At 56.4% G+C, this 93020-nt stretch carries 87 protein-coding genes, 3 pseudogenes and 1 other annotated feature; of the genes and pseudogenes, 50 read left to right on the plus strand and 40 right to left on the minus strand.

Annotation, left to right across the window (positions count from 1 at the left end):
• The first annotated feature begins 157 nt into the window (after positions 1 to 157).
• The 6 genes from D7S44_RS08935 to oppF all read left to right on the plus strand — a co-directional run bounded on the left by D7S44_RS08935 (position 158) and on the right by oppF (position 7522).
• Positions 158 to 1774 carry an ABC transporter substrate-binding protein gene (locus D7S44_RS08935; protein WP_120454013.1) on the plus strand — a complete coding sequence of 539 codons (1617 nt, stop codon included), beginning with the start codon at positions 158 to 160 and terminating at the stop codon, positions 1772 to 1774.
• Between the two features lie 150 nt (positions 1775 to 1924).
• On the plus strand, positions 1925 to 3562 hold the full coding sequence (gene oppA, locus D7S44_RS08940) for an oligopeptide ABC transporter substrate-binding protein OppA (protein WP_120454015.1): 1638 nt from the start codon (positions 1925 to 1927) through the stop codon (positions 3560 to 3562).
• 93 nt (positions 3563 to 3655) lie between these two features.
• Complete coding sequence (oppB, locus tag D7S44_RS08945; RefSeq protein WP_120454017.1) at positions 3656 to 4576, plus strand: oligopeptide ABC transporter permease OppB; 921 nt, start codon at positions 3656 to 3658, stop codon at positions 4574 to 4576.
• A 14-nt stretch (positions 4577 to 4590) separates the two neighbouring features.
• Complete coding sequence (gene oppC, locus D7S44_RS08950; protein WP_120454019.1) at positions 4591 to 5499, plus strand: oligopeptide ABC transporter permease OppC; 909 nt, start codon at positions 4591 to 4593, stop codon at positions 5497 to 5499.
• An 11-nt stretch (positions 5500 to 5510) separates the two neighbouring features.
• Positions 5511 to 6524, plus strand: a complete 1014-nt coding sequence (oppD, locus tag D7S44_RS08955; RefSeq protein ID WP_120454020.1) for an ABC transporter ATP-binding protein — start codon at positions 5511 to 5513, stop codon at positions 6522 to 6524.
• Positions 6521 to 7522, plus strand: coding sequence for a murein tripeptide/oligopeptide ABC transporter ATP binding protein OppF (gene oppF / locus D7S44_RS08960; RefSeq protein WP_120454023.1), 1002 nt, complete (start codon positions 6521 to 6523; stop codon positions 7520 to 7522). Before oppD ends, oppF begins: the two co-directional genes overlap by 4 nt.
• A 132-nt stretch (positions 7523 to 7654) precedes the next feature.
• On the opposite strand, the gene D7S44_RS08965 is transcribed toward oppF, so the two are convergent.
• Together D7S44_RS08965 and cls are read right to left on the minus strand one after the other, a co-directional pair.
• Positions 7655 to 7978, minus strand: coding sequence for an HI1450 family dsDNA-mimic protein (locus tag D7S44_RS08965; RefSeq protein ID WP_033746744.1), 324 nt, complete (start codon positions 7976 to 7978; stop codon positions 7655 to 7657).
• Positions 7979 to 8023: 45 nt separating this feature from the next.
• A complete protein-coding gene (gene cls / locus D7S44_RS08970) occupies positions 8024 to 9484 on the minus strand; it encodes a cardiolipin synthase (protein ID WP_120454025.1) in 1461 nt (486 codons plus the stop codon).
• 161 nt (positions 9485 to 9645) lie between these two features.
• Here cls and D7S44_RS23300 point away from each other — a divergent pair, with 161 nt between their 5' ends.
• On the plus strand, positions 9646 to 9819 hold the full coding sequence (locus tag D7S44_RS23300; protein WP_126690423.1) for a YciY family protein: 174 nt from the start codon (positions 9646 to 9648) through the stop codon (positions 9817 to 9819).
• A 26-nt stretch (positions 9820 to 9845) separates the two neighbouring features.
• On the opposite strand, the gene D7S44_RS23675 is transcribed toward D7S44_RS23300, so the two are convergent.
• Positions 9846 to 10019 (minus strand): hypothetical protein, encoded by a 174-nt coding sequence (locus D7S44_RS23675; RefSeq protein WP_167456963.1) that lies wholly within the window; start codon positions 10017 to 10019, stop codon positions 9846 to 9848.
• 77 nt (positions 10020 to 10096) lie between these two features.
• Positions 10097 to 10393 (minus strand): YciI family protein, encoded by a 297-nt coding sequence (locus D7S44_RS08975; protein ID WP_120454027.1) that lies wholly within the window; start codon positions 10391 to 10393, stop codon positions 10097 to 10099.
• A gap of 201 nt (positions 10394 to 10594) precedes the next feature.
• Between D7S44_RS08975 and tonB the strand changes: the two genes are divergently transcribed.
• A complete protein-coding gene (gene tonB, locus D7S44_RS08980; RefSeq protein ID WP_120454029.1) occupies positions 10595 to 11338 on the plus strand; it encodes a TonB system transport protein TonB in 744 nt (247 codons plus the stop codon).
• Positions 11339 to 11366: 28 nt separating this feature from the next.
• Here the strand turns inward: tonB and yciA are convergent, their stop codons facing one another.
• The 4 genes from yciA to D7S44_RS09000 all read right to left on the minus strand — a co-directional run bounded on the left by yciA (position 11367) and on the right by D7S44_RS09000 (position 13632).
• Positions 11367 to 11789, minus strand: a complete 423-nt coding sequence (yciA, locus tag D7S44_RS08985; RefSeq protein WP_103795988.1) for an acyl-CoA thioester hydrolase YciA — start codon at positions 11787 to 11789, stop codon at positions 11367 to 11369.
• Positions 11790 to 11854: 65 nt separating this feature from the next.
• Positions 11855 to 12394: a septation protein A gene (locus D7S44_RS08990; RefSeq protein WP_120454031.1), complete on the minus strand. Its 540-nt coding sequence runs from the start codon at positions 12392 to 12394 to the stop codon at positions 11855 to 11857.
• Between the two features lie 59 nt (positions 12395 to 12453).
• The gene (locus D7S44_RS08995) at positions 12454 to 13188 is read right to left on the minus strand and encodes a YciC family protein (protein ID WP_120454033.1); all 735 of its coding nucleotides are present in this window, start codon (positions 13186 to 13188) and stop codon (positions 12454 to 12456) included.
• Positions 13189 to 13215: 27 nt separating this feature from the next.
• Positions 13216 to 13632: a YkgJ family cysteine cluster protein gene (locus tag D7S44_RS09000; RefSeq protein WP_120454035.1), complete on the minus strand. Its 417-nt coding sequence runs from the start codon at positions 13630 to 13632 to the stop codon at positions 13216 to 13218.
• Positions 13633 to 13885: 253 nt separating this feature from the next.
• Here D7S44_RS09000 and ompW point away from each other — a divergent pair, with 253 nt between their 5' ends.
• Positions 13886 to 14518 (plus strand): outer membrane protein OmpW, encoded by a 633-nt coding sequence (gene ompW, locus D7S44_RS09005; protein WP_120454037.1) that lies wholly within the window; start codon positions 13886 to 13888, stop codon positions 14516 to 14518.
• A 44-nt stretch (positions 14519 to 14562) separates the two neighbouring features.
• Here the strand turns inward: ompW and D7S44_RS09010 are convergent, their stop codons facing one another.
• The 6 genes and pseudogenes from D7S44_RS09010 to D7S44_RS09040 all read right to left on the minus strand — a co-directional run bounded on the left by D7S44_RS09010 (position 14563) and on the right by D7S44_RS09040 (position 21581).
• The gene (locus D7S44_RS09010) at positions 14563 to 14877 is read right to left on the minus strand and encodes a BON domain-containing protein (protein WP_120454039.1); all 315 of its coding nucleotides are present in this window, start codon (positions 14875 to 14877) and stop codon (positions 14563 to 14565) included.
• 143 nt (positions 14878 to 15020) lie between these two features.
• Positions 15021 to 15827 carry a tryptophan synthase subunit alpha gene (gene trpA, locus D7S44_RS09015; RefSeq protein ID WP_120454041.1) on the minus strand — a complete coding sequence of 269 codons (807 nt, stop codon included), beginning with the start codon at positions 15825 to 15827 and terminating at the stop codon, positions 15021 to 15023.
• Positions 15827 to 17017 (minus strand): tryptophan synthase subunit beta, encoded by a 1191-nt coding sequence (gene trpB, locus D7S44_RS09020; RefSeq protein ID WP_120454043.1) that lies wholly within the window; start codon positions 17015 to 17017, stop codon positions 15827 to 15829. Before trpB ends, trpA begins: the two co-directional genes overlap by 1 nt.
• 43 nt (positions 17018 to 17060) lie before the next feature.
• Positions 17061 to 18422: a bifunctional indole-3-glycerol-phosphate synthase TrpC/phosphoribosylanthranilate isomerase TrpF gene (trpCF, locus tag D7S44_RS09025; protein WP_167456964.1), complete on the minus strand. Its 1362-nt coding sequence runs from the start codon at positions 18420 to 18422 to the stop codon at positions 17061 to 17063.
• A gap of 2 nt (positions 18423 to 18424) precedes the next feature.
• Positions 18425 to 20019 (minus strand): annotated as a pseudogene (gene trpD / locus D7S44_RS23870) (bifunctional anthranilate synthase glutamate amidotransferase component TrpG/anthranilate phosphoribosyltransferase TrpD).
• Positions 20019 to 21581, minus strand: coding sequence for an anthranilate synthase component 1 (locus D7S44_RS09040; RefSeq protein ID WP_120454051.1), 1563 nt, complete (start codon positions 21579 to 21581; stop codon positions 20019 to 20021). The pseudogene trpD and the gene D7S44_RS09040 overlap by 1 nt, the downstream one beginning before the upstream one ends.
• A gap of 23 nt (positions 21582 to 21604) precedes the next feature.
• Positions 21605 to 21704: a sequence feature (Trp leader region), on the minus strand.
• A 156-nt stretch (positions 21705 to 21860) separates the two neighbouring features.
• On the opposite strand from D7S44_RS09040, the gene rnm reads away from it, so the two are divergent.
• Both rnm and D7S44_RS09050 read left to right on the plus strand, forming a co-directional pair.
• Complete coding sequence (gene rnm, locus D7S44_RS09045) at positions 21861 to 22745, plus strand: RNase RNM (RefSeq protein ID WP_120454053.1); 885 nt, start codon at positions 21861 to 21863, stop codon at positions 22743 to 22745.
• A gap of 13 nt (positions 22746 to 22758) precedes the next feature.
• The gene (locus D7S44_RS09050; protein WP_120454055.1) at positions 22759 to 23379 is read left to right on the plus strand and encodes an L-threonylcarbamoyladenylate synthase; all 621 of its coding nucleotides are present in this window, start codon (positions 22759 to 22761) and stop codon (positions 23377 to 23379) included.
• 8 nt (positions 23380 to 23387) lie between these two features.
• On the opposite strand, the gene D7S44_RS09055 is transcribed toward D7S44_RS09050, so the two are convergent.
• Positions 23388 to 24035: a S1 family serine peptidase gene (locus tag D7S44_RS09055; protein ID WP_120454057.1), complete on the minus strand. Its 648-nt coding sequence runs from the start codon at positions 24033 to 24035 to the stop codon at positions 23388 to 23390.
• A 633-nt stretch (positions 24036 to 24668) separates the two neighbouring features.
• Positions 24669 to 26018: an MFS transporter gene (locus D7S44_RS09060; protein WP_120454058.1), complete on the minus strand. Its 1350-nt coding sequence runs from the start codon at positions 26016 to 26018 to the stop codon at positions 24669 to 24671.
• Positions 26019 to 26303: 285 nt separating this feature from the next.
• Here D7S44_RS09060 and rluB point away from each other — a divergent pair, with 285 nt between their 5' ends.
• The gene (gene rluB / locus D7S44_RS09065; RefSeq protein WP_120454060.1) at positions 26304 to 27185 is read left to right on the plus strand and encodes a 23S rRNA pseudouridine(2605) synthase RluB; all 882 of its coding nucleotides are present in this window, start codon (positions 26304 to 26306) and stop codon (positions 27183 to 27185) included.
• A 30-nt stretch (positions 27186 to 27215) separates the two neighbouring features.
• Here the strand turns inward: rluB and cobO are convergent, their stop codons facing one another.
• Together cobO and D7S44_RS09075 are read right to left on the minus strand one after the other, a co-directional pair.
• Positions 27216 to 27806, minus strand: a complete 591-nt coding sequence (gene cobO / locus D7S44_RS09070; RefSeq protein ID WP_120454062.1) for a cob(I)yrinic acid a,c-diamide adenosyltransferase — start codon at positions 27804 to 27806, stop codon at positions 27216 to 27218.
• Positions 27806 to 28567, minus strand: a complete 762-nt coding sequence (locus D7S44_RS09075; protein ID WP_120454063.1) for a YciK family oxidoreductase — start codon at positions 28565 to 28567, stop codon at positions 27806 to 27808. The genes cobO and D7S44_RS09075 overlap by 1 nt, the downstream gene beginning before the upstream one ends.
• Before the next feature lie 173 nt (positions 28568 to 28740).
• Between D7S44_RS09075 and sohB the strand changes: the two genes are divergently transcribed.
• Complete coding sequence (sohB, locus tag D7S44_RS09080) at positions 28741 to 29790, plus strand: protease SohB (protein WP_120454065.1); 1050 nt, start codon at positions 28741 to 28743, stop codon at positions 29788 to 29790.
• Between the two features lie 49 nt (positions 29791 to 29839).
• Here the strand turns inward: sohB and D7S44_RS09085 are convergent, their stop codons facing one another.
• The gene (locus D7S44_RS09085) at positions 29840 to 30088 is read right to left on the minus strand and encodes a YciN family protein (RefSeq protein ID WP_120454067.1); all 249 of its coding nucleotides are present in this window, start codon (positions 30086 to 30088) and stop codon (positions 29840 to 29842) included.
• Between the two features lie 371 nt (positions 30089 to 30459).
• Here D7S44_RS09085 and topA point away from each other — a divergent pair, with 371 nt between their 5' ends.
• The 4 genes from topA (at position 30460) to acnA (ending at position 38189) form a co-directional block, all read left to right on the plus strand.
• Entirely contained in the window at positions 30460 to 33057 is a 2598-nt protein-coding gene (topA, locus tag D7S44_RS09090) for a type I DNA topoisomerase (protein WP_120454069.1), read from the plus strand.
• Between the two features lie 198 nt (positions 33058 to 33255).
• Positions 33256 to 34230, plus strand: a complete 975-nt coding sequence (gene cysB / locus D7S44_RS09095; RefSeq protein ID WP_120454071.1) for an HTH-type transcriptional regulator CysB — start codon at positions 33256 to 33258, stop codon at positions 34228 to 34230.
• A 495-nt stretch (positions 34231 to 34725) separates the two neighbouring features.
• Positions 34726 to 34884, plus strand: coding sequence for a YmiA family putative membrane protein (locus D7S44_RS09100; RefSeq protein ID WP_120454073.1), 159 nt, complete (start codon positions 34726 to 34728; stop codon positions 34882 to 34884).
• A 623-nt stretch (positions 34885 to 35507) separates the two neighbouring features.
• Positions 35508 to 38189: an aconitate hydratase AcnA gene (acnA, locus tag D7S44_RS09110; RefSeq protein ID WP_120454078.1), complete on the plus strand. Its 2682-nt coding sequence runs from the start codon at positions 35508 to 35510 to the stop codon at positions 38187 to 38189.
• Between the two features lie 183 nt (positions 38190 to 38372).
• Here acnA and ribA read toward each other — a convergent pair whose 3' ends face one another.
• On the minus strand, positions 38373 to 38969 hold the full coding sequence (gene ribA / locus D7S44_RS09115) for a GTP cyclohydrolase II (protein ID WP_120454080.1): 597 nt from the start codon (positions 38967 to 38969) through the stop codon (positions 38373 to 38375).
• A 229-nt stretch (positions 38970 to 39198) separates the two neighbouring features.
• Between ribA and pgpB the strand changes: the two genes are divergently transcribed.
• The 5 genes from pgpB (at position 39199) to yciH (ending at position 42818) form a co-directional block, all read left to right on the plus strand.
• Complete coding sequence (gene pgpB, locus D7S44_RS09120; RefSeq protein WP_120454082.1) at positions 39199 to 39963, plus strand: phosphatidylglycerophosphatase B; 765 nt, start codon at positions 39199 to 39201, stop codon at positions 39961 to 39963.
• Positions 39964 to 40091: 128 nt separating this feature from the next.
• Entirely contained in the window at positions 40092 to 40400 is a 309-nt protein-coding gene (locus D7S44_RS09125) for a LapA family protein (protein WP_120454084.1), read from the plus strand.
• Between the two features lie 6 nt (positions 40401 to 40406).
• Positions 40407 to 41576: a lipopolysaccharide assembly protein LapB gene (lapB, locus tag D7S44_RS09130; protein ID WP_120454086.1), complete on the plus strand. Its 1170-nt coding sequence runs from the start codon at positions 40407 to 40409 to the stop codon at positions 41574 to 41576.
• Between the two features lie 199 nt (positions 41577 to 41775).
• A complete protein-coding gene (pyrF, locus tag D7S44_RS09135) occupies positions 41776 to 42498 on the plus strand; it encodes an orotidine-5'-phosphate decarboxylase (RefSeq protein WP_179256444.1) in 723 nt (240 codons plus the stop codon).
• The gene (gene yciH, locus D7S44_RS09140; RefSeq protein WP_120454088.1) at positions 42495 to 42818 is read left to right on the plus strand and encodes a stress response translation initiation inhibitor YciH; all 324 of its coding nucleotides are present in this window, start codon (positions 42495 to 42497) and stop codon (positions 42816 to 42818) included. Before pyrF ends, yciH begins: the two co-directional genes overlap by 4 nt.
• Positions 42819 to 42900: 82 nt before the next feature.
• Here yciH and osmB read toward each other — a convergent pair whose 3' ends face one another.
• A complete protein-coding gene (osmB, locus tag D7S44_RS09145; RefSeq protein WP_120454090.1) occupies positions 42901 to 43116 on the minus strand; it encodes an osmotically-inducible lipoprotein OsmB in 216 nt (71 codons plus the stop codon).
• Between the two features lie 354 nt (positions 43117 to 43470).
• Between osmB and araD the strand changes: the two genes are divergently transcribed.
• The 3 genes from araD to D7S44_RS09160 all read left to right on the plus strand — a co-directional run bounded on the left by araD (position 43471) and on the right by D7S44_RS09160 (position 46568).
• Positions 43471 to 44172, plus strand: a complete 702-nt coding sequence (gene araD, locus D7S44_RS09150; RefSeq protein ID WP_120454092.1) for an L-ribulose-5-phosphate 4-epimerase — start codon at positions 43471 to 43473, stop codon at positions 44170 to 44172.
• A gap of 405 nt (positions 44173 to 44577) precedes the next feature.
• On the plus strand, positions 44578 to 45561 hold the full coding sequence (gene kdgT / locus D7S44_RS09155) for a 2-keto-3-deoxygluconate transporter (RefSeq protein ID WP_120454094.1): 984 nt from the start codon (positions 44578 to 44580) through the stop codon (positions 45559 to 45561).
• 140 nt (positions 45562 to 45701) lie between these two features.
• Positions 45702 to 46568 carry a crotonase/enoyl-CoA hydratase family protein gene (locus D7S44_RS09160; protein WP_103795955.1) on the plus strand — a complete coding sequence of 289 codons (867 nt, stop codon included), beginning with the start codon at positions 45702 to 45704 and terminating at the stop codon, positions 46566 to 46568.
• Between the two features lie 12 nt (positions 46569 to 46580).
• Here D7S44_RS09160 and pdeR read toward each other — a convergent pair whose 3' ends face one another.
• From pdeR to D7S44_RS09185, 5 genes are all read right to left on the minus strand, one after another.
• Positions 46581 to 48566, minus strand: a complete 1986-nt coding sequence (pdeR, locus tag D7S44_RS09165) for a cyclic di-GMP phosphodiesterase (RefSeq protein WP_120454096.1) — start codon at positions 48564 to 48566, stop codon at positions 46581 to 46583.
• 158 nt (positions 48567 to 48724) lie between these two features.
• Entirely contained in the window at positions 48725 to 49009 is a 285-nt protein-coding gene (locus D7S44_RS09170; RefSeq protein ID WP_120454098.1) for a YbdD/YjiX family protein, read from the minus strand.
• Positions 49002 to 51068 carry a carbon starvation CstA family protein gene (locus D7S44_RS09175; RefSeq protein WP_120454100.1) on the minus strand — a complete coding sequence of 689 codons (2067 nt, stop codon included), beginning with the start codon at positions 51066 to 51068 and terminating at the stop codon, positions 49002 to 49004. Before D7S44_RS09175 ends, D7S44_RS09170 begins: the two co-directional genes overlap by 8 nt.
• A 179-nt stretch (positions 51069 to 51247) precedes the next feature.
• Positions 51248 to 53182 (minus strand): exoribonuclease II, encoded by a 1935-nt coding sequence (locus tag D7S44_RS09180; RefSeq protein WP_120454102.1) that lies wholly within the window; start codon positions 53180 to 53182, stop codon positions 51248 to 51250.
• A gap of 122 nt (positions 53183 to 53304) precedes the next feature.
• Positions 53305 to 55608, minus strand: a complete 2304-nt coding sequence (locus tag D7S44_RS09185; RefSeq protein WP_120454103.1) for an FdhF/YdeP family oxidoreductase — start codon at positions 55606 to 55608, stop codon at positions 53305 to 53307.
• A gap of 250 nt (positions 55609 to 55858) precedes the next feature.
• Between D7S44_RS09185 and D7S44_RS09190 the strand changes: the two genes are divergently transcribed.
• The 3 genes from D7S44_RS09190 (at position 55859) to D7S44_RS09200 (ending at position 58724) form a co-directional block, all read left to right on the plus strand.
• Positions 55859 to 57445 (plus strand): PTS transporter subunit EIIC, encoded by a 1587-nt coding sequence (locus D7S44_RS09190; RefSeq protein WP_120454105.1) that lies wholly within the window; start codon positions 55859 to 55861, stop codon positions 57443 to 57445.
• Between the two features lie 50 nt (positions 57446 to 57495).
• Positions 57496 to 57705, plus strand: a complete 210-nt coding sequence (locus tag D7S44_RS09195) for a hypothetical protein (RefSeq protein ID WP_120454107.1) — start codon at positions 57496 to 57498, stop codon at positions 57703 to 57705.
• A 305-nt stretch (positions 57706 to 58010) separates the two neighbouring features.
• A complete protein-coding gene (locus D7S44_RS09200; RefSeq protein WP_120454229.1) occupies positions 58011 to 58724 on the plus strand; it encodes a YoaK family protein in 714 nt (237 codons plus the stop codon).
• 485 nt (positions 58725 to 59209) lie between these two features.
• Here the strand turns inward: D7S44_RS09200 and D7S44_RS09205 are convergent, their stop codons facing one another.
• Positions 59210 to 59347: a protease FtsH-inhibitory lysogeny factor CIII gene (locus tag D7S44_RS09205; protein ID WP_120454108.1), complete on the minus strand. Its 138-nt coding sequence runs from the start codon at positions 59345 to 59347 to the stop codon at positions 59210 to 59212.
• A 2152-nt stretch (positions 59348 to 61499) separates the two neighbouring features.
• Between D7S44_RS09205 and D7S44_RS23495 the strand changes: the two genes are divergently transcribed.
• Positions 61500 to 61670 (plus strand): hypothetical protein, encoded by a 171-nt coding sequence (locus D7S44_RS23495; protein ID WP_158591235.1) that lies wholly within the window; start codon positions 61500 to 61502, stop codon positions 61668 to 61670.
• Between the two features lie 168 nt (positions 61671 to 61838).
• Positions 61839 to 62756: a LysR family transcriptional regulator gene (locus D7S44_RS09210; protein WP_120454110.1), complete on the plus strand. Its 918-nt coding sequence runs from the start codon at positions 61839 to 61841 to the stop codon at positions 62754 to 62756.
• Here the strand turns inward: D7S44_RS09210 and D7S44_RS09215 are convergent.
• From D7S44_RS09215 to D7S44_RS09245, 7 genes are all read right to left on the minus strand, one after another.
• Positions 62732 to 63859, minus strand: coding sequence for a CMD domain-containing protein (locus tag D7S44_RS09215; RefSeq protein ID WP_120454112.1), 1128 nt, complete (start codon positions 63857 to 63859; stop codon positions 62732 to 62734). The two genes, D7S44_RS09210 and D7S44_RS09215, sit on opposite strands and share 25 nt — an antisense overlap.
• Before the next feature lie 198 nt (positions 63860 to 64057).
• Entirely contained in the window at positions 64058 to 64846 is a 789-nt protein-coding gene (fabI, locus tag D7S44_RS09220; RefSeq protein WP_120454114.1) for an enoyl-ACP reductase FabI, read from the minus strand.
• Positions 64847 to 64964: 118 nt separating this feature from the next.
• The gene (gene sapF / locus D7S44_RS09225; RefSeq protein ID WP_120454116.1) at positions 64965 to 65768 is read right to left on the minus strand and encodes a putrescine export ABC transporter ATP-binding protein SapF; all 804 of its coding nucleotides are present in this window, start codon (positions 65766 to 65768) and stop codon (positions 64965 to 64967) included.
• Positions 65769 to 66764 carry a putrescine export ABC transporter ATP-binding protein SapD gene (sapD, locus tag D7S44_RS09230; RefSeq protein WP_120454118.1) on the minus strand — a complete coding sequence of 332 codons (996 nt, stop codon included), beginning with the start codon at positions 66762 to 66764 and terminating at the stop codon, positions 65769 to 65771.
• Entirely contained in the window at positions 66764 to 67654 is an 891-nt protein-coding gene (gene sapC / locus D7S44_RS09235) for a putrescine export ABC transporter permease SapC (RefSeq protein ID WP_120454120.1), read from the minus strand. Before sapC ends, sapD begins: the two co-directional genes overlap by 1 nt.
• A gap of 416 nt (positions 67655 to 68070) precedes the next feature.
• A complete protein-coding gene (locus tag D7S44_RS09240; protein WP_120454121.1) occupies positions 68071 to 68472 on the minus strand; it encodes a nuclear transport factor 2 family protein in 402 nt (133 codons plus the stop codon).
• A 140-nt stretch (positions 68473 to 68612) separates the two neighbouring features.
• The gene (locus D7S44_RS09245; protein WP_240629442.1) at positions 68613 to 69497 is read right to left on the minus strand and encodes a LysR family transcriptional regulator; all 885 of its coding nucleotides are present in this window, start codon (positions 69495 to 69497) and stop codon (positions 68613 to 68615) included.
• Between the two features lie 300 nt (positions 69498 to 69797).
• Between D7S44_RS09245 and D7S44_RS09250 the strand changes: the two genes are divergently transcribed.
• From D7S44_RS09250 to arnF, 9 genes are all read left to right on the plus strand, one after another.
• Positions 69798 to 70547: an SDR family NAD(P)-dependent oxidoreductase gene (locus tag D7S44_RS09250; protein WP_120454124.1), complete on the plus strand. Its 750-nt coding sequence runs from the start codon at positions 69798 to 69800 to the stop codon at positions 70545 to 70547.
• 221 nt (positions 70548 to 70768) lie between these two features.
• Positions 70769 to 71173, plus strand: coding sequence for a cupin domain-containing protein (locus D7S44_RS09255; protein ID WP_120454126.1), 405 nt, complete (start codon positions 70769 to 70771; stop codon positions 71171 to 71173).
• Between the two features lie 752 nt (positions 71174 to 71925).
• Complete coding sequence (arnB, locus tag D7S44_RS09260) at positions 71926 to 73062, plus strand: UDP-4-amino-4-deoxy-L-arabinose aminotransferase (protein WP_120454128.1); 1137 nt, start codon at positions 71926 to 71928, stop codon at positions 73060 to 73062.
• 1 nt (position 73063) lies between these two features.
• Positions 73064 to 74047 carry an undecaprenyl-phosphate 4-deoxy-4-formamido-L-arabinose transferase gene (arnC, locus tag D7S44_RS09265; protein ID WP_120454130.1) on the plus strand — a complete coding sequence of 328 codons (984 nt, stop codon included), beginning with the start codon at positions 73064 to 73066 and terminating at the stop codon, positions 74045 to 74047.
• The gene (gene arnA, locus D7S44_RS09270; protein WP_120454132.1) at positions 74047 to 76026 is read left to right on the plus strand and encodes a bifunctional UDP-4-amino-4-deoxy-L-arabinose formyltransferase/UDP-glucuronic acid oxidase ArnA; all 1980 of its coding nucleotides are present in this window, start codon (positions 74047 to 74049) and stop codon (positions 76024 to 76026) included. Before arnC ends, arnA begins: the two co-directional genes overlap by 1 nt.
• A complete protein-coding gene (arnD, locus tag D7S44_RS09275) occupies positions 76023 to 76907 on the plus strand; it encodes a 4-deoxy-4-formamido-L-arabinose-phosphoundecaprenol deformylase (RefSeq protein WP_120454133.1) in 885 nt (294 codons plus the stop codon). Before arnA ends, arnD begins: the two co-directional genes overlap by 4 nt.
• Positions 76908 to 76940: 33 nt before the next feature.
• Positions 76941 to 78602, plus strand: a complete 1662-nt coding sequence (gene arnT, locus D7S44_RS09280; RefSeq protein ID WP_120454135.1) for a lipid IV(A) 4-amino-4-deoxy-L-arabinosyltransferase — start codon at positions 76941 to 76943, stop codon at positions 78600 to 78602.
• Complete coding sequence (gene arnE, locus D7S44_RS09285; protein WP_120454137.1) at positions 78599 to 78931, plus strand: 4-amino-4-deoxy-L-arabinose-phosphoundecaprenol flippase subunit ArnE; 333 nt, start codon at positions 78599 to 78601, stop codon at positions 78929 to 78931. The genes arnT and arnE overlap by 4 nt, the downstream gene beginning before the upstream one ends.
• Positions 78928 to 79311, plus strand: coding sequence for a 4-amino-4-deoxy-L-arabinose-phosphoundecaprenol flippase subunit ArnF (gene arnF / locus D7S44_RS09290; protein ID WP_120454139.1), 384 nt, complete (start codon positions 78928 to 78930; stop codon positions 79309 to 79311). Before arnE ends, arnF begins: the two co-directional genes overlap by 4 nt.
• Here the strand turns inward: arnF and D7S44_RS09295 are convergent.
• Positions 79306 to 80829 carry a sensor domain-containing diguanylate cyclase gene (locus D7S44_RS09295; RefSeq protein WP_240629443.1) on the minus strand — a complete coding sequence of 508 codons (1524 nt, stop codon included), beginning with the start codon at positions 80827 to 80829 and terminating at the stop codon, positions 79306 to 79308. The two genes, arnF and D7S44_RS09295, sit on opposite strands and share 6 nt — an antisense overlap.
• Positions 80830 to 81012: 183 nt before the next feature.
• On the opposite strand from D7S44_RS09295, the gene D7S44_RS09300 reads away from it, so the two are divergent.
• The 7 genes and pseudogenes from D7S44_RS09300 (at position 81013) to D7S44_RS09335 (ending at position 84741) form a co-directional block, all read left to right on the plus strand.
• Positions 81013 to 81408 carry a VOC family protein gene (locus tag D7S44_RS09300; RefSeq protein ID WP_120454143.1) on the plus strand — a complete coding sequence of 132 codons (396 nt, stop codon included), beginning with the start codon at positions 81013 to 81015 and terminating at the stop codon, positions 81406 to 81408.
• 213 nt (positions 81409 to 81621) lie between these two features.
• Positions 81622 to 82029 carry an endonuclease toxin domain-containing protein gene (locus D7S44_RS09305; protein WP_240629444.1) on the plus strand — a complete coding sequence of 136 codons (408 nt, stop codon included), beginning with the start codon at positions 81622 to 81624 and terminating at the stop codon, positions 82027 to 82029.
• Positions 82026 to 82529, plus strand: a complete 504-nt coding sequence (locus tag D7S44_RS09310) for a contact-dependent growth inhibition system immunity protein (RefSeq protein WP_120454145.1) — start codon at positions 82026 to 82028, stop codon at positions 82527 to 82529. Before D7S44_RS09305 ends, D7S44_RS09310 begins: the two co-directional genes overlap by 4 nt.
• Before the next feature lie 172 nt (positions 82530 to 82701).
• Positions 82702 to 83188, plus strand: a pseudogene (locus tag D7S44_RS09320) (hemagglutinin repeat-containing protein).
• Positions 83139 to 84041, plus strand: a complete 903-nt coding sequence (locus D7S44_RS24000) for a VENN motif pre-toxin domain-containing protein (protein WP_167456955.1) — start codon at positions 83139 to 83141, stop codon at positions 84039 to 84041. The pseudogene D7S44_RS09320 and the gene D7S44_RS24000 overlap by 50 nt, the downstream one beginning before the upstream one ends.
• Positions 84038 to 84463, plus strand: a complete 426-nt coding sequence (locus tag D7S44_RS23680; RefSeq protein ID WP_120454153.1) for a toxin glutamine deamidase domain-containing protein — start codon at positions 84038 to 84040, stop codon at positions 84461 to 84463. Before D7S44_RS24000 ends, D7S44_RS23680 begins: the two co-directional genes overlap by 4 nt.
• Positions 84463 to 84741: a YrhB domain-containing protein gene (locus D7S44_RS09335; RefSeq protein WP_120454155.1), complete on the plus strand. Its 279-nt coding sequence runs from the start codon at positions 84463 to 84465 to the stop codon at positions 84739 to 84741. Before D7S44_RS23680 ends, D7S44_RS09335 begins: the two co-directional genes overlap by 1 nt.
• A 46-nt stretch (positions 84742 to 84787) precedes the next feature.
• Here the strand turns inward: D7S44_RS09335 and D7S44_RS23880 are convergent.
• From D7S44_RS23880 to sapA, 3 genes and pseudogenes are all read right to left on the minus strand, one after another.
• Positions 84788 to 84904, minus strand: a pseudogene (locus D7S44_RS23880) (hypothetical protein); the annotation flags it as partial.
• 160 nt (positions 84905 to 85064) lie between these two features.
• Complete coding sequence (gene sapB, locus D7S44_RS09345; protein WP_120454159.1) at positions 85065 to 86030, minus strand: putrescine export ABC transporter permease SapB; 966 nt, start codon at positions 86028 to 86030, stop codon at positions 85065 to 85067.
• Entirely contained in the window at positions 86031 to 87653 is a 1623-nt protein-coding gene (sapA, locus tag D7S44_RS09350) for an ABC transporter substrate-binding protein SapA (RefSeq protein ID WP_120454160.1), read from the minus strand.
• Positions 87654 to 87822: 169 nt separating this feature from the next.
• Here sapA and D7S44_RS23685 point away from each other — a divergent pair, with 169 nt between their 5' ends.
• Both D7S44_RS23685 and D7S44_RS09355 read left to right on the plus strand, forming a co-directional pair.
• Positions 87823 to 87972 carry a hypothetical protein gene (locus D7S44_RS23685; protein ID WP_167456965.1) on the plus strand — a complete coding sequence of 50 codons (150 nt, stop codon included), beginning with the start codon at positions 87823 to 87825 and terminating at the stop codon, positions 87970 to 87972.
• Positions 87973 to 88363: 391 nt separating this feature from the next.
• Complete coding sequence (locus D7S44_RS09355) at positions 88364 to 88867, plus strand: hypothetical protein (RefSeq protein ID WP_120454162.1); 504 nt, start codon at positions 88364 to 88366, stop codon at positions 88865 to 88867.
• Between the two features lie 113 nt (positions 88868 to 88980).
• Here D7S44_RS09355 and D7S44_RS09360 read toward each other — a convergent pair whose 3' ends face one another.
• Entirely contained in the window at positions 88981 to 89868 is an 888-nt protein-coding gene (locus D7S44_RS09360; protein WP_120454165.1) for a helix-turn-helix transcriptional regulator, read from the minus strand.
• Between the two features lie 99 nt (positions 89869 to 89967).
• Here D7S44_RS09360 and D7S44_RS09365 point away from each other — a divergent pair, with 99 nt between their 5' ends.
• Positions 89968 to 90714: an SDR family oxidoreductase gene (locus tag D7S44_RS09365; RefSeq protein WP_120454167.1), complete on the plus strand. Its 747-nt coding sequence runs from the start codon at positions 89968 to 89970 to the stop codon at positions 90712 to 90714.
• A gap of 131 nt (positions 90715 to 90845) precedes the next feature.
• On the opposite strand, the gene D7S44_RS09370 is transcribed toward D7S44_RS09365, so the two are convergent.
• Positions 90846 to 91862: an NADP-dependent oxidoreductase gene (locus tag D7S44_RS09370; protein ID WP_120454168.1), complete on the minus strand. Its 1017-nt coding sequence runs from the start codon at positions 91860 to 91862 to the stop codon at positions 90846 to 90848.
• 90 nt (positions 91863 to 91952) lie between these two features.
• On the opposite strand from D7S44_RS09370, the gene D7S44_RS09375 reads away from it, so the two are divergent.
• Positions 91953 to 92855, plus strand: a complete 903-nt coding sequence (locus D7S44_RS09375) for a LysR family transcriptional regulator (protein ID WP_120454231.1) — start codon at positions 91953 to 91955, stop codon at positions 92853 to 92855.
• Positions 92856 to 93020: the final 165 nt, after the last annotated feature.

The raw sequence follows: 93020 nt of genomic DNA on the forward strand, positions 1-93020 counted from the left end.
ATAAAAGAGAATCAGGTAACATTTTTGTTATTTTTACTTTGTCGGCAGGTCGGCCGGTCTGCTAATTTTCGGCGCAATAGTTTTTCATTTGGTCTCAAAGTGAGAACGCTTCTTGCTTATGAGCTAAAGGGCTTAAAAAAGAAGGGTTACTTTTTTGATGAAATGGAAGATTACGCCGCTGTCAGTCAGCTTAATGATAATGTTCGGCGCCGCGCACGCCGCAACCGTACCCCCAGGCACTGAACTCGCCGCCACGCAAAATATCGTTATTAACAATGGCACAGAGGTCTCGTCGCTTGATCCGCAAAAGATCGAAGGCGTGCCTGAGTCGCGCATCATAGCCAATCTGCTGGAAGGGCTGGTGACGACCGACAACAACGGCACTATCGTGCCGGGCGTGGCGCAATCATGGCAAAACGAGGGCGGGAAGGTCTGGACCTTTACCCTGCGCGACGACGCAAAATGGAGCAACGGCGCGCCCGTTACCGCGCAGGATTTCGTTTACAGCTGGCGACGTCTCGCCGATCCTAAAACCGCATCACCCTATGCCAGCTATCTCCAGGCGGCGCACCTCACCAGTGTCGATGAAATCGTTGCCGGGAAAGCCCCACCCGATCGTCTTGGCGTCAAGGCGCTGGACGACCATCATTTGCAGGTCACGCTGAGCGAACCCGTCCCCTATTTTGTCTCCATGCTGGCAAATGCCGCGCTGTCGCCAGTTAATGCGGCGACGGTAGAGAAGTGGGGCGACGCCTGGACCCGTCCAGAGCACTACGTCAGTAACGGCGCTTATCTGCTGAGCGAATGGGTGATCAACGAGAAGCTGGTGCTGAAGCGCAATCCGGGCTACTGGGATAACGCCCATACGGTGATTGAACAGGGCACCTTCCTGCCGATCGAGTCGGATCATAACGACGTTAACCGCTATCGCAGCGGCAATACCGACATGACCAACAGCGTGGTGCCGCCTGAGCTTTTCCATAAGCTTCAGAACGAGCTGGGTGATCAGGTGAAAGTCAGTCCGCTGCTCTGCACCTTTTATTATGAGATTAATAACAAAAAGCCGCCGTTTACTGATGCGCGCGTACGCACCGCCATCAAGCTGACGCTGGATCGGGATATCATTACGCAGAAGATCATGGGGCAGGGGCAGATCCCCGCTTACAGTCTGACGCCGCCCTCGACGGCGGGCATAACGTTGACGCCGCCCGCGTGGTTTACCTGGAGCCAGGCGGAGCGCAACGCGGCGGCCAAAAAGCTGCTGGCCGAGGCGGGCTACAATGCGCAACATCCGCTGCGCTTTACGCTGCTTTATAACACCTCGGATCAAAACAAAAAGCAGGCAATTGCGGCCGCGTCTATGTGGCAAAAGAACCTCGGCGCGCAGGTCAGCCTGCAAAATCAGGAATGGAAAACTCTGCTGGAGACGCGGCATCAGGCGCAGTATGACGTGGTGCGCGCCACCTGGTGCGCCGATTACAACGAGCCGTCGACCTTTCTCAATATGCTGATCGGCAACGCTTCTATCAATACCGCCTTTTACCACAGCGAAAAATACGATCGTCTGCTGGCGCAAACTTTATCCGCCAGCAGCGAGGAGGCGCGCGCCGCTCTCTATCAGCAGGCTGAAGCGCAACTCGACAGCGACTCGGCGATTGTGCCAGTTTATTACCGCGTCAGCGTGCGGCTGGTGAAACCCTGGACAGGCGGTTTCACCGGTAAAGACCCGCTCGATATGACCGGTTTGAAATATTACTACATTAAAAAGCACTGAGGCTTACCCGGCAACATAAGCCGGGAAGCGCGCGCAGTGCCGAAGCCTTTCGGGGCACATGACTATCCTCAGCCAAAATGAGGAACCCGCTAACGGGGGACGCCGATACGGCTTGCCGTCTCGGTGAAGATAAAAAACTGGAGTGTAATAATGAACAACATCACAAAAAAAAGCCTGATTGCCGCTGGCGTGCTGGCGGCGATCGGTGCACTGGCAGGGAATGCAGTGGCGGCAAACGTTCCGGCGGGCGTCGAACTGGCGGCGAAACAGGAGCTGGTGCGCGGCAACGGCGATGAAGTGCAGTCGCTGGATCCGCACAAGATTGAAGGCGTGCCGGAAGATAACGTTGCGCGCGATCTCTATGAAGGGCTGCTGGTCAGCGACAGCGACGGCCACCCGGTGCCGGGCGTAGCGGAAAAGTGGGAAAACAAAGATTTTAAAGTCTGGACATTTCATCTGCGCAACAATGCCAAATGGTCAAACGGCGAGCCGGTGACCGCACAGGACTTCGTTTACAGCTGGCAGCGTCTGGCCGATCCGAAAACCGCCTCGCCGTACGCCAGCTATCTGCAGTATGGCCATATTGAGAACGTCGATGACATTATCGCCGGTAAAAAGCCGACCTCTGAGCTGGGCGTCAAAGCGCTGGACGATCATACGCTGCAGGTGACGCTGAGCGAGCCGGTGCCCTATTTTTACAAGCTGCTGATTAACGCTGTGATGTCACCGGTTTATAAGCCGGCGATTGAAAAATTCGGCGACCAGTGGACGCAGGCGCAGAACTGGGTCGGCAACGGCGCGTTCAAGCTGGAAGCGCACGTGATTAACGAACGCATTACCCTGGTGCGCAACACGCAATACTGGGACAACGCCCATACCGTACTGAACAAGGTAACCTTCCTGCCGATCAACTCCGAAGTCAGCGACGTTAACCGCTATTTCTCGGAAAACGGCAGCGACATGACCTACAACAACATGCCGATTGAGCTGTTCAAAAAACTGCAGCGCGAAAACGGCAAAGAGCTGCATGTCGATCCCTATCTCTGCACCTATTACTATGAAATCAACAACCAGAAAGCGCCATTTACCGATCCGCGCGTGCGCGCCGCACTCAAGCTGGGTCTGGACCGCGATATTATCGTGAACAAAGTGCTGGCGCAGGGCCAGCTGCCGGCTTACAGCTATACGCCGCCAGCGACAGACGGTATGGATATTCTCCCGCCGGACTGGTTCAAGTGGTCGCAGGATAAACGTAACGAAGAGGCGAAAAAACTGCTGGCGGAAGCGGGCTATACCGCAGATAAGCCGCTGACGTTCAATCTGCTCTATAACACCTCCGATCTGCATAAAAAGCTGGCGATCGCCGCTTCTTCAATCTGGAAGAAAAATATCGGCGTCAATATCAAGCTGGAAAACCAGGAGTGGAAAACCTTCCTGGATACGCGTCATCAGGGCAATTTTGACGTGGCGCGCGCGGCCTGGTGCGCGGACTATAACGAACCGACGTCGTTCCTGAATACCATGCTCTCCGACAGCAGCAACAACACGTCGCATTACAAGAGCGCCGAGTTTGATAAAGTGATCCACGATGCGATCAAGGCGGCAGACGACAAAGCGCGCGCGGCGGATTATGCCAAAGCAGAGCAGATTATGGATAAGGACAGCACCATCGTGCCGGTTTACTACTACGTGAACGCACGCCTGGTGAAACCTTACGTCGGCGGCTATACCGGGAAAGATCCGCTGGATAAAACTCTCGACAAGAATTTCTATATTATCAAACACTAATAGCAAACAGGCTATCGGCAAGGGCGGCGCATGGCGCGTCGCCCTTATGTACTTTGTACGCTTTATGAAGCAATAAGCCTGGTAGGTACGGCAATGTTAAAATTTATCCTGCGTCGACTGCTCGAAGCGATTCCCACGCTCTTCGTGCTGATCACTATCTCGTTCTTTATGATGCGCCTCGCGCCAGGCAGTCCTTTTACCGGCGAACGCACGCTGGCGCCTGAAGTGATGGCGAATATCGAAGCGAAGTACCATCTGAACGATCCCATCGGCAAGCAGTATCTCGATTATCTGATCCAGCTGGCGCACGGCGATTTCGGCCCTTCGTTCAAATACAAAGATTATACGGTTAACTATCTGGTCTCTCACGCCTTCCCGGTTTCCGCCAAACTTGGCCTGGCGGCCTTTGTGCTGGCGGTGATACTTGGCGTGACGGCGGGCGTCATTGCGGCGCTGAAGCAGAACAGCCTGTGGGATTATGCGGTGATGGGGGTCGCCATGACCGGCGTGGTGATACCCAGCTTCGTGGTGGCGCCGCTGCTGGTGCTGCTTTTCGCCATCACCCTGAAATGGCTGCCCGGCGGTGGCTGGAACGGCGGACAGCTGCGCTATATGCTGCTGCCGATGGTGGCGCTGTCGCTGGCCTATATCGCCAGTATCGCGCGTATTACCCGCGGCTCGATGATTGAAGTGATGCACTCCAACTTCATCCGCACCGCGCGCGCCAAAGGCCTGCCGCTGCGGCGCATCGTGATGCGCCATGCGCTTAAGCCTGCGCTGCTGCCGGTGCTCTCTTATCTCGGTCCGGCGTTTGTCGGCATTATCACCGGTTCAATGGTGATTGAGTCAATTTACGGCCTGCCGGGCATCGGACAGCTGTTTGTGAACGGCGCGCTGAACCGTGATTACTCGCTGGTCATGAGCCTGACTATCCTGGTCGGGGTGCTTACCATTATTTTCAATGCGATCGTGGACGTGCTCTACGCCGTGATCGATCCGAAAATCCGTTACTAAAGCTGGAGCTCGCGATGATGTTGAGTAAGAAGAACAGCGAAGCTCTTGATGCCTTCAGCGAAAAGCTGGAGGTAGAAGGGCGCAGCCTGTGGCAGGATGCGCGTCGCCGTTTTATCCATAACCGTGCGGCGCTGATCAGTCTGCTGGTGCTGATGCTGATTACGTTATTTGTAATTTTCGCCCCGATGTTTTCTCAGTTCGCCTATGACGATACCGACTGGGGAATGATGTCAGCCATGCCGGATACCACTTCCGGTCACTGGTTCGGCACGGACTCGTCCGGGCGCGATCTGCTGGTGCGCGTCGCCATCGGCGGACGTATCTCGCTGATGGTCGGTATCGCCTCGGCGCTGATCGCGGTGATCGTCGGCACGCTCTACGGCTCGCTCGCTGGCTATCTCGGCGGCAAAATCGACTCGGTGATGATGCGTATTCTGGAGATCCTGAACTCTTTTCCGTTTATGTTCTTCGTTATCCTGCTGGTGACCTTTTTCGGTCGCAATATCCTGCTGATTTTTGCCGCTATCGGCATGGTTTCGTGGCTCGATATGGCGCGTATCGTGCGCGGCCAGACGCTGGGCCTGAAGCGTAAAGAGTTTATCGAAGCGGCACACGTCGGCGGTGTCTCGACCCCCAGCATCGTGCTGCGCCATATCGTGCCGAACGTGCTGGGTGTGGTGGTGGTGTACGCCTCGCTGCTGGTGCCGAGCATGATCCTGTTTGAGTCCTTCCTCAGCTTCCTCGGCCTCGGCACCCAGGAGCCGCTGAGCAGCTGGGGTGCGCTGCTCAGCGATGGCGCTAACTCAATGGAAGTCGCGCCGTGGCTGCTGCTGTTCCCGGCTGGTTTTCTGGTGGTGACGCTGTTCTGTTTCAACTTTATCGGCGATGGCCTGCGTGACGCCCTCGACCCGAAAGATCGCTAAGGAGTTTCCCGATGACTATTCATGAATTTCAGCCAGCGATGGCTGCCCGCGCGGGAAGCGACCTGTTACTGGAAGTGAAGGATTTACGCGTGACTTTCCAGACCCATGACGGCGACGTCACGGCGGTCAACGACCTGAACTTTTCGCTGCGCGCCGGCGAAACCTTGGGCATCGTCGGCGAGTCGGGTTCCGGCAAGTCGCAGACGGCGTTCGCCCTGATGGGACTGCTGGCGAAAAACGGCCGCATCGGCGGCACCGCGCTGTTTAACGGCAAAGAGATCCTCAACCTGCCGGAAAAAGCGCTGAATAAATTGCGCGCCGAGCAGATTGCGATGATCTTTCAGGATCCGATGACCTCGCTTAATCCTTATATGCGCGTCGGCGATCAGCTGATGGAAGTGTTGAAGCTGCACAAAGGGATGAGTGGGGCGCAGGCCTTTGAAGAGTCGGTGCGCATGCTGGACGCGGTGAAAATGCCGGAAGCGCGCAAGCGCATGAAAATGTTCCCGCATGAGTTCTCCGGCGGGATGCGCCAGCGCGTAATGATCGCCATGGCGCTGCTCTGTCGGCCTAAGCTACTGATTGCCGATGAGCCGACTACGGCGCTCGACGTGACGGTTCAGGCGCAGATCATGACGCTGCTCAACGAGCTGAAGCGCGAGTTCAATACTGCGATTATTATGATCACCCACGACCTGGGCGTGGTCGCAGGCATCTGCGACAAGGTGCTGGTAATGTACGCCGGGCGCACCATGGAATATGGCCGCGCGCGCGACGTCTTTTACCAGCCGGCGCACCCCTATTCAATCGGCCTGTTGAGCGCGGTGCCGCGCCTGGACGCCGAAGGCGAAAGCCTGACCACCATTCCTGGCAACCCGCCAAACCTGCTGCGTCTGCCCCAGGGCTGCCCATTCCAGCCGCGCTGTCCGCATGCGATGGATATCTGCACCCAGTCGCCGCCGCTGCTGCCGTTTGGCGAAGGGCGCCTGCGCGCCTGCTTTAAGCCGGTGGAGGAGTTAGTATGAGTACCGTCGCTGAGAAAAAAGTTCTGCTGGAAATCGCCGATCTCAAGGTGCATTTCGACATTAAAGATGGTCGTCAGTGGTTCTGGCAGCCGCCAAAATCCCTGAAGGCGGTGGATGGCGTCAGCCTGCGCCTTTATGAGGGCGAAACCCTGGGCGTGGTCGGCGAGTCCGGTTGCGGCAAATCGACGCTGGCGCGCGCGATTATCGGTCTGGTAAAGGCCACTGAAGGCCGTGTTGCCTGGCTGGGGCGCGATCTGCTCGGCCAGAGCGAAGAGGAGTGGCGTAAGGCACGCAGCGATATCCAGATGATCTTCCAGGATCCGCTGGCGTCGCTTAACCCGCGTATGACCATCGGCGATATCATTGCCGAGCCGCTGCGTACTTATCATCCAAAGATGCCGCGTCAGGAAGTGAAAGACCGCGTCAAAAATATGATGATGAAAGTGGGTTTGTTGCCGAACCTGATTAACCGCTATCCGCATGAGTTTTCGGGCGGCCAGTGCCAGCGTATCGGCATCGCGCGCGCGCTGATCCTGGAGCCGAAGCTGATTATCTGCGACGAGCCGGTGTCAGCGCTCGACGTCTCGATTCAGGCGCAGGTGGTCAATCTGCTGCAGCAGCTGCAGCGCGAGATGGGACTGTCGCTAATCTTTATCGCGCACGATCTGGCGGTAGTTAAGCATATCTCCGACCGCGTGCTGGTGATGTATCTTGGCCATGCGGTAGAGCTGGGCACCTACGATGCGGTTTACAACAATCCGCAGCATCCTTATACGCGCGCGCTGATGTCGGCAGTGCCAATTCCCGATCCCGATCTGGAGAAGAACAAGCAGATTCAGCTGCTGGAAGGGGAGCTGCCGTCGCCGATCAATCCACCGTCAGGCTGCGTGTTCCGTACCCGCTGCCCGATTGCCGGTCCGGAGTGCGCTAAAACGCGGCCGCTGCTTGAGGGCAGTTTCCGCCATGCGGTCTCCTGCCTGAAGGTGGATCCGCTGTAAACAAAACGCCGGGCAGGAGCCCGGCGTTTTATTGACTAATGTGTAACAGAGCCGTTCGCAAAAAGGCTTCGCTGCCGGAGCCGTCTGCGGCTTTCGGTCCCTGTTATTTGCTGTAGCAGATTGTCGGGTCGCTTACTCGCGCCAGAGAATATGGCACAGCTTGTGATCTTTTTCGCGGCACAGCAGCACGCGCGCGAAAACATCGGTAATCGGCTCGCCGTCCGCCTCACCCAGCCCAATCACCACTTCAGAGAAGAAGTCCGGGTTGAGATCAAAATCGACATGCTCCTTCCAGTCTTCCGAAGGATCGAACAGCTCTGCGCCGCCGCGTTCTTCAAACTGCAGGTTGAAAAGAATAATATCCGCCGGATCGAGGTTGTCGCCTGCCAGTTCAAGAAAAATGTCGTAAGCCTGTTCCAGCGTTTCGTCTTCGGTAAGGCGATTATTTAAATCCATCATCGGTTCTGTCTGCCTGTGGCCGCGTTGCAATTTCCGCTCGTTTTACAGTAAAGGGCTAAAGAAGTAAAACAGTCGTTCAACAATGCGTTGCCACCAGGCACGTTTTGACCAGCGCTTTGCGTCCAGCAGGCGCGCTCGCGCGATATAATCATCCTGCACGCAGGCTAAATCACTGCCGAAGCCCGCATCATCCACAACCAGCGTGATTTCAAAATTGAGCCACAGGCTGCGCATATCCAGATTCACCGTCCCGACCAGGCTAAGCTGTCCATCCACCAGCACGCTCTTGGTGTGCAGCAAACCATCCTCAAACTGATAGATCCGGACGCCCGCCTCCAGCAGCTCGCTAAAAAAGGCGCGGCTCGCCCAGCCGACCAGCAGAGAATCATTATGGCGTGGCACGATAATACTCACCTCGACGCCGCGCAGCGCCGCGGTGCAGATGGCGTGCAGCAGGTCGTCGCTTGGCACGAAATAGGGCGTGGTCATAATCAGCTGCTCGCGTGCCGAATAGACGGCAGTCAGCAGCGCCTGGTGGATCATATCCTCCGGGAAGCCGGGCCCGGAGGCGATGACCTGCACGGTATGACCGCTTTCGCGCTCGAACGGCATAATATTACCGTCGGGCGGCGGCGGCAGAATACGTTTGCCGGTTTCGATCTCCCAGTCGCAGCTGTAGACGATGCCCATGGTGGTTGCGACCGGGCCTTCCATCCGCGCCATCAGATCGACCCACTGGCCGACGCCCGCGTCCTGCTTGAAAAAGCGCGGATCGACCAGATTCATGCTGCCGGTATAGGCGATGTAGTTATCAATCAGCACCACCTTGCGATGCTGACGCAGGTCCATACGGCGCAGGAACACGCGCAGCAGGCTGACCTGCAGCGCTTCCACCACGTCGATGCCGGCATTGCGCATCATGCCCACCCAGGGGCTGCGGAAAAAGGTCACGCTACCTGCGGAGTCGAGCATCAGACGGCAGTGCACGCCGCGCCGCGAGGCCGCCATCAGGGACTCGGCCACCTCGTCCGCCAGCCCGCCGGGATGCCAGATATAAAAAACCATCTCAATATTGTGGCGCGCCAGCTGAATATCACGGATGAGCGCATGCATGACGTCATCCGAACTGGTGAGCAGCTGTAGCTGATTGCCTTTGACACCGGCGATCCCCTGGCGATTCTGGCAGAGCTGAAACAGTGAGCGTGCGACGTCGCTGTGCTCGGTAGCGAAAATATGGCTGCGCTGTCTAAGGTCGCTTAGCCACTTTGCCGTGGCGGGCCACATGGTGCGCGCCCGCTCCGCGCGGCGCTTGCCCAGATGCAATTCGCCAAAAGAGAGGTATGCAATGATGCCCACCAGAGGAATGATATAGATAATCAACAGCCAGGCCATGGCGGAAGTGACCGTACGGCGCTTCATCAAAATACGTAGCGTGACGCCGGCAATCAGCAACCAGTAGCCAAACAGCAGCAACCAGCTGATTAAAGTGTAAAAAGTGGTCATTAAGTGGACATCCCGTTCGCGCTTGGTCAGAGAAGTTTACGTGCTGACAGAGGACAACGAAACCCCCAATCGCCGCAGGAGTTCGATAAGAGATCCGAGTTGGCATTGGCGCGAAGATGTTTATAATGCGGCCGCGTGATGTCGAAGCAGGAGAGCAGGTGATGAGAAAGAGCAGAAATGAAGTGGCACGCTGGAGAATGTTGCGCCAGGTGCATCGCCGACGCGCCCGCTGGCTGGAAGGCCAGTCGCGTCGCTACAGTCGTATCCACGCGATTCGCCAGCAGCTGGCGCAGCAGCAGCGCCGTTCGATTCTGTTCATCACGCAGAATATCTGACCAGAGCCGCCGCAAGGGCGGCTTTTTTATTGTCCCTTCGAAACCAGCACCAGATTCACCAGCTGCGCCGCCGCGGCGATAACGATCAGCATCACAATCAGGTGTTTTTTCTGCTTCCAGCCGTGACGACGCCAGAGCAGCAGCGCGCTGGCAATCAGCACCAGGACCAGCGCCAGCAGCGCAATAACCAGCCATTGCATAGCGGTGACTCCGTTAGCGAAATAAAAATGGCTTCGGCGCGGACGCGGAAGCCATCAGGACAGAACCAGGCGAACAGTCAGAAAACGCGTTTGAACGGTTTTACCGAGACGTTTTTATAGACGCCAGCCGCGATATAGGGATCGGCTTCCGCCCAGGCCTGCGCGGCTTCCAGCGAGCTGAACTCCGCGATGATAGCTGAGCCGGTAAAACCTGCGACACCCGGATCGTTGCTGTCGACGGCCGGCATTGGTCCGGCGACGATCAAACGGCCTTCATCCTGCAGCAGCTGCAGGCGCGCCAGGTGGGCAGGGCGCACCGAGGTGCGTTTTTCCAGAGAATCAGCGTTATCTTCGGCGTAGATGATGTACAGCACTTGAAAGCCCCCATTGGCTCATCATATTTTCGCAACACGGTAAGGGATCGTAAATAAGAGTGCAAACGAAAGATGGCGTAATGTATGAGGTGGAGCAGGTTAGTTTAAAAAACAGCAATATCTGACCATTTTTCAGCAGTTATTGAAACTGATTGCTATTTGCATTTAAAATCATTGCTTCATTCTTTGACTGCGACTGCTATGACCACGTTGACAATGCCCATTCATAAACGTACGCCTGTTTCCGTGCTGCTCTCTGTTGTCCTGCACGGTGCAGTAATTGCCGGCATTCTCTATGCCTCGTTTCATCAGGTTATCAACGTACCCAAGGTATCGCAGCCGATCAGCGTCAGTCTGGTCGCGCCGGAAGTGCAGCCTGAACCCGCGCCTGTGGTAAAGCAGCCGCAGGCGGAACCGGAACCCCAGCCTGAGCCGGAGCCGGAACCTCAGCCGGTACCGGAACCGCCTAAGGCCGAGCCGGTGCCGATTCCTGTGCCGCAACCTAAGCCGAAGCCGAAACCCAAGCCCAAACCTAAGGTCGAGCACAAGCGCGAGGTGAAACCGCGTCAGGAGGCGAAGCCACAGGAGAATCCATTTAATCAGGACGCGCCCGCTACGCAGACGAAACCGACGACCGCGCCGAAATCGAACCCGTCGCCGACGCAGTCAGTTTCGCAGGGGCCTAAGGCGATCAGCGTCTCGAAGCCGGGATATCCCACGCGCGCGCTGGCGCTGCGCATTGAAGGACGGGTGCAGGTGCAGTTTGACGTAGGCGCTGACGGAAGGGTGGAAAATGTCACTATTCTTTCCGCCCAGCCGCGCAATATGTTCGAGCGCGAGGTTAAACAGGCGATGAAGCAGTGGCGCTATCAGCCTGGCCGTCCCGGTAAAAACCTGAAGATGAATATCGTCTTCAAGATCAACGGCGGCACCAGCATCGAATAAAAAAAGCGGTCCTCTGACCGCTTTTACCTTACTCCGCCGGTTCGAGATTCGCGCGTCCCGGCGGCAGCGGGCGCGATTTACCTTCACTATCCACGGCGACATAGATAAACACCGCTTCGGTGGCGCAGTAGGTCTGACCGATAGGTTCGGAAGAGACCTTCTTGATCCATACCTCTACATTGATGGTCATCGAACTGTTACCGGTGCGTATACAGCGCGCGTGACAGCTCACCACATCGCCAACCGCCACCGGCTTCAGAAACGACATGCCGTCAACGCGCACGGTAACGACGCGTCCTTCGGCAATCTCTTTCGCCAGAATGGCGCCGCCCATATCCATCTGCGACATCAGCCAGCCGCCGAAAATATCGCCATTGGCGTTGGTGTCCGCCGGCATCGCCAGGGTACGCAACACCATTTCGCCTTGCGGCAACTTATGTCTTTCGCCCATTGCTCAACTTCTTATGCAGGTGAAGGCGCGCTGCGCCCGTCATGCCCGGTCTGGCCGGGCCTCGTTTATTTTTCTTCTTGTTGCGGCATCTGTCGCCAGATGTAGAGCCCGCTAAGCAGGGTAAACAGCAGAGTCAGCGCGGTCAGGCCGAATACTTTAAAGTTAACCCAAAAGGCTTCGGGCAACCAAAACGCCACATAAATATTCGCCAGGCCGCAGGCAAGGAAAAAGATCGCCCAGGCGACGTTAAGGCGGCGCCAGGTGATTTCCGGCAGCTTAATCTCTTTGCCCAGCAGGCTTTTGATCAACGGCTGCGCCATAAAGAACTGGCTGTAGAGCAGCGCGAGCGCGAACAGACTGTAGATGACGGTAACTTTCCATTTAATAAATTCATCATTATGGAAAACCAGCGTCAGGGTGCCGAATATCGCCACCAGCGCGAAGGTGAAAATGGTCATCTTCTCCAGCTTGCGATAGAGCACCCAGCTCGCCACCAGTGCCAGGCCGGTAGCGACAATCAGCGCGCCGGAGGCGACAAAAATGTCGTAAAGCTTATAGAAAATAAAGAAGACCACTAAAGGAAGGAAATCGAGTAACTGCTTCATAGTCATTCCAGTTCAGCTAAAACAGTAAAAAGCCGCGCGCCCGAAGGGGCGCTGCAGACTTAACGGACCAGCATATAAAGCCGGAAAAGATAGATAACCAATAGCGCGGAGATGAGGTTGCCGATAGCGGTTATCGTAACGGCCAGCACGTTATCCGGCAGCGCCGTCAGCGAGGAGGAGGCGAACAGCAGCACCATTTTCGCCAGCAGCCAGAGAATAATCGCTGGAGCGATCAGCTTAACGTTTTTCCATGCCAGCCGGCAGCTGCCGCGCATCGCAGCCAGAATGCCGCTTTTTTCGTTCGCCAGGATAACCGGCGAGAGCGACAGCAGTATCGCCAGAATAATGCCCGGCACCATCACCACCATAAAGCCCAGCTGCACCACCAGAGTAATCAAAAACGTCTGCAGCAGCAGCTTCGGCAGCAGCGGCGCAGCGGCGCCGATAGCGCGCAGCGCGCTGACGCGATGTCCGGCGGAAACCATCGGGATCAGGCAGAGCATGCCGCCCAGCAACAGCGTATTGCCGATCAATGCCGAGAAGGTGCCGGCCGCAGAGGCGCGCAGCAGGATACGCTGCTGATCTGGCGACATATTTTGCACCAGTTCAAACAACGAAGAGGCGCTGGTATCGCCCTGCTGGAGCTGGGCCAGCTGATCGCCGCCCGGGGTAAAAGCGTGCACCAGAATGACCGTGATAAAGGCCGTCAGTAACGACATCAGCACGATGGTCAGCAGCTGGTGGCGGAAAAAATTTCCTGTGTCACGGTATAACGAGCTTGCCGTGATAGACATGTACACTCCTTGGTGGAACCGGGTTGATTAACCCGGCGATTGTACATGGTCTGGCCCGAAGCTGGCACCCGCAGCGAGATAACTTTCTGTCATGGAAGGTAAAGAAGGGTGAAAAATCGGCGGCAGGCCATAGCGCGCGCGGGCGCGATCGCAGGCTTCATTATGGATGCCGTTTTCGCCCGACATGGCGAATTCGCGGCAGGGCGAAGGACGCTGCTCATAGATACCGCAGGAGACGCAGCCGCCAGGCTCGCCCTGCAACGCCACACAGCGCGGTTCGCGCGCGTTGGTGCCGCGCATATTGCGCATCAGCAGGCTTAAGGGTTCAGTGAGTTCAGTCGGGACGACGCCACCGGCGTCATCGGCTTCGGCCCAGTAAAAAGAGACGCGGAAGTGGGCGCAGCAGGCGCCGCAGGTCATGCAAGGGTTGGAATTATCGCTCATTTGATCGCCCGCCACTCCTGAGGCATCGAACCAAAATCAACACGGAGAAAAATCAAAATAATCACGCCGATGAATTTCTTCAAGCAAAATTTCAGGTGAGTCCTCCCCGCCAAAATTGATCTGAATCAATCCATTGTTTTTTAAGCGCTTTATTGCAGTTGATTCAGGTGCATTTTTTGTTAAATCGCGTTAGAACGTTGCCCACAACGTCACACCATAATTCCCTACGTTTATTTTGTGCAAAGGAGCGATCATGAAACTGACAAAATGCGCTTTATTACTGGCAATGGCTTTACCGCAACTGGCACTGGCTCATGAAGCGGGTGATTTCTTTATGCGCGCGGGCAGCGCGACGGTTCGTCCTACCGAAGGCTCCGACAATGTCTTGGGTATGGGCGGCTTTGACGTCAGCAACAATACCCAGCTCGGCCTGACCTTTACCTATATGGCGACCGACAATATTGGCGTCGAACTGCTGGCCGCGACGCCGTTCCGCCACAAGGTGGGGCTTGCCGCCACCGGTACGCTGGCGACAGTGCGTCAGCTGCCGCCGACCCTGATGGCGCAATATTATTTCTTCGACAGCCGCAGCAAAGTGCGTCCTTACGTTGGCGTTGGCGTTAACTACACCACGTTTTACGATGCCGATTTCAACCAGACCGGCCGCGATGCCGGACTGAGCGACCTCAGCGTGAAAGATTCATGGGGCGTGGCTGGACAGGTCGGTCTCGACTATCAGATCAACCGTGACTGGATGCTGAACGCCTCGCTCTGGTATATGGATATCGATACGGAAGTGAAGTTTAAGGCGAACGGACAGAAACAAAATATTGATACGCGCATCGACCCCTGGGTCTTCTTTTTCGGCGCGGGTTACCGCTTCTGATAAAAAAAGGCCGCGAATCGCTCGCGGCCTTTTGCTTTTCTGCGTTATTTAATCTGCATATTGTTCACAACAGACTTCACGCCTTTCACGGTACGCGTCACTTCTACCGCGTGGCTGGCCATCTGCGGTGAGCTGACGAAGCCGCTGAGCTGCACACGGCCCTTAAAGGTTTCAACGTTGATCTCACGCGACTTAAGCTGATCGTCATTCAGCAGCTCTGCTTTGACTTTGGTCGTGATCACCGTATCGTCAATATAACCGCCGGTGCCTTCCTGCTTTGCGGTAGGCGCACAGGCGCTCAGCGTCAGCGCGACTACAATGGCGGCCAGTGCGCCTGCAAGGACTTTAAACAGTTTCATTGCTTCTCTCCCTGTCTCAAACAAGATGCGTCGTTCCCATAACGACGCAAAACAAGTGTGGGTGGGAAAAACGAAAGCGGCAACGTTGGAGTGTAAAAAAGAGTGAAAAATCATGCCCCATCCGCAGACAGGGCATGAAATGTTCAGCGGGTGGCCGCTTTAAGGCTGCTGACGAACGCGGTCAGCTTCGCCAGCATCTCTTCTGGCTGCGCATGATACTGCTCGATAATTTTCACAATAGCCGAGCCGGAGATGGCGCCCGCCGCGCCCGCGCCGATCGCCTCTTTAACCTGCGCCGGTTCGGAGATGCCGAATCCCTGCAGCGGCGGTGCGGCGTTATATTCGCGCAGCTTGTCGATCAGGCGCTGCAGCGGCAGGCTGCTGGCGCGATTTTCCGCGCCGGTCACGCCCGCGCGCGACAGCAGATAGGTGTAGCCGCGGCCGTGAGAGGCGACTTCGCGCAGCAGTTCATCGCTGGCGTTGGGCGGACAGATAAAGATCGGCGCGATGCCATGACGCAGCGCTGCCTGACGGAAAGGCGCCGACTCTTCGACCGGCACATCCGCCACCAGCACCGAATCCACGCCCGCCTCGGCGCAGCGCGCATAGAAGGCGTCGATGCCGTTGGTGAACACCAGGTTGGCGTACATCAGCAGGCCGATGGGCAGATCGGGATATTTCTGGCGCACGCTGCTAAGTATCTCGAAGCACTGCGCGGTAGTGGTGCCGGACGCGAAGGCGCGCAGGGTGGCGTTCTGAATCGTCGGGCCGTCCGCCAGCGGATCGGAGAAGGGGATGCCCAGTTCCAGCGCGTCCGCGCCGCCTGCGACCAGCGCGTCAATAACCTTCAGCGACAGCGCCGGCGAGGGATCGCCCAGCGTGACGAAGGGAACGAACGCGCCTTCTTTGCTGGTCTGTAAACGCTTAAACAGCTGTTGATAACGCTCCATCAGATTTCTCCCTGCGCAGTCAGAATATCGTGAACGGTAAAGATGTCTTTATCGCCGCGGCCCGAAAGGTTCACCACCAGCAGCTGCTCTTTCTCCGGGTTCTCGCGGATCATCTTCAGCGCGTGGGCCAGGGCGTGCGAGGACTCCAGCGCCGGGATAATGCCTTCCGCACGACAGAGTTCTTTAAAGGCGGACAGCGCTTCATTATCGGTAATCGACACGTAGTCGGCGCGGCCAATGCTGTTGAGATGCGCGTGCTGCGGGCCGACGGAAGGAAAATCGAGCCCGGCAGAAATAGAGTAGGACTCTTCGATCTGGCCCTCTTCGGTCTGCATCATCGGCGCTTTCATACCGAAATAGATACCGACGCGGCCATGCTTGAGCGGCGCGCCGTGCTCGCCGGTTTCAATGCCGTGTCCGGCCGGTTCGACGCCGATCAGGCCGACGCTTTCATCCATAAGAAAGTCGGCGAACATGCCGATCGCGTTAGATCCGCCACCGACGCAGGCGATAACCGCATCCGGCAAGCGACCCTCTTTTTCCAGAATCTGCGCTTTGGTCTCTTCGCCGATCATGCGCTGGAACTCGCGCACAATGGTCGGATAGGGGTGCGGACCCGCTGCGGTGCCGAGCATATAGTGCGCGGTTTCATAGCTGCCGGACCAGTCGCGCAGCGCCTCGTTACAGGCATCTTTCAGCGTCGCGGAGCCGCTGTGCACCGGGATCACTTCCGCGCCCATCAGACGCATACGGAAGACGTTTGGCGACTGACGCTCAACATCTTTCGCGCCCATATAGATGCGGCACTTCATACCGAGCAGCGCGCACGCCAGCGCCGATGCGACGCCATGCTGGCCCGCGCCGGTTTCCGCAATGATTTCGCTCTTGCCCATGCGCTTCGCCAGCAGCGCCTGACCCAGTACCTGATTGGTTTTGTGCGCGCCGCCATGCAGCAGATCTTCGCGCTTAAGATAAAGGCGGGTTTTGGTGCCTTTTGTCAGGTTGCTGCAGAGCGTCAGCGCCGTCGGGCGTCCCGCATAGTTTTTCAGCAGGTCAGTAAATTCCGCCTGAAAAGCGGGATCTTTCTGCGCCTCGACAAAGGCCGCTTCCAGCTGTTGCAGCGCCGGCATGAGGATCTGCGGCACATACATGCCGCCAAAGTCGCCAAAATAGGGGTTCAGTAGTGTCATGGTTTCATCTTCCTTATGGGCCCGCCGCAGCGGACCTGACAAATCAGTAGGCGCGAAGCGTGCGGAAAACCGCCGCGATTTTGCTGGCATCTTTAATGCCGGGCGCGCTTTCCACGCCGGAGTTGAAGTCAAGGCCTGCGCAGCCGAGGCGTGCCGCTTCCACGCAGTTATCCGCGCTCAGGCCACCGGCAAGCAGCACGTTGCTTAACTCCTGGTCCTTCAGCAGCGACCAGTCGAAGCGTGCGCCGCTGCCACCGTTGCCGTTGTCGAAGACGTAGCGGTCAACGTGCGGCCAGTCGCGCGCGGGCAGCGCGTTTTGAATGCTCAGGGCTTTCCAGATAGCGATCCCGGCGGGCAGCACGGCGCGCAGTTCCGCCACATACGTCTGGTCTTCGTCGCCGTGCAGCTGGACGGCGTTGAGATTCAGCGCGGTCGCTTTTGTGACAACGTCACCGATGGGTGCATTGCGGAACACGCCTGCATAGCGCAGCGGCGCGCCAGCCATTACCTGCTGCGCCTGCGGCACATCGATTCGGCGCGGGGAGCCTTCGGCGAAAATCAGACCGCCGTAAAGCGCGCCCGCTTCAAAGGCTGCCCGCGCATCTTCCGCTCGCGTCAGACCGCATACTTTATTGTCGCCCAGCAGCACGCGGCGCACCGCGCCCGCCAGATCCGGCTCTTCCATCAGCGCCGAGCCAATCAGGAAGCCATTAGCGAAACGGCTCAGCTCGCGCACCTGAGCATAGTTATGAATGCCGGATTCGCTGATAACGGTCACGCCGTGCGACAGGCGGGACGCCAGCTGGCGCGTGCGGTTAAGATCGATCGACATATCGCGCAGATCGCGGTTATTAATGCCGACGACTTTCGCCTCCAGCGCAATGGCGCGCTCCAGCTCCGCTTCGTTGCTGACCTCAGTCAATATGCCCATGTTCAGGCTGTGCGCCACGGCGGCCAGCTGACGATACTCGCTGTCATTCAGTACCGACAGCATCAGCAGAATGGCGTCAGCCTGGTAGTGACGCGCCAGATAGATTTGGTACGGATCGATAATGAAATCTTTGCACAGCACCGGTTGCGTGAGCGCCGCGCTGACAATCGGCAGAAAATCGAAGCTGCCCTGGAAATATTTTTCATCGGTCAGCACCGAGACGGCGGAGGCGTAGTGACGATAAATGCCTGCAATCGTCGCCGGATCGAAATCTTCGCGGATCAGCCCTTTGGAAGGAGACGCCTTTTTGCACTCAAGAATAAAAACGGTGCGGGCGCCCTGCAGGGCATCATAAAAGTTGCGGGATGCGGGCTGTACGTCATTCTGAAAGGACGCCAGCGGCTGCTGCGCCTTGCGCGCGTCTACCCACTGCGCTTTATCCTGAACAATCTTCTCTAAAATCGTGCCTTGCATGGTTATCCTCTCGCTGCCAGAGCGACAACGCGCTCGTAGGCCTGTCCGCTGTGGATAGCCTGTCGCGCACGCTGCGCGTTTTCGCGCAAATCTTCATGACCGAATACTTTTAACAACATCGCCACGTTGACGGCAACCGCTTCCTCATGGGCCTGCTGGCCATTACCCTGAAGTAAACGGGTAAGAATGTCACGGTTTTCTTCGGGCGTGCCGCCAGCCAGCGCCTCCTTGGGATGGAAGCCGAAACCGAAGTCTTCCGGGGTCAGCTGATAGCGGGTGATTTCGCCGTCGCGCAGTTCGGCGACGTGGGTTTCGCTGTGCAGCGCCACCTCGTCCATACCCCCGCCGTGCACCACCGCGGCGCGCTGGTAGCCCAGCACTTTCAGCGTCTGGGCGATCGGCATCACCAGTTCGGGACTGTAGACGCCGATAACCGCCAGCGGCGGTCGCGCCGGGTTAATCAGTGGGCCAAGCACGTTGAACAGCGTGCGCGTTTTCAGCTGCTGACGCACCGGCATCGCATGGCGAAAGCCGGTGTGATATTGCGGCGCGAACAGGAAGCAGACGTTGAGATCGTCCAGTGCCGCGCGCGCCCGCTCAGCGGGCATATCCAGGCTGATGCCGAACGCCGCCAGCAGATCGGAGGAGCCCGACTTGCTGGATACGCTGCGGTTGCCGTGCTTCGCCACTTTCAGCCCGCAGGTCGCAGCGACAAAGGCGCTGGCGGTAGAGATATTAATGCTGTTGCTGCCGTCGCCGCCGGTGCCGACAATATCAGCAAAGGCGTAGCTGGGGCGTGGGAAGGGTCTGGCATCTTCCAGCAGCGCGCTGGCCGCGCCAGCGATCTCCTGCGGCGATTCGCCGCGCACCTTCATGGCGATCAGCGCGGCGGCGAGCTGGGTGGGCTCCAGCTGGCCGGTAATAATGGCGCTGAAGAGCTGATGGCTCTCGCCCTGCGTCAACGTCTGCGCCTGATAAAGTTTTTCCAGGATGGCATGCATGTTCATTCTCCCTGTGATGTCGCCAGCGCCCAGGCCAGCGTCTGCTCCAGCAGACGGGCGCCCTGAGTGGTCAGGATGGATTCAGGATGGAACTGGAAGCCGCAGACGCGATCGGCGTCGTGGCGTACTGCCATTACCATGCCGTTGTAGCTGGCGTTAACCGTCAGCTCCGCAGGCGTATTGCTGCCCACCAGCGAGTGATAGCGCGCCACCGGCAGCGGATTGCTCAGCCCGGCGAACATCGCTTCTCCGTCGTGAGTAATAGCGGAAGCTTTGCCGTGCAGAATTTCGCCCGCCTGACCGACGTGACCGCCATAGGCTTCGATAATCGCCTGATGGCCCAGGCAGATGCCGATGATCGGCAGGCGTCCGCGCAGGGTTTGCAGCAGCTCCGGCATACAGCCTGCGTCTTTCGGCGCGCCAGGGCCCGGCGAAAGCATCAGCACGGGATTCTCCATACGCTGCAGGCGTTCAGCCAGCAGCGCCGCCGAGACGTTGTTGCGGTAGATCACCACGTTGTGGCCGAAGGATCGCAGCTGATCAACGAGGTTGTAGGTAAAAGAGTCGATGTTATCGAGCAGCAGGATATCGGCCATCAGAAAATCTCCTTGCAGTGATGGGCGGTCGCGATAGCACGCAGAACGGCGCGGGCTTTATTGCGGCTTTCGTCCGCTTCCGCCTGCGGATCAGAGTCGAGCACTACGCCAGCGCCGGCCTGCACCGTGGCAATGCCATCTTCAACCCAGGCCGAGCGGATCACGATGCAGGTGTCGAGATCGCCGTGTGCGGTGAAGTACCCGACCGCACCGCCGTAGCTGCCGCGTCGCGTGCCTTCCGCCGCGGCGATCAGCTGCATGGCGCGAACTTTCGGCGCGCCGCTCAGCGTGCCCATATTCATGCAGGCGCGGTAGGCATGCAGCACGTCGAGGTCTTCGCGCAGCGTGCCGATCACGCGGGAGACCAGATGCATCACGAAAGAGTAGCGGTCGACCTTGGTCAGATCGGCAACATAGCGGCTGCCCGGCACGCAGATACGCGCCAGATCGTTGCGCGCCAGGTCCACCAGCATCAGATGCTCCGCCAGCTCTTTATGGTCGGTGCGCATCTCCAGCTCAATACGGCTGTCGAGATCGCGGTCCAGCGAGCCGTCAGCGTGGCGACCGCGCGGGCGCGTGCCGGCAATCGGGTAGATTTCGATCTGACGCGTGACGGCGTCGTACTTCAGCGAACTTTCCGGCGAGGCACCGAACAGCGCGAAATCGCGATCCTGCATAAAAAACATATAGGGGCTGGGATTGCTGTTCTTCAGCGTCTCATAGGCGGCGAGCGGCGATGGGCAGGGCAGCGAGAAGCGGCGCGACGGCACCACCTGGAAAATCTCGCCAAGGCGAATCGCTTCCTGCATCTGGCGCACGGTATCGCAATAGGCTTCGTCGCTCTGGCTGACGCTCAGCGTCATCTGCTCGACCGTCTGAACCGGCAGCGCAGGCGCGGGCTGCAGCATCTGGCCGTGCAGCTGTTCGATGCGGCTCTGCAGACGCTGGAATTCGCTGGTAGACGGGCAGAACAGGCTTGCCTGCAGCGTGGCGCTGCGCGTCTGATGATCGAGCACCAGCAGGGTCTCTGCCAGGTAAAAGCAGTAGTCAGGGCAGCGCTGCTGATTCTTCAGCGCGGGCAGTTCTTCAAATCCCGCTACCAGGTCATAGGCGAACAGGCCGCCGAGCAGCATCGCTTCGCGTTCGTCAGCGGGCGAGTTTACCAGGTGAGGGATCAGGCGCAGCGCGTCGAAAACTGACAGCGCCTGCAGGCGGGAGTCCTCATCCTGCACGGCGTCAGCGGAAGGGAAATGCAGTTCGCGGCCATCCGGACGCGCCTCGATATCAACATTGTCGGGCAGCGCGGCATCCAGCAGCGGCAGCAGCGCGCGGCCATTTTCGGACAGGGCCTGCACCGTCACGCAGGATCCCAGCGCGCTGACGCGCAGGGCGCTGTCGACAATCAGCAGGCTTTTCAGGTTACGTTTGCTGTCGATATCCGCCGACTCGAGCAGCAGAGTTGCCGGACGTGCGCCGCATAACTGGTGAAACACTGCGGCCGGATCTTCGCGGTAGGGCGCGGTGCCGGTAATCAACTTCAATGTAGGTTTCGCATTTGGCATGGTGGTCTCTCTGAAATTCGCCTAAAAAAAAGCCCGCTTTAAGCGGGCTCGGGTCTCTGCACTGCGTTACGCAAGGCGTGCCAGACGTTGCCCGTTATGGGAAACATCGCGCCACCAGCCTGCAGAAAGCATAAAAATCGTCGCCATGAGAAAAGACCCGTTTAGTTGTGAACTTGTGTACTAGTTAACGGGTTCAGCGGATAAAAGTCAATACGCTTTTTCACCTGAGCATAAAATCGTTATCATGCTGGCCGCTTCAACGTGCAGCAGGAGTGCCATTTGAACGAGATTGCCCGTTTCCCTCTTTATGATTTACACAGCCATACGCGCGCTTCCGATGGGCTGCTGACGCCGGAAGCGCTGGTGCAGCGCGCCGTTACTATGCGCGTCGGCGTACTGGCCATTACTGACCATGACAGCGTGGCTGGCGTTGCAGCGGCGCAGCGCGCCGTCGCTGAGCAGGCGCTGCCGCTGAAAGTGCTGGCGGGGGTGGAAGCCTCGACGCTGTGGGAAAATCATGAAATCCATATTGTCGGGCTGAACATCGATATCAGCCACCCGGCAATGACTACTTTTCTGGCGGAGCAAGCCCGCTGCCGTCAGGAACGGGCGGAGCTGATCGCCGAACGGCTGGAAAAGGCGCGCATCCCTGACGCGCTGGCTGGCGCAGCCCGACTGGCCGATGGCGGTGTGATTACGCGCGGCCACTTTGCCCGTTTTCTCATTGAGCAGGGAAAAGCCGACACGATAGCGCAGGTTTTCAAAAGCTACCTGGCGCGCGGCAAAACCGGCTATGTTCCGCCGCAATGGTGTACAATTAAACAAGCTATTGATGCTATTCACCATTCTGGCGGCTGTGCGGTGCTGGCGCACCCTGGCCGCTACGGTTTGTCGGCAAAATGGCTGAAGCGTCTGATCGCGCATTTCCGCGAAGCGGGCGGCGACGCCATGGAGGTGGCGCAGTGTCAACAGGCGCCAAATGAACGAACGCAGCTGGCGCAATACGCCCGTGATTACGATCTGGCTGCGTCGCAAGGTTCTGATTTTCATCAACCCTGCCCGTGGATTGAGCTGGGCCGCAAACTCTGGCTTCCGGCTGGCGTTGAGCCAGTATGGGAGCGTTTCCCGGCGCTGGCGCCCGCAGGCTCTGACGCGGACAGGTGATAAGAGGTTTTTTATGAGTCAACTTTTTCACATTCACCCGGAAAACCCGCAGCCGCGTCTGGTTTCTCAGGCCGTCGACTATCTTAATAAGGGTGGCGTCATCGTCTATCCCACCGATTCTGGCTATGCGCTGGGCTGTCGTCTGGAAGAGAAAAATGCGCTTGAGCGCATTTGCCGCATTCGTCAGCTGGATGGCAACCATAACTTCACGCTGATGTGCCGCGATCTGTCGGAAATCTCCAACTATTCGCAGGTTGATAACAGCGCCTTTCGTCTGCTGAAAAACAATACGCCAGGCAGCTATACCTTTATTCTGAAGGCGACCAAGGTGGTGCCGCGTCGTCTGATGAATGACAAGCGGAAAACTATCGGGCTGCGCGTGCCGTCCAACCCGATTGCGCTGGCGCTGCTGGAAGCGCTTAACGAGCCGATGATGTCGACCTCGCTGATCCTGCCGGGCAACGATTTTACCGAATCGGATCCGGAAGAGATCCAGCACAGCATCGGTAAGCTGGTCGATTTGATTATTGACGGGGGCACGCTGGGACAGCAGCCGACAACGGTTGTCGATCTCACCAGCGATGCACCCCTGATAGCGCGCGAAGGTTCAGGCGATATCCGGCCTTTCCTGTAACAGTCTGGTCAGGTGCCGCTCTGCGCCGCCTGACCAATATTCTGTTTCAGCCAGTTTTGAAAATCTGAATAGGGGATATAGAGCGACACATCTTTTAAAACGATTTTGCCGCTGCGGTTGCTTTTTATCTCGTCGCTGAATCCGACAATAACCCCGCCCAGCGTATTATCCGCATTATAAACCGCGCCGCCCGACATCCCTTTTACCACGCCCGCATTTGACGCCATCGCCATACAGGGTTTTTTATTCCAGCTGTTACGAATAGCGGTGCGCGCTAAATTAGTGCCCGAAGACTCAACCGGCATGGCGGATATAAAACTATAACCGTACATTTTTACCGGGTCGCCGATGCCGCTGCTGCGGAATTTAGCCAGCGTGGTCGCGTCGTTTTTGTGGTAAATGATCGCCAGATCGCAATAGGGGTGGTAAGCCTTTACGCGCTGTACGGCGAATTTCGCCACGTGCGCTGCCGTCAGGCTATATTCAGGCGTAATGGGAATGCTGCTGCCTAGCGTGCCAAGCCCGAGAATCGTAGGAATGCCGGTGAAACTCATGTCCACATGCTGCATTGCCGTACGGCTGTATTCGGTATGGCCCACAGAGCAACCGCTCAGAGCCAGCGCAGCAAACGCCGGCCATAAGAACAGTTTTCTCATGGTGATTATCTTTATGCTGGCATGTCGGAAAATCCCTGGTGAAGGCTTTTGACATGCAATTTAAGACTCATCATTGAGCCGTATTAACGCTGCATTTCCGGTAGCGCCGGTTTATTTTTAAAGAAACGGCAAAAGTTAGTTAAAGGCTTGTTAATAACTTCCGGTCGGGCAACAACTTAAGATTAATAATGCGAAAGTTATTTTTTGCGTTTCTGGCTCTGATTGTACTTATAAATTATCAACAGACAATCGATTAAGATTAATCCTAAAAAGAAATGCAGGGAAATAGGGTGCTAATTCAATCTCTGGTTTTAAAAATGGGATTAAAGTGCGTTAGCTATATTAATATTACGATTTATCCTAGAAATACAGAATGATTCACTACCACGCTGCGCATTGCCAGATGAAAAAAGCAGTGAAAAAGCGAATTAAGCTTAACGCACTTTTAACTGTTTCATTTACCTGATGAATCCTCTGTGCGCTCGATATATTAGCCGTGCAAACCAGATCTGATAATAAGAAAAAAGCATTTGCGCTTCAGTGAGTTGGTCACCAAGCCGCGCTGATAGCCTGACGGCAGCGGATTAATGATTGCCGTCCGCGAAGACGGCAACAGGGAGAAAAAGAGGAGAGTTAACGTCGTCGCCAGCTGTGATACTCCTCGCCGCGCCGTCCTGGCGCGGTCTCGGGCAAACGAATCAGACCCACCAGAGACATAACGCCGAGCACGCCGATATAGATCGCCAGGCCATACCAGTGGCCATTCGTAACCTGTAAAATTTTCACAGCGGCCAGACCGAGAAGGCCGCTGCCGATTAACGAGCCAATTTGCCAGATCACGGCAATGCCGCTGCAGCGAATATGAGTTGGAAACAGCTCCGGAAACCACGAGGCCTGAGGCGCGTAACACATACTGTGACCGAGCGTCAGCGCCACGATCATAGCGATCTGGGTCAGCCAGTAGCTGTTTTGCTGCAGAGCGAGGAAAAAGGGCACGATTGACAGCACAATCAGCAGCGCGCCCAGCAGGTAGACAGGTTTCCGGCCGATGCGGTCAGAAAGCGCGCCCATCAGCGGAATAGCGAAGATTTCCAGAATGACGGCGACAATCATACTGTCCATCAGGATATTACTGTCGAGCTGATTAGCTTTAGCCCAGGCCAGAATAATCACGGTGAACAGGGCAAAGGCGCAGGCTTCAATCAGCTTCGCCGCTACGCCGTTGATTACCAGCCCGGGATAAGCCTGAATTACCTCTTTCAGCGGGCGCGATTCTGCAGCTTTGGTCGCGCGGATCTCTGCGAAAACCGGCGACTCGTCAATTCGCAGCCGGATAAACAGACCAACGATTACCAGCAGGGCGCTCAGCAAAAAAGGGACGCGCCAGCCCCAGCTCATCATCTGATCAGCAGTCAGGAACGCATTCAGAAGGGCGAACAGCGCCAGCGGCAGCAGAAAGCCGGCCGGCGCGCCCGTCTGTACCCAACTGGCGAAGTAACCTCTCCGCGCGGGCTGGGAATACTCCGCCGTCATCAGCACCGCGCCAGCCTGCTCGCCGCCGACGCCGAATCCCTGCAGCAGGCGGATAACGATTAACGAGACCGGCGCCCAGATACCAAGGGTGGCGTAGGTCGGCAACAGACCGATGCAGAAGGTGCCAAGGCCGACAATCAGAATAGTGGCGACCAGCGCTTTTTTACGTCCCACCTTATCGCCGATATGGCCAAAAATAATCCCGCCAACCGGACGCGCCAGAAACCCGACAGCATAAGTGGCGAAGGCGGCCAGCGTACTGACCAGCGGATTATCGCTCGGGAAGAAGAGGTGGCCAAAGAAGAGTACCGCTGCGGTTCCATAGGCGAAGAAATCATAATATTCCGCTGCGGTGCCGATAGCCGATGCGCTGGCGACCCGGCGTATGACCCGGTGGCTGTGAGCGGTTTCAACGGTTGCGCCAGCAGATGGCGTGGATATAGAGGTCATAAAGGTCTCCCGTTTGTCAGAGGCTTATCTACCATACAAGTCTGCAAACTCTTTCGTTGCGAAGATGATCACAGATGTTAAACAGGGGACATGTGGAGGAGAGGCGACGCTAAAAGCCGTCATCGTCGCCTTTATACGCCGTAAAACAGCTGCGCTGCTATTCTGATAAAGCAGGTTACAAATCAGTAAATTAAAGGTATAATGGGCGGAACATCATAACTTAAGTTATTGATTTTAAAGAAGTTTAACCCAAATGACGCCTGGGAAGGCGACAGTGAGGCCGCTATGAGCGAAAAGTTACAGAAAGTCCTGGCACGTGCAGGCCACGGTTCCCGTCGTGAAATCGAAGCAAAAATCGCCGCTGGTCGCGTCAGTATCGACGGCAAACTCGCCACGCTGGGCGACCGCATTGAAAACGATAAATCCCTGAAAATCCGCATCGATGGCCATCTGGTTTCTATCGCCGAGTCGGCGACAGAAGTATGCCGCGTGCTTGCCTATTACAAGCCTGAAGGCGAACTCTGTACCCGAAGCGATCCGGAAGGTCGCCCAACGGTATTCGATCGCCTGCCGCGCCTGCGCGGCTCCCGCTGGATTGCGGTAGGGCGTCTGGACGTTAATACCTGCGGCCTGCTGCTGTTCACCACCGATGGCGAACTGGCGAACCGCCTGATGCATCCAAGCCGTGAAGTTGAGCGCGAATATGCCGTGCGCGTGTTTGGTCAGGTGGACGATGATAAAATTCGTCAGCTGAGCAAAGGCGTACAGCTGGAAGATGGCCCGGCAGCCTTTAAAACGCTGCGCTTCGCCGGCGGCGAAGGGGTGAACCAGTGGTATAACGTCACCCTGACAGAAGGACGCAACCGTGAAGTGCGTCGTCTGTGGGAAGCGGTCGGCGTGCAGGTCAGCCGCCTGATGCGCGTGCGCTATGGCGATATCCATCTGCCGAAAGGTTTGCCGCGCGGCGGCTGGATGGAAATGGATCTGGCGGCGGTTAACTATCTGCGCTCGCTGGTCGGCATGGATGACGAGACGGTCACCAAGCTGGCGGTTGAGAAAGATCGCCGTCGCACCAAGGCGAATCAAATTCGTCGTGCGGTCAAGCGCCACACGCAGGTCAGCGGCAACGGCCGACGCAGCAGCGGCGGCGGCAGCAAACGCGGCTAATAAAAAACGCAGCTCTCGGGCTGCGTTTTTTTACCAGTCGATGCCTTGCTGCGCCTGAATACCCGCATCGAAGGCGTGCTTAACTGGCCGCATTTCAGTTACGGTGTCCGCCATCTCCATCAGCGCGCGATGGCAGCCGCGTCCAGTCAGGATGACGCTCTGATGCGCCGGACGCTCACGAAGCGCGCGCTCCAGCTCTTCCAGCGGCAGATAATCCATGCTCACCATATAGGTGATCTCATCCAGTAGCACCAGATCGAGACGCTCGTCCGACAGCATGCGCCTGGCGTGCTGCCATACCGCAAGGCAGGCGGCCGTATCGGTCTCACGATTTTGCGTCTCCCAGGTAAAGCCAGTAGACATGACCTGAAATTCCACCCCGTGCTGCGACAGCAGGTTGCGCTCACCGTTAGGCCATTCCCCTTTGATAAACTGGATCACGCCCACTCTTTTATCATGCCCGACGGCGCGCAGCGCGGTGCCGAAGGCGGCGGTGGTTTTGCCTTTACCATTGCCGGTAAAGACCATCAGGATACCGCGCGTTTCCGTTGCCGCGGCGATGCGTGCATCAACCTGCTCTTTCAGCCGCTGCTGGCGCTGCTGGTGGCGATCGTCGCTCATTACTCTGCGGCTCCGGGTTTGCGGCCGGGCTGCGCGTCGAAGCTGACGCCTGTTTTACGGCGGCTGTCGTCGCCCATGACATAAAGGTAGAGCGGCATCAGGTCGGCTGGCGTTTTCAGCTTACCGGCATCCTCCTGCGGGAAGGCCGAGGCGCGCATTTTGGTGCGCGTGCCGCCTGGGTTGATGCAGTTAACGCGCAGCGACTGGTTTTTATACTCATCCGCCAGCACCTGCATCATCCCTTCGGTCGCGAACTTCGAAACGGCATAGGCGCCCCAGCCCGCGCGACCGGTGCGTCCCACGCTGGAGGTAGTGAACACCAGCGAACCCGCGCTCGATTTCAGCAGCAGCGGCAGCAAGGCCTGCGTCAGGAAGAAGGTGGCGTCAAGATTGATCTTCATCACCTCTTGCCAGATTTGCGGATCCAGCTCGGCCAGCGGCACGATTTCGCCCAGAATGCCGGCGTTGTGCAGCACGCCATCGAGGCGCGGGAACTGCTGCTCCAGCTGGTCAGCCAGCTGGCGACAGGCATCCGGGGTCGCCTGCGCCAGATCGAACACCACGCAGTGCGCCGGACGCAGGCCCAGTTGGCCGATCGCCTGCTGGGTCTGCTCCAGACGCGCCAGATTGCGGCCAAGCAGAATGACTTCCGCGCCGTAGCGCGCATAGGTAATGGCGGCTTCGCGGCCGATGCCGTCTGAGGCGCCGGTGACAAGAATGATGCGGTTTTGCAGCAGGTCGCTTTTCGGTTGATAGTGCACGGCGATTTCCTTGAGCGCTAAACGGGTTTTTGGCTTTATGCCTTAATTCGCCGTAGGGCGCAATCATCCACAGGCGCTTTCTGTGCCGGGCGCTGGCATTTCAGGCGACGCGCGGCGCTAAACCCGGTAAACTCTCTGATTAGTGCTAATTCTCTGTTTAATAAGGCGGCAGAATGGATTTACTCTCCAGTTATGGATTATTTCTGGCCAAAGCGGTGACGGTTGTTGTAGCCGTCGGTGCCGTCGTGGCGATTATTGTGAACGCGGCGCTGCGCAAGCGCGGCCAGGCGGCCGGGCAGCTCCGGCTGACGCATCTGGGCGATGATTATCAACAAATGAAGGAAGATCTGCAGCTGGCTAAAATGAAGCCGCAGGTACAGAAAGTGTGGCTGAAGCAGCATAAAAAAGCGGAAAAGCAGAAGGCGAAAGCGGAGAAGCGCGCCGCGAAGCAAGGCGTTACTGAACATCAGAAACCGACGCTTTACGTTATCGATTTTAAGGGCAGCATGGACGCCAGCGAAGTGACGGCGCTGCGCGAAGAAGTTTCCGCCGTACTGGCGGTAGCGGAAAAGGGCGATGAGGTACTGCTGCGGCTGGAAAGCCCAGGCGGCGTAGTGCATGGCTACGGCCTGGCGGCGTCGCAGCTGCAGCGCCTGCGCGATCGCGGCCTGCGCCTGACGGCGGCGGTCGACAAAGTGGCCGCCAGCGGCGGCTATATGATGGCCTGCGTGGCGGATCGCATCGTGGCCGCCCCCTTCGCCATTCTCGGCTCTATCGGCGTCGTGGCGCAAATCCCTAACTTCAATCGTCTGCTCAAGCGTAATGACATCGATGTCGAACTGCACACCGCAGGGCAGTACAAACGCACCCTGACGCTGTTTGGTGAAAATACCGACGAAGGCCGTGAGAAGTTTCAGGAAGATCTCAACGAAACGCATATGCTGTTCAAAGAGTTCGTACACCAGATGCGCCCAACGCTGGATATCGACAAAGTGGCGACAGGCGAGCACTGGTATGGCCGACAGGCGCTCGACTTAAAGCTTATTGACGATATCAGCACCAGCGACGAGCTGATCATCAGCCAGATGGATCTGTTTAACGTGCTGGGTGTGCACTATGCGCGCCGCCGCAAAATGATCGACCGCGTCACTCACAGCGCCGGCTCGGTAGCGGAGCGCCTGCTGATGAAATGGTGGCAGCGCGGCGAAAAGCCGCTGCTGTAAAGGGCGTCCGCGCGCTTGCGATAAACGAACCCGGCTTACGCCGGGTTTTTTATGCCAGGTGGTAGCGTGACGAGAGCGTCAGCGCCAGATATTTAAACACGTTAAACACCGCCGTGGTCTTCGCCGTCGGCAGCCCCTCGTCATCAAGGAAAAAGGGACCGCGGAAGACCAGAACGTCTCCTTGCTGAATCACGTCGTCTGCTTCAAGTCCGGCGAAATAATCATCATGTTCCCGAATGAGCGCATTGGCTTTTTCCAGTAGCGCCTGGCGTGAAATGGCCTGAGTATTCTTCTGCATTGAATAGCGCCTTTTTGACATGCACAAAATCCTTTCTATATTACTTGCCAAAACCGCTGCGCGGCAAATCAGCAAAAAGCGCGAAAATCTGGCGCAAAAATCAACTGAGTGCTAATTAAGTTGCGTAACGAATTTTATCAGGTAGAGTGTGGGCGATTCAGATTTCAGGGAGATCACACCGGGAAGTGTGGTTGAGTCAGATGAAAAAGTCGCTCTTATTCATACCCTTGCATAAGCATATGCCAGCTGGCCCGAGATTGACCCCGCAGCCTTGAAAAGCAAAAAAGGCGCAACAATATTGAACCCAATGGGTTTCAGGGCATCAAATCCTCTCCCGTTTATCAGGACGTTTTCATTAGGTAAAGGTACATATGGGTAAAGCACTCGTCATCGTTGAGTCCCCGGCAAAGGCCAAAACAATCAATAAATACCTCGGTAGTGACTACGTGGTGAAATCCAGCGTCGGTCATATCCGTGATTTGCCGACCAGTGGTTCAACAGCGAAAAAGAGTGCTGACGGGGCCGGCGATAAAAAAACCAAAAAGGTTAAAAAAGACGAAAAAGCTGCGCTAGTCAGTCGAATGGGCGTTGACCCGTATCACGGCTGGAAAGCTGACTATCAGATCCTGCCCGGCAAGGAAAAAGTCGTCTCCGAACTCAAAGCGCTGGCAGCCAATGCTGACCACATTTACCTCGCAACCGACCTTGACCGCGAAGGGGAAGCCATCGCCTGGCACCTGCGGGAAGTGATCGGCGGCGACGATAAGCGCTTTAGCCGCGTAGTCTTTAACGAAATCACCAAAAATGCGATTCGTCAGGCGTTCGAAACGCCGGGCGAACTCAATATCGATCGCGTCAATGCGCAGCAGGCGCGCCGCTTTATGGACCGCGTCGTCGGCTATATGGTATCGCCGCTGCTGTGGAAGAAGATTGCGCGCGGCCTCTCTGCCGGTCGCGTTCAGTCTGTCGCCGTGCGCCTGGTGGTTGAGCGCGAACGTGAAATCAAAGCGTTTGTGCCGGAAGAATACTGGGAGCTGAACGCCGATCTGCATACGGCGAAAGGCGATCTGCTGGCAATGTCCGTTACGCACCAGAACGACAGCCCGTTCCGTCCGGTCAACGGCGAACAGACGCAGGCCGCCGTCGCGCTGCTGGAAAATGCGCGCTATGAAGTGGTGGACCGCGAAGATAAACCGACCAGCAGCAAGCCTGGCGCACCTTTTATTACCTCGACGCTGCAGCAGGCGGCCAGCACGCGACTCGGCTTTGGCGTCAAGAAAACCATGATGATGGCGCAGCGGCTGTATGAAGCGGGCCACATTACCTATATGCGTACCGACTCGACCAATCTGAGTCAGGATGCGCTGGCGATGGCGCGCGGCTATATCGACAAGAACTTCGGCAAAAAGTATCTACCGGAGACGGCGAACACCTACGCCAGCAAAGAGAATTCCCAGGAAGCGCACGAAGCGATCCGTCCCTCCGACGTTAACGTGGTGGCGGAAAAACTTAAAGATATGGAAGCGGACGCGCAGAAGCTCTATCAGCTGATCTGGCGTCAGTTTGTCGCCTGTCAGATGGTGCCTGCGCAGTATGATTCCACGACGCTGACCGTCGCCGCCGCCGGATTTAAGCTGAAGGCGAAAGGGCGCACGCTGCGCTTCGACGGCTGGACGCGCGTGATGCCTGCGCTGCGTAAAAATGATGAAGACCGCACGCTGCCGCATGTCGCAACGGGCGAGACGCTGGATCTGCAGCAGCTGGTCCCGAGCCAGCACTTTACTAAACCACCGGCGCGCTTCAGCGAAGCCTCGCTGGTGCGCGAACTGGAAAAGCGCGGCATCGGTCGTCCCTCTACTTACGCCGCCATTATCTCGACCATTCAGGACCGCGGTTACGTGCGGGTGGAAAACCGCCGTTTTTACGCTGAGAAAATGGGCGAAATCGTCACCGATCGTCTGGAAGAGAATTTCCGCGATCTGATGAACTACGACTTTACCGCCACCATGGAAGACAGCCTCGATCGGGTCGCGAACAATGAGGCGGAATGGAAAGGCGTACTGGATAACTTCTTCAGCGACTTTACTCAGCAGCTGGACAAAGCGGAGAAAGATCCGGAAGAGGGCGGCATGCAGCCGAACCAGATGGTGCTCACCTCTATCGACTGTCCCACCTGTGGACGGAAAATGGGTATCCGCACCGCCAGCACCGGCGTTTTCCTCGGCTGTTCCGGCTACGCGCTGCCGCCGAAGGAGCGTTGCAAGCAGACCATCAATCTGATCCCGGAAAACGAAGTGCTCAACGTGCTGGAAGGCGACGACGCCGAAACCAACGCGTTGCGCGCCCGTCGCCGCTGCCAGAAGTGCGGTACGGCGATGGACAGCTACCTGATCGATCCGCAGCGTAAGCTGCACGTCTGCGGCAACAATCCAGAGTGCGACGGATACGAGATCGAACAGGGCGAATTCCGTATCAAAGGCTATGACGGTCCGGTGGTGGAATGCGAGAAGTGCGGTTCGGAAATGCACCTGAAAATGGGCCGTTTCGGCAAGTACATGGCGTGCACCAACGACGACTGTAAGAACACGCGCAAAATTCTGCGTAACGGCGAAGTTGCGCCGCCGAAAGAAGATCCGGTGCCGTTGCCTGAGCTGCCCTGCGAGAAATCAGACGCTTACTTCGTGCTGCGCGACGGCGCGGCGGGCGTCTTCCTGGCGGCGAACACGTTCCCCAAATCGCGCGAAACGCGCGCGCCTCTGGTGGAAGAGCTGCAGCGCTTTAAAGATCGTCTGCCGGAAAAACTGCGCTATCTGGCAGATGCGCCAGCGACCGACCCTGACGGCAATAAGACGATGGTTCGCTTTAGCCGTAAAACCAAACAGCAGTATGTCGCCTCTGAAAAAGAGGGCAAAGCAACAGGCTGGTCGGTGTTTTATATCGACGGCAAGTGGCAGGAAGCCAAAAAGTAAGCTCTTTTCCCTCATAAAGGCCAGCGATGCTGGCCTTTTTCTTAGCCTTATATCAAAACGTTCTACATTCCTTCTTACAATGATATAGTGGTTATAGCATTTCCGACATGTTCCTGTGCTTTGCCTCATTTCTCACCGATCCGGCGAAAATACGTCAATCGGGGATGCCGCTCTGTAGCTTACTGGGATGGAACAGATATGAAATTGCAGCAGTTGCGCTATATCGTCGAAGTGGTTAATCACAACCTCAACGTCTCTTCGACAGCAGAAGGACTTTATACTTCTCAGCCGGGCATCAGTAAGCAGGTGCGCATGCTGGAGGATGAACTGGGCGTGCAGATCTTTGCGCGCAGCGGCAAACATTTAACGCAGGTCACGCCAGCAGGCGAGGAGATTATTCGCATCGCCCGCGAAGTCTTGTCTAAAGTCGATGCGATAAAGTCAGTGGCGGGGGAACATACCTGGCCGGATAAAGGCTCGCTCTACGTGGCGACGACCCATACGCAGGCGCGTTACGCGCTGCCAGGCGTCATCAAAGGCTTTATCGAGCGCTATCCGCGCGTCTCGCTGCATATGCATCAGGGCTCGCCGACGCAGATCGCCGAAGCGGTTTCCAAAGGCAATGCAGATTTCGCTATCGCCACCGAAGCGCTGCATCTCTATGACGACCTGATCATGCTGCCATGCTATCACTGGAATCGCTCAATTGTTGTCACGCCCGATCATCCGCTGGCGGGCCAGGAGCAGGTTTCTATCGAGGAGCTGGCAGAATACCCTCTGGTTACTTACACCTTCGGCTTTACCGGACGCTCGGAACTGGATACCGCTTTCAATCGCGCAGGCCTTACGCCACGTATCGTCTTTACCGCCACCGACGCAGACGTTATTAAAACTTATGTTCGCTTAGGCCTGGGGGTGGGTGTTATCGCCAGTATGGCCGTGGATCCGATTGCCGATCCTGACCTGGTGCGCATCGAAGCGGCGGAAATTTTCACCAACAGCACCACGAAAATCGGCTTTCGCCGCAGCACCTTTTTACGCAGCTATATGTATGATTTTATTCAGCGCTTTGCGCCTCATCTTACGCGCGACGTGGTCGATGCGGCGGTGGCGTTACGCTCCAATGAAGATATTGAGGCGATGTTCAAAGATATTAAGCTGCCGTTTAAGTAAATCCGCGTATCGTTTAATAATGTTAAAGGCTGCCCTGGGCAGCCTTTTTTGTCTGTAGTCGTTAGCGCCACCTTAATGTCGAAAATTGTTATTATTTTTTTGTAAATGAAACACCGATCACATGTTTTTCTGTTTGCATTACTTAAATGAGAAACAGTACACAAAATTTACTTTGCCGCTTTGCGTGCTGCCAGGATTATTCCCATACTCCAGTTAAGACCTGATGTGAAAGCGCTTTTTATCAGGTTCTTTAAAGTTAACTCAAATTTGAAATGGCCCTAATCGCAATTTAACTCAAATTTGCAATCTAATAATTCAATTAAGGAAATATGTCGCGATTCATTATTCCTTAAGTTTTCTGGCCACGTTGATTAATAGCGTTAATCGTTGTGCTCAATAAAAATAACTGGATTTTCGGCCTTAATGAGTTTAGGATTCGTCCTAAATCTTAATCGATGTTATCAATCGTTTTATTGAGAGTGATTATCAGAAACTATGGCTACGAGACTGACTGTACAACCCGACTTCCGGGCAAAAAGCACCAAGGTTGAGCGCTCTGGTAATATCCGTCGCAAGGCCTGGTTAACCGTAATAGCTGCTTCTGCGCTGTTCTGGGTGGTTGTGGCATTGATGATCTGGCGTATATGGGGTTAAACCATGTGGGCGAACACACTCAGCAGTAAACAGTCGTTATCCGCGCCTCAGCTTAAAGCCCCTGCCTGTAAAGGCAAAGAGAGCAGCGTGACGGAACACAAAGTGACTATCCCGGATAGCTGGGAACTGAGTGAAAATCAGCGTCACTTCATCGAGTCTTTCATGGACCCGAAAGCCAAATAAGCTGTCAGCGTTACCTGGCTTCGCCAGTGCAATACTTCTTTCCGGTTATCCGGCGGGCAAATTAAAAGCCCACTCTTTACACTCAGCATATAAAAAGGGTGTCATCACATAAATGATGACAGCAGGACTTTTTTACGCCCGTTTTCGGGAGGAGTGACGTATGAACATCAATATGATTAAGATGTCCTGGCTGAGCGCATATGCATTCTCATTTGCATTCTGGGCCGCGGCCGTATGGATTGCTGTATAACCTGAAAGTAGTATTCTCCCTCATTCTTTTCGCTTACGCCCCGCATAACCTGCGGGGCGTTTTCGTTTGTGCGCGCGATAGTGTAGCATTTTGTGTTGTAATCAAAACGTTAAGGAAAATGTAGTCTATCTTTAACATAAACCTTGTTTTCTCTGAGGTTAACGCGATCACGATAAGAAAAGGAGGAGCTATGTCGGAAACCCTACGCGAGCAGAGTCAGGACACGCTGCAGGTCGACGAGCAGCAGTACCATATTTTCAGCCTACCCCGCGCCGCCCAACATCTTGGTAACATCGACCGCCTTCCTAAATCATTAAAAGTGCTGCTGGAGAATCTCCTGCGCTGGCAGGATGGCGATTCCGTAACGGAAGAAGATATTCATGCGCTGGTCGGCTGGCAGCAGACCGGCCATGCCGACAGAGAAATTGCTTACCGGCCTGCGCGCGTGCTGATGCAGGATTTCACCGGCGTCCCGGCGGTGGTGGATCTGGCGGCGATGCGCGAAGCGGTGAAACGCTTAGGCGGCGATGTGGCGAAGGTGAATCCACTGTCGCCGGTCGATCTGGTGATCGACCACTCCGTCACCGTAGACCGCTTCGGCGACGACAGCGCCTTTGAAGAGAACGTGCAGCTGGAGATGGAGCGCAACCATGAACGCTATGTGTTTTTGCGCTGGGGCCAGAAAGCGTTCAATAAATTCCGCGTTGTGCCGCCGGGAACCGGTATTTGCCACCAGGTTAACCTGGAATACCTCGGTAAATCTGTCTGGCATGAGCAGATAGACGGCAAGCAGTTTGCCTGGCCAGATACGCTGGTCGGCACCGATTCGCATACCACAATGATTAACGCGCTGGGCGTACTGGGTTGGGGCGTCGGCGGTATCGAAGCCGAGGCGGCGATGCTGGGCCAGCCGGTATCTATGCTGATCCCCGATGTGGTTGGCTTTAAGCTGACCGGTAAGCTGCGTCCGGGCATTACCGCGACTGATTTAGTGCTGACCGTCACCCAGATGCTGCGTAAGCATGGTGTGGTCGGGAAGTTTGTAGAGTTTTACGGCGATGGTCTGGCCGATCTGCCACTGGCGGACCGCGCTACTATCGCCAATATGGCGCCCGAATATGGTGCCACCTGCGGATTCTTCCCGATTGATGACGTGACGCTGGGCTACCTGACGCTGACGGGGCGCGATGCCGAGCAGGTCGCGCTGGTCGAAGCCTACGCGAAAACGCAGGGGCTGTGGCGTAATCCTGGCGACGAGCCGATTTTTACCAGCTCGCTGTCGCTCGATATGCAGAGCGTGGAGTCCAGCATCGCCGGTCCCAAACGCCCGCAGGATCGCGTCTCTCTTGGCGATGTGCCCGCTGCGTTCAACGCTAGCCACGAGCTTGAGGTTAATCATAGCCAGCCGGCGCATAAATCCGTTACCTATACCGACAGCAAAACCGGCCTCAGCCATCAGATCGAGGATGGCGCGGTGGTCATCAGCGCCATTACCTCCTGTACCAACACCTCTAACCCGAGCGTGCTGATGGCGGCGGGGCTGCTGGCGAAAAAAGCGGTAGAGCGCGGCCTGAAGCGTCAGCCGTGGGTAAAAGCGTCGCTGGCGCCGGGTTCGAAAGTCGTCTCCGATTATCTGGCGGTAGCGCAGCTGACGCCTTACCTCGATAAGCTCGGTTTTAATCTTGTCGGTTACGGCTGCACCACCTGTATCGGCAACTCTGGGCCGCTGCCCGATGAAATAGAAGCCGCAATTAAAGAGGGCGATATTACCGTCGGCGCCGTGCTTTCCGGCAACCGTAACTTTGAAGGACGTATCCATCCGCTGGTGAAAACCAACTGGCTGGCGTCGCCGCCGCTGGTGGTCGCCTATGCGCTGGCGGGCAATATGAAGGTCAACCTGCAGACCGAGCCGCTGGGTCAGGATCGTCAGGGCAACGACGTTTTCCTGAAGGATATCTGGCCGTCGCCGGAAGAGATCGCCACGGCGGTGCAGCAGGTGACCAGTGATATGTTCCATAAAGAGTATGCCGAGGTGTTCTACGGCACGAAGGACTGGCAGCAGATCAAGGTGAGCGAAGCGGCCACCTATGAATGGGACGAAGGATCGACCTATATTCGCCTGTCGCCGTTCTTTGACGATATGGAGCGTGAACCTAAACCTGTCCAGGATATCAAAGGCGCGCGGGTGCTGGCGATGCTGGGTGACTCGGTAACTACTGACCATATCTCGCCCGCGGGCAGTATCAAAGCGGATAGTCCTGCAGGACGTTATCTGCAGTCACATGGCGTCGACAAAGCCGACTTTAACTCTTACGGTTCAAGGCGCGGCAACCATGAAGTGATGATGCGCGGTACCTTCGCCAATATCCGTATTCGCAATGAGATGGTGCCGGGCGTCGAAGGCGGTTATACCCGTCATATACCGAGCGGCGAACAGCTGGCGATCTACGATGCGGCGATGAAGTATCAGGAAGAGGGGACGCCGCTGGCGATAATTGCCGGTAAAGAGTATGGCTCCGGCTCTAGCCGCGACTGGGCGGCGAAAGGTCCGCGTCTGCAGGGTGTTCGCGTGGTGATAGCGGAATCTTTCGAGCGTATCCACCGTTCCAACCTGATCGGCATGGGCATTCTTCCGCTGGAATTTGCGCCAGGCGTGACGCGTAAAACCCTGCAGCTTACCGGTGAAGAGGTGTTCGACATTGAAAATCTGTCGCAGCTGCAGCCGGGCTGCACGGTGAAAGTGACGATGAAGCGCCCGAATGGCACGCAGGAAACGCTGGAGACGCGCTGCCGAATTGATACCGGTAATGAGCTGACCTATTACCGCAACGACGGCATTCTGCACTATGTGATTCGCAATATGCTGAACTAATGATAAAGCCGGGGAAACCCGGCTTATACAACAGCGCTTGAGTATAAAGCGCGGTTGGCATGGGCAGAAGAGCAAAGCGTCCCGCGCCAGGGATGGCGCGGGCCGAGCGAGCAGGGATGCCTTGAGCGACTTTGCGATCGGCCCTTGCCAACCGCGCCGTCTGCCTGGCCTGTAACAGCTCCCTTATTCAGATTTAGGCAGCAGGTGGCCCATCTTTTCCGCTTTAGTATCGAGATAGTGCGCGTTCTTCGGGTTACGGCCGACAATCAGCGGCACGCGCTCGACGATATTAATCCCCGCTTCGCTGAGGATCTCCACCTTACGCGGATTATTGGTCAGCAAACGCACTTCATTTACCCCCAGCAGTTTGAACATATCGGCGCACAGCGTGAAGTCACGCTCGTCTGCCGCAAAGCCGAGCTGGTGGTTGGCTTCGACAGTGTCATAGCCTTTATCCTGCAGCGCGTAGGCGCGGATCTTATTCAGCAGGCCGATATTACGACCTTCCTGACGATGGTAAAGCAGCGCGCCGCGGCCCTCTTCGGCAATGGCGTTCAGCGCCGCTTCCAGTTGAAAACCACAATCGCAGCGTAAACTGAACAGCGCATCACCGGTCAAGCATTCCGAATGAACGCGCGCCAGTACGGGCGTGTTATCGCTGATGTCGCCGAATACCAGCGCGACGTGATCGTGACCGGTTGCCACTTCTTCAAAACCTACCATGAGGAAATCGCCCCAGGGCGTGGGCAGTTTGGCTTCTGCCACCCGTTTAAGCTGCATGTGACTCTCCAGAACCTTCAGAGGATGCGCTATTCTAAAATAGCGCACAGGCCAGTATGGCCTGAAAAAATTGGCAATATTGTGCCACAACGAGAAGTTGGGCTGGTAATTTGTCAGAGCGATTGTAGCGATAAAGCACAATTATCCAATGCGCAATAAGTTATATTATTATTTTTTAAGATAAAATTATTTGCCAGCGGCGCAAGGGCGCCAAATCGAAGGAGAAAGGATGCTGCAGATTTTGCGTCGCACCACGGCAGGCATGTTGCTGCTGATGATCATTCCGGCAACGGTCTGGCTGACCGGCTGGCATTGGCAGCCCGGCCAAAGCGACGCGCTGCTGCGCGTACTCTACTGGATGACGGAAACCGTGACGCGCCCCTGGGGAACCCTGACGAGCCTGGTGCTCAGCCTGTGGGTGCTGTGGTGTTTGCGTTTTCGCCTCAAGCCCTCGTTACTGCTGCTGCTGATCATGAACGCCACGATCCTGACCGGACAATACACCAAATCTTATATCAAAGATCAGGTACAGGAACCGCGTCCCTATGTGGTCTGGCTTGAACATAATCACGGACTGGACGATCGCGAGTTTTACAGCATGACGCGCAAAGAGCGCAGCCAGCGCGTCGATCAGCTGCTCGCCAGCGACCAGCTGCTGCCGGGCTGGCTGAAGCGGCACTGGGCATTTGAAACCGGCTTTGCCTTTCCTTCTGGCCATACGCTATTCGCTGCCAGCTGGGCGCTGCTGGCGGTAGGTCTGCTCTGGCCTCGCCGCCGCTATATCACCATCGCGGCGATCGGCGTCTGGGCGGGCGCGGTCATGGCCAGCCGGCTGCTGCTGGGTATGCACTGGCCGGGCGATCTGGCGATGGCGGTAGTGCTCTCCTGGCTGCTGGTCTCCTTTGCCACCTGGCTGGCGCAGCGCTTTTGCGGCCCGCTTACCGTACCGCCGGAAGAGCGAAAGGACGTGGCGCAAAGGGAAAACGGATTGTAATTCCGTACTTTATCCCCATATTATTGATTGCGCTTGCGTAAAAGCCATTCGCCTGGCGCTGCAGGGAGCAGCATTGTTGCCGCTTTTTTGGCATACTTCTACTGGATAACCTCACAACAGGATGCACTGTGAAATATTTGCTGATTTTTTTAGTGGTATTGGTCATTTTTATTATTTCCGTCACCTTAGGCGCGCATAACGACCAGGTCATCACCTTCAACTATCTGCTGGCGCAGGGCGAATTCCGTATCTCTACGCTGCTGGCCTCGCTGTTCGGCGCAGGGTTTGTGCTGGGCTGGGCCATCTGCGGTCTCTTCTGGCTGCGCGCCCGCGTCTCGCTGGCGCATGCGCAACGCAAAATCAAACGTATGCAGACGCAGCTGGATAAAAGCAATCCGCCTGCGACCTCATCGGCCGCCGTCGCGGGTCGGGAATAGTCCTCCATGCACGAATTGCTGTTTCTGTTATTGCCCGTCGCTGCGGCTTACGGCTGGTATATGGGGCGACGCAGCGCGCAGCAGGACAAGCAACAGGAAGCGAGTCGCCTGTCGCGTGATTATGTTGCAGGCGTTAACTTTTTGCTCTCTAACCAGCAGGATAAAGCGGTCGATCTCTTTCTCGATATGCTGAAAGAGGACAGCGGCACGGTAGAGGCGCACCTGACGCTGGGCAATCTGTTCCGCTCGCGGGGCGAGGTGGATCGCGCGATACGCATTCACCAGTCGCTGATGGAGAGCGCCTCGCTTAACTACGACCAGCGTCTGCTGGCGATCCAGCAGCTGGGCCGCGATTATATGGCCGCCGGACTTTACGATCGCGCCGAGGATATGTTCAAGCAGCTGACAGATGAAACCGATTTCCGCATTAGCGCGCTGCAACAGCTGCTGCTGATCCATCAGGCGACCAGCGACTGGCATCAGGCGATTGAGGTGGCCGAAAGGCTGGTGAAGCTCGGCAAAGATAAGCAGAAAGGGGAGATAGCCCACTTCTACTGCGAACTGGCGCTGCAGGCGATGAGCAGCGACGATCTCGATCGCGCCATGGGGCTGCTGAAAAAAGGCGAGGCCGCCGATCGCCAGAGCGCGCGCGTGTCGATCATGATGGGACGCATCCTGATTGAAAAAGGCGAGTATGCCAAAGCTATCGAGCATCTGCAGCGCGTGCTGGATCAGGATAAAGAGCTGGTGAGCGAAACTCTGCCGATGCTGGAAACCTGTTATCAGCGGCTTAATCAGCCCGATGCCTGGGCGGCATTTTTGCAGCGCTGCGTGGAAGAGAATACGGGCGCGGCGGCTGAACTCTATATGTCTGATATCTTGGAGCGACAGGAAGGGCCAGATGCCGCGCAGCTCTATATCAACCGTCAGCTGCAGCGTCATCCCACTATGCGCGTTTTCCATCGCCTGATGGACTTTCACCTGCATGAGGCGGAAGACGGGCGCGCGAAAGAGAGCCTGATGGTGCTGCGCGACATGGTCGGCGAACAGATTCGCACCAAGCCGCGCTACCGCTGCCAGAAGTGTGGTTTTACCGCGCATGCGCTCTACTGGCATTGTCCTTCCTGCCGCACCTGGTCCTCCGTCAAACCTATTCGCGGACTCGACGGTCAGTAACTGGCCGTTGGACTTTCGCTTAACGCCATCGAAATAGTTACAACATACTATAAAGCAAATTAACACTCACGCGGCAACGTGCAGCTTATCGCCATGCAGGTGGGAAGGTGGCCGCAAACGTTGTCCCTGACATAACGCGCGGGTAGAATGCTTGCCGTTTGTCTTACACGCCCGCTGCCGTTAACTATGAGGAAATGCTATGCCCTTATCATCAGCCGTGACCGCTTCGCCCATTCTTGTGGCGCTCGATTATCACGATCTCAACAGCGCATTGCGTTTCGTCGACCAGATTGATCCCCAGAGCTGTCGGCTAAAAGTCGGTAAAGAGATGTTTACCCTGTTTGGGCCCTCGCTGGTAAAAGAGCTGCAGCAGCGCGGGTTTGAGGTCTTTCTCGACCTCAAATTCCATGACATTCCCAATACCACCGCACATGCGGTCGCGGCGGCGGCGGATCTTGGCGTCTGGATGGTCAACGTGCACGCCAGCGGCGGGGCGCGCATGATGAATGCCGCGCGCGAAGCGCTGGTGCCGTTCGGCAAGGAGGCGCCGTTGTTGATTGCCGTAACGGTATTAACCAGCATGGATGCGGAGGATCTGCGCGGCCTCGGCATCACCTTATCGCCTGCCGAACAGGCCGAGCGTCTGGCGAAGCTAACCCGTGAGTGCGGCCTCGACGGCGTAGTCTGTTCAGCGCATGAGGCCGCACGTTTCAAGTCGGCCATCGGCGCGGATTTTACGCTGGTGACGCCGGGCATCCGTCCGGCGGGCAGCGACGCTGGCGATCAGCGCCGTATTATGACGCCGCAACAGGCGAAACAGGCAGGGGTAGACTATATGGTGATCGGACGTCCCATTACCCAGTCGGCCGATCCGGCCGCCACGTTGACCGCTATTTTAACCAGCCTTAAGGAGTCCTCATGAGCCGCGATAATCCTCTGGTCTACTCAACCGATGCGGGCCGCATCGAGCAGCCGAAAGAAAAAATCGAACGTCCTAAAGGCGACGGCATTGTACGCATTCAGCGTCAGACCAGCGGGCGCAAAGGCAAAGGGGTCTGCCTGATTACCGGACTCGATCTTGACGACGACGCGCTGAACAAGCTGGGCGCAGAACTGAAGAAAAAATGCGGATGCGGCGGCTCAGTGAAAGAGGGCGTGATTGAAATTCAGGGCGATAAACGCGATCTGCTTAAACAGCTGCTGGAAGCGAAGGGCCTGAAGGTAAAACTGGCAGGTGGGTAAAACAAAATCGGGCTACGACAGTAGCCCGAGAGTTTTGTAGATGCGCTGCGTAGCCTTTATTATTAAAAATGCTTTTTGGTCATTAATGGACCTGATGACCGATGACACCGCCCACTGCTGCGCCGCCGAGAGTGCCGAGCGCGCTGCCGTGCGTTAACACTGAGCCACCAATTGCGCCTGCTCCGGCACCGATGGCGGTGTTACGATCGCGTTTTGACCAGTTGGAACAGCCGCTCAGCGCGACAACTAATGCGGTAGCCAAAACAGCTGCGGTAATACGTTTCATGGTTGTTGTCATAAACTTCTCCTTGATTGTGCTCACAGAGGCAACACACTCAGTATAGGTGGTTTTTTCCTCTGTTCTTATATCTGCCCGTATTACGCCATCGCTTCTTCCCTGAAGATGCCGATATGCCTTTTCACTATGGACAATGTTGTCTCGGACAGATAAATGCAACCGGCAAACAGATCCGCCCATTGCATGAGTGAATTCTAAGCCTTATGCAAATTTTCCGAAGATGGAAGATTCCTAATTCACGCCGCATTTTTGCGTTATCAGCCGTTTTCCGCCGCTTTTCCAGCCAATCGCTCCATAACCTTTTCAGAGCCAGCCCCTGCACAATTCAGTGATAAATCTGAGCAGGAGAACACAATGCTGGAACAACTCAAACAGCAGGTACTGGAAGCGAACCTGGACTTGCCGCGTTATAACCTCGTCACCTTTACCTGGGGCAACGTCAGCGCGGTCGATCGCGAGCAGGGCCTGCTGGTGATCAAACCTTCGGGCGTCAGCTACGCCAGCATGAAGCGCGACGATATGGTGGTGGTGGATCTCGCCAGCGGAGAGGTCGTAGAGGGGGACAAGCGGCCTTCGTCTGATACCGCCACTCACCGCGCGCTCTACCAGGCATGGCCGGAAATCGGCGGTATTGTTCATACCCATTCGCGCCACGCCACAATCTGGGCGCAGGCTGGTCGGCCGATACCGGCATGGGGAACGACCCATGCGGATGACTTTTACGGCGAGATCCCCTGTACACGCGCCATGCGTGATGAGGAGATTCAGAACGACTACGAATGGAATACTGGCGGCGTCATCATCGAGACCTTCGCCCAGCGCGATTTGTCGCCGAGCGCGATCCCAGCGGTGCTGGTCAATTCGCACGGGCCTTTCGCCTGGGGACGCGACGCGCACGCGGCAGTACACAGTGCGGTGGTGCTGGAAGAGGTCGCCTATATGGGGCTGTTCAGCCAGCAGCTGCGCGCCGACCTGCCACCCATCAATCAGACGCTGCTCGACCTTCACTACCTGCGTAAGCACGGCGAAAACGCCTGGTACGGTCAAAAAGGGTAATCTGCTGCATCCTCTCTTCAACAAAGAGCAGGGCGCCTGATCCGCCGCGCTCTGCTTCTCACAGAGAACGCAGATCCCACCTGAGCAGGGAGTACCGACCGACAAGAGCAAAGCGTCCCGCAACAGACCGGGCGGGCAGGGATGCCACTTTTGCCTCTTTACGATCGGCCCCTGGTACCTGCGTCTTCCCAAAACATACAGCTGATAAAATGCGCGCTATCTGTGCCTGAAACGCCTGGTATGGCGACGCCGATCAAAATAATGAAATGCACTCTTCACAAAAAATAAAACAGCGTTTCATTTTAAGGATGGGATCACTGTTTTCTGTCGCCGTCCCCCGTACTTTGCTGTCACGCCTTCGGGCATAAAAACGCACCTCCCTCTGGACAGCAAAGGTGATCCCTGATGCATATCAAACGTGCTATCGATAAAATTCCCGGCGGCATGATGCTTATTCCGCTCTTTCTCGGCGCGCTTTGTCATACCCTTTCTCCTGGCGCTGGGAAATATCTCGGCTCATTCACCAATGGCCTGATGACCGGCACGGTGCCGATCCTCGCCATCTGGTTCTTCTGCATGGGCGCCTCAATCAGGATCAGCGCCACCGGCACCGTACTGCGCAAATCCGGCACGCTGGTCATTACCAAGATCGCGGTGGCCTGGATCGTGGCGGCTATCGCTTCACGCGTGATGCCGGAAAATGGCGTAGAAGTCGGGATGCTTGCCGGGCTGTCAACGCTGGCGCTGGTTGCGGCGATGGATATGACTAACGGCGGTCTTTACGCCTCGATCATGCAGCAGTACGGCAGCAAGGAAGAAGCGGGCGCTTTTGTGCTGATGTCGCTTGAGTCTGGCCCGCTGATGACAATGGTGATCCTCGGCACGGCAGGCATCGCCTCCTTTGAACCTCATGTCTTTGTCGGCGCAGTCTTACCGTTCCTGATCGGTTTCGCGCTGGGCAATCTGGATCCAGAACTGCGGGAGTTTTTCGGCAAAGCGGTGCATACGCTTATTCCCTTTTTCGCCTTTGCGCTGGGCAATACCATCGACCTGACGGTTATCGCACAGACCGGCCTGCTGGGCATCTTGCTGGGCGTGGCGGTGATTATCATAACCGGCATTCCGCTGATTATCGCCGATCGTCTGATAGGCGGCGGCGACGGCACCGCAGGCATCGCCGCCTCCAGCACGGCAGGTGCGGCGGTCGCAACGCCGGTGCTGATAGCTGAAATGCTGCCGCAGTTTAAACCGGTTGCGCCCGCCGCCACCGCGCTGGTGGCGACCTCAGTGATTGTGACCTCAGTGCTGGTGCCAGTCATAACTGCTGTTTATTCAAAACGCGTTAAGCGTTCTCGCGTTGCGGTTGGCCAGCGCGCGGCGATCAAGTAACCCCGCTTAAGCATCCCCGACCTCTAAGTCGGGGATATCTCTGGATTTTACTTTATAAATCAATCTCTCATTTGGTCTGGCCTCTCTCTGCATTACGCTGATGTGGCGTTTAACGCATCAAATAAACAGAGGATGAGACGATGACAGTAATTAACCAACCAACCTGCCGACTGTTCACCGAAGTGGGACAGACCACCCAACTTGCCGCGTATTACGAAGAGGGCCGCCGCACCATGTGGATGATGCTGCGGGCGCAACCGCGTCCCAGTTTCAACCACGAATTAATCGAGGAGATCATGAACCTGAGCTATGCGGCGCAGCGTTCCGGTCTGCCGATTGATTTCTGGGTCACTGGTTCGCTGGTGCCGCAGATGTTCAACGCGGGCGGCGATCTGCGCTTCTTTGTCGAGTGCATTCGCAACAACCGCCGTGAGGCGCTGCGCGCCTATGCGCGCGCCTGCGTCGACTGCATTCACTCGGCGGCGCGCGGCTTTGACACGGGCGCGGTCACACTGGCGATGATAGAGGGCAGCGCGCTAGGCGGCGGTTTCGAGGCCGCGCTGGCGCACCACTTTATCCTGGCGCAAAACAACGCGCGGCTCGGCTTTCCGGAAATCGCCTTCAACCTGTTCCCGGGTATGGGCGGCTACTCCTTAGTCGCGCGTCGTGCCGGGATGAAGCTGGCGGAAGAGCTGATTTGCGAAGGGGAGTCACACAGTGCCGAATGGTATGAAACGCGTGGTCTGGTGGACAAAGTCTTCCAGCCTGGCGAAAGCTACCGCTGCACGCGCACCTTCATCGATACGCTGCGACCGAAGCTGAACGGCGTGCGCGCCATGCTGAAGGCGCGTCAGCGCGTACTGCAGCTGTCGCGCGCCGAGCTGATGGATATCACTGAAGACTGGGTAGATTATGCCTTTACGCTGGAACCCAAAGACATTGCCTATATGGAACGTCTGGTACAGTTACAGAACCGTCATAGCGCATCCTTGCGTAAAGCCGGCTAGTAACAACACCTTTTAAACGCGGGCAGGATGCTTAGCCAGCCAATGCCCGAACTGTTCTGCGGGCATTGGTTTTGCATAGAAATATCCCTGACGCCCATCCACACCGTTAAGGAGGACAAATTCTTCTTCCGCTTTGGTCTCGATGCCTTCGGCAATCACCTGCAACGCCAGCGCCTTGGCAACGGCAACGATAGCGCGCACCAGCGACTGAGAGACCGGCTGCTCATTAATATTGCGAATAAAACTCTGATCAAGCTTGATGGCGTTGATCGGTACGCGCGCCAGCTGCGACAGCGAAGAGTAGCCCGTACCGAAATCGTCGAGGTGCACCTGCGCGCCCAGTTCCTGAAACTGTTTCATCAGGGTCAGCGCCTGCGCTTCGTTCTCTATCAGGCAGCTTTCGGTCAGCTCGATATCGATCGGACACTCCGTCAGCCCGCTGTCGATAAGCGCCAGCCTGAGATCGCTGTAGATACTCTGGTCGATGAGTTGCCGTGCGGAGACGTTGACCGCCACGCGCAGATTTATGCCCTGTTCGCGCCAGACCAGAATCTGACGCAGCACGGTCAGCATTACCCAGCGGCCGAGCGGCACAATCAGGCCAGACTCTTCGGCATAGGGGATAAAATCGGCGGGCGAGACCATGCCGCGCTCCGGCGAGTTCCAGCGCACCAGCGCCTCTGCGCTGCGCACCACGCCGTCGCTGTCGAGCTTCGGTTGATAGAACACCGTCAGGTGATCCTGATCCAGCGCCTTGCGCAGGTTGGTGTCGAGCCAGAGGTACTCAAATACGCGCTGATTCATTTCGGCGGCGAAAACGCAGAATTTACCGCGCCCGTTCTCTTTAGCGTGATACATCGCGGTGTCGGCGTTGCGGATCAGGCTTTCCCGATCCTCGCCGTGTAGCGGGGCGAGGGCGATGCCAATGGAACAGCCGCTGTAGACTTCAATCAGGCCGATACGGAAGGGCTGGCGCAGCCGCTCCAGAATGCGCGACGCCATCGCCTCCAGCGCCGCCTGGCTGGTATGTTCCGCCAGCACCACGAACTCATCGCCGCCGAGGCGCGCCAGCGTCTGGTCTTTGCCCAGGCAGCTGAGGATAGCCAGCGATACCGCCTGCAGCAGCTGATCGCCGAACATATGGCCGTAGGCGTCGTTCACTTTTTTAAAATTATCGAGATCGAGGTAAACCACGCCGGTCTCATCGCCTTTCGCCAGCTCCAGCGCCAGGCTAATTTGCTGGTGAATGGCGTTACGATTAGGCAAACCGGTCACGGTATCGGTGTTCGCCATCACGCGCAGGCGCTCCTGCGCCCGTCGCTCTTCAGTTATGTCCGTTCCTGAACAGATGAGGAAAATTTCATTTTTCCCGCTGCCGCTGTGAACGAACTTATTACGAAACAGAAAGAGTCGCTGGCCCTTACGGGTTTTCACCCAGCGCTCCACTTCATAGGAATTGCCGTCGCGGAAGAAACCGGCGATATTGCGGCGCGAAGCGGCCGCCTCCTGTTTGGTCATAAACAGCTGGAAAACGTTACGGCCAATCACTTCATGCTCATTCAGGCCGGTGTACTCTTCGCTGAGGCGGTTAAAGCGCTGAATATTGCCGCGCTGATCGAGAATAACGATCACCGAGTTGGCTTCAGAGACCACCTGTTCGGCAAAAGAGAGGCCCTGGGTCAGATCGCGCGCGACGGCAGACGTATCGCCCCAGGCGGAAGCGGTGCCGGCCCAGCTTGACTGATTAACCTTACGGCCGACAAAGTGCATTGGCACCGGCGTGCCGTGCAGCGACAGCGTCAGGTTGACGCTGGAGGTGATCACCGGCATCGCGCGCAACAGGCTGGCCTGCGCGGGGGTCAGCGCAACGGCGATGTTGGTATGCGCGTTTTCATCCTCTGCTAAATGCAAAGCATCGCTGTCGGTGGTCAGGCGCCAATGAGGGCTGGTCGTGCCAAACAAGGTGTATAGCAACGTTTGCCCTTGTTCATCGGTCATGGAAAGGTCCTCCGGGGAGTGCTCTGCTGGCGTTATCTCATTATTTTATCAACAGTATTCGGCATCTGACTTCAGCACAAGATGCCAGCCAAATATATTTTCCAGTCTGATTAACAATGGCACAAAAAAGCCCCGCATCGCGGGGCCAATTTCCCTGCTTAACAAGGACATTTCCCCAGCTTACCTGCCTGGCTGGGGAACCGGGCATCAAGACAGTATCGATGAAAATCGCGCTCGCTCATCGGGGGCAGATCCGGGTGTTGACGCTGCATATGCTGAAGATAATTTTGATAATCCTGCACGCCGACCATCAGCCGGAAACTTTGCTGCAGCCCACGCCATAACCTGCGCCAGCTAAAACGCGCGGGCGCGGCGATTGGTCGACAGCAGCTAATGCCGGCCAGGCTTGCCGGGCGGACGGCCCGGCGAATCGCATCAGACATGATGAACCTCCTTACGCAGCGACGGCTCCGCTTCGTGCGTGGTCGGCACGTTGCTCTGCAGAGCGCGACGAATAACGAAGAATGCGGCGATAAGCATCGTCACCGCCACCAGCATAAAGAATCCGCACAGCACGGCGTTGATCTGATTGCTGAACACGATGGTCTGCATATCCGCCACGCTCTTCGCCGGCGCGATAATCACCCCGTCGTCGATGCCTTTACGGAACTTATTCGCCTGCGCCAGAAAGCCGATTGACGGCTTTTCATGGAAAATTTTCTGCCAGCCCGCCGTCATTGAGGTAATAAACAGCCAGGCGGTCGGCAGAATCGTTACCCAGGCGTAGCGCTGCTTTTTCATCTTAAACAGCACCACGGTGCCAAGGATCAGCGCCATAGAGGCGAGCATCTGGTTGCCGATGCCGAACAGCGGCCATAGCGTATTGATGCCGCCCAGCGGATCGACCACGCCCTGATAGACGAAAAAGCCCCAGCCGGCGACTGAAACCGCCGTGCCCGCCATATTGCCCGCCCACGACCGGTTATTCGCCAGTGACGGCACTACGGTGCCGACCAGATCCTGCACCATAAAGCGACAGGCGCGCGTGCCGGCATCCACGGCGGTAAGAATGAACAGCGCTTCAAACAGGATAGCGAAGTGGTACCAGAAGGCCATCATCGCGCGGCTGTTAAAGACGTCGCTGATGATATGCGCCATGCCGACCGCAAAGGTCGGTGCGCCGCCCGCGCGCGACAGCACCGAGGCCTCGCCGACATCGCGCGCGATGCTGGCGAGCGACTCAGGCGTTACCACAAAGCCCCAGCCGTTAATCACCTGCGAGGCGTTCTCCACCGTCGTGCCGATCAGCGCGGCAGGCGAGTTCATGGCGAAGTAGACGCCAGGATCGATAACTGAGGCGCAGATCAGCGCCATAATGGCGACGAAAGATTCCATCAGCATCGCGCCATAGCCGATAAAGCGGATATGGCTCTCGCGCTCCACCAGCTTCGGCGTGGTGCCGCTGGAAACCAGCGCATGGAAGCCGGAAATCGAACCGCAGGCGATGGTGATAAACAGGAACGGGAAAAGCTGTCCCGAGAAGACCGGGCCGCTGCCGTCAATAAAACGCGTAACGGCTGGCATTTTCATTTCCGGCATGGCGAACAGGATGCCGATAGCCAGCCCGACAATCACGCCGATTTTCAGGAAGGTCGAGAGGTAGTCGCGCGGCGCCAGCAGCAGCCAGACCGGCAGCACCGAGGCGACAAAGCCGTAGATAACCAGCACCCAGGTCAGCGAGGTGCCTTTCAGGGTAAAGAAAGGGCCCCAGAAGGGATCCTGCGCGACGTTTCCGCCGTAGATAATCGCCGCCATCATCAGCACAAAGCCAATCAGGGAGACTTCCGCTATTTTGCCGGGGCGGATAAAGCGCATATAGACGCCCATCAGCAGCGCAATCGGAATCGTCGCGGCGATAGTAAAGAGGCCCCACGGCGAGTTAGCCAGCGCTTTAACCACCACCAGCGCCAGCGCGGAGAGAATAATGATCATCACGCCGAGCGCGCCGAGCATGGTGATCACGCCAGCGAAAGCGCCCAGCTCCTGGCGCGCCATTTCGCCCAGCGAGCGGCCGTCGCGGCGGGTAGAGATAAACAGCACAAGGAAATCCTGCACCGCGCCCGCCAGCATCACGCCGACGAGGATCCAGATGGTGCCGGGCAAAAAGCCCATCTGCGCCGCCAGTATCGGGCCGACCAGCGGACCCGCGCCTGCAATGGCGGCAAAATGGTGGCCGAACAGCACCCATTTATTGGTCGGCACATAGTCGAGGCCGTCATTGAAACGTTCGGCTGGCGTACGACGACGATCGTCCAGTTCAAAAATATTGCGTGCGATAAACAGGCTGTAAAAGCGATAGGCGATGCTGTAGCAGGCGACGGCGGCCACCACCAGCCAGACTGCATTAACCTGTTCGCCGCGATTTAACGCCAGCATAGCAAATGCGCCCGCGCCGACTAACGCCACCACTAACCAGATCGCGCCGGTTTTGACGTTCTTCATGACCTCACTCCTTGTATGAACCGAAAGGGACGTTCAAAGACAACGAGTCAAAAGTAATGTAATGGAATGTAAGTGAAAGTTAATGTGTTGAGAAGTGTGAAGCGGGGAACAAATTTAACATTTGTAGCAGCGGCAAAGAAGAAAGGGGGATAACTATCGTTATCCCCCATTTTTTATGTTCAGACCGCGGGGCGGGCAACCACGCTGCGCGTTTCCATACGCACTTCGACGATGGTGACGTCAATGACGTCCGTTACGCGATAGGCGATCTCGCCTTTAATCTGTACGGTGCCGTGCTCCTGGCTGCACACCAGCTCGTCGCGCACCGCATGGATAAAGGGCGCCGGGATAAAGGCGACCGCGCCGTTCTCCAGCAGGCGCACGCGCATGCCGCCGCGCGAGACATCAATAATCTCCGCGCTGAACTTGCGGTCGGTGCCGGCATGCGGCGCGAGCCAGCGCGCATAGAGCCAGTCGCCAACGTCGCGCTCCGCCATGCGGTTAAGGCGACGACGTTCGCCCATGGTCACCGTCAACGCCTCATCAGGGCGCGCGCCTTGCTCGCCGCGAATAATCGCTTTCAGCAGACGATGGTTGATCATGTCGCCCGACTTACGGATCGGCGAGGTCCAGGTGGCGTAAGCCTCCAGACCCAGCCCGAAATGGGGGCCTGGCTCGGTGCTGATCTCAGCAAATGACTGGAAGCGGCGAATGCGGCTGTCCAGATACTGCGTCGGCTGCGCATCCAGCTCGCGGCGCAGCTGGCGGAAGCCTTCCAGCGTCGTGATAGCGGCAGCGTCAACGGTCACGCCATGGCTGGACAGCACGGCAGCAGCCTGCTCGGCGTTCGTCGCGTCAAAGCCGGTGTGCACGTTGTAGACCCCAAAGCCGAGCTTCTCACGCAGCACTTTACCGGCGCAGACGTTCGCGAGGATCATCGCTTCTTCTACCATACGGTTGGCGATACGGCGCGGCTCGGCGACGATATCCAGCACTTCGCCTTTCTCGCCGAGAACAAAGCGGTAATCGGGGCGATCTTTAAACACCAGCGCATGGTTGTGACGCCATTCGCTGCGCGCCAGGCAGATGCGATGCAGCAGACGGATCTGTCGGGCGATCGCCTCGCTCTGCGGCTGCCATTCGCCGCTGTTTTCCAGCCAGTCGGAAACCTCGTCGTAAACCAGTTTGGCTTTAGATTCGATCCACGCGGCAAAAAAGTGTACGTCGTCGCCCAGCGATCCATCCTGCGCGACGGTAACGCGGCAGGCCAGCGCCGGGCGGCGCACGTTCGGACGCAGCGAACAGACGTCGTCGGAGAGTTCGCGCGGCAGCATCGGGATATTAAAGCCCGGCAGATAGTTGGTGAACGCGCGCTGCGCCGCCAGCTTGTCCAGCTCGCTGCCTTCCGGCACGTAAGCGGTCGGGTCGGCGATGGCGATAGTGAGGCTCAGCGTGCCGTCGGCGTTCTCTTCGACATAGAGCGCGTCATCCATATCTTCAGTGCTGGCGCTGTCGATGGTGACGAAATCGAGCGCGGTCAGATCTTCACGCGTCAGGTTTTCATCCAGCATCTCGCCAAAGCCAACCTGCGGCGCTTCGCGCTCCAGATTATGGCGCGACAGGGTGACCCACCAGGGCGCCAGATGATCGTCGGCTTTAACGATAAATTCAGTCAGTTCGGCATAGAAACCGCGGTCGCCTTTCAGCGGGTGACGGCGCATTTCGGCGACGGCCCAGTCGCCAGCCTGGAAATCATGGCTCAGGCCACGCACCGGACGGCAGGGGATAGCGTCTTTTAATAACGGATGGTCCGGGACGATGGAAAGACGGTCATCTTTCTTCTGCACGCGGCCGACAAAGCGGCTGAGGAAGGGTTCGATCAGCGTTTCAGGCTCGGCGCTTTCACGATCCTTATCGCTGTGGATGACGGCAGAAACACGGTCGCCGTGCATCACCTTCTTCATCTGCGGCGGCGGAATGAAATAGCTTTTCTGCGCGTCGACTTCAAGGAAGCCGAAACCTTTTTCGGTGCCTTTAACAACACCTTCTGCGCGAGGAGTCTGCGCGTGGAGCTTCTCTTTGAGCTGCGCGAGCAGCGGATTATCCTGGAACATAGTCAGTTTAGTTTCGTGGCCTAAGAGCGGCTGCTAGTTTTACGCGAATCAGGGGCGCGCGGCAAGGCAAAAGAGGGTAAAAAAGCCGGATTAACCGGCTTTTATCTAAGGAAACTCTGACCTTACGCAATGCGCTGCGTAGGCAGTGAAACCGACAGCTCCAGCTTAACCGGAACCGATTTGGAGGTCGGCGTGCCGCTGATATCGCCGAAGCTGTTGAGCGGGACCAGCGGGTTGGTTTCCGGGTAATAAGCCGCCAGGTTACCGCGCGGAATATTGTAGGGCACCAGTTTGAAACCGCTGACGCGACGCGAAATATTGTCGTTCCACAGGGTTTCGATATCCACCAGCTGACCTTCCGTAAAGCCGAGCGCCTGCATATCTTCCGGGTTGATAAACACCACTTCGCGCTGGCCGTAAACGCCGCGGTAACGGTCATCAAGGCCGTAAATCGTGGTGTTGTACTGGTCATGCGAACGCAGCGTCTGCAGCGTAAACGGCACCTCAGCCACATCCGCCGGGAAGAGCGATTCAGGCAGCGCTGCGCTGCTGAACTCCGCTTTCTGCGTCGGGGTGTTGAAGCGCAGATCCGCCGCCGCGTTGCCGAGGTAGAAACCGCCCGGCAGGTCGCACTTCTCATTGAAGTCGGCGAAGCCCGGGATCGTGGCGGCGATATGGTCGCGGATCAGGTTGTAATCGGCGGCCAGCTCCAGCCACTTCACTTTTTCATCGCCCAGCACCGCGTGCGCGATGCCCGCCACAATGGCGGTTTCAGAGCGCTGCGTCTCCGCCAGCGGAATGCCGATGCCTTCGGAGGCGTGCACCATGCTGAAGGAGTCCTCAACGGTGATGAACTGGTTGCCACTCGCCTGCGTGTCACGCTCGGTACGACCCAGCGTCGGCAGGATCAGGCTCTCTGCACCCGGCACCAGGTGGCTACGGTTGAGCTTGGTGCTGATGTGCACCGTCAGACCACAGCGCTGCAGCGCCTCTTCGGTGCGCGGCGAATCGGGTGCAGCGGCGGCCAGGTTACCGCCCAGCGCGATCAGCACTTTGATCTCGTCGCGCAGCATCGCATTCAGCGCGTCAACCGTGTTATGGCCGTGTTCGCGCGGCGGCTCAAAGCCGAAGTGGCTGCCGAGCGCGTCGAGGAAGGCTTTGCTGGGCTTCTCATCGATACCCATCGTGCGGTTGCCCTGCACGTTACTGTGACCGCGTACCGGACAGAGGCCCGCGCCTTTTTTGCCGAGCTGGCCGAACAGCAGCTGCAGGTTAACGATCTCACGTACCGTATCTACCGAGTGCTTATGCTGAGTGATGCCCATCGCCCAGGTGATAATGACGCGATCGGAACTCTGGTAAATCGCCGCAGCTTCGCGGATTTGCGCTTCGCTCAGACCAGACTGCTGCACGATCTGCATCCAGTCAGTGTTGTCTACCGCATCGAAATAGGCTTCGACGCCGTGGGTGGTCGCGTTAATAAAGGCTTCGTCAAACAGGCCTTTCTCACCGGCCGCTACGCGGGCGCGATGGGTTTCCAGCAGCGCTTTCACCATGCCGCGCACCGCCGCCATATCACCGCCGAGATTCGGCTGATAGTAGGCGGAGCTGATGGTGCCCGCTTTGGAGGTGACGACTTCCAGCGGCTTCTGCGGATCGGCGAAACGCTCAAGGCCACGTTCACGCAGCGTGTTGAAGGTCACGATTTTCGCGCCGTGATCGGCAGCGTGGCGCAGGCTGTGCAGCATACGCGGGTGGTTGGTGCCCGGGTTCTGGCCAAAGACGAAGATCGCGTCAGCATGGTCGAAGTCGTCGAGACGAATGGTGCCTTTGCCGACGCCGATGCTGCGCTTCAGACCGGCGCCGCTCGCTTCGTGACACATGTTGGAGCAGTCCGGGAAGTTATTGGTGCCCGCCAGACGGCCGAACAGCTGATAGAGCCAGGAGGCTTCATTGCTGGCACGACCGGAGGTGTAAAGCTCCATCTGGTTCGGGTTATCCATCGCCTTAATGTGCTGTGCGATCAGCGCAAAGGCGTCGTCCCAGCTGACCGGCTCGTAGTGGTCAGTTTCAGCGTTATAGCGCATCGGATGGGTCAGACGGCCCTGATACTCCAAGAAGTAGTCGCTCTGGGCATAGAGTTTGGTGACGCTGTGCTGTGCGAAGAAATCGGTATCGACCACGCGACGCGTCGCTTCCCAGGTCACCGCTTTAGCGCCGTTTTCACAGAAACTAAAGGTGCTTTTGTTATCGTCGCCCCAGGCGCAGCCCGGGCAGTCGAAGCCGCGCGCTTTATTCATGCGCATCAGGTTGCGCATATTTTTCAGCGCGGCCTTGCTGTCGAAAACGAAACGGGTAGTGGCTTCCAGCGAACCCCAACCGCCCGCAGCGGCGCGGTAAGGCTTAATTTTACGTTTGAATTTCATGGTGAGTGCAGGCTTATGTTTTTTGTAGGAAGTTTGTTATCAGGATATATCCTGACGGTGAGGGAAGTGTGCGACTGCAATCATAAGTTGTCTAATTGATTGACTTAATGGTGCGATAGCCGCCGTTTATCGCGACACAGGCGTAATTGTGATGCTGCTCAAATTTTACTCTCTGGTAACCTGGCGATAACGGGAGTTACTGGCGCATCGGGTCAATACTTGCACCTTCTTCTCTGAAAGGGCGCACCTCATGAAACAGCTCACCAGTCAGATCCATGCATTTGGCAAAGCCTTAATGATGCCGATCTCGGTGATCGCGGCGGCGGGGATCTTCCTCGGCCTCGCGGCCGCGATGCAGAACCCGGCGATTACCGGCGACGCCTTTGCTCAGATGCAGGTGCCGCAGCTGATTATCGGTTTCATTCGTAAAGTGGCGGGCGCGCTTTTTGCCAACCTGCCGGTCTTTTTCGCTGTGGCCAGCGCCATTGGTCTGGCGAAGGCGGAGAAGCCGACGGCCGCCTTCGCCGCCGTTATCGGTTATATCGCCATGAACGTCGGCATCAACGCCACGCTGGCGGCGAAAGGGTTGACGGCGGCAACCACCACGCCGGAAGCGCTGCAAAAGGCGGGTATGGATCAGACTGCGGCGATGATGACCTCGGCGGAATATATCCAGATGTTGGGCATCTTCACCTACAACATGAGCGTGCTGGGGGGCGTTATTGCCGGGCTGTTGACGGTGATGCTGCATAATCGCTTCTATACCCAACAGTTGCCGACTGCTATCAGTTTTTTCGGCGGACGTCGCTTCGTGCCTATCGTCACCGTGGTCTTTCTGCCGCTGGTGGGCGTGCTGCTGGCGCTGATCTGGCCGACGCTCGGCGCGGGTATCGCCTGGGTCGGTCAGATGATCGGCAAAAGCGGGCAGTACGGCGCCTTTCTGCTCGGGACGGCGGAACGCATCCTGATCCCGACCGGATTGCATCATATCCTCAACGAAACCGTGCGTTTCACCCCCATTGGCGGCATCGCCACGGTAGATGGGCAGACGCTGGTGGGGGCGCTTAATATCTTCAACGCGTCGCTGACCCATCCCGGATCGGTGCCTGACGACACGCTGCGCAACGCCACTCAGTTTCTCGCGCAGGGCAAGATCCCGGTCATGATGTTTGGTCTGCCGGCCGCCGCGCTGGCGATCTACCACACCGCGCGCCCTGAACATAAACAGCGGGTCAAGGCGTTGATGATGGCGGGTGCGCTGACCTCGTTCACTACCGGCATTACCGAGCCGCTGGAGTTCTGCTTTATCTTCGTTTCGCCGGTGCTCTATCTGATGCATGCGCTGCTTACCGGTCTCTCTTTTATGCTGATGTCGATGCTGCACCTGATGATTGGTAACGTGCAGGGCGGCGTAATCGATCTGGTGGTATTTGGCATACTCGGCGGCAGTAAAACGCACTGGTGGTGGACGCTGGCGCTCGGCGCGCTCTATGCGCCGCTCTACTACTACGGGTTTCGATTTATTATCACGCGCATGGGCGTCGAGACGCCGGGACGCGAGTCCGACGATGAAAAACCGCAGCAGGTGGCGGCGGGTGAGCGCACCAGAGTCATTATCAGCGGTCTCGGGGGAGAGGCCAATATTGAGGATGTCGACTGCTGCTTTACCCGCCTGCGCGTACGGGTCAAGGATATGAAAGAGGTAGTGGATCAGACGCTGCTCACCACCGGTGCCAACGGCATCAATCGCGTCAGCGAGCACGATATCCAGGTTATCTATGGCCCGCAGGTCGAAAAGATCGCTAACGAAGTGAAAAGCGCGCTCGGCGTGGCGTGAAACGATTTACGTCTACACTTAACAGACCGGAAGCGAACAAGGAGACGGAAATGTTTAAACATAAAACCAATGAAGAACGTAAACAGGAAGGCGACGTGAGCAAGAGCGCCCCCGAGAGCACGCCGCACGTCGGCAACGCCTATGAAGAGGACGATCATCCGGCGGTCGACGCGCCCAATGAGCACGGCGAAATCCCTCGCACCCGCGATGACCATAACGATGACAAGAAAGATCCCTATCAGGATCGGGATAAAAAATAGCGCTTAGCGCGCAGCCATATCGGGTTCCCACCTGGCTGACCAGATTAGTTATGGTGGGAGCTGTATCACGACCTTTTCCAGCCGCTACGCCGACGTTCCCGCCTTTATCTCGCGCTGCGAATGCGCTTTTTATCTTCTCTGGTCCTGACAGGAGACGCCGACGCTTTTTCTTTTCAGCGGTGTACCGCATTATGAAAGTGCGGCGAGCTGGCCAAATGAAAACTGGCGCTCTGGCGTTTGTCAGCTTGTCACTGAGACCGGATAAGAGGATCATAGCGCTACGTTTTTCCGGCACTGCAGACGCTATGCTGATCAGCACTGAACAATTACGCAGCACCTCAGCGGATATCCGACTCGCCTCTACGCTTGCCGCCGTGGCTGGCGCGCTCAATACCGCAGCATTTGAAGTTGTAGGCTTTTTCTCGGCCAATATGACAGGAAACGTTTCATCGCTTTCAGATCATCTTGCTAAAGCCAATATGGCTCCGGCCATCTTTTTTCTGTCGGTTATCTCTGTTTTTATCGCCGGCTCCGCTTTCTCAACGGTCATTATTAATATCGGGCGCAGGCGAAAGATACGCACGGTCTACGCATTGAATATCTTGATTGAGGGAGCGGGACTGGTTGGTCTCGGCGTCGTTGAAACCTGGCTAACGCCGCTTTCACCTGGAGTCGTATTGATATTATGCCTGAGCTTCCTGATGGGGCTGCAAAATGCGGTGGTGACAAGGATATCGAACGCCCGGGTAAGAACCACCCATGTTTCAGGAACCTCGACCGATATCGGCATCGAGCTGGCGATGCTGTTCGATATCCTGAGACGCAAAGAGTCTCCTGAGTACGCGCCGCTTTATCTTGACCGTCTGAAACTCCATGCCCTAACGCTCTTCTCTTTCCTGACAGGCGGCGTGGCCGGTATATGGCTCTATCGTCTGCTGGGATATCTTTTTATCATTTTGATCGGCCTTATGCTTGTGCTGCTGGCCTTGCATACTATCTTCAGCCAGCCCCGACGGTAATTTCTGCGATCTTTCATGAAGCGATGCAGATAAAACAGGTTCATCTGTTTCAGGGTGGAAAGTGCCGGGGCAGAGAGGATCTGTGCGCTTCGGCACATCAGGCTGCAACATTGACATCACTATAATGTCTGCCGGAAGATGTTCTGAAAAGAGGTCATTTTTTATTTAGTGCAGCATCTGCTACATAATTTAAACACACTCAGTAATCCTTGTTATAACCTTGACAGGTAAAGAAAATAAACATTAAACAGTTAATTTCCTCTGTAATCAGTTTATTGATAACAACTTATCTCCTTTGATCCCGACACATTTCCCGCAAGCCGCGTCACACAACAATCCAGAGACCAGTTTTCATCCTGCATAATCACTTTGCATCCTCCAGTGTCATGCCTGAACCCGTGAAAATCTCTACCTGTGTTAGTACATAAAATCGGTTATCACCGAACAGATGAGCAACTCCTGCGCTTTCTGGAAGTCGTGAATCTTCATGGCTGGCCCCTTTGATTTAACGTGTCGATAAGGCTGCGCAAGCACGCACGAAGGCGGCGAGTGATCCGTTCTAAAAATGACTCTTCGAACTGGGTGAAGCCCACGATGGGTCCATCCACGATAAAAAATGTCATCGTGGGATTCCTGTTTAGTTGTTCAGGCAAGTACTGACGAAAATAAAAGGCCCAGACATTCCTGTTGGGCTAATGATTTGTCTCCGCTCTTTCGCACCGAAATGCGCTGGTGCGAATCCACCGCTGAACTGACTACTCCATCTCTTTTGCGGTATCACTCTTTTTAGGTACAACTCATAAGATGTGTATAATGCTAAATTTCTGGTTTAAAAAACTTATAATTTGATCTAAGTTAGCTATATATATGGATTTAATGGTTGGATTGAGCGTTATCTAGCTGTTGGTACTGGTTACGTACCCAGGGAGGTAGAATGTGTAACCTTAATTTTTGTTGCCCTCATTGCGGTTGCAGGAAGTTTGTCTTTACGAATTATTGCCAACGCAGGCAAACCAGGCATGGTGCTGCTTGCGCAAAATGTGGGGCCTATCTGACTCCTGACTCATGCTTGATAAATAACGACGAGCAACGGTCTGACGGAGGCCGGGAAAGTACACCAAGAGAACCTCAGGATCAGGATTAATACAAAACGAGCGTGAACGGTGTTACAACAGTCACTATCTGGTGATGGGGGGCCCGCCACCCGTTCCATTTCTCTTCTGTCAGCAGTTACTGGCCGCACGCTGCGAGCATTGCGCTGGCAACCGGGCAGGCATTTCGGGCACAGATTTTATTATTCAAGGATGAGCCCTCTGGCTCTGACAACGTTGATTGCATCGCTCTGGTTGCGAAGTAATCACGCAATTGCATGCCACCTTCAACATGCTTTTAGTCTGTGTTCTCTGTTGCTGTAAAAGGGAACGCGCAGCCACCTGTCTCTTTACTCCTCTCCCTCTCCTGAATTTGGGCGTAAAAAAAGCCGCCTGAGCGACCTGCTGGTAAAAAAGGCGGGATATTTAGCCACGCCCGGCGTGTGGTTTCCTTACTTTCCACAGGCAATCAGAGGGAAATACATGAGCGAACATCAGGGCTTTACAAATGACCCTGTACCGCCTCGAATACAGCCAAAACCTTCACCGGCACAAACGCCGAAGAAGTAATGGGCGATAAATGGGCAGAAAAGAGATCATACCTCACCATGAAATTCCACGGCCTACTCCTGTGCTGCCGCAACCAAAGCAAAAGTAACTGATGAACGCGACTACGGTCGCGTTTTCCTCACCAGGGCCGCTTAGTTACCTCAACTTCTCGCCGTTAATTCACCATACAACCTTCGTCAGCAGGAGATAGTAAATCAGATGCAGGCTCAAGCTCAGGGGAGCGAAAAGCGTGACGTATAAAAAAGCCCCGGCGACGGGGCAGAGGTAGACCGCGCCCATCTGAGCAGGCTGCGGGATGATCACATCGTTTTATTAGATGCATGCACGCTGCGTCTTTAAAAAAGCCCGCTACGCGAGGAACGGTAGCGGGCAACCGTGGTAGAGCACTGCTACGAGCCTTTTCGGGGCCTCTTGTATTGTCTGGTAATGTTATTGAGGGCATCCTCACCTTCCAGGCAAGCTTTAAGAATGGCTATTTAAAAGGGAGTGACAAAAGCAATGCTTTGAAGATAGTGGAAATTAACGATAAGTTGCTAAGGCATTAATAAAAAAATAACATGCAGAATGCGCGTCTGCAAGGGGAGGCTTTATTGTAATATTAGATCCATTTAGATGTGGATATAGTGGCGAGGCTAAGGCATACCTGGCGTGACTGTCTTTAAGTAAATCTGTATGAAGGCAGGATGGTGCAAGCTATATGTTTTGGTGTCGAGCTCGATGGCTTTTTTCCCCGCCTTTTCATCTGGCCTCAACCGTGCGCTTACCGTACCTCTTTACCCGAGAAGATTACCCGCCTGTATTGGGGGTAGTAATAGCGAGTCCCGACAAGCAAGAGAGGCGTCGGCAACCAAAGAGCAAAACAAATCCTTTCCCTGCGCGTAAAAAATGAAGCAATTAAGCAGTTAGATGAGCGGCTAAAAATCAGAACAAAGGGCAGGGCAACTCTATAAAAAAGCCCGCTCAATGGCGGGCAAATGCGTGTCTTGTTCTTATCGTTCGCAACACTTTGCTGTGTGCTACAAGGTGATATTACCCTCGCGGCCCAGGTAAATCCTTTATGAGTGGCGGACTTGTGAGCTGTATCATTGTGTTACCTGAGGCTTAAAAAGCCTGCTTGAGTCAACCTAATCGTAATCCGACTACAAAAAAACCGGCGAGCAGCTTTCGCATCGAAACGCCAGGCGGCGAAACGATGAAAGGAGAGGTAATGGAGAGAATTATCGTGCCAGGTAAAGTTACTGCGACGATTGTCGATGATGACAATAAGTTCCGGCCGACGATCTGAGCGTGGCAGCTTCCGTCTCATTTTGGGCTTCACGTTGACAACCCGGCGGCCCTACCTGAAGATCAAAGGTAAGTTACACAGGCATTTTTTTTATTTAGTACACCTGTCAGGACATAATTTTATTTTTACACACAGAAAACCTTGTTAAGCGATTGATAGGTAAAGAAAATAGACATTAAACAGTTAATTTACCTCTGCAACCTTGAGCGTGAGCGCCACTTTGGCCGGGCGGCGGAGGCCAGTTTCGTCAGCCAGCCGACGCTCTCAATGCGCCTGAAAAATCTTGAACGCGAACTCGGGCTGTCTTTGATCAACCGCAGCAATAACTTTGTCGGCTTCACGCCGGAAGGCGACCGCGTGCTGGCGTGGGCGCGGGAAATCGTCTCGGTCTATCAGGGACTAAAGCTGGAAGTGGAGTCGCTGAAGCACGGCGTCAACGGCACGCTGCGCATCGGGGTGATGCCGCAGTGCAGCGTGGCTCTGCCGGAGCTGCTGAAAAAGGTGCAGAACCGCTATCCGCAGCTTAACTACCGTATCGCTGCGCTGAGCGCCGATCAGCTGCTGGAGGCGCTGAACAGCCACACGGTTGACGTTGGCATCGGTTTTTTCGAGCTGGCGACGCTGCGTGAGCTGCATTTTCAGACGGCGTTCCTGCCTGAACGCGGGGTAGAAGCGATTTTCGATCCCGCGCAGTTTCCCGAACTGGTCAGCGATGAGCCTCTCTCGCTGGCCGCGCTCGCTGCCTTGCCGCTCTGCCTCTCGGAGCCGACGCGCTATTTTCGCCGCTATCTGGATATGGCTTTCCGCGAAGCGGGTCTGACGCCGCAGGTAATGGTAGAGAGCGCCGCTATTCTTGAGCTGGTGCAGAGCGCGCAGGTAGGGCTGGGGGTGCTGGTGTCGCCTGTCGGCCATCTGCTGCCGTCGATGCTGAATGGCATGGCGCAGCGGCCGATTACCATTACCCATATGGCGCGCCAGGCGGCGCTGGTCATTGCCGAGCCGGGCCGCGCGTCGCCGCTGTCACAACACTTCTTCGACGAGGCGCGCAGCCACCTCGAAAGCTACGTCGTTTCACCCATGGCGTAAAACAGCCGGCTGTTCCAGTTGCCGATCGCGACCGCCTGAATCAGGGCGAACAGCGCTTCCGGATGCCAGCCTTCTGCGACCAGCGGCTGCAGATGCGCCGCGCTGAACCGCTCCGGCGAGCGCGTCAGCTGCGCCGCCAGCGCCACAACGCGGCCCTGCGTCGTCGGCTGGCTGGCGGCCTCATCCACGGATTCCAGCAGCATATTGCGTACCTCGCCCGGGAAAAACTGAAACGCCCAGCGGCAGCCGAGCGTGCGGGCGCAGGTCGCCTCCGCCAGCGGCGTAAACGCGGCAGGGACGATACGCTGGCGCAGCGTTTGCCAGCCGTAGAGCGCGGCGGCGTCGTGCGCCAGCAGCCAGACCGTATCGGCGAGCTCGGGATGCGGCTGGCAAAAGGTGACGGCGGCAAGCTGCTCGGCGCTGGCGTAGCGCAGCTCCAGCGGCTTAATACCGGGTTTCCACGTCTGCCTCTCGGCAAAGCCGTCGCGGCTGGCATCAGGCGGCGGCGTTACGCCCGGCAGCCAGCGCACCGGCAGCGCCAGCAGCGCATGCAAACCGGCGACGACGCGCGCCTGATAGCTGACGAAGCCGACGATCTGATTCAGCGTGACGATATCCGGCTCGGTCAGGCCCACGGCGTCCAGCGCCCGGAGCGCCGCCGCGTTAATCAGTTCCGGCTGCATCGCCAGCTGGCGCGCATACTGCGTCAGCTGGGTCAGGCGGTTGTTGCTCTTCCGCGAAGAGTCGGGGCCGGGCAGGGGATTGAGGCGCGCCGAATAGTGATTGCACAGGCGCTGCACGCCCGCGATCTGCGCGACGGTCAGCGCGGTGCTGAGTCGATCGTAAAGGGTCAGGGTATGGGTCAGCGTCGCCGTCACGCGATCGGGAAACAGCAACTGGCTGAGATCTCTCGAGGCCAGCAGCATCGGCTGGCTGGCCTGCAGCAGCGGCTGAAGCGCGCAGGCCTCCTGCTGTAAACCCAGCAGGAAACGGTCGTTGATAAGGGCTGCTTCGGGAACCAGCGGCTCAGCCTGGATGGCGTGCGGGCTGGTCTGGCTCTCGTAAAACCAGTGGTGATGGCCAGGATAGCGGCGTTGTTCCATGGTTATTCCTTTTGCAAATAACTGGCACGTCGCGCATGGCGTGAATCCGAAACCGTGACGCGCGCCCGGGGGCTGGCTTATCGTCGCTTAACGGTAGAGAAGGGCAAAAGATCGATCGGTGATAATTAATAGCCGGTAGCTATAAGGCGGGGAAAGTGAGCAGCAAAAGAGAGGGCGAGCCAGGCTCGCCCTTACAACTTATTTCAGTTCCAGCTCGTTCATCGCGGCGATGCTGAAGCCGCCGTCAACGTGAACGATCTCGCCGGTGATGCCGCCGGCCAGGTCAGAACAGAGGAACGCCGCTGAGTTGCCGACGTCTTCGATGGTAACGGTACGGCGAATCGGGGTAACCGCTTCGCAGTGCGCCAGCATCTTACGGAAATCTTTGATGCCTGATGCCGCCAGCGTGCGGATCGGGCCGGCGGAAACGGCGTTCACGCGCACGCCTTCAGGACCCATCGCGTTCGCCATATAGCGTACGTTCGCTTCCAGCGACGCTTTTGCCAGACCCATCACGTTGTAGTTCGGGATCGCGCGCTCTGCGCCCAGGTAGGAGAGCGTCAGCAGGGCGGAGCCCGGGTTCAGCATCTCGCGGCACTCTTTCGCCATCGCAACAAAGCTGTAGGCGCTGATGTCGTGGGCAATCTTAAAGCCTTCACGGGTAACGGCGTTCACATAGTCGCCATCCAGCTGGTCGCCCGGGGCGAAACCGATGGAGTGAACGAAACCGTCAAATTTCGGCCAGGTTTTTGCCAGTTCAGTAAACAGCGATTTGATGCTCTCGTCTTCGGCCACATCGCACGGCAGAACAATGTCTGAACCCAGTTCTTTAGCAAACTCTTCCACACGACCTTTCAGTTTGTCGTTCTGGTAGGTGAAAGCCAGTTCTGCGCCCTGCTTGTGCATCGCCTGCGCAATTCCGTAGGCAATAGAGAGTTTACTGGCAACGCCAGTAATCAGAATGCGCTTACCGGAAAGAAAACCCATAGCTGTAATCCTTATGGTCATTGTTGTTGGCGGCCGCATTGGTTAAAAAACAGGCGACCGCGTTAATCGACGTGCGGATTCTAGCACGTCTCAGGCAAATGGGGTAAACCAACCTGTATCAGCGTTCCCGTCGCCAGGCTTCTGCCGTCAGCGCTTCGCCAAAATGGCTGGAAATCAGCCGCTTAGTCAGGTCGTGCAGCGGCGAAGCCAGCACGTCGGCGGTGCCGCCGCGCTCGACCACTTCCCCCTGGTGCATCACCAGCACCTGATCGCTGATGTGCTTCATCATACCGAGATGCTGCGTCACATAAATATAGGTGATGCCGTGCTGCTCCTGTAGCTCCAGCATCAGATTGACCAGCTGGGAGCGCATCGTCATATCGAGCGAGGCGAGGGCTTCGTCAGCGATAATGACCTTCGGCTGCAGGATCAGCGCGCGCGCCAGGCCAAGACGCTGCTTCTGTCCCGGCGCCAGCATATGCGGATAGTATCCGGCGTGATCGCGCAGCAGACCCACCTGGCGCAATGTCGCGATGATGCGCTTCTCGCGCGCTTCCGGCGGCAGATCGCTGTTCAGCCGCAGCGGCAGGTCAAGGATCTGGCTAACGCGCTGGCGCGGATTAAGCGAGGTCGAGGGATCCTGGAATATCATGCGGATGCGCTGGCTGCGGTAGCCATAGTCGCCAAACTCCAGCGGATGATCGTTAATCAGGATTTCGCCTGCGCTCGGCGCCACCATGCCGCTCAGCATTTTCGCCAGCGTCGACTTGCCGGAACCGTTCTCCCCGATAACCGCCAGCGTCTGCTTCTCGCGCAGGATAAAGCTCACTGACTTTACCGCCTCGACGTGCTGACGGCGAAAGAGTCCGGTGCGATAGCGAAAGGTTTTGCTCAGATTGCGCACCTCAAGCAGCGTTTCCATCTACTGCTCCTCCATATTCAGCGGAAAGTGGCAGGCGAACAGGTGCGTTTTACTGCCGCTCAGACGCGGAGTTTCAACACATTTGCGCTGCGCATAAGGACAGCGCGGGCCGAGTCGACAGCCGATCGGCAGGCTTTCCAGTGAGGGGATGGCGCCGGAGAGAGTATTAAGACGGCTCTTGTGCGGCAGCGAACGACCAAAATCGGGCATCGCGCGGATCAGCGCCTGCGTATAAGGATGGTGCGGCGTGGTCATCAGGTCGTCGCTGCCCGCGGTTTCTACCGTCTGCCCGCAGTACATCACGTTGATGCGATCCGCCCACTGGCTCATGGTGCGTAAGTCGTGGCTAATCAGCAGAATAGTGGTGTTGTTATTCTGATTAAGGCGGCTCAGCAGGCGAAAAATTTGCGCCTGGGTTGTCGGCTCCATGGCATTGGTCGGCTCATCGGCGATCAGCAGTCGCGGCTGGTTGGCCAGCGCGATGGCGATCATCACTTTCTGACATTCGCCTTCGGTCAGCTCATAGGGGAAGCTGCGCATAATATCTTTATGATCTTTGATGCCGACGCGGTGCAGCAGCTCGATGGCGCGGGTTTTACGCCAGAACCAGAAGCGGCGCAGCCAGGGGCCTTTGTAGGTCCAGCGCGGAATGGCCTGCATCAGCTGGCGGCCGATGCGCTCCGAAGGATCGAGACAGGACTGCGGCTCCTGGAAAATCATCGAGACGTTATGCCCGACGATGCGGCGGCGCGCGCGCGGCGACAGACGCAGCAGGTCGATATCGTCAAACACCATACGATCGGCGGTAACGCGCCAGTTATCTTTGGTCACGCCGCAGATCGCTTTCGCCACCAGGCTTTTGCCCGAGCCCGATTCGCCCACTAAGCCGCGTACTTCGCCTTCCATAAGCGTCAGGTTGATGCGATCAACCGCTTTCACGGGGCCGTCGGCGGTCATAAATTCAATGGTCAGATTACGAATATCGAGTAATGGCATTATTCCACTCCCGCCTCTACGGCGCGGCGAATGCCGTCGCCCAGCAGGTTAACAATTAATACGCTGATCATCAGCGCCACGCCCGGCAGCATTACCGTCCAGGGCGCGACATAGACCAGCTCCAGCGAATCGCCGAGCATCGCGCCCCATTCGGGCGAAGGCAGCTGCGCGCCGAGGTCGAGAAAGCCGAGCGCGGCGATATCCAGGATCGCCAGCGACAGCGAGCGCGTCACTTCGCTGATAAGCATCGGTAGCACGTTGGGCAAAATCGCGTGCCGCAGAATATCGATATTGGTGGCGCCGTCGAGGCGCGCGGCCACCACATACTCTTTTTCCAGCTCGTCATGCACTGCGCTATAGGTGGCGCGCACCAGACGTGGCAACAGCGTCAGCCAGACCGCCAGCAGCGCATGCTCCAGACGCGGACCGAGAAACGCCACCACGATAATCGCCAGCAGCAGCGACGGAATCGACAGCAGCGTGTCCAGCACGTGGTTCATAATGGCCGAGCGTAAACCGTGGGTGATGCCCGCCAGCACGCCGAGCGCCAGTCCGCACAGCGTCGCAAACAGCGTCACCAGAATGGCGGAGCCGACGGTGGGCGCCACGCCGCTCAGCAGACGGCTCAGTACGTCGCGGCCCAGGTCGTCGGTGCCAAGGAAAAAGGAGACGTCGCCGTAGCGCGACCAGGAGGGCGGCAGCAGTTGATAGCCGAGAAATTGCTGATCGATACCGTAGGGTGCCAGCAGTCCGCCAAACAGGCAGAGGAACAGCAGCGCGCCAAAGCCATACAGGCCGATCATAGCGGTCGTGTTGCGATAAAAGTGGTGCCAGCTGCGGCGAAACGCGCCGGGCAGGCGTTTCTCGGCATAGACATTATCGTAGGGCATACGCAGTCGCTTGAGGGTTGGTTTGGATAGGGTGCATCGGTTTACAATTTTCTGTCATATCAATGTGTTGCTCAGGTTCTCAGCGTTATCGTGTCGTACTGCGCGTAGCAGGAACGGCGGTACGGATTCAGTTGCCACGCTTGCGTATACGAAAAGGGAGCGTACACAGTGCAGAAGTCAGCAGAGAGCGAAAGGCGCAGGTGCGCGCCGCTCGCCACAAAGGATTATCCGTCGATAACCCGCTTACAGGCAAGGGAACGGCGGCAGCAATTTCATTCAGGGATAGCAGAAGGTCAGCTTCTGCGCTTTCAGGCCAGCCAGAAGCGAGCAGAAAGAAGGCGATATGGGTCGGAAAAGAGCGGGGCGCTCTTTTCCGCAGAGAGGAAAGAAACCGGGGCCTGATCTCAGATTAAGGCTCAGCTCTGTTCGCCGGAAAAGGCGCGCCAGGCGGCCAGCGTATCAAGTGACTCCCTCAGCAGTTTGATCTTTCCCGCTTCCGCCACCAGGCGACCGGCATAGGTCTGCCTGTAGACGCGGTCGGTGCCTGCAATACCCGCTTCGACGCTGTATTCGCCAAAGGCCTGAGTGGGCGTATCGATCAAAAACTCAATATTACGGAAGCGGAAATCGGGCACTTTCTCCAGCAGGCCAGCAATAAAGGATGCGATCTCCTGCGCGCCCTGGGCACGATGCGGCAGGCCGAGCGTTTTCAGGTAAGGCAATTCCAGCACGCCATCCGCGGCGAAAAGTGCCGCAGCGGCGCGGGGATCGCGTATTGAATCCAGATAAAGTTGCAGTAGCTGTATGGCTGTTTTCATGGGCAAAGGCTCCTGAAGTGGTTAACGGCCGACAGAATGCTGCGGGCCTGACACCAGCCTAATTAACTTCAGGAGCGTACAAAACAGCAAAGGATGAAACCTATCATTTCATTTATGTAATCATCCTTCTGATGTTGCTTTCAGGGCACGTAGCGCCACTCTGGCTCGCTCAGACGTTGGGCAAAAAAGTCGGAAAGCACTCTGACCTTGAGCGGCCGGCTGCGTGCGGTTGGAGTAACGAAATAGAGCCCGCCCTGCGTCATCGACCACTCATCAAGGAGGCGTACCAGGCGGCCATCGCGCAGATACTCCGCTGCGATAAACTCCGGCAGTTCGGCGATGCCCAACCCTTCGAGCAGCGGTGGCAGCAGGGCGTCTGAGTTTGTTACCCGCAGCGGTCCATTCGGAACGATATCTTCATGCACGCCGGAGGTATGCGTAAAGCGCCATACCTGACTGCGCGCGCGGTACGCATAGCTGAAGCAGGGACGCGACGTCAGCGCTCTGGGGTGTTCCGGCGCGCCATGGCGAGCAATATAGGAAGGGGCCGCCACCAGAAACTGTGTCACCGCGCATAAGCGACGCGCAACCAGCGACGAATCCGGCAGCGCGGCAATGCGCAGCGCCGCATCAAAGCCTTCGGCGATCACATCGACCGACGCGTCCGAGAGGTGCAAATCCACGCTGAGTTCGGGAAACTGGTGAATCAGCTCCGGCAACAGCGGCGCAATCCAGCGTAGCCCGAAGGCCATCGGCACCGCCAGCCGCACCAGACCACGCGGCTGTACCGCAAGCTCGTGCGCCTCGCTTTCGACTTCCTCCGCCTGCCGGTAAATTTCAGACGCTTTCGCGGCCATGCTCTGGCCAAACTCCGTCAGCGCCACCTGCCGCGACGTGCGGTTAAACAGTCTGCCGCCCAGCCTCTCCTCCAGCCGGGCGACGGCGCGCGATACCGTTGGGACGGAGACGCCCATGACCCTCGCCGCGGCGGCGAACGATCCTTCCTCAGCTACTTTCGCGAACATCGCGAGTCCTTCGAAATCGGGGAATCTGTTCATTTCAAATCTGCAACGATGAGTTTTAAATCATTCTATTTTGAAAAAGATAGTTCGTCGATATGCTTCTTCTGTCGCCACAGCCGCCGCTCTTTCTCAGTCAGTAGCGCCGTCGGCAACCGTTAACTCTTTATCAGGCGGAAAAGGAATTGCCGGATTACGCCGTTCTTCCGCCATGCAGAGCAGCACTGAATTTTTAGCGATGTTCAGCTTGAAACTTTAAATGACATTCAACAGGCATATGCGTGCCTTAACCTGAGGAAACAGATGATGAGCAATAAACTTTCAAATAAAATCGCGCTGGTGACCGGCGGCAGTTCAGGTATTGGTCTGGCCTCGGCGCAGGAGCTGGCTTCACAGGGCGCAAAGGTCTATATCACCGGCCGTCGCCAGGAGGAGCTTGACGCTGCGGTAGCGGCGATTGGACCGGCCGCGACCGGTATCCGCGCCGATGCCTCCCGTCTGTCCGATCTGGATAAGGTCTTTGCCACCATCGCCAGCGAGTCAGGACGACTTGATATCCTGTTCGTCAATGCTGGCGGCGGGGATATGATGCCGCTTGACGCAATTACGGAAGAGCACTTCGATCGCATTTTCGGCACGAACGTGCGCGGGCTGCTTTTTACCGTTCAGAAGGCGCTGCCTCTCCTTAACAAGGGTTCATCGGTTATCCTGACGGGCTCGACTGCCGCAGTTAAAGGCACAGCGAACTTCAGCGTTTATAGCGCCAGTAAAGCAGCGGTGAGGAACTTTGCCCGCTCATGGGCGCTCGATTTAAAAGATCGCGGTATCAGGGTGAACGTTGTCAGCCCAGGCCCGATCCGCACCGCAGGTCTGGGCGGTCTGGTCCCGGAAGAACATCGCCAGGGGCTGTTTGAGGTGCTGGCCGCGGAGGTCCCTCTCGGCAGACTGGGCGAGCCTGAAGAAGTCGGCAAAGCGGTGGCGTTTCTTGCCTCTGACGATGCTGCTTTTATTAATGCCGCGGAGTTTTATGTGGATGGCGGTCTGGCGCAGGTTTAATGGTTACGCTTTTCATCTTTTATCAGGCTGTCAGGCCTGAAGAGTGAGGAGAGTCTCGGGCTCAGGGAGGGCGGTGAAATCTGTTGCAGAGGCTGCTTAATGCGGCCTTTCCTTTTTATCGCGTGCGCAGCGGCCGCTCGACCCGCTGGCTGAGCCTGCAAAAGTGCGGTTTTACAGAGGGCGGCTACACTCGAACCAGACCTAAACTCACAGGAGCAGCCATGACGGAGAAGAAGCAGCCAGCAGACAAAAGCCCGACGGATATCGAACATGCGCTGGTGTTACAAAGTGGAACCGCCTGGAACGGTCAGGCATATAAGGCGTATCCGGCAGGCAAGCCGCAGATATCGGTGATGCGTATGTCATTGCCTGCCCATAGCGAGCTCCCCTGGCATACACATCCCATGCCCAATACCGCTTATATTCTGTCTGGTCAATTGACCGTTGAAGATAAGCACACCGGTGAACGCTTTAGCGTTAGCGCGGGGCAGGCGCTTAATGAAACGATCGACAGCGCGCATCGCGGCTATACCAGCGAAGAGCCGACTGAATTACTTATTTTCTACGCTGGCGTTGAAGGTCAGGAACTTTCTCTGCCACTGCCAGGAGAGGAAGCGGAATTTTGACAGAGCGAGCCCGTAAAAGGATCGCTTCTTTACTTAGCGGGCAAAGTAAATTAGCACAAGAATGCATTAATAAGCCGGCGTATTAAGTTACGTTCTTTTGCGCGGCAGTCAGCCGCGTATCAATGCGTTGTCTTTGCATCCTGCCTCATCATTTGTATTCCAAAATAAGTCTTTGCTAATGGTCAGACGCTATTTACGGTTTAATCATTGTTTACACGCCGATAAAATTACAGGCGAATGGTTAAATTTTGCGCAGGGTGCTTTTGGCGAAAAACAGAATCAAAAGCGTGACGCTAAATCAATAAATCAATCATAAACAATTGAAAAATAGATTTTTTTAACGGTTTTTTTCGAGCGTGCGCTAACCATTGCTAATAAAAAAAACCTCTGTTTTTAATGAACTTTTCACCTGTTAGTTGATCTTGCCGAAAGAACATATACACTACTAACGCATATGACACGAAATGCTCAAATAAAAGATAAAATCGAGCGCGGGTTATTAGCCTCATCTCCTTTAAGTTGTTCTTGCTTTACCTTCCACGCCAGATGAAAAAAACCTGCAGCCTCTTTAAGGCTGTCTTAAGGTTTTCTCAGCATTATTTCTCCGACGACTCTCTGCAAACGGGAGCCATAGTGAGATTCAACAAAATTACGCTAAAAAGAAACAATTGCTTCATGTTTGTAATATTTATTTCTCCAGGCGGTGCTTAACTGTTTTACGTTTGAACAACTTAAATTGATGGAATCTAACTATGTCATTTATTCCTTTTTCGCGGCCTTCACTGGGTGAAGAAGAGCTGGCTGCGGTAAAAGCGGTGTTTGAATCGGGATGGATCACCACTGGCCCGCAGAATGCTGCGCTGGAGCAGGCTTTTTGCCAGCTTACGGGTAATCAACACGCTATCGCAGTGAGTTCCGCAACGGCGGGTATGCACGTTACGCTGCTGGCGCTGGATATTCAGCCCGGTGACGAGATCATCACACCCTCGCTGACCTGGGTTTCCACCATCAATATCATCACGCTGCTGGGCGCCACGCCGGTAATGATCGACATCGATCGCGATACGCTGATGGTTACGCCCGAACAAATCGAAGCTGCTATCACGCCTCGCACCCGCGCCATTATCCCGGTGCATTACGCGGGCGCGCCGGCAGACAGCGATGCGATTCACGCCCTCGGCAAGCGTTACAATATCCCGGTAATTGAAGATGCCGCGCACGCGGCGGGGTGCTATTACAAGGGACGCCATGTCGGCAGTACGGGTACTGCCATTTTCTCGTTTCACGCCATCAAAAACATGACCTGCGCCGAAGGTGGGCTGATTGTTACCGATGACGCCGGGCTGGCGGATCGCATGCGCAGCCTGAAATTCCACGGTCTGGGCGTCGATGCGTATGACCGCCATACCCACGGCCGCAAGCCGCAGGCGGAAGTGATTATGCCTGGCTTCAAGTACAACCTGCCGGATATCAGCGCGGCTATTGCGCTGGTGCAGTTGAAAAAGCTCTCTGCCTTCAATGCGCGCCGCGAGGCGATCGCTCAGCGCTATCTGCGCGAATTAGCCGACACGCCGTTCCTGCCGCTGTCGCAACCGACATGGGCTCATCAGCACGCCTGGCATCTGTTTATCATTCGCGTCGACGAAGCGACGTGCGGCCTCAGCCGCGATGCGCTGATGGAAGCGCTGAAAGCGCAGGATGTCGGCACCGGCCTGCATTTCCGTGCCGCGCACACCCACAAATACTATCGCGAACGCTATCCGCAGCTCTCTCTGCCCAACACCGAATGGAACAGCGATCGTATCTGCTCCATTCCGCTGTTTCCGGATATGCATGATGACGATGTCACCCGCGTCATTGACGCCTTGCGTCACATAGCTGGAGTCTGAGATGCAGGAAGAAAAAGCGATTCGCAAAGTTTCCGTCGTTATTCCCGTTTACAACGAAGAAGAGAGCCTGGCGGAGCTGGTGCGCCGTACGGATGCGGCCTGCAGCTTGATTGGGCTCGATTATGAGATCCTGCTGGTGGACGACGGCAGCGCCGACCGCTCCGCCCAGATGATCAACGATGCTGCCGATATGCCCGGCAGCCATGTGGTCGGCGTATTGCTGAACCGCAACTATGGTCAGCACTCGGCCATTATGGCGGGTTTCAGCCATGTTTCAGGCGATCTGATCATCACGCTGGATGCCGATCTGCAAAACCCGCCGGAAGAGATCCCGAAACTGGTGCAGGCGGCGCAGCAGGGTTATGACGTGGTCGGCACCGTTCGCCAGAACCGTCAGGATAGCTGGTTCCGCCGCCGCGCCTCGCGCGCCATTAACCATTTGATTCAGCGCGTCACCGGCAAAGCGATGGGGGATTACGGCTGTATGCTGCGCGCCTATCGTCGTCATATTGTCGATGCGATGCTTAACTGCCACGAGCGCAGCACCTTTATTCCTATTCTCGCCAACACCTTCGCCCGCCGCACCATTGAACTGCCGGTTACCCACGCCGAGCGCGAGTTCGGCGACTCTAAATACAGCTTTATGAAGCTGATTAACCTGATGTACGACCTGGTGACCTGTCTGACCACCACGCCGCTGCGTCTGCTGAGCATTATCGGCAGCCTGATCGCGCTGGCCGGTTTCGCCTTTTCGCTGGTGTTGATCGTGCTGCGTCTGTTTCTCGGCGCCAGCTGGGCGGGCGACGGCGTGTTCATGCTGTTCGCCGTACTCTTTATTTTTGTCGGCGCGCAGTTTATCGGCATGGGCCTGCTTGGCGAATACATCGGCCGTATCTATAACGATGTCCGCGCGCGTCCCCGCTACTTTATCCAGCGTGTTGTTCACCCACAGCAAAAAGCTTCTTCAGTACAGGAATCCGAGTAATGAAAACTATCGTCTTCGCCTACGCCGAAATGGGCTGTGCGGGCATTAGCGCGCTACTGAAAGCCGGTTATGAAATCAGCGCCATCTTCACGCATGCTGACACCTCGCCTGAAAGCCATGCGTTTCCATCCGTGGCGCGCCTGGCGGCGGAGCAGGGCATCCCGGTTTACGCACCGGAAGACGCCAGCCATCCGCTGTGGGTCGATCGTATTAAAGCGATGCAGCCTGACTTTATTTTCTCCTTCTATTACCGTGCGCTGCTGAGCGATAACATCCTCAAAACCGCCCGGGTGGGCGCTTTTAACCTGCACGGCTCGCTGCTGCCGAAATACCGCGGTCGCGCGCCGCTTAACTGGGTACTGGTTAATGGCGAAACCGAAACCGGCGTGACGCTGCACCGTATGGTGAAGCGCGCCGACGCTGGCGATATCGTGGTACAGCAGCGCGTGGCGATTGATGAGCAGGACAACGCGCTGACGCTGCACCGCAAGCTGGTCGCCTGTGCGACGGAGCTGCTGGACGGCGTATTACCGGCGATGAAGCGCGGCGAAATTTCCGCCACGCCGCAAAACGACAGCGAAGCCACGGTGGTCGGCCGCCGCACGCCGGAAGACGGACGTATCAACTGGGAGTGGCCTGCGCAGTCGGTGAATAACCTTGTGCGCGCCGTAACCGATCCCTGGCCGGGCGCGTTTGCCTTTGCCGGTACGCTGAAGTTTGTCGTATGGAAAGGGCGCGTGCATGCGGATGCGCCAAAAGCGAAGCCGGGTACCGTGCTGTCGGTCGATCCTTTCCTGATCGCCTGCGGCGAAGGCGCGCTGGAAGTGCTGACCGGTCAGAGCGATAACGGCGTCTATATGAACGGCAGCCAGCTGGCGCAAAATCTCGGCATGGTGCCGGGCGCGCTGCTCTATTCGCAGCCGGTCGCCGCGATCAAACGACGCACCCGCGTGTTGATCCTCGGCGTTAACGGCTTTATCGGCAATCACTTAACTGAACGCCTGCTGCAGGATGACAACTTTGAGGTCTACGGACTGGATATCGGTTCCGATGCGATCAGCCGTTTCCTCGATCAGCCGCGCTTCCACTTTGTTGAAGGCGATATCAGCATTCACTCGGAGTGGATTGAATACCACATCAAGAAATGCGATGTAGTGCTGCCGCTGGTCGCGATCGCCACGCCTATTGAGTACACCCGCAACCCGCTGCGCGTGTTCGAACTCGATTTCGAAGAGAACCTGAAGATCATCCGCGACTGCGTGAAGTATAAAAAGCGCATCATCTTCCCGTCGACCTCGGAAGTGTACGGCATGTGCACCGACAACCACTTCGACGAGGATCACTCTAATCTCGTGGTCGGCCCGATCAACAAACAGCGCTGGATCTACTCCGTGTCGAAACAGCTGCTGGATCGCGTTATCTGGGCATACGGCGAAAAAGAGGGATTACGCTTCACCCTGTTCCGTCCGTTTAACTGGATGGGGCCGCGTCTCGATAACCTGAACGCCGCCCGTATCGGCAGCTCGCGCGCTATTACCCAGCTGATCCTTAATCTGGTGGAAGGTTCGCCGATCAAACTGATCGACGGCGGCGCGCAGAAACGCTGCTTCACCGATATTCGTGACGGCATTGAAGCGCTGTTCCGCATCATTGAAAACAAAAACGGCAACTGCGACGGCCAGATCGTTAATATCGGCAATCCGGACAATGAAGCCAGCATCAAAGAGCTGGCCGAGCGTCTGCTGGCGAGCTTCGAACGCCATCCGCTGCGTGACCGTTTCCCGCCGTTCGCCGGTTTCCGCGAAGTCGAGAGCAGCAGCTACTACGGGAAGGGCTATCAGGACGTAGAGCACCGTAAGCCGTCGATCAAAAACGCGCGCCGTCTGCTGAACTGGACGCCGACGGTAGAGATGGATACCACCATCGACAACACGCTGGACTTCTTCCTGCGCACCGTTGAGCTACAGGACAAGCCATGAAGAAAGTCGGTTTGCGCGTCGATGTCGACACCTGGCGAGGTACGAAGCTGGGCGTCCCGGCGCTGCTGGAGCAGTTCAGTCTGCATCAGCTGCAGGCCAGCTTCTTTTTCAGCGTCGGGCCGGACAACATGGGACGCCACCTGTGGCGTCTGATGAAGCCGCGCTTTTTGTGGAAGATGCTGCGCTCGCGCGCAGCCTCGCTCTACGGCTGGGATATTCTGCTGGCCGGCACCGCCTGGCCGGGGCGGGATATCGGGCGCGGGCTGGCTGACATTATTCGCGCCACGGCCGAGCATCACGAAATCGGCCTGCATGCCTGGGATCATTTCGCCTGGCAAACCTGGGCGGGCGTCTGGCCGCAGGCAAAGCTGACTGAGCAGATTGCGCGGGGCAAAGCGGCTCTCGAAGCGATAACAGGTGACACTGTCACCTGTTCGGCGGTCGCGGGCTGGCGCGCCGATACGCGCGTGGTCGATGCCAAAGAGCAGTTTGGCTTCCTCTATAACAGCGACTGCCGCGGCAGCGGGCCCTTTATTCCGCAGCTCAGCGACGGCAGCAACGGCACGGTGCAGGTGCCGGTTACGCTGCCAACCTGGGACGAAGTGGTCGGCCAGCAGGTCAGTGTGGCAGGCTTCAACGACTTTATCCTCGAACAGATGCTGGCTGCCACCGGCTCGCCGGTTTACACCATTCATGCCGAGGTTGAAGGCATTGTCGGATTATCCGCTTTCGCAGAACTGCTGAAACGCGCAGAAGATCAGGGTATCCACTTCTGCCCGCTCAGTGAGCTATTGCCCGCCGATCTCAGCACGCTGCCGCGAGGCCGCGTCGTCCGCGGTCACATCCCCGGACGCGAAGGCTGGCTGGGCTGTCAGGGCTGAACGTCACGGTATTTATTTGCACAGGAAACATGGATGCGTACAGGCACTAAAACCGCGCTGCTGCTGGCGCTCTTCGCGCTTTATTACCTTATCCCGATTGAATTTCGTGCCTTATGGCAGCCGGATGAAACGCGCTATGCCGAAATCAGCCGCGAAATGCTCGCGGGCGGCAACTGGGTGGTGCCGCACTTTTTCGGCTTGCGCTACTTTGAGAAACCGATTGCCGGTTACTGGGTCAATAATATCGGCCAGTTCATCTTTGGTCATACGCCTTTCGGCGTGCGAGCAGGCGCGATTTTCAGCACCACCTTTAGCGCGCTGCTGCTCTACTGGCTCGGCAGACGCATGTTTGCCAGCCGGACAATCGCGCTCACCGGCGGCCTCATTTTTCTGACCTCGCTGCTGGTATATGGTGTCGGAACCTATGCGGTGATCGATCCCATTTTGCTGCTGTGGCTGGTGGCGGCGATGTGCAGTTACTGGCTGGCGGCGCAGGCGAACACCACGCAGCAGCGGCTCGGCGGCTACCTGCTGCTCGGCGCCGCCTGCGGCATGGGCTTTATGACCAAGGGCTTTCTGGCGCTGGCGGTACCGGTGCTGGCAATCGTGCCCTGGGCGATCTGGCAGCGTCGCTTCGCTGAACTGCTGCGCTGGGGATTGCTGACCATCGTGACGGCGGCGCTGATCAGCGCGCCCTGGGCGCTGGCGATCAATCGGCAGGAAGGGGATTTCTGGCACTACTTCTTCTGGGTCGAGCATATACAACGGTTTGCCGAAGCCGATGCGCAGCATAAAGCACCGTTCTGGTATTACCTGCCGGTATTGCTGGCGGGCTGCATGCCATGGCTGGCGCTACTGCCTGGCTCGCTGAAGGCGGCGTGGCGGCAGCGCGGGCAAGAGCCCGGCGCGGCTTATCTCTTGTGCTGGGTAGTGATGCCGCTGCTGTTTTTCAGCATCGCAAAAGGCAAATTGCCCACCTATATTCTGCCTTGCTTCGCGCCGCTGGCGCTGCTGATGGCGCGCTATGCCCACGGCAGCAGCGCAGCTCTGGGCAAGGTGTTTAAGATCAACGGCTGGATAAACCTGCTGTTCGGTCTGATCGCGACAATCGCAGTCGTGGCATTCCTTGCGCCGTGGGGGCTGGCACACCATCCGCTCTACGCCAGCAACGAGACGATGCGCGTAGTCTGGGCGGCAGCGGCGTTTGTCTGCTGGGGCGTGGTGGGCTGGCTGAGCCTCCGGCCGCGCGATAACCGCTGGCAACTGGCGGCACTCTGTCCGCTGGCGCTGGCGCTGCTGGTTGGTTACGCCATTCCGCAGAAGGTGCGCGACTCGAAGCAGCCGCAGAGTTTCGTCAGCGCAGTGCACGAGCGGCTGGCGGGCAGCCGTTATCTGCTGGCCGACCATCCGGGCGTGGCCTCGGCGATCGCCTGGGAGCTGCGGCGCAGCGATATTACCCTCTATGACGCTAAAGGCGAACTGCAATATGGCCTCAGCTATCCCGATGCGCAGCCGCGCTATGTGGATGGCGGCGCCTTTGCGGACTGGCTGCAGGAGCATCGCCGAAACGGCAAGGTATCCGTAGTGGTGATGCTCGATTCAGGCGAGAAGGAGCCGGATGCAAGCCTGCCGAAGCCAGATGAGGTTTATCGCCAGGGGCGGCTGATTTACTACGGCTACGACGAAAAACCATGAACCTGCTGCTGATTATGCTGGTGAGCCTGCTGAGTTGCGCAGCGCAGCTGTGCCAGAAACAGGCGGCCACCGTCGGCACGCGACAGGGGAAAAAACGCCTGCTGATGTGGATCGCGTTGAGCCTGCTGCTGCTTGGCGTCGCGATGCTGGTGTGGCTATGGGTGCTGCGTCTGGTGCCGGTCAGCGTGGCCTATCCGATGCTCAGCATTAATTTTGTGCTGGTGGCGCTTGCCGCGCGTCTCATCTGGCGGGAAAGCTACACGCTGCAGCAGTGGATCGGCACGCTGGCGATCGTCGCTGGCGTGGCACTGATAGGGAGCCATCTGTGAAAGGCTTTAGTCTGGCGCTGTGCTCTGTTTTGCTGGTGACGCTGGCTCAGCTGGTATTACGTCTGGCGATGCGGGACTTTCCACCCGCCGCTGAATGGCTGAGCGTCGACTGGGTGCAGCACAGCAAGCCGCTGGTACTGCTCTGTATCGGGCTGGGGGCCTATGGGCTTTCTATGCTTTGCTGGATGCTGGCGCTGCGTCATTTGCCACTTAACCGGCTCTATCCGCTGCTTAGCCTGAGCTATGTGCTGGTGTGGCTGGCTGCGGTTCTGCTGCCGGTATTCGGCGAACCGTTCCGCTGGAGCGGCCTCGCGGGCGTGCTACTGATCGTGCTGGGTCTGGTGACGATCTCTGTTCCACGCCGCAAGGCAAGGTTATAGCAGGCAGATGCCATCCATACCGGCAATACAGTTACGGCCCGCTTTTTTAGCGACGTAAAGCGCCTCGTCGGCGGCAACCTTCAGCGAGTCAGGCGAGTCTCCGGAAGAGGAGGCGCTGATACCGGCGCTCAGGGTAACGATTTTTTCCGGCAGATCGCTCGCCCCATGAGGCAGCGCCGCCCGGCGAATGGCCTCCAGCGCCCGGTGCGCTACGTTCTCCGCATCCCGGGCTTTTGTGCCCGGCAGAATAATGGCAAACTCTTCTCCGCCATAGCGGGTCACCCGGTCGGTGCTGCGCAGCGGAAGGTGTTTCAGCACCGCCGCTACCTCCTGCAGGCAGCGATCGCCAGCGATATGTCCATACTCATCGTTATAACGCTTGAAGTAGTCCACATCGAACATAATCAGCGAGACCGGTGAGGCGGCACCCTCCAGGCTCTTCTCCAGATAAAAATCGAACTGTCGCCGGTTGCCCAGTCCCGTTAAGCCGTCCAGCATCGCCAGGTCGCTGAGCGTGCTGTTGAGCCGCGTCAGCTCATCCTGCGAGCGCATCAGCGCCTGCTGGCTCCGCTGGTTGGCATGCAGCTGACGAAGCACCAGAAAGCCGAACAGCAAAACCAGCAGCCACGTAAAAATATTAACGCTGATGCCGGTGATATTGCTCATCCACCAGGCGTGCCGGATCGCCCGGGTTTCATAGCCGACAGCCACGACCAGAGGATAACGCTCCAGCCGGGCGTAGCCGAAAAGACGCTTCTGTCCGTCAAGATGGCTGTTCCAGGTCGCGCTGCCGATGCGCGACTGGCTCAGCAGGCGGGTAAAGAGCGGGCTGGAGGAGAGACTGCTGTTGAGCACGCTGTCTGGGAAAGGGCGAGCATAGAGAAGAAGGCCCTCTGTGTTCATCAGGGCCAGCAGATCGCCCGGGCTCTGTTCATACCAGCCGTAAAACTGGCGAAAAAAGGCGACTTTTACCGAGCCGAGCGCCACGCCGCGAAAATTACCTTCAGCGTCATTCAGCCGCAGAGAAACCGGAATGACCAGCTCATCGGCGCTGCGGCTGCGAATAACCTCTCCGATATGAGCGCCCGTATCCGCGTGATCGCGGTGCCAGATAAATGACTCCCGATCGGCATTATTCATCTGCATGTCGTGCTGGTCGCGAGAGCTGGCCAGCCCGTTACCCTCTTTATCATACACAAACAGGCCAGCCAGCTGAGGCAGGGGAAGAGAGAGTCTGGCCAGAATGCCGCGCTCGCCGCTGTACGCCTCCGGGTGGCTAAATACCTGGTCTGTCTGGCGGGCTATTTCATCCAGCGCAATATTAACCTGCAGGAAAGTATCCTGCGCCTGTCGCGACAGAGAGAGCGACTGGTTGCGGGCCTGGACTGAGACATCCTGAAGCCGGTTCTGCCAGGAACGCCATAATGCCCAGCTACATGCCGTCACGATAAACAGGCTAATAAAAAGCAGAAACAGCAGCACAAAGCGCTCTGTTCTTCTGGTGCGGGGTGATGGCAAAGTCTCTCTCCAGTAAAACAGAGGGTTATCAGTAAAAGGTAGCAGTAAAAAGCGGACCTGCAGGCAGGTACGCAGACAGGCGGCCGATGAAAGGGCACTTCCCTTGCCGTTTGTCATAGCCGAAGCCACAGCGCATTGCGTTAGGGCTCGTTCTAAGGTGGTCAATTTTAAAAAGAGGTGACTATGGAATTTCAACAGATGCGCATCGCAAGGCCTGTAAGCCTGCTTAGCAAAAGCTGTGAAATGTACTGCGACGGGCTGGGCCTGAAAAAAATCGGTGAATTTAGCGATCATGACGGGTTCAGCGGATGCATGTTAGGCCGGGAGGATTTAGCCTGGCATCTTGAATTCACGCAGTGTCACTATCATCCGGTAACCCCTTCGCCGTCGGCCGAAGATCTTTTAGTGTTGTATGTGCCTGACAAGGGAAGCTGGGAAAAGCGCTGCGCAACAATGAGTCATGCCGGTTTTGTCAGAGTGGAATCTTTTAATCCTTACTGGGAGCAAAGCGGCATCACTTTCAGGGATATCGACGGGTACAGGGTCGTAATTCAGAACATGCGCTGGGGTGATAATTAGTTTTGTATGCCGGCTTCGTTTCTGCCGTAACGGCCTTGTATCTTAAAGCACACCCGGCTGGATACAAGTCTCTTCCTTCTTATCTGATCCAGAAAATCAAGCGATGGTTGCCTCTGGAGGACTGTTGCTCAAAAACTTGTGTACAGCCTCTATTTCATTCATGAGGCGCAACACTGCTACAGCTACCGTTAGTGCCTCAGACATAGGTATGAAGTGGGGACAGGGGAATATGAAACAGGGCATGCCTTTGGAAGATTATGTCGGAAAACGCTACCCCAAACAACAGACCGATTACCTGTTGGATTTAGGGCGTTCGATTATTATGATGCTACAACAAAAACGGCTTACAGTGTAAAAACATTGGACACTCAGACACGCTCAAGGTTGAACAAACCAAACCAACTTTATAGTTCGGTTAAGGAGAATATCACCAAAGGGATGAATTTTAACGGTGACACCCGATTGGGTATAAACCTAGATTCATCAATGATCTCAAACAAAGAAATTAAACTCGCCATCCCTGAAAGTACAACGCCGGAACAATGGGCGAAAATTAATCGCGCTATTGAATATAGAAGCACTCAGGGCATAAAGGTTAATGTGACGCAGGTGAAAAAATGATATTTAACAAAGATCAAGATTACTGGGCTTCAGTTTCTATAACTGACGATTTTTTTTGCATTGACACTTATTCTGGATTGGGTTTAACGGCAAGAGACTTTCTTTACCCCTCAAACCTACTTTCGCCTGATGCCTCGAACGAGGATCTTGGAAACGCAATATTGAGTAGGCTTTCACAGAGCAGAACCATCGCTTCCCGGGAAGAAAGAGCAGACCTTTTTGACCTCATAAAAAGTAAAGATAGATACAATGATTGGGTAAAAAACCTTATTAACAGCAGCAACTATAAATCGAGAAGAGCACTATTTAAAAACATGAAAAAATGCGGCATTCATTGTGTCAATGATGTGGTAACTATATCACCATCGCGACATGAAAAACTGGAAGCTTGGGGAAGAACAAAGGGTGATGGGATTGAGGACATAATCCTATCGACTAACGCTTCGCCTGAAGAAATCGGTGCAGCTTTGCGTCTAGCAATAAAGCGCTGTAAAGGGTAATACCTGAGGTCAGGAGCACAGTGAAAATCATATTCGGCTGAAGAGTGTACTTCGAAAGATGTTGCTGAGAACAATTATCTCAGCGCTAATGAAGCTCAAATTAAGTCAAACCCAGAACACCGCCGCCGTCAAAGTCACGGTCAGCGTTACCGCGGGTAGCAGTCATCAGTCAATGGAGCAGAGCAGCACGCAACAGAGCGGTAGCGTACTGAAGGCCGGCGACAATCTGGCGCTAACGGCGAAGCAGGACATCATCGGTAAAGGCGTAAAAATCAGTGGCGATAACGTTTCGCTGAGTGCGGGGCGTGAGCAGTGCTGAGGACAGCCGCAGCCAGGAATCAAGCAGTGGTGGCAGCACTTATGGCGTCGGCGTGGGCTTCGGCCTCGGCGGTAGCCAGAACGGCTTCTCCATTGAGCTGGCCGCCAGCCAGAACAGCGCAAAAGGGAACGGCAGTAGCATCACGCACCATAACAGCCAGGTGACGGCAGCGGGCGACCTGACAGTTAAAGCGGGTCAGGATGTGTCGCTGAACGGCGCAAACCTCTACGGCAATCACATCGACCTCAATGCGGGGCACAACCTGGAAATTGCCAGCCAGCAGGACCGTGATGGCGTTTGCGCAGGGCGTCCAGCAGCTGGCAGGCAACGTTGTCGGTGACGTGAAAGCGTGGAAGCTGGATGCAGCCGCGAAAGAGACGTCAGAGCGCCTGCTCAAGGAGCATCCTGACTATGCCAGCTTCTCGAAGGACCAGCTCAGCGTAATTGTGCAGAGCGATCCTGGCTATAAAGCGGTGGCGGCGCAGTGGGGTACGGGCGGCACCTATTCCATGGTGGCGACTGCTGTGGCGGGCGCCGCGGGCGGTGAACTGGCCGCCAGGGCCATCGTGGCGGTGATGTATCCGCACACTGCCATCAGCGACCTGACAGAGAGCCAGAAGCAGACGGTGAGCGCGCTGAGCCAGATGGCGGCAGGGCTGGCTGGCGGGATAGCATCGAATTCGGCGCTGGGAGGCGGGACCGGGGCGGGGGCCGGGAAGAATGCGGTTGAGAATAATACGCTGAGTGCACCTGACGAGAAACAACGTCAGGATGCGAAGTGGTCGCTGCCTTATCTTGAAGATGAGAAAAAACAACAGGCAGAGAAGTTAATCAGTGACCTGAACGTCAAGGATAAGGCGTTTGATGCGGCAATTGACTCGGCCTGTAAGAATCTGTCATCAGCGCAGTGTTCAGGAATGCGCCAGGAGCTGGCGGCAATGGGCCGTAGCTACGACGAGCAGATGGATGGCCAGTACATCGGTAGTATGGGCAGCGTCTACAAGGAAGGTAAAGGCCAGGTAGATGCCCTGATGTGGCAGTACGCCAGTGCTGATGCGAAAGCAGAACGTGAGGCTAACGTTAACCGTATTGCTGAAAACTGGGGCGTGAGCAAGGCAACGCAGCAACTCTGTATGATGGAAGGGCGATTGCCCATACCACAGCGGCGATTGGTGGCGCGGTGTATGGGATGAAGGGTACAGGGTCCACTGAGCAAAATGTTGGTTCAATTAAAAATGTTAACCCCGGTTATCCTGAACCGGGCCGGACGCATAACTGCGTAAATTGCTCGATTGCTACTGATGCTACTTTGGCTGGAAATCCAGCATCAGCGTTGCCAATAAACTCAACTAAAGGCGTACCGTTAAGCGTTTTGGAGCAACAATACGGAACAAAATTTAAATATGTCTCTTCATCTGACAGTATTATGCAGCAAATGACAAACGCTGGTTTTGGTGCGAGAGGAATTGTTTTTGGTTCTTATGGCCCTGGTCAGCCAGGGCATATATTTAATGTTGTCAATCAAAATGGTACGGTTCGCTTCCTTAATGGACAAACGGGTAACTCTGCTGATCTTAGTCAGTTTAAATCATTCCAGTTATTGAGGACGAATTAATGATTACTTTTGATGAAGCGGTAGCAAAAGCAGTCGATCACCTCAGCGGTGAAGAAATACCGATGGTTATTACTCTTCAGGGACGCTTTGCTGAGGGGTGGTTCTTTTGTTTTCAATCCAGAGAATATCTTGAGACCGGTAATGATAGTGCGCTACTTGCAGGTAATGCACCTTTTATAGTGGATAAGGATACTGGAGAAATACACGAATTTGGAACAGCCTATCCTCTTGAAAAATATTTACATGAATACGAAGAAAATAAAAAGCATCTGAGTTAGAAAAAATCCCAACTTCTCGCGGTTGGGATTTTACTCTATATACCAATCAGTTACCGGTTCGTGGCTGCGGTGCGGTAATCGGCTGTATAAATGCCTCTACCTGGCGCTGCTTGCGGGCGGAGAGCTTACAGACCTTGCGCAGCGTCCGCATAATCTCCGGCTCGGGCAGCGCTAAGGAACAAAGCGTTAGCTTAAGCATCGGCCCTTTGCTGGCTCAACAAGCTGACGCGTTTTACATGACGCTCGGTAAAACTATCAGCGTCATCCGGGCAGCCTCTTTATGCAGAGCAGTCGGCACAAAACTAATAACGCTCAATGCATCTCTAGCGCAACGCATACCACTCTTTATGCTTCAACGGATTCATCGCCGCGCCAATGATATCGGAAATCACATTCACCAGGATCACCAGACCGCCAACCACCATTACGCCTGCTGAAATGGCCGCGTAATCCTGCTGGCGGATCGCGTTAATCAACCAGCGGCCCAGACCCGGCCAGTTAAACACCACTTCGGTGATCATCGCCAGCGTCAGCATGGTGGAAAACTGTAAGCCCAGACGCGGGATCACCGGCGGCAGCGCATTGTGCAGCACATGCCGACGGATCACGGTAAAGCGCGACAGCCCGCGCGTGGCGGCTGCCTTAACGTAGTTTTTATCCATCACTTCGCTAGTGCTGGCACGCAGCAGGCGCATCACCTCGGTGGCGGGAGCGACCGCCAGCACAATCACCGGCAGGATCATATGCGTCAATACGCTGACCAGCATCTCGTGACGCCACGGCGAGGGGCTAAGCCAGGCGTCCACCAGCGCGAGGCCGGTAATGTTTTGCACCGGATAGAGCAGGTCAAAACGTCCGGACACCGGCAGCCAGCCGAGCGTCAGCGAGAAAAACAGGGTAAACAGCAGCGCCAGCCAGAATACCGGCATGGAGAAGCCGAGCAGCGCCAGCGCACTAATCACCTTATCCTGCCACTTATTACGCATCACGCCCGCGCAGATTCCCAGCGGAATCCCGGTTAACAGCGCGAGTACGAACGCCAGCACGCAAAGCTCCAGCGTGGCGGGAAATACCTCTCGCAGTTGCAGGCCGATCTCCTGACCGTTGGTGCTGGAGACGCCGAAATCAAACTGCAGCATACCGCTGAACCAGAACCACCAGGCATCGAACAGCGAGGCGCCTTCCAGCGGCGCGTTGGGGGTGAAATAGCTCAGGCTGAAGCCCACCAGCGACAGCAGAAACAGGGTAATCACCAGCAATAACAGACGACGCAACATATAGATGATCACTTACGGCTCCTCGCGCTCATCACGATAAACTCCGGCAAAAGAGGTGTTGCCGAACGGACTTAACACCAGGCCTTTGATATCGTGGCGATAGGCCTGCAAACGCAGCGAAGAGGCGAGCGGCAGCACGGGTAAATCGCGTGCCAGCATCTGCTGCGCCAGATGATAGTTATCAATTCGACCCGCAAGCTGCTGCGACAGCAGGGCTTTCTGCAACGCTTCATCGAAGCCAGGAGAACACCAGTGCGCGTAGTTGGTCTGCGAGCGGATCGCCGCGCAGCTTAGTAATGGACGGAAAAAACTGTCTGGATCGTTACTGTCGGTCGCCCAGCCGGTTAGCGTCAGATCGTGATTCATCGACATCAATTGCGCCTCCTGAAAACGGCCCTCCACCGGCGCAATGCTGACTTTCACGCCCACCTGCGCCAGATCCGCCTGCAGCAGTTCCGCCATTTTCAGCGGGCTGGGATTCCAGGCTTGCGAAGCGGAAGGCACCACCAGACGCAGATGCAGATCGGTAATGCCCAGGGATTCCAGCAGCGCGCGCGCTTTTTTCGGGTCGTATTCAGTAACGCGCGCTTCGCTATCATATGCCCATGACGCTCGCGGCAGCACTGAGGCGGCGGTTTCCGCCGTACCGTAATAGATCGACTCCATCAGCCGCTCGTTATTGATCGCCAGCGCCAGCGCATGACGTACTTCCGGCCGATCGAGCGGAGGCTTACGGGTATTAAACGCCAGATAGGCGATATTCATCCCTGGTCGCAGCGTCATACGTAAACGAGGATCGTCGCGCAGGATTGAGATCTGGCTCGCGGCGGGATAGGCGAGCACATCGCATTCGCCAGTCAGCAATTTGGACATACGGCCGGTGCCGCCTGCGCCCAAATCGATCACCGCCTGCTGCAGACGAGGCACCCCTTTCCAGTAGGCAGGGTTACGTGCCAGCCGGATATATTGCCCGGCGCGATACTCGCTGAGCTGATAGGGGCCTGTACCGACCGGCTGACGATCGAGCTCTTCCTGGCGGCCGCTGCGGGTCAGCTGGTCAGCATACTCCGCTGAGAGCACCGGCGCGTAGTGAGTCGCCAGATGCCAGAGGAACGACGCGTCAGGGCTATTGAGCCGGATCTCAACCGTGTTGCTGTCGAGCTTTTTCACGCTCTGCACAGAATCAGCAAACTGCAGGCTGTCAAAGTAGGGGTAGCTGCCGCCGTTGACGTTGTGCCACGGATGGTTGCGGTCAAACATACGGGCAAAACTAAACACCACGTCATCGGCGTTCATCGCGCGCGTGGGCGTAAACCACGAAGTATGTTGAAACGATACCTTGCTGCGCAGGTGAAAACGGTAGGTTGCGCCGTTATCGCGCACTTCCCAGGCGGAGGCGAGGTCGGGCACCAGACGATAGGTGTAGGGATCGACATCCAGCAAGCGGTCATACAGCTGCGCAGCAAGCGTATCCACAGCGAGGCCACTGCTAGCCATTTGCGGATTAAAGGTATTCAGCGTGCCGTTAACACAGTAGACAAAGCCGCTGTGGCGGATATCGCGGTTCTCTGCCGACCAGGCAGAGACGCTTAATACGCTGAGAATAAGCATCAGCGACGGGATTAGTTTTGACATAGAACTCAACGGTGTTCGGGCAATAGGCTGAGTGTATCGCAAAGGGGGCGATGACCCAAAACATGGCGGCACGGCTGCAGGTAATTTCGTCATCCAGAAGAGTAAAGACACACCCTTAGCATGGTAATGAGAAAAATTCTCAATTAGGGCTTTACAAGTGAGAACAAGAATGATTATTATTTCATTGCGCTTCAGCGGTGGCTCTACTGATGAAGCGCACGACATTGCTCACATTGCTTCCAGTATTGTTGCCCGCGTAAGCGGGCTTTTTTTGTTTTCCCCGCGCTCTTTTGCGCTGCGCCTTCAGGCCTGTTTGTAACCGCATTCTGAAAGAATATCCCGCATTAGCATCAATACCCTCGTTCACGGCGCACTGGCTAAACGGTTACAGTAACTGGTTCCTTTAAGCATGGGATTAGCTCAGGCCAGTACTTTATCTAATAAATTAAGTGGCTGATACGTAGTAAGGTTAATGGAAAGAGTAATTAACAGATAAATAAGTCATGAGAAATAAACAATTATTTAAATAATACTCCAGATTTGGAGTGAAAATTTATGCTCCGTGAGCGAAATAATTAAACGCTCGACGTGCATCCTCAACGAAGCGGAGTTATCTTATTTGGTTGTTAATCAATTTCAATTGCCCAAGGCTGTTGCTCTTTAGTCAGGAAGAAAAACGTCGATGCCGGAAGTCAGGAGTTAAGCATAAGATGAAATGGCTGGCGCTTATTATTTTGTTGTTGCCTCTTGCTCAGTGCGTGGCGAATTCTCATGATGATGATAAAGAGCAGATTGCCTACAAAAAGATTAAGATGGCGATTCAAAGAAATAATAGCAATGATATTACACTGTCTGAATATGACGACGTTTTGAATTATATATCGAAAGGGAAGTCTCAGTGGATAAATCTTTATCCTGAGCTAATAAAGCCTCCATTCCTGGGAGTTGCCTCTTTTCAAGAAGGACTGAATATATCACTGGCTTATGCTTTAGCTGAAAATCCAGCGGAGGTATTAAGATTTGTAGAGATTAATAATGTAGATTATATTTGTGGTGCGCCATTTATTGAACCAACGCAGCAGGAGCTTAACTCATATTTTATAAAAGCCAGAGCGGCACTTATGGCGACAAGTGCACAGGCTATTTGGAAATACAGATGCCTGATGACATTAGATCGAGAAATGAAAACCAAGAGTGCCCTCGCAGGTGAATAAGCCTGGGGTGCAGCATGATTCGTTGTGACTACGGAAAGCTTTACGGTTCTGACTGAGCCTGCAGCACCGCCTCCATAAGCTCTCAGGCAATGTCTGCTGACGCCGAAAGAAACCTATTCATATTTTACCGGCGTAATGCCAGCATGGCGGGAAAACGCAACGCTGAAAGCGCTGGCAGAGCGATAGCCAACGTGCTCAGCCACTTCGGCCACCGACATATCTTTGCCGCGTAAAAGTTTTTTTGCCAGTGCCATTCGCCAGGTCAGCAGATAGTCCATCGGCGCCACGCCAACCGCTTCCCGGAAGCGCACAAAGAATGCGGAACGTGACATAGCCGCTGCTTTCGCCAGTTCGGCGCCCGTCCAGCTATGCTCTGGCCTTGCGTGAATGGCGCGGATCGCCGCTGACACGCGCTCATCAGCCAGCCCACTCATCACGCCCGGACATGCATTGCAGATCAATATCGATCGTAGCGCTTCAATTAATAACAGCTCCAGCAATCGTTCCAGGACTATATCGCGCGCGGAACGTTGTGCGCGACATTCATCCATCACCAGCTGCACCAGCATCGTCAGACGTGACTCGCCTCGAACATGAATAAACTGCGGCAGCAACGAGACTATTAGCCCGGCATCGGGTGCGTCGAACTGGCAATAGCCAATCAGGGTTTGTACATCAGCGGGTTGGCCTGGGTCGCCTACCCAGAATTCCCCGGGCGCGAGCATTTGCGGCAGGGTTTCCGGCGCATCGGCTGCTGGCGGTTCGACGCTGCTCATACAAAATTCCAGCGCCGCGGGGATGAGCACAAAATCCCCTGGCTCCAGGGTAATGGGCGGGGTGCCTTTTATGGTCAGCTCACTGTAACCTTCCAGCATCAGGCAGTAGAACGGCTGACCCGTTTCGCTGCGATTTACTCGCCAGCGGCCACTGGCGCACACACGCTTAGAAAATGCCGCTTGCGGCTGCAGCAGCGACACTATCTCGGCTAAAGGATCGATCATTTGGACTCCTGCGAATGAATGCTGGACGCTGCGTTGTAGTGAGTACAGAGGGTTGACTATATAGTAATCACCTGACTCAATACCAGACAGGAGTGAAATGTGAAAACTATCTTAATCACCGGTTGTTCTTCAGGCTTTGGGCATGAAACGGCTCTCTATTTCCTCGAACGTGGCTGGAAAGTGATCGCCACTATGCGTAATCCGCAAGCCGATCTGTTTCCGGATTCAGAAAATTTGCGTCTGCTGCCACTGGATGTCAGCAATGAGGCCAGCATCAGGCAGGCTATCGCAGAAGCAGGCGAGATTGATGTTCTGGTGAACAACGCCGGGATAGGGGTACTCGCAGCGCTGGAAGGCATGAATATGTCCACGGTGCGCGATGTGTTTGAGACTAATACTCTCGGCACCATCGCGATGACGCAGGCTGTGATGCCGCAGTTTCGCGCAAAACAAAGCGGTACGGTGATTAACGTCACCTCGACGGTAACGCTTAAATCTCTTCCATTACTGGCGGTCTACACGGCAAGTAAGGCAGCGGTGAATGCCTTTACGGAATCGCTGGCGCTTGAGTTACAGCCGTTCAACATCAACGTACGTCTGGTTCTGCCGGGCATGGCTCCGACCACTGACTTCGGCAAAAACGCCATGTCGCGCATGGGTTACACCCAGCCTGAACCCTATCAGCCACTGTTTGACCGGGTACTTACCGGTATGCAGCAGCCGCAACCAACCACCAAAGCGCTTGATGTTGCGGAGGCGATATGGCGTGCCGCCACCGATCCCAGCGCGCCGTTGCGTATTCCTGCGGGAGAAGATGCGGTAGCGTTGATGCATGAAGTGGGTTAATTCCGGGATATTGCGACTGCCCTTGTAAATATCAGGGGCAGTTTGCCTGGAAGCCATCTCTTCAGGATCATAAATTATTTCTTTAAGCGACGCCCAGCCGGGAAATATCTCTAACAGCGGAGCATTAATATTTAGTCAATGACTAATACGATCTTGCCCTGTATACCGCCGCGGGCCGCCCTTTCATGCGCTGCTGCGGCGTCCGAAAGCGGGTAGATGCTGTCTGTCACTACACGCAGTGCGCCGTTTTCAAATAACCGACCCGCTTCCTCAAGCTGTCTTCCGCTGGAACGAACCTGGATTGATGAAACCGTTATTCTGCGTCTGGCGGCTTCATGATACCCGGCGAAACCCAGCGGATTAACCAGATAAAGCGACCCGCCAGGCTTAATGACATCCAGGAATCGCTCCATATTCGGCCCGCCCACGGCATCCATTACCAGGTCGACATGCTGCACGGCGCTTTCAGCGGCCTGCTGGTGGTAGTCGATAAAGGTTTCAGCCCCCAGCTCACGTAACAGCGCCTCGTGCTTACCCGAAGCTACGGCAATTACCCGCGCGCCTTTCCATCTGGCGACCTGAACGGCGAGGTGTCCTACGCCGCCGCCAGCGCCGTTAACCAGAACCGTTTTGCCCTGTAGCGCTACAGGAATATGCCGGAAGGCCTGGAAAGGGTTAGGGGCATCATGACCGGTTTCAATCAGGAATTGCCAGACGGTCAGGAGTGACATGGGCGCGGCGGCGGCATGAACGTGATCTAGCGTGCGGGGTTTTAACGCGAGTTCCCCAGCTGGCACGCAAACGTATTCTGCATAAGCACCGCTGCCTTTCATCAGATCTTCCGGAAACCTCACCATGGCATAGACTTCGTCGCCGACGCTAAAGCCGGACTCATCCTCATGGATTGCCGCAACGACGCCGGAGATATCGGTGCCGGGGATGAGCGGAAAAGTGACGCTGGGCCGCCATTCAGGCGGCAGCGTGCGATAGCCGTCCCGCAGATAAAGATCCGGTGGGTTAATGCTTGTCGCATACACGCGTACCAGCACTTCGCCCGCGCCGGGTGTCGGCCGGGGCGCCTCTTCGTAACGCAGGACATTGGGTCCACCAAATTCGTGCAACCGCACGGCTTTCATCATTTCGATCATTACGCTTTCCTCTGATACAGGTTCAACAGAGAGAGGTTATGCCAGTTGCTGCACATTGATAATCGGGCCCTTATTCGCTTTACTTATGCCATGAAAGAACAAATCGGTTTTGAAAGGCTGACCGGGCTTATCGCCTTCGCCCGCGCCGGATCGCTGGGAAGCTATACTGCGGCTGCGCGTACCCTCTCTGTATCGCCTTCCGCGATCAGCAAAAGCATCCAGCGGCTGGAGCGCCAGCTCGGTATCGCGCTTTTTACGCGAACCACGCGGTCGCTTACCCTTACGCCTGAAGGGCGGGATCTGCATGAGCGGGTGCTGCGGTTATTGCATGATGCCGAGGAAATTGAGCAGGCGGCAAAGCAGGCGCGCGCTGAGCCCAGCGGCACTGTGCGCATAGCCACCTCGTTGCCGGTGGGAGTGCATATGCTTGCACCTCTGCTGGGGCTGTTTCGTCAGCGTCAGCCCGCAGTAAAGATTGAACTGCGGCTGAGCGACGAACATGTGGATTTGGTTGAAGAGGGCATTGATATAGCGATACGTATTGGCGATCTGCCCGATTCGCGGCTTTTGTCGCGTCGCCTTTCGCCTTATCAGCTGGGTTGCTATGCGTCACCCGCCTATGTGAGCAAGCGCGGCGTACCTCATCATCCTGACGCGCTGGTCAATCACGAAACCGTTAACCTGCGTTATAAAAGCACCGGACAACTGTTTCGCTGGCCGTTCAACATTGCAGAACGGGAGGTAGATATTCTGCCGCCCTCGGCTGTGGTTATGGATGCAAGCGAAGGCGTGCTGACAACCATCGCTGCAGGCGCAGGCATAGGAATGGCATCAAGTTTTATGGCTGCACCCTGGATAGAGCGGGGGGCGTTAGTGCCAGTGCTGGCGGAATTTGCCGTAGAACGGCATAACCTGACCGTTCTCTGGCCCGAAAGTCGTCGCTTAAATCCAGCCGTGCGCGCTTTTCTGGATATGTTATTTGAATTTCTGTGATGGGCGCGCCTGCCTGGCGGTACGCTGTTAGCCAGCTTGCTGCTGATCTCATTTGTCCGCTATGAACGAAATATAGTCATTCGTACCCTGAGAATTACACTTTGAAGTGATTCAGGGTATGCGCTTACTGGTTACGAATATTGAGCGAGAATCATGTGATGATCG

Origin of the sequence: Pantoea piersonii, assembly GCF_003612015.1 — a bacterium.
GTDB classification, from domain to species: Bacteria; Pseudomonadota; Gammaproteobacteria; order Enterobacterales; family Enterobacteriaceae; genus Pantoea; species Pantoea piersonii.

What these genes read in the sequence shown, in the direction of transcription:
- D7S44_RS08935 (WP_120454013.1), top strand. Translation starts at nt 158, where the DNA reads ATGAAATGGAAGATTACGCCGCTGTCAGTCAGCTTAATGATAATGTTC.
- D7S44_RS09250 (WP_120454124.1), top strand. Translation starts at nt 69,798, where the DNA reads ATGAGCAATAAACTTTCAAATAAAATCGCGCTGGTGACCGGCGGCAGT.
- D7S44_RS09050 (WP_120454055.1), top strand. Translation starts at nt 22,759, where the DNA reads ATGAGTCAACTTTTTCACATTCACCCGGAAAACCCGCAGCCGCGTCTG.
- fabI (WP_120454114.1), bottom strand. Translation starts at nt 64,846, where the DNA reads ATGGGTTTTCTTTCCGGTAAGCGCATTCTGATTACTGGCGTTGCCAGT.
- D7S44_RS09355 (WP_120454162.1), top strand. Translation starts at nt 88,364, where the DNA reads ATGAAATGGCTGGCGCTTATTATTTTGTTGTTGCCTCTTGCTCAGTGC.
- pgpB (WP_120454082.1), top strand. Translation starts at nt 39,199, where the DNA reads ATGCTGCAGATTTTGCGTCGCACCACGGCAGGCATGTTGCTGCTGATG.
- D7S44_RS09190 (WP_120454105.1), top strand. Translation starts at nt 55,859, where the DNA reads ATGAAACAGCTCACCAGTCAGATCCATGCATTTGGCAAAGCCTTAATG.
- D7S44_RS09085 (WP_120454067.1), bottom strand. Translation starts at nt 30,088, where the DNA reads ATGCAGAAGAATACTCAGGCCATTTCACGCCAGGCGCTACTGGAAAAA.
- yciA (WP_103795988.1), bottom strand. Translation starts at nt 11,789, where the DNA reads ATGGGCGAAAGACATAAGTTGCCGCAAGGCGAAATGGTGTTGCGTACC.
- oppC (WP_120454019.1), top strand. Translation starts at nt 4,591, where the DNA reads ATGATGTTGAGTAAGAAGAACAGCGAAGCTCTTGATGCCTTCAGCGAA.
- oppB (WP_120454017.1), top strand. Translation starts at nt 3,656, where the DNA reads ATGTTAAAATTTATCCTGCGTCGACTGCTCGAAGCGATTCCCACGCTC.
- D7S44_RS09060 (WP_120454058.1), bottom strand. Translation starts at nt 26,018, where the DNA reads ATGACCTCTATATCCACGCCATCTGCTGGCGCAACCGTTGAAACCGCT.
- D7S44_RS09200 (WP_120454229.1), top strand. Translation starts at nt 58,011, where the DNA reads ATGCTGATCAGCACTGAACAATTACGCAGCACCTCAGCGGATATCCGA.
- arnA (WP_120454132.1), top strand. Translation starts at nt 74,047, where the DNA reads ATGAAAACTATCGTCTTCGCCTACGCCGAAATGGGCTGTGCGGGCATT.
- sapD (WP_120454118.1), bottom strand. Translation starts at nt 66,764, where the DNA reads ATGCCATTACTCGATATTCGTAATCTGACCATTGAATTTATGACCGCC.
- D7S44_RS23680 (WP_120454153.1), top strand. Translation starts at nt 84,038, where the DNA reads ATGAAGGGTACAGGGTCCACTGAGCAAAATGTTGGTTCAATTAAAAAT.
- sapA (WP_120454160.1), bottom strand. Translation starts at nt 87,653, where the DNA reads ATGTCAAAACTAATCCCGTCGCTGATGCTTATTCTCAGCGTATTAAGC.
- D7S44_RS23675 (WP_167456963.1), bottom strand. Translation starts at nt 10,019, where the DNA reads ATGCAATGGCTGGTTATTGCGCTGCTGGCGCTGGTCCTGGTGCTGATT.
- trpCF (WP_167456964.1), bottom strand. Translation starts at nt 18,422, where the DNA reads ATGCAAGGCACGATTTTAGAGAAGATTGTTCAGGATAAAGCGCAGTGG.
- D7S44_RS09370 (WP_120454168.1), bottom strand. Translation starts at nt 91,862, where the DNA reads ATGATCGAAATGATGAAAGCCGTGCGGTTGCACGAATTTGGTGGACCC.
- topA (WP_120454069.1), top strand. Translation starts at nt 30,460, where the DNA reads ATGGGTAAAGCACTCGTCATCGTTGAGTCCCCGGCAAAGGCCAAAACA.
- D7S44_RS23300 (WP_126690423.1), top strand. Translation starts at nt 9,646, where the DNA reads ATGAGAAAGAGCAGAAATGAAGTGGCACGCTGGAGAATGTTGCGCCAG.
- D7S44_RS09375 (WP_120454231.1), top strand. Translation starts at nt 91,953, where the DNA reads ATGAAAGAACAAATCGGTTTTGAAAGGCTGACCGGGCTTATCGCCTTC.
- cysB (WP_120454071.1), top strand. Translation starts at nt 33,256, where the DNA reads ATGAAATTGCAGCAGTTGCGCTATATCGTCGAAGTGGTTAATCACAAC.
- D7S44_RS09360 (WP_120454165.1), bottom strand. Translation starts at nt 89,868, where the DNA reads ATGATCGATCCTTTAGCCGAGATAGTGTCGCTGCTGCAGCCGCAAGCG.
- araD (WP_120454092.1), top strand. Translation starts at nt 43,471, where the DNA reads ATGCTGGAACAACTCAAACAGCAGGTACTGGAAGCGAACCTGGACTTG.
- D7S44_RS09240 (WP_120454121.1), bottom strand. Translation starts at nt 68,472, where the DNA reads ATGAAAACAGCCATACAGCTACTGCAACTTTATCTGGATTCAATACGC.
- D7S44_RS09040 (WP_120454051.1), bottom strand. Translation starts at nt 21,581, where the DNA reads ATGCCAAATGCGAAACCTACATTGAAGTTGATTACCGGCACCGCGCCC.
- D7S44_RS09205 (WP_120454108.1), bottom strand. Translation starts at nt 59,347, where the DNA reads ATGACATTTTTTATCGTGGATGGACCCATCGTGGGCTTCACCCAGTTC.
- D7S44_RS08965 (WP_033746744.1), bottom strand. Translation starts at nt 7,978, where the DNA reads ATGGATTTAAATAATCGCCTTACCGAAGACGAAACGCTGGAACAGGCT.
- sohB (WP_120454065.1), top strand. Translation starts at nt 28,741, where the DNA reads ATGGATTTACTCTCCAGTTATGGATTATTTCTGGCCAAAGCGGTGACG.
- acnA (WP_120454078.1), top strand. Translation starts at nt 35,508, where the DNA reads ATGTCGGAAACCCTACGCGAGCAGAGTCAGGACACGCTGCAGGTCGAC.
- D7S44_RS09160 (WP_103795955.1), top strand. Translation starts at nt 45,702, where the DNA reads ATGACAGTAATTAACCAACCAACCTGCCGACTGTTCACCGAAGTGGGA.
- cls (WP_120454025.1), bottom strand. Translation starts at nt 9,484, where the DNA reads ATGACCACTTTTTACACTTTAATCAGCTGGTTGCTGCTGTTTGGCTAC.
- D7S44_RS09100 (WP_120454073.1), top strand. Translation starts at nt 34,726, where the DNA reads ATGGCTACGAGACTGACTGTACAACCCGACTTCCGGGCAAAAAGCACC.
- arnC (WP_120454130.1), top strand. Translation starts at nt 73,064, where the DNA reads ATGCAGGAAGAAAAAGCGATTCGCAAAGTTTCCGTCGTTATTCCCGTT.
- cobO (WP_120454062.1), bottom strand. Translation starts at nt 27,806, where the DNA reads ATGAGCGACGATCGCCACCAGCAGCGCCAGCAGCGGCTGAAAGAGCAG.
- yciH (WP_120454088.1), top strand. Translation starts at nt 42,495, where the DNA reads ATGAGCCGCGATAATCCTCTGGTCTACTCAACCGATGCGGGCCGCATC.
- D7S44_RS09310 (WP_120454145.1), top strand. Translation starts at nt 82,026, where the DNA reads ATGATATTTAACAAAGATCAAGATTACTGGGCTTCAGTTTCTATAACT.
- kdgT (WP_120454094.1), top strand. Translation starts at nt 44,578, where the DNA reads ATGCATATCAAACGTGCTATCGATAAAATTCCCGGCGGCATGATGCTT.
- D7S44_RS09300 (WP_120454143.1), top strand. Translation starts at nt 81,013, where the DNA reads ATGGAATTTCAACAGATGCGCATCGCAAGGCCTGTAAGCCTGCTTAGC.
- arnB (WP_120454128.1), top strand. Translation starts at nt 71,926, where the DNA reads ATGTCATTTATTCCTTTTTCGCGGCCTTCACTGGGTGAAGAAGAGCTG.
- D7S44_RS09175 (WP_120454100.1), bottom strand. Translation starts at nt 51,068, where the DNA reads ATGAAGAACGTCAAAACCGGCGCGATCTGGTTAGTGGTGGCGTTAGTC.
- trpB (WP_120454043.1), bottom strand. Translation starts at nt 17,017, where the DNA reads ATGACACTACTGAACCCCTATTTTGGCGACTTTGGCGGCATGTATGTG.
- D7S44_RS09245 (WP_240629442.1), bottom strand. Translation starts at nt 69,497, where the DNA reads ATGTTCGCGAAAGTAGCTGAGGAAGGATCGTTCGCCGCCGCGGCGAGG.
- D7S44_RS09335 (WP_120454155.1), top strand. Translation starts at nt 84,463, where the DNA reads ATGATTACTTTTGATGAAGCGGTAGCAAAAGCAGTCGATCACCTCAGC.
- oppD (WP_120454020.1), top strand. Translation starts at nt 5,511, where the DNA reads ATGACTATTCATGAATTTCAGCCAGCGATGGCTGCCCGCGCGGGAAGC.
- D7S44_RS24000 (WP_167456955.1), top strand. Translation starts at nt 83,139, where the DNA reads ATGGCGTTTGCGCAGGGCGTCCAGCAGCTGGCAGGCAACGTTGTCGGT.
- sapF (WP_120454116.1), bottom strand. Translation starts at nt 65,768, where the DNA reads ATGGAAACGCTGCTTGAGGTGCGCAATCTGAGCAAAACCTTTCGCTAT.
- D7S44_RS09000 (WP_120454035.1), bottom strand. Translation starts at nt 13,632, where the DNA reads ATGAGCGATAATTCCAACCCTTGCATGACCTGCGGCGCCTGCTGCGCC.
- D7S44_RS09170 (WP_120454098.1), bottom strand. Translation starts at nt 49,009, where the DNA reads ATGTCTGATGCGATTCGCCGGGCCGTCCGCCCGGCAAGCCTGGCCGGC.
- trpA (WP_120454041.1), bottom strand. Translation starts at nt 15,827, where the DNA reads ATGGAGCGTTATCAACAGCTGTTTAAGCGTTTACAGACCAGCAAAGAA.
- D7S44_RS09010 (WP_120454039.1), bottom strand. Translation starts at nt 14,877, where the DNA reads ATGAAACTGTTTAAAGTCCTTGCAGGCGCACTGGCCGCCATTGTAGTC.
- oppA (WP_120454015.1), top strand. Translation starts at nt 1,925, where the DNA reads ATGAACAACATCACAAAAAAAAGCCTGATTGCCGCTGGCGTGCTGGCG.
- D7S44_RS09055 (WP_120454057.1), bottom strand. Translation starts at nt 24,035, where the DNA reads ATGAGAAAACTGTTCTTATGGCCGGCGTTTGCTGCGCTGGCTCTGAGC.
- arnT (WP_120454135.1), top strand. Translation starts at nt 76,941, where the DNA reads ATGCGTACAGGCACTAAAACCGCGCTGCTGCTGGCGCTCTTCGCGCTT.
- lapB (WP_120454086.1), top strand. Translation starts at nt 40,407, where the DNA reads ATGCACGAATTGCTGTTTCTGTTATTGCCCGTCGCTGCGGCTTACGGC.
- arnE (WP_120454137.1), top strand. Translation starts at nt 78,599, where the DNA reads ATGAACCTGCTGCTGATTATGCTGGTGAGCCTGCTGAGTTGCGCAGCG.
- oppF (WP_120454023.1), top strand. Translation starts at nt 6,521, where the DNA reads ATGAGTACCGTCGCTGAGAAAAAAGTTCTGCTGGAAATCGCCGATCTC.
- pyrF (WP_179256444.1), top strand. Translation starts at nt 41,776, where the DNA reads ATGCCCTTATCATCAGCCGTGACCGCTTCGCCCATTCTTGTGGCGCTC.
- rluB (WP_120454060.1), top strand. Translation starts at nt 26,304, where the DNA reads ATGAGCGAAAAGTTACAGAAAGTCCTGGCACGTGCAGGCCACGGTTCC.
- D7S44_RS08995 (WP_120454033.1), bottom strand. Translation starts at nt 13,188, where the DNA reads ATGTCTATCACGGCAAGCTCGTTATACCGTGACACAGGAAATTTTTTC.
- ompW (WP_120454037.1), top strand. Translation starts at nt 13,886, where the DNA reads ATGAAACTGACAAAATGCGCTTTATTACTGGCAATGGCTTTACCGCAA.
- D7S44_RS09215 (WP_120454112.1), bottom strand. Translation starts at nt 63,859, where the DNA reads ATGGAACAACGCCGCTATCCTGGCCATCACCACTGGTTTTACGAGAGC.
- pdeR (WP_120454096.1), bottom strand. Translation starts at nt 48,566, where the DNA reads ATGACCGATGAACAAGGGCAAACGTTGCTATACACCTTGTTTGGCACG.
- ribA (WP_120454080.1), bottom strand. Translation starts at nt 38,969, where the DNA reads ATGCAGCTTAAACGGGTGGCAGAAGCCAAACTGCCCACGCCCTGGGGC.
- D7S44_RS09185 (WP_120454103.1), bottom strand. Translation starts at nt 55,608, where the DNA reads ATGAAATTCAAACGTAAAATTAAGCCTTACCGCGCCGCTGCGGGCGGT.
- D7S44_RS09255 (WP_120454126.1), top strand. Translation starts at nt 70,769, where the DNA reads ATGACGGAGAAGAAGCAGCCAGCAGACAAAAGCCCGACGGATATCGAA.
- arnD (WP_120454133.1), top strand. Translation starts at nt 76,023, where the DNA reads ATGAAGAAAGTCGGTTTGCGCGTCGATGTCGACACCTGGCGAGGTACG.
- D7S44_RS09180 (WP_120454102.1), bottom strand. Translation starts at nt 53,182, where the DNA reads ATGTTCCAGGATAATCCGCTGCTCGCGCAGCTCAAAGAGAAGCTCCAC.
- D7S44_RS08990 (WP_120454031.1), bottom strand. Translation starts at nt 12,394, where the DNA reads ATGAAGCAGTTACTCGATTTCCTTCCTTTAGTGGTCTTCTTTATTTTC.
- tonB (WP_120454029.1), top strand. Translation starts at nt 10,595, where the DNA reads ATGACCACGTTGACAATGCCCATTCATAAACGTACGCCTGTTTCCGTG.
- D7S44_RS23685 (WP_167456965.1), top strand. Translation starts at nt 87,823, where the DNA reads ATGATTATTATTTCATTGCGCTTCAGCGGTGGCTCTACTGATGAAGCG.
- osmB (WP_120454090.1), bottom strand. Translation starts at nt 43,116, where the DNA reads ATGACAACAACCATGAAACGTATTACCGCAGCTGTTTTGGCTACCGCA.
- sapC (WP_120454120.1), bottom strand. Translation starts at nt 67,654, where the DNA reads ATGCCCTACGATAATGTCTATGCCGAGAAACGCCTGCCCGGCGCGTTT.
- D7S44_RS09195 (WP_120454107.1), top strand. Translation starts at nt 57,496, where the DNA reads ATGTTTAAACATAAAACCAATGAAGAACGTAAACAGGAAGGCGACGTG.